The organism is Leeuwenhoekiella sp. MAR_2009_132 (assembly GCF_000687915.1).
In the GTDB taxonomy this organism is placed as follows: Bacteria; Bacteroidota; Bacteroidia; order Flavobacteriales; family Flavobacteriaceae; genus Leeuwenhoekiella.
In genome coordinates this window covers 918,357-1,033,699 of the sequence record NZ_JHZY01000004.1, presented here as the reverse complement: position 1 = coordinate 1,033,699, position 115,343 = coordinate 918,357, and the positions used below count along the sequence as shown (strand labels likewise).

Genomic DNA, 115,343 nt, shown 5'->3' with positions numbered 1-115,343 from the left:
CGCCTACTATTTTGGTTTCAGAATCAAGTTTTACTTTGGTGGTTTTTGCGGTTTTCTTTTTGCTTAAAATTTCGGCAACAGACTCCAACAACTTTTCATTTTTCCAGGGTTTTACCAGAAAATCTGAAGCACCTTCTTTTAGAGAACGTATGGCAAGGTCAATATCACCGTATGCGGTTATTAAAATTACATCTGTAGCAGGTTTCCAATGCTTTATTTTATTGAGCCAGAAAATACCTTCGTTACCGGTATTCACGAGCCCATTATAATTCATATCCAGAATAACTACATCAAAATCCTGTGTGTCGAGAATGCTTTGCAACGCATTGGGATTTTTCTCAACCACGACCTGTTTGACTTTAGGTTTTAACAACAGTCGCAGTGCAGTAAGCACATCTTCGTCATCGTCAAGGACCAGTATTTTAGCGTCTTTTAATTGCATGTTTACAATATTACAATTTTAGCGTGGGCGTAAAAGCAGTTTAAAAGACTATTTTCTAAGGTTTTAAAACTGTATCAACAGCGTACAGAAGGTGTATCAAAAACGAACACTATTAGATGAACTTAAAAACTTAAAGTATTAATAATCAGATTATTATGTTTTTGGCATAATATTGATAATGAAGTAGATGTAATAAAATTATTTATGGACATTCCTTTACAAAAGAAACGGTTTACTACTTCAAAAATGCTACTGATTGGCGGTGGTATACTACTCGCTGCAATCATCATTTTTGTAATTATATCCTCTACCGGTGGAGCAAAACTTAACGTAGAAAAAGAGCGCTTAAGTATTGCAGCAGCAACGCAAGGTGTTTTTCAGGAAAACATACCGGTTAACGGGGTGGTAATGCCTATTACCACTATATATCTCGACGCATTAGAAGGTGGGCGTGTAGAAGAAAAATTTGTAGAAGATGGTGCGATTATGAAAAAAGGAGATCCTATTCTACGCTTGTCTAATACAGACCTCGAGCTGAGCCTGGTAAATCAAGAAACGCAGGTATATAACCTGCTTACACAAATGCAGATTTCTCAAAATCAGGCGAGTCAAAACACCATTAATAAAGTAAATCAATACACAGATGTTGAGAACGGACTTATAGAAGCAAAGCGGGTTTATGACTTAAACAAGAAGCTTTATGCTAAAGATGTAATCGCAAGACAGGACCTTATTAAGGCTGAAAACGATTACAACTATCAAAAAGAGCGTATGCGGTTAAGCAAGAAGATACTCAAACAAGATTCTATGGCGGTAAAGCAAGAGAAAGGTCAGGTGGCGAGTAGCTATGCACGTACCGAAAATGCATTAGAATTGATGCGTAGAAAAGTAGCCGACCTGGTAGTGCGTGCTCCTGTTGATGGACAATTAACTTCGCTAGATGCTGAAATAGGGCAGTCAAAAAATAAAGGAGAGCGTCTGGGACAAATTGATGTCCTGAGCGGTTTTAAAGTACGTGTAGATATTGATGAGCATTACATCTCCAGAATTTATACGGGACAAACCGGAAGTTTCGATTTTAATGGAGCAAACTACACTCTGGTTATAAAAAAGGTGTACACACAGGTAACTAACGGAAGGTTTCAGGTTGATATGGAGTTTGAAGCAGAAGTGCCTGAAGGTATTCGTCGCGGTCAAACCTTGCAAATACGCGTTGCTTTAAGTCAGGAAAAACAAGCCTTATTGATTCCGAAGGGAGGATTCTTTCAGCAGACCGGCGGAAACTGGATTTTTAAAGTAAGCGAAGATGGTAATACAGCCTATAAAGTAAACATCGCACTGGGCAGCCAGAACACAGAATACTACGAAGTATTAAGCGGCTTAGAGCCGGGAGATAAAGTAATCACCAGCAGTTATGATAATTATGGTGAAGTACAGGAACTTATTTTAAAAAATTAAAAAGATGATCACATTAATTCTAGAACTACTAACTCAAATGCTATCCTAATGATAAAAATAACAGACTTAGAAAAATATTATGCTACCGAAGAGGTGCGTACAATTGCGCTTAATAAACTTTCATTTCATGTTCAGGAAGGTGAGTTTGTAGCCGTAATGGGGCCATCAGGTTGCGGTAAATCTACCTTATTAAATATTCTGGGTTTACTAGATGATCCTGATGGCGGTAGTTTTTTATTCAACGGTATTGAAGTTGCCGGTTTTAATGAGCGCAAACGTGCAGATTTGCGTAAGCACAACATTGGTTTTGTGTTTCAGAGCTTTAATCTTATCGATGAATTAACGGTTTTTGAAAACGTAGAACTTCCGTTGATTTACACGGGTGTAAAGGCAGCAGAACGCAAAGAGCGTGTAGATGCAGTGCTTGAGAAAATGCAAATTATGCACCGTCGTAAACACTTTCCGCAGCAATTATCAGGTGGGCAGCAGCAACGGGTAGCCGTCGCCAGAGCCGTGGTAAACAACCCAAAATTAATTCTGGCAGATGAGCCTACCGGAAATCTGGATAGCAGCAACGGTAATGAAGTGATGGATTTGCTTACCGAACTCAACGAAGCAGGAACCACAATTATAATGGTTACTCACAGCGAGCACGATGCCAAATACAGTCACCGCATTATTAGAATGCTAGACGGTCAAAAAGTGACCGAAAATGTACTGGCAGAATTTAAAAGTGCCAAGCTCGAAGTTTAAGTACTAAGGGGATTCATCATCAATCAACCGGGAAACCGGAATCAAAACAACAGTTAACCGAGATCTAATCAATCTCACTATTCTTCAATTATGCTTAAAAATTATATGAACATTGCCTGGAGAAGCTTACAGAAGAACAAGCTTCAAACCCTAATTAATCTTTTGGGTTTAACAGTGGGCACTGTTTGTTGCCTAAGCATATTTATTTACGTTATCGCCCAGTTTGGCTACGATACTCAATTTGCAGATTCTTCTAATATCTACCGTATAAATACATCCATTGCAGAACATGATGATGGAGCTCTTTCTGCGGGGGTTTCGCCTCCTATAGCTTTTACGATGAAGGAAGATTTTCCGGAAGTGACCGAAGCCTGTCGCGTGGTCTATTTTGGGCCGGAAGACTCGGGTCTTTTAAAAAATCTGGAAACCAATGAAGCCTTCTATGAAAATGGGGGGTATCTAGCCGATTCTACATTTTTTAAAGTCTTCAATTATCCTTTTATCGAAGGAAAAGCAGCGGGTTCTCTTACGCAACCTAATTCTATTGTGCTGTCAGAAACACTAGCTCAAAAACTCTTTGGAAACAAATATGCACTTAACAAAACCTTGATTTTAGGAAGTGGAGAAACAGAGCAGACGCTTACGATCACAGGAGTTTTTAAGGATGATTTCGGAAAATCGCACCTGAATCCTAATTACATCCTGACGATGGATTCCGGAGGCTTTGGAAAACGAACATTAGAGATTAAAAATTTTGCCACTCAAAACTTCACCTATAGCTACCTTAAGTTAAAGCCAGGTGCAAACACCAGTCAAATAGAAGCAAAAATCCCTGATTTTTTACAGAGACATGGTGCTAAAGATTTTGCTGAAGTAGGTTTTACCAAGAAACTATTCTTTCAAAAAATCGCCGATATCCATTTATATTCTAAAGGAATTACAAATCAGTTAGAGTCTGTTTCAGACATCAGCTATCTTATAGTATTGCTTGTTCTGGCACTTTTTATTCAACTCGTTGCCTGTATTAATTTTATTAACTTAAGTACAGCCCGCGCTAATAAACGGGCAAAAGAAATAGGCGTGCGCAAAACCATAGGGGCTGAAAAAGGAGACTTAATCCGTCAATTTTTAGGGGAGTCTGTTTTGCTCTCTATCTTTGCCTCTCTGTTGAGCTTACCGCTTACAGCAATCGCACTACCCTTTGTAAACACGCTAACACAAGGGAATGTTACCTATTTAAATCTCTTAGACTGGAAGGTTCTTGTAGCACTTCTCGTATTAGGGATTTTAACCGGTATTCTTGCCGGTATCTATCCCGCACTTATACTTTCTGCAGTAAACCCGGTAAAGGTTTTAAAGTCATCGGTAAATCTGAATTTGGGAAGCGGTTATCTGCGCAAAGCGCTGGTTGTGTTTCAGTTTGTAGTTTCTATCGGTTTAATTTCTGTAGTAATCATCATTACACAGCAAGTACAATTTTCGCAGAAAATGAATATGGGTTTTGATAAAGAAAACCTGATCTCCATACGTCTGGGGACACAAGATGCTTCAGAAAAATACGTAGCACTTGAGAACGCATTTAAAAATGTAAACGGGGTAAAACGTGTCGCAGGATCAAATTATTACCCTTCTCAGCGCATTATGGGAGATATGGGGATGACGCTTCCCGGAGGAAATCTAGCAGACAGAACCTTAGTAATGTACAATGGGATCACACCAGATTATTTACAGACTGTAAGTACATTAATAGTGGCAGGGCGTAATTTGAGAGCTACAGATGAGTATCAAGTTTTAGTAAATAAGGCAACAATAGATGCTTTTGAAATCCCTTTAGATAAAGCTATAGGCGCTAAGCTTATCAATTCGTATAACGGGGAGAATGAAGAATTTGAGATCGTAGGGGTAACTACAGATTATAATTTTGCTTCTCTAAAAGAAGAAGTCAAACCTATTTTACTTTACAACGAGATTGCTCCGGGATGGGTCTTAGTAAAAGCCGAAACTCAAGATTATCAAACCTTACTTACAAATCTGGAGCGCAGTTGGAAAAGCGTAAATGCAGATACCCCTTTTGTGTTCAGTTTTGTAGATAAGGAAGTTGAAAAGTTATATGCTGAAGAAAAACGATTGGGTAAAATAGCTAGCGTATTCACTGCTTTGGCAATTATTATAAGCTGTCTGGGTCTTTTTGGGCTGGTTTCTTATGTAGCCGAACAGAAGAAAAAGGAAATAGGTATTCGTAAGGTTTTAGGTGCCAGCGTGCAAAGTGTAATTCAACTGTTGACTAAAGATTTTCTGAAGCTTGTAGGTGTTGCATTTCTAATTGCTTCCCCGGTATCGTACTACCTCATGCAAAATTGGCTTCAAAGTTTTCCTTATAGAATTAGTATTGAGTGGTGGGTGTTTGCAATCGCAGGAGGTGCTTCGTTAGGAATTACACTTTTAACAGTGAGCTTTCAAGCTCTAAAAGCGGCGCTGGCAAATCCTATAAAATCATTAAGAACCGAATAGCTCTTGTTGTACTAAAGACATTTTTTCAAAAAGGAAAAAATTTAAAATCATCAATCAAAAAATCAATCAGCTATGCTTAAAAATTATATCAAAATTGCCTTTAGAAACCTCTGGAAAAAGAAAGGGTACAGCGCGCTCAATATTTTTGGGCTTGCAATAGGCATTACCTGCGCCAGTTTAATTCTGCTTTGGGTAGAAGATGAGCTAAGTTTTGATGCGGTTGTTGCAGATAAGCAAGAAGTATATAGTGTGCCTACAAATCAAAAGTACGACGGACAGTGGCGCACGTTTTTTCAGGCCACGCCGGGACCACTGGCTGCTGCTTTAAAAACAGATATTCCTGAAATTACAAAAGCAGCACGCCTACGAGGAGCAGACTTTCTTTTTAGTGTGGGGGCTTCTTCAGTAAATAGTGCTGGTGCATTTGCAGACGCAGACCTGTTTGATATTTTTAATTTAAAATTTATTGAAGGTAATGCTACCACTGCTTTTAAAGAAAAAGAAGGCATTGTTATTACTCAAAAAATAGCCGCAATCCTTTTTGAAAATCCCAACAATATTTTAGGCAAAACAGTCCGTATAGATCAGCAAGATAATTTTACAATTACCGGTGTTATTGAAAATCTTCCTCAAAATACGACCTATAGTTTTGACTGGTTAACGCCGTTTGAAAACTTTACTCAGGATAAACCGTGGACGCAGGAATACGGCAGCAATTTTACCGAAACCTTTGTAAGACTGGCTCCCGGTGCAGATTATACGGTAGTAAATGATAAAGTAAAAGGGGTGTTGCCAGCAAAAACAGGTGATGAAGATACGCAGGCAATTTTACAGAGCGCAGCAAACTGGCATTTACGTTCTGATTTTAAAAACGGAAAAGTAGTAGGTGGCCATATAGAATATGTGCAGTTATTCAGCTTTATAGCCTTGATAATTCTGCTAATTGCGTGCATCAATTTTATGAATCTATCAACCGCCCGCAGTGAAAAACGCGCCAATGAAGTAGGCGTAAGAAAAACCTTGGGTTCGGGAAAACAGCAGTTAATTTTTCAGTTTATTACCGAAGCTTTACTAACAGCAATTCTTGCGGCAGCCTTAAGTGTAGTTGTATTGGTATTGATACTCCCCGGCTTTAATGCGCTTATAGATAAGCAACTTACATTAGGAATTACCGTTCCGTCGCATATTATTTCGCTTCTTGCGATAACTGCTATCTGCGGAATCGTTGCCGGTTTATATCCTGCATTTTATCTTTCTTCCTTTAAACCCATAGACGTTCTTAAAGGAAATCGCATACAGGCTAAAGGAGCCGGTTTTATACGTAAAGGCCTTGTGATTACCCAGTTTGTGGTTTCTATACTCTTTATCATAAGTACCATAGTGGTGTATCAACAAGTACAACATGTTAAGAACCGCGACTTAGGATTGAATAAAGAAAATCTCATAGAAATCCCCGTAAATGGTACGTTGATACAAAATAGTGTTGCACTACAAGAAAGCTTAAAAGCATCAGGAATGATAAGCAGTACGGGCCTGTCTAATTCTAATATTTTATCTGCCGGCAATAATGGCTCCGGCCTTAAATGGCAGGGCGGTGCTGATACCGAAAATGTACTGGTTTCATATAGATACATCAACGATGGGTATTTAAGTACAGCAGGAATTGAACTGGTTGAAGGACGTGGTTTTAGCAGTGTTGTGGCGCACGACAGTACGCACACCATAATTACAGAGTCGTTTGCAAAACTAATGGGAACGGGCAGCGCAATAGGTAAAACGATAGATCGCTATGGCGAAATTTATACGGTAATAGGTGTTACCAAAGATTATTTATATGGCGATATGTATGGTAAAAGCGACCCGGTTATGTTTTACAACTATCCGCCAGAAGCACAGTATCTGTACTTAAAAACCAACCCAAAATATACAGCTTCAGAGATACTGAGTACTGTAGAAACTACTTTAAAAACTTACAATCCCGGGTATCCTTTTGAGTACCGTTTTGTAGATGATGATTTTAATGCGCGCTTTAAAAGTGAGCAACTGGTAGGAAACCTTTCTCAGATTTTTGCACTGCTGGCGATATTGATCTCATGTCTGGGTCTTTTTGGCCTATCGGCATACACCGCAGAGCAGCGTCGTAAAGAAATAGGCGTGCGCAAGGTACTGGGCTCTAGCATTAGCGGGATTGTAGGCCTGTTGTCTAAAGATTTTATTATTCTGGTTGCCATTGCCATTGCAATTGCAGTACCGCTAGCCTGGTTTATTATGCATAACTGGCTGCAGGGTTTTGCATATCGTATCTCTATTAATTTATGGGTATTTGTTGTTGCCGGATTAGCAGCGATAGGAATTGCATTATTAACGGTAAGCTTTCAGGCAATTAAAGCCGCATTGGCAAACCCTGTGAAATCGCTAAGAACAGAATAGGTCAAAAACTAAGAAAATCATCAATCAAAAAAAGCAATCACATGTTTAAAAATTATATCAAGATCGCCTGGCGAAATATAAAAGCAAACAGACTGTTTACGGTTTTAAATATTGCAGGATTGGCAATAGGGTTGTGCGTTTGCATTATTCTGTTTGCCTACATCAGCAGGGAACTCAGTTTTGATAAAATGTATACGCATTCAGAAACTATTTACAGAGTAAATATGGAAACCTCTGAAGAATATAATTTTGAAACCTGGGCACAATTGCCCAATGCGGTTGGGCCGGCTATCGTTAATGATATTCCGCAGGTTAAAAAAATGACCCGCTTAATAAAGGATGATTTTGGGGTTACCGCTTCTCTAAAAATAGGAGATAAAAACTTTAATGAGACGGGGTTATACCTTGCCGATTCTACGGTTTTTAGCATGTTTGATTTTCAATTTATAGCGGGTAATGCTCATGATGCATTTGCACAACCCAAATCAATTGTGCTTTCTAAGTCTGCAAAAGAGCGTTTCTTTGGAAGCAAAGCTGCATTAGGTGAGCTAATAACAGTTAATAACCGCGACACGTTGCAGGTATCTGGGGTGTATGCAGATTTGCCTAAAAATAGTGTTATAGACTGCGATATGGTCTATAATATTATGGACTCCTGGATGGGAACTAATGTGTACTGGAGTAATGCCAGTTATGAGACCTATGTACAACTTCAGCCAGATGCAAACGTTGCTCAAATTGAAACGCAAGCAAGTGGATTAATCACTAAATATGTAGAACAGGAAGGAAGGTATTTTACGAAGTTTCTTTTTCAGCCCCTAACAAAAATACACCTGTATTCTGCGGCGATACGCGACAGTTATTCTGCAAAAATGGGGAATATTAGCAGTATAAGAAGTCTTCTTTTTTTATCACTGCTTGTACTGTTTATTGCGTGTATTAACTATATGAATCTCGCAACAGCAAACTCCCGTAAACGTGCAAAAAGCATTGGAGTAAATAAAGTGTTAGGCGCAAGAAGAAGTCAGATGCTTTCTCTTTTTTATGTAGAAACCGGTATTTTGGTGCTTATTTCTAGTATACTGTGTTATGGTATTTCATTCTTGGCACTACCGTTATTTAGCAGTATTACAGGCAATGAACTCAGCTATTTAGATTTACTTACTACCCCTATTCTAGCAGGGCTGTTTTTTATATGGCTTTTAGTCACACTAATTGCCGGAGGCTATCCTGCGCTAGCTATGTCTGGGATCTCACCACTTTTATTAGTAAGCAAATCAAAAAAGAAAAATTCAGCTTCAGAATTTGTACGGAAAGGACTAGTTGTTTTTCAGTTTGCAGCGTCTATTATTTTAATAATTGCGGTGACGATAATCCTTCAGCAAATGGCATTTATACGCAATAAAAATCTAGGCTACGATCCTAAAGGCGTAGTGGCTATTTCGGTAAAATCTGCAGAGAATAGACAGCAAATTCAAAACTTAATGCAAGAGCTAAAACGCAAATCTTACACCGAAAGTTTATCTTCTGTACAGTCTATGCCCGGCGTTAATGAAAGTGGACGTTCTGTACGTAAATTGAGTACTGATGTAACAGGAATACCTGTTGCCAGTTGCCGTACCGAAGGTAATATTATAGAAACACTGAAATTAAATTTACTGGCCGGGAGTGAACTTCCCGAAACTATTGCCGCAGGAGATTCTACAATCTATACCTTGATTAATGAAAAAGTACTTAATTATTTAAACTACAAAACCGCTGATGAAGCTATAGGTAAAATCATAAATACAGAAATGGGTGACAGAGCGCTTATTACGGGAGTGGTTTCTAATTTCAATTTTAACTCTGTAAAAGAAGATATAGGCGGGTATGTTTATTATAAAGCTAACGAGGCTCCTGAAAGTGTACGAACTCTTTTAGTGCGTTATACTGCACAAGACCTTCCCGGTTTAATTGCAGATTTACAAAGTACGTTTAATGAGAATCTTCCCAATACTGCTTTTGATTATCAATTTGTAGATACGCATATCGCTCAACTCTATGCTTCTGAAGAAAAGACAGCAAGTACGGTTACTATTTTCTCGATACTGGCCATATTTATTGCGTGTTTGGGGCTTTTTGGCCTTGCTGCATTTACCGCAGAACAGCGTAATAAAGAGATTGGAGTACGCAAAGTGTTGGGTGCAAGTGTTACGGGAATCACGACTTTACTATCTAAAGACTTTTTAAAACTTGTAGGAATTGCATTTGTTCTGGCTTCCCCAGTGGCATATTTGATTATGCAGAATTGGCTTCAGGATTTTACATACCGCACGCCTATAAACTGGTGGGTTTTTGGTCTTGCAGGTCTGGCTGCTGTTTGTGTGGCTCTTATAACGGTAAGTTTTCAGGCGATAAAAGCGGCAGTTGCCAATCCTGTAAAAAGTCTAAGAACAGAGTAGGGCACAAACATTTACGATCATCAATCAAAAAATCAATCAATCATGTTTAAGAACTATATAAAAATTGCCTTTAGAAACCTTTTAAAACACAAAGGTTATTCTGCAATAAATATTTTTGGCCTTGCTCTGGGTATGGCGGTGACGCTTATGATAGGGTTGTGGGTTGCAGATGAACTCAATTACAACAATCATTTTGAAAACAAATCAAGATTGGCTCAGGTGTACCAGTCACAGACTTTTAATGGAACAACCCAAACCGGTCCTGCAATACCTCGTCCTTTAGAATTTGCACTTCGGGAAAACTTTAAATCTAAGTTTAAGCATCTAAGCATGGCATCGTGGTTAGATAGTAGAAATTTTAATTATGAAGAAACTGCAATCTCACTTGAGGGCTATTCGGTACAGCCCGAATTTACCCAGATGATCAACCTTAAAATTTTACAGGGAGATACCGCTGCCTTAAAATCGTCTAACGCAATAATGCTTTCACAAACTGCTGCTAAAACGATGTTTGGCTCCCAGAATGCAATGGGTAAAATCATTCAGGTAAATGATATTGACACCATGATTGTGAGTGCGGTTTATGAAGATATTCCTGAAGGAAATGAGTTTAGTGATATGGAATATCTGATGCCCTGGTCGCTTTATGTAAACAAAGATTGGATTAAATCTTCGGTAGATCAATGGGGAAACAACTCGTTTCAATTATTTGTAGAGCTTGCAGATGATGTAGATTTAGCAAGTGCAAGTGCTGCAATTGCTACGGTCAAAAAAGAGAGCGATGCAGGGGTAGCTCCGTTCAATCCGCAGTTGTTTTTATTTCCTATGAGGGAGTGGCACTTGTATTCTAATTTTGAAGATGGTGTACAAACTGGTGGTCGTATTGAAAATGTGTGGCTTTTTGGAATAATTGGTGCATTTGTGTTGCTTTTGGCGTGTATAAATTTTATGAATCTGGCGACTGCCCGAAGTGAAAAACGCGCCATCGAGGTAGGAATACGTAAAACAATAGGTTCTACAAAAAACCAACTTGTAAAGCAATTTTTAAGCGAATCATTTCTTGTGGTAATTCTGGCTTGTATTCTGGCGCTGGGCATTACTCTACTTTTTCTAAAGCCCTTTAACACACTTGCAGATAAAGCAATTGCATTTCCCTGGAGCAATCTAACATTCTGGGGTGTGGTTTTAGTTTTTATAGTCGTGACAGCATTAATTTCGGGAAGTTACCCTGCTTTGTATTTGTCATCCTTCAAGCCTATAAAAGTTTTAAAAGGAACCTTTAAAGTGGGTAAACTGGCTACGCTTCCGCGGAAAATACTTGTGGTGACCCAATTTAGTGTTTCGGCAGCTTTGATAATTGGGACACTCATTGTAATGGCGCAGATTGAATTCAGTAAAAACAGACCTATAGGCTACACCACCGAAAATCTGATCCAAATCCCGGTAATGAGCAATCAATATTTAGGTAAAAGTGATATGATGCGCAACCGGTTTAAAGAATCTGGCGCTGTGGTAGAAATGGCCACATCAAGTAGCCCTACAACTGAGGTATGGTCTAACCAAAGCGGCTATGGATGGGAAGGGAAGCCCGAAGGTTTTCAGGAAGACCTTGCGTTTACCCAGATATCCTATGAATTTGTAGAGACACTAAACATTAAAATGGCTTCTGGACGCGGATTTTCACGGGAGTTTCCTACAGACTCTACCGCGGTAATTCTGAATGAGTCTGCAGTAGCTTATATGGGCCTTCAGGATCCTGTAGGGAAATACCTTACACAAGGTAGTAATGAAGGCGGAATGCGTAACCTGCAAATTATAGGCGTAATGAAAGATATGGTCGTGCAATCGCCTTATGAACCCGTGAAACAGGCGATTTATATGTTTGATGGGTCTAATAATGCCAGTTACTGGAATCTGCGCCTGAATCCCAAAAACAGCATACGTGAAAATTTAGCGACGGTAGAAAAAGTCTTTAAAGAACACTTCCCCAATGCCCTGTTTCATTATGATTTTATTGATCAGGTATATGCAAAAAAGTTTTCTGAAGAAGATCGTATTGCGAGTCTGGCCAAAGTATTTACAGTACTTGCAATTATAATAAGTTGTCTCGGTTTATTTGGATTAGCCTCTTTTGTAGCAGAGCAACGTACTAAGGAAATAGGAGTGCGTAAGGTATTGGGCGCATCAGTTGCTAATCTCTGGCTGCTGCTGTCTAAAGACTTTTTGTTATTGGTAATGATAGCCCTTCTTATTGCAGCTCCCGTTTCCTATTATTTAATGCGACAATGGGTTCAGAAATTTACCTACCATACAGAGATTTCGATATGGATTTTTGTTGCAGCGGGTGCAGGAGCGCTGGCAATAACATTACTTACTGTAAGTTTTCAGGCTATAAAAGCGGCACTCGCAAACCCCGTAAAATCATTAAGAACAGAATAATTTGTGCATCAAGAACCTTTCTAAAACCTAATGAAAAGTTATTCAGTAAAACCAGTTAATTTAATTTAAAAACCAATAATCATGCTTTTACAACTCAATCATATTTACAAATGGGTAAAACAAGGAGGAAGGCGCGTATTTCTGCTTAACGATGTAAGCCTTGAAGTAGAAGAAGGCGCGTTTTTGAGCATTATGGGACCTTCGGGTTCCGGTAAATCTACGTTGCTAAATGTTATTGGGATGTTAGATGAATTTCAGGAAGGAGAATATAATTTTCTAAACGAATCTGTACATACTCTCAAAGAAAAACACCGGGCTAATCTGTACAAAGAATACATCGGTTTTGTGTTTCAGGCATATCATCTTATTGATGAATTAACGGTTTACGAGAATATTGAAACGCCACTTCTGTATAAAAACATTAAGAGCACAGAGCGTAAAGCACTGGTGGCAGATATGCTTGACCGATTTAATATTGTGGGTAAGAAAGATTTATTTCCCAGTCAGTTAAGCGGTGGTCAACAACAATTGGTAGGTATAGCGCGAGCACTGGTTGCAAAGCCAAAACTAATACTTGCAGATGAGCCTACAGGTAACCTCAACTCCAAGCAGGGGGACGAGATTATGCAGTTATTTAAAGAATTAAATGAGGAAGGAGTTACTATAATTCAGGCTACGCACTCTGAAGCAAATGCTGCTTACGGTAATCGTATAGTTAATCTGCTTGACGGTAGTAAAGTAAAAGCGTAATAAAAATCTAACAAGTCTACATACTCGTTGCTGTATTGATAAACCTATAAAAAACTGATTTCATTTATAATATAAGAGCCTTTTAAATGCGCACAACGTATTTAAAAGGCTCTTTCAGTAATTGATACTATGTAAATTCTATATTAAGTATTAGGTCTTTTTTGTTAAAAAAAGTGCTGCTCAAGCTATGGCTTTACACGATTGATTCTACACTGCATTATAAGAAATTCACATTTTTTGATACTTAAATTTTAGTATATGTCTAAAAATTAGTAGGATATGTAAATTATTTATAATTATATTTAGATTGCCTTTTAGAGTTTGCAACTTGAGGTATGCGCAAACTGTTAATGAATGCATAACAATTAAGTAAAACGTTTTACTCGAAAAAGCGATTATTTAGCGGTCTCAAAAGGGCTATATCAAAATATCTAATTATGTAACAAAACTCCATTAAAATGCAGTTGTTTTTAAGCTGCTCAACGTAAGCATTAGCATTGTCCAACCAATCTCTTAACTATGAATTTTAATATTAAAAATACGATAAACAATACCCTTGTGTTCGCTGCAATGGTATGTGTTTCTTATCTAACTCACGCGAAATCAACAAACGCCAATTTATTCTCAAAAGCAGTATTAAAATATACGGTTGCAGTACCTGTACAAAAAACAATTACTGGTACGGTAACAGATAATAGTGGAGTTTTACTTCCGGGAGCTTCCGTACAGATAAAAGGAACTTCAAAAGGTGTTACTACAGATTTTGATGGGGTTTTTAGTCTTGAAGCCAGTGCAGGGGATGTACTTGAGGTTTCTTATGTAGGATTTAAAACCAGTCAGATCACTGTAGGTGCAGCATCTCAATATAGCGTTCAGCTTGAAGCTAATACTTCTGAGCTTGATGAGGTTTTGGTAGTAGGTTATGGTACTCAGAAAAAATCTGACTTAACCGGGTCTGTAAGTTCGGTAGTGGCAGATGATTTTAACAAAGGAGTCGTTTCTAACCCCGGTAACTTATTACAGGGTAAGGTATCTGGTCTTAACGTCACCAATACCAGTGGTGAACCCGGTGCAGGTCAGGATATTATCATACGTGGTGTAGGTACCTTACGTTCGGGTACATCTCCGCTTTATGTAGTAGATGGTTTTGTACTCGATAACTCTGCAAATGGAGTGCCTACAAACCCATTAAACTTTATAAATACGCAGGATATTGAGTCTATAAACGTTTTAAAAGATGCATCTGCAGCAGCTATTTATGGTTCGCGTGCTGCAAACGGTGTTGTTGTAATTACTACTAAAAAAGGGAAGTCTGGTAGAACCCAAATGAATTTAACTGCATCTACCGCTATTGCCAGCATCGCAAATAAAATAGATGTTTTTTCTGCTGACGAGTTTAGGCAGATTGTTCCTCAAATAGGTGGAAGCTTAAGTGATAATGGTGGTAATACAGATTGGCAGGATGAGCTTACTCGTACTGCAATCACACATACTGTAAACTTCTCGATGAGTGGTGGTACACCTAATACCTCTTACTTTGCATCTGTAGGAGTTAATGATCAGGAAGGGGTTTTGAACAACAGTAATTTAAAGCGCTATTCTGCCCGTGCTAATGTTTCTCAGAAGGGTTTAGATGATCGTCTTAAGGTAGACTTTAATCTTACCGCTACTCGTACCGAAAATGAGCGCCCTAATACGTTTACGATGATAAACGGTATGCTTCAGTTAAATCCTACGACACCGGCTTATACAAACGGTGAGCCTACAGTTTTTGGTACCGGAGTAAACCCGTTAATTATTGAAAATATCTACGGTGATTTTTCAGAAAATAACAGAATGATCGCCAATATCGCGCCATCACTCGAGATTATAGAAGGCCTTACCTATAAATTAAATCTGGGTGTAGACTATTCTAAAACAGATCGTGATGTACAATTTATACCGTATTCTGCAGATCCTGATTATGCGTTAGGATCTATAAGTACCAGTTTTACATCAAATAAAAACACCCTAGTAGAAAACACCCTGAACTACACGAAAGATTTTGGAGAGCATAATATAAGCTTGTTAGCAGGACACTCCTATCAGAAATTTTTTATTCAGTCAAAAGGATTTTACTTTTCTAACTTCCCGGATAATGGTATCGAACCCAGATATCAGTTAGGAGAAGCACGCGGGGAAGATGCTACCCAGTATTCTAATGCGACCAGTAATGAATTGCAATCGTTTTTTGGGAGAGTAAATTATACCTACGCAGATAAATATCTGGTAACGGCAACGCTCAGATCTGATGGTTCTACTAAGTTTGGTGAGAATAACCGTTATGCAACTTTTCCCTCTTTAGCTTTTGGGTGGAATATATTTAAAGAAGAATTTATGGCTACCTCGGGCTTTAATAACCTAAAACTGCGTGCGAGTTGGGGTAAATCTGGTAATCAGGAAATTCCTTCAAAGCAAACGCGTTTAAGCTATGGAGAGAGTTTTGAAGACAATGACATTTACCCGCTAGACGACGCTGTTACCAGTCGTGAAGATTACCCATACGGATTAGTATTTGCACGTACTGCAAACCCAGATTTGCAGTGGGAAGAAACGACACAGACAAACATAGGTTTAGATTTTGGGTTTCTAGATTACAAACTAAGCGGTTCTGTAGATTACTTCATGAAAGAGACTAATGATGTGCTTTTATATTTCTCTACTCAAGATCCTATTGATGAGGTAGGTTATAAATGGCAAAATATACCGGGGATGAAAATTAAAAACAGCGGTCTGGAGTTTGCCTTAGATTATCAAAGTGACCGAACCCGCGACTTCTCGTATAACATAGGAGGAAACTTCTCCTATATTAAAAATGAAATTACAGATTCACCTTTTACTATCGTAACGACAGGAGCAGCAAGTGGAGGTGGCCAGACGGGAGCGACTATTAATGGGTATATGAATAATAAACCTATCGGTAATTTTTTCTTACGTGAATTTAACGGTATTGGCGAAGATGGTTTTAGCAGCTTTACAGATGTAAATGGAGATGGACAAATAGACGATAGTGACCGTATTTCTGCAGGAAGTGCTGTACCTGATGTGATCTATGCATTTTACTTAAAATTTAAATACAAAAACTTTGATTTAGGATTCAATTTTAATGGGGTAAGTGGTAACAAAATTTACAACCACACCCGTATGAATCTGTTTAATATCACGCAGATCGCAAACTCTCTGAATACAACAGATCAGGCAATTGAGTTTCCGGGAGAAGATATTAATAACTCTAATACGGTTTCAACACGATATCTTGAAGATGGTAGCTTTTTACGCCTAAACAACGCAACACTAGCTTACAATTTAGATCCTCAGGTTATAGGAATGGGTAAATGGATTAACGGAATTAATCTTTCGGTTACGGGTCAAAATTTATTTGTTATTACAGAGTATACCGGCTTTGATCCTGAGCTAAATACAGGAAGCTCTGGCGATTCTAAATCTTATGGTATTGATTATTTCACCTACCCAAAGCCACAAACTTTTGTTTTTGGTCTTAACGTATCCTTTTAATTTTAAAACAGCATAAAATGAGACATAGCATACTTACATTCCTAGTTGGGCTAAGTGCCTTAACGTTCTGTAATTGTACAGATCTGGAAGAAGAAATTTTAGATGAGTCCCTTAATGGTACAGACGGTTTAGTAGAACCTATATCAGGATCGCTGGCTGCTGCCTATGGTATTTTACCACAAACATTTAGACATACGCGTTATTTTGGGTTGCAGGAAATAGCATCAGACGAGGCTATTTTACCTCCGCGTACCGGGTTAGGTGGTACACAATGGGCAGATAATGATACCTATACCACAGCGCATAGGCATTTAATGTCATCGAGCAATAGCTTAGTAAGTGATTCCTGGGGTTACCTTACAACCGCTTTATTTAGAACGGTTGCCGCAATAGATGTATTAACGCCGCTGGCGGAAAGTGGAGACGCAGAAGCAGTACAGGCCCTAGCCGAAATGCGTGCATTACGTGCTTATGAAAACATGCTTTTCTTAGACAGTTGGGGAATTGCCTTTAAAAAAGAAGGTACTTCACAAACCTCAGAAATTATACGTGGGGCAGATGCCGTTGCCTATATCGAATCAGAATTTTTAGCGGTAGTAGATACAATCAATACAGACAAAGGTCCCGGGCGTATGACCCGTGATGCGGTTTATGGCTTTTTAGCAAAGTTATATTTAAATGCAGCCGTTTACAGAGATCCTTATGGTACACCTGCTTTTACTGAAGCAGATATGAATAAAGTAGTAACGTACACTGGTAATATTATTAATGGAGGCGGTTTTTCTCTTTCACCAGAGTATTTTGATCTTTTTAATGATGAAAACCATACCAATTCTGAGCTGATTTTTGCCCTTGATTTACGCGGTGTTTTAGACAGCGATCATAACCGCTGGGCATACTGGTCTATGTCTGGATCGTTGTTTCCGAGACCGGGAGATAAATATTTAAGCATGGATGGTACAGACGGTCCTGCGGCAACTCCAGATTTTTATCAAACCTGGTTAGATGCCTATGGCAGCGTAGATCCTGCAGAAGCAGATGCCCGTTTTTACCAGAAAAATGCAATGGTACCAGAAAATCTGGAAGATATATCTGGTCTTACACCATATAGTAAAGATACTTTAGGACTTAAGACAGATAAGGATCATTACTTCTTAGCTGGAGCTGATTTTGAGATTGACCGCGGCATCATACGGGGTACGATGTGGGCTCCGCGTAAAGAGAAATTTAGATCGGGTAACTTTCTGACTGGCACAGATGGCTCTGGGCAAACAAAATTCCGTATTTATCCTTTAGCCGAAGCACGTGAGAATGGTTCAGATCTGGAAGATATTACCTATTACGTAAATCATACACTAGACATTAGCATTCAAAATCAAAACAGCTATGCAGGCGGCTACCGTTTTTCTAAGTGGCAGTTTAGCAAGACTTCTCCTAACGGAAATGACTATAGCGATGTTGATCTGGTACTTTTACGTCTTGCTGAAGTATATCTAATGCGTGCTGAAGCATATCTAAGGTTAAACAATAATGCAGCAGCGCTGGCAGATGTAAATACCGTAAGAGCTTCAAGAACTGCACGTCCATCGCAAACTCCACCGGCTTTAAGTTCGATTAGTTTAGAGACTTTATTTAGAGAGCGAGGTTTTGAGTTTTATTGGGAAATGACACGTCGTACAGATCAAATACGTTTCGGAAAATATGAAGACAGCTGGACGTCAAAAACAGATACTGATGTAAATCACCGTTTGTTTCCTATACCGCAAACAGCAATAGATGGTGCTTCAAATACGCCTGGATATTTAGAACAAAACAGAGGATATTAAGTATAAAATAGAATTATAATTTAACGGTAAGAGGTCACTCTTACCGTTAGTTATTTAAATTAAAATATGAGAAATAGTTTTAGTATGGGCCTTTTAGGTCTGGGAATCGTGGCATTGCAAAGTTGTGCGTCAAAATCTGCAGTAGTAACCCCACAAGAAGACGCACCTTTAAGTGTTATTTTAATGATAGGTGATGGGATGGGAATTCCGCAGGTATCAAGTGCTTTTTATTTTGGAGAAGAAGCTTCAAATTTTGAGCGTTTTGAAGATATAGGATTACACCGCTCGTATTCGGTAAGTCATTTAATTACAGATTCTGCGGCAGGAGCCACTGCTTTTTCCACGGGTGAAAAGACCTATAAACGGGCAATAGGCGTTTCAAAAGATACTATTCCGCAAGAAACAATACTTGAGCATTTAAAAGATAAAGGGTATCAAACGGGTCTAATCTCGCTTACGTCTATTACACATGCGACACCGGCTTCCTTTTATGCCCACGTAAAAGATCGGGATCTGCACGAAGACATTGCTGAACAATTAGTGACTTCAGATATTGATTTTCTAGCAGGTGGTGGGCGTAAATTTTTCAGTCAGCGTAGTGATAAACAAGCCCTGTTTAATACGTTATTAGCACGCAATTACAACTTAGATACCTTGAGTTTAAGCAAACCGGTAGTTTCAAAACGCAATGCTTTTATTATCGAAGATGAGGGCCTTCCGTCTAAAATACAGGGAAGAGGAGATTTTTTGAAAGAAGCAAGTTTAACTGCGCTCGATTATTTTGATACTAACAACAAACCTTTTTTCTTGATGATAGAAGGCTCCTACATAGATTGGGGTGGTCATGATAAAAATGCGGAAATGATGATTCAGGAAGTGGCAGATTTTGATAAAACTATAGGTGCGGTTTTAGACTATGTGGCTACACACCCTAATACCTTATTAGTGGTTACTGCAGATCACGAGACCGGTGGTGCGAGCATAGGTAAATATTATGATGTTAATGAAGAAACGGGAGAAAAGACCGAAGTGCCTCAAAAAGTAGCGGTTTATTTTATTACAGACCAACACAGCGGGGAGCTAATTCCTGTATTTGCAAAAGGTAAAGGCTCTGAAAAATTTAGAGGTATTTATCAAAATAGTGCGATTTATCACAAGATTCTTGATGCGATAAACACCAAGTAATAGAACCTATGAAGCTCTTTATTGTTGTAATTTTTTGGTTGGTTCTAACGGGCTGCAATGCTCAGCGTCAGCCGGAATATTCTGTGCATGCTCACAATGATTATGTTCATGAATTTCCGTTTTGGGAATCTTATATCGCCGGGGCTGCATCTATTGAAGCTGATGTTTTTTTAGAAAATGGAACCCTTTTAGTAGCCCATACTAAAGACGAATTAAATCCTGAAAATACCCTGCAAAGCTTATATATAGAGCCTGTTTTTCAGCTGATTCAAACGTCTAAATTACGCAAGCTCACGCTTCTAATTGACATCAAGACTGAAGCAGAATCTACACTTCAGAATTTGATACATACATTGCGTATTTACCCTCAATTAACAGCTTCAGATAGGCTGACTATTGTTGTTTCCGGAAACCGGCCTCCTGCAGCTGACTATGCTAAATATCCTGATTTTATTAAGTTTGATCACCAGCGTTTAGATGATTTAGACACGATTAATCTAGACAAAGTAGCGATGCTGAGTGTAAATTTTAAAAATCACTCGGTATGGAATGGTCTGGGAAGACCTGTAGAACAGGAGTTGGCAGTACTTTTAGAATTAATAGATAAAGCCCACGCACTCAATAAACCCTTGCGATTTTGGGGAAGTCCAGATACTAAAACAGCCTGGTCTTCTTTAGCAAAAATGGGAGTAGATTTTATAAATACAGATCATCCTGTTGAAGCAGTTTCGTTTTTAAATACATTAGATAAAAACACTTACGTTAATGCACAGCAGGTTGAGGTATATATTCCTGCATTTGATTTTGATTACAAAGCCAAACCTACTAATATAATTCTGATGATAGGCGATGGTAATGGTCTGGCGCAAATTACTGCGGCACAAATTGCTGACCAGGGTGAATTGACTTGGACACAATTAAATGATATAGGCTTTTTAAAAACGGCATCTTCAGATGATTTAATTACAGATTCTGCAGCGGGAGCAACGGCTATAGCAACCGGTTTTAAGACACACAACCGGGCGATAGGGGTTGATGCTTCAGATAAAGCGGTAACAAATATCACAGAAATTTTAGGTAAAAGAGGATATAATACGGCATTAATATCTACAGATGCAATTGATGGCGCCACACCGGCTTCATTTTATGCACATCGCAAGGAGCGCGATGATTCTAAAGGGATTTTGAGTGATTTAGAAACGGCTGAGCTTCAGTTTTTTATTGCCGGAGGTAGGGCTAAAGCAGCCTCAATCCCTGCTTCTTACCGTATAAAAACAATTGACCAACTAACCAATTTAAGGGAAAAGTCGGCTGTTTTTATAGGAGAAAACAAAGTGCCTTCTATTGCTAACGGCAGAGGTGATTTATTAAAACAAAGTGTGCAAAAAGCACTTAATGTTTTAGAGAAAGACGAAAAGCCCTTCTTCCTGATGATTGAAGCTGCGCAGATAGACAGTAACGGGCATACCCATTCTGCCAGTGGTATTGTACAGGAGATGCTTGACTTTGATACTGCAATTGCCGAAGTTTTAAAATATGCTGATGCCTCAAAAAATACACTGGTTATAATCACTGCAGATCATGAGACATCAGGTCTGGGTATTGTAGGAGGTGAACTAAAACAAGGTGGGGTACAGGCAAATTTTTTAACAACAGATCATACGGGGATCATGGTTCCTGTTTTTTCTTATGGACCACAAGCTCAAAATTTTAGAGGAGTTTTTGAAAATAACCAACTGTTCTATAAAATGCTAAAAGCTGTAGAAAATTAAAACTATTAAAATACCATAAAACCAAAAACCCATCACGATGGGTTTTTTTGGTTTATAAGAAATCGCCATTAATCTATTTTAAATAATTATATGCTTACCGCGAAGTATGATAAAAGTCATTTTATAAAGCGTTTTACAAGGCTACATTTGATGAAGCTGGTTTGAGGTTTGCACGGTTTTAATACTTTGTAAATGAGTAAGCTAGGTTAAATTTCACAAATCACTTAAATAACTAGTATGAAAGCACTTGTATATCATGGACCCGGAAAAAAATCATGGGAAGAGAAATCAAAACCCGTATTAATTAAACCCACAGATGCTATCGTAAAGATTAGTAAAACCACGATTTGTGGTACAGATTTACATATCATGAAAGGTGATGTTGCTACTGTTACAGATGGTCGTATCATAGGACATGAGGGTGTGGGTATTATTGAAGAGGTAGGTAAATCTGTAAGTGCATTTAAAAAAGGAGATCACGTTTTGATTTCGTGTATTACTTCTTGCGGAAAATGTGCAAATTGTAGAAAAGCAATGTATTCTCATTGCGAAGATGGTGGCTGGATTCTGGGTAATTTAATAGACGGTACGCAGGCTGAATACGTGCGTATTCCTCATGCAGATAACAGTTTATATCCTATTCCTGAAGGAGCAGATGAAGAAGCTTTAGTAATGCTGAGTGATATTTTACCTACAGGTTTTGAATGTGGCGTTTTAAAAGGCGAGGTTAAACCGGGTGATAGCATAGCCATTGTAGGTGCCGGTCCCATAGGTATGGCCGCTTTATTAACCGCTCAGTTTTTTAGTCCGGCGATGCTTATTATGATTGATCTTGATGAGAACCGTCTGGAGGCCGCTAAAACTTTTGGCGCAACCCATACCGTTAACAGTGCAGGTGGTCACGCACTAAAAAAAGTGATGGAGCTCACTCAAAATAAAGGCGTAGATACCGCGATTGAAGCAGTAGGTATTCCCGTTACCTTCGAACTGTGTACCCAGATCGTTGCAGCCGGTGGTCACGTAGCAAATATAGGAGTTCACGGTACAAAAGTAGATTTGCATTTAGAGACCTTGTGGTCCCAAAACATAACAATTACAACACGTTTGGTAGATACCGTGAGTACACCTATGCTTTTTAAAAATGTACAATCTGGTAAGCTTAATCCCAGCCAACTCATTACACACAGGTTTAAGTTGGCAGATATACTAGAAGCTTATGAAACCTTTGGTAATGCTGCTGAGGAAAAAGCATTGAAGGTTATACTAAGTAACTAAGCAATTAATTTAATACAGTACGAGCACCAAATTTATTTGGTGCTTTTTGTTTTTTAAAATGGAAAATATAGCTCTTATCATCTTATGTGCGTTTCTGTCTGGGAGTACCCTATTTATTGGCGCAGGTTTAGCCTATTTTTTTGAAAAATGGTTTAAGAAAGGAGCTTTAAAAGTTCAGATTATACATACCTCAATCGCATTTGGTGGTGGGATTCTTATTGCTGCCGTGGCCTTAGTATTAATTCCTAAAGGAATGGAAGCCTTACCGGTAATACCTATGGCGGCACTCTTTCTGGGTGGCGCCGTGTTCTTTTTCTTTTTAGACAGATACCTTGAAAAAAAAGGAGGGGCATTCTCGCAGGTCATGGCAATGCTTCTTGATTATATACCCGAAGCGATGGCGCTGGGAGCCGTTTTTAGTGCAGATCGAAATATGGGGTTTCTACTGGCGTTGTATATAGGAATTCAAAATTTACCCGAATCATTTAATGCCTTTTTAGAAATGCGTACGGGAGGATATTCTTCAAAAAAGAGATTAATACTGTTTTTGATTTTGAGCTTTTTGGGAATTGCAGCATCGGTGAGTGGCTATTATTTGCTTAGCGATCATCCTAAAGGAACAGCTGCTTTAATGCTCTTCTCAAGTGGCGGAATTATCTATCTAATCTTTCAGGATATTGCACCTATGTCTAAAATAAATAAAAACTGGCTTCCTGCATTGGGAGCCAGTCTGGGTTTCTTATTTGGGATGATAGGTCTTAAAATAATGGGATAACAAACAGCGTTTTTCATTAAATTGAAAAGAATCTGTTGGGCTATTCATGCAGCACTAAAAACGGAATATCTGTATGATAACTCATTTGCTCAACTAAAGGAGTAAACAGTAAAAGCTGAAAGAAATTGAGGTTTTTTGCTACCATCGCAATCAGATTAATAGATTCACTGTTTATAAACTGTTGCAGTGCAACTTCAATTTTAGGCTGTGTGAGTGTGTGAAAGTGATGCGTATGATCTTCCAGATAAGCGTTTAAATATTCTTTGTGCTCGAGTTGTCGGTTTGTAAGCTGCGCGTTGTCTTTCTTAATATTTAAAATAGCTAAAGAGGCTTGTTGTGTTTCAAGAATTTCAAGAAGCGTATTAATCACCGTCGTCGTGAAATTCATATTAAAGTCTGTAGGGAATGCAATTTTAGAAATCATTTCAAATTTTGCATTTTCAGGAACAACAAGAATAGGGCATTTTACCTTAGTGATTACATCTCCTGTATTGCTTCCTACGGCGACTTCTTTAAAGCCAGAAGCACCTTTAGTTCCCATAACGATATAGTCTATTTTTTTTTGAATGACTTGTTCTCTTATGGCATCTAATAAGAATAATTGCTCGTAAACAGGGAAAAAGTGATGCTTTTTATTGCGTTTAAGCACTTTGATCTCATCAACACACAATTCTAAATCAAGCGGCATTCCCTGGCTTAGCATAGGTGCAAGTTCATTTGTAAAATCTACGCCCATCTCGTTAGTAAGAGCGGTCTGGGTAACGTGCAGTATATAAAAATTGCACTCTTGATTTCTAAAGAAATCTAAGGCATACAGCACTGCATTTCTGGAGTTTTTAGAAAAATCTGTTGGGATAAGAATATTTTTCATGACACGTACATTCAAAATTTTAATGTAAATGTAATGGGCTGGTTTAAAGGCGAAAATGACAAAAGTCATTTTACATAATAATCAAGAGTAAGAGGCACTAATTTTAAATGATTTTCTCGAGAGCCTCAAGGTTTAGAATGCTAATATTTCGACCCTTCATTTCTATTAAATCCTGTTTTTTAAATTCTGAAAGCGTACGTATAAGGCTTTCTTTTGCGATACCGGCGACATTTGCGAGATCATAGCGACTTATGGTAATGGTTCCGTCGGGATTTTTTTGAAGAATTTTAGCAAACTGTAAAATGGTGTGTGCCGTTTTACGCTTCATAGAGCTGTAGGCCATTTGCAACAATTGATCTTTAAGATCTGAAAGATTTGTAGTTAATAAGTTTACAAGTTCTAAGGCCACATTTTGATTACGCTCTAGAATACTTTTTAGATCACTTTTAGAAACGGCAGCAAGTTGCGTTTCTTCCATAGCAATTGCGCTGTCGTGATGGGAAAGGTTTTCGGTAAATGATGTAAAACCTACAAAATCGTCTGCTTTGTAAAGCGCAGTAGTGAGCTCTTTACCATTTTCTTCCATGCGGTATGTTTTTAGAACACCTTTAAGAATGAGGTATATTTTATTTGAAGGTTCACCTTCAGCAAAAATTAAATCCCCTTTGTTATACGATAATAATTCGCCTTCATCATCAAAGAAATTTTTGAGTTCGTTGAGGTTTTTAAACCGGTCTTCGAGTAGTTCTTCCTGGGGTGCAGGAGCTGTTTTTTCAGCAAGAAGTTGTGCTTTAGCTAGGCGGCTGCTAATGGCGTTTATGAGTTCTTCTTCTTCGTAAGGTTTAGTAAGATAATCGTCTGCACCCAGATTCATACCCTGGCGTATTTCTTTATGTTCAGTTTTTGCTGAAAGAAAAATAAAAGGAATGTGACTGGTGTTTTCATTTTCAGAAAGTGTTTTAAGCACCCCATAACCGTCTATTTCAGGCATCATAATGTCACATATTATTAAGTCAGGAAGAAGATCTAGGGCTATCTTAATTCCTAATCTTCCGTTTGCAGCGCTGGTTACTTTAAACTTGTGAAGCTCTAGAATTTCCTGTGTGTTTTCGCGCACAACCAGATCATCTTCAATAAGTAGTAGGTGTTTCATTTAGGTTGTTTCTAACGGAATTTCTATAGTAAAGCAACTTCCCTGAGGGTTACTGGTAAAGCTGATGCTGCCATTCAGATTTTCGAGGTGACTCTTTAAAATGTTAAGTCCTATGCCGGTTCCTTGGTTAGTAAGAGCATTTTCGGCTCTAAAGTAGCGCTGAAAAATAAATTTTTGTTCCTCAAGCGGAATCCCAATTCCCTGATCTTTCACCGAAATCTGCAAGCGGTCTTTATGTGCTTCAGTTTTAATTTTAATTTGTGTATGCTCTGGAGAATATTTTATAGCGTTGTTAATAAGATTAGAAATAGCCAGCTCCAATATTTTCTCATCAAAGGTAATTAGGTACTCATCTACATGCTCGGGGTATTTGATATTTTGCCCTTCTTTTAATAACATATTGGCGTCATAAACTACCTCGTTAATGACTTTACTAAGCGGGAAAACGCTCATTTTATAATTTACTTTCCCGGTTTCTAAGCGTTCAATAGAGAGAAAATCATTTAGGATATTATCAAGATATTTAATCTTGTTTTTGATGATTTTTAAGTGTTTATCCCGTTTATCTTGCTGCTCGGTTAACGTGTAACGTTCGGCAAGTATAGCTGAAGAAAGCATCCCGGTAAGCGGTGTTTTGAATTCGTGAGAAACCAGCGATAAAAATTTTGTTTTGAGTTCGCCAAGATCCCGTTCTTTTTGCAGTGACGTTTTCATACGCTCTTCTGCTTCCTGTCTTAAGATTGCTTCTTCCTGAAGTTTTAATACTGTGTCTTCAAGTTGTTTTGTACGGGAAGAGATTTTCTTTTCCAGTTGTGAATTAAGGTCTAAAATTTCTTGCTGTTGGGCCTTACGCACGGTAATATCAATTACCAGTGCCATAACATAAATCTCGCCGTCTATTGTAAACGGGTTAAGTCCTGCTTCGACAGGAAAAAGCGAACCGTCTTTGCGCTTACCGTGTAAATCGCGACCGTGTCCCATTTGCCGTTTATCGCTATACTGCATAAATGCATCAACATGTTTGTCGTGCATGTGAAGGTATTTTTGCGGCACTAAAATATCTAGATGTTGTCCTACAAGTTCACTTTCGGCAAAGCCAAACATCTCATTCGCCGCTTCATTAGTCGCAATGATATGGTGTTTTTGATTTATCACTACAACCCCTTCAGAAACTGCCTGTGAGAGCAATGAAAATATATTGCTGTTTTTTGTGAATTCCTGCATACTTCAAATGTACGCACTTAAATAAGGTAATATCCTTTAAAAAATACAATTAGATGATTTTTAAATAATTACCAAGCTTAAAACCTAGTTTTAGCTAAGTATCTAAGCGCTATCATTGTAGTGAGGTGGCGGGTTATTTTGAAATTCAGGTTTTATTAGAAAGGTGACATTAGTCATTTTCTAAGAGGTGTTGTGGTTGCACATTTGTCATCTAATTAAAAACAACCACAATGAGAATTCTAGATACACTTCGTTTAAGTGCTTATGTACTTATCGCCTTTATAAGTGTCAATACATCTTTACAGGCACAACGCTATGCATTACAAAAGTCTGCTTCCCAGATGGAAGTTTTGGGAACTTCAAATATTCACGACTGGGAACTTACCGTAGAAGATATTGCCGGAAGTATGCAAGTGACTGAAACCAATAATAAGCTTGAGGGTATTAGCAAGTTACACCTCGCGATTCTCGCAGAAAGTCTTAAAAGCGGAAAGAGTGGGATGGATAAAAACACCTTTAAAGCGCTCAATACATCGGCTTATAAAAATCTTGAATACGATTTAAAAAAGGTAGAAAGTATAAAGGCAAAAGAGGATGGTAACTATGTCATACAAACAACTGGAGATTTAATGATTGCCGGGGTTACCAAGCAGGTTTCAATAGTGTTTGATGCTAATGTAATGCCGGGGTATATCACACTTACCGGTAAGCACGTACTTAATATGACCCATTATAAAATTGACCCGCCAAAGGCATTATTTGGAACCATTACCACAGGTGAAATGGTTACTGTAAAATTTAAAACAACCTTCATCAATTAATTCAATAGTTAAAGAAAACAACCATGAAAAATTTTATAAACTACTTCAGTATTGTATGCTTAGCATGCATAGGAATAAACGCACAGGCGCAAAGTCAACGGGACTTTGACAACTATAGAAGTCCAGATAAACGAGGTGTAAATCAGTTTGAAGCGCCTAAAGATACGGTGAGTACGTTTGACGGGCTGCACGTGCGCATAGGTGGTGCATCTGCCTTGCAGTTTCAGGCAATAGACCACGAGAATTCAGGAAATGCATTAACTCCCGTTTTACAGGAAATAGGAAATAATTTTAACCTGGCTACAGCAAATCTTGATCTGGATGTCGCTTTATTTGATGGTGTGCGTATGCATCTACGTACGTATCTGTCTTCTCAGCATCATAATGAAACCTATGTAAAGGGAGGTTATTTTCAAATAGATAAACTCGACTTTATCAAAAAGGGATTTATGGAAAACCTTATGAATCACCTGCGTATTAAAGTAGGGCATATGGAAAATAATTATGGTGATATGCATTTTAGAAGAACCGATAATGCAATGTCGCTTTACAACCCATTTATAGGAAACTATCTGATGGATAGTTTTACAACCGAAGTAGGCGGTGAAGTATATCTCTTTAATAAAGGATGGATGGGAATGCTGAGCGTGACCAATGGGAAACTGAACCAGGCGGTAACAAACCCCGGAGTTACGAGTCCGTCATTTATTGCAAAAGTGGGTTATGATAATACCATTGCTCCAGATTTGCGCTTGCGTTTAACAGGATCAATTTACAAGACTAACCAGACAGCAAGTGCTTATTTATACAGTGGTGACCGTGCAGGTACACGATATTACAACGTAATGACTGCTTCAGATGGCAGTGGTGATGGCTTTAGAGCAGGACGTATTAACCCAGATCTTAAAAATGAAATCACCTCTGTGATGATTAATCCGTTTGTAAAATACAAAGGTCTGGAGTTCTTTGGTGTACTGGAAACTGCCAGTGGTAAAAAATCTGCAGAGACTAGTAACCGTACCTGGAATCAGTATGCAGGAGAGTTACTTTACCGTTTTGGTCCTACCGAAAATTTATATTTAGGCGGGCGTTACAATGTAGTAGATGGTGAATTAGAAGGCGGTGCAGACGTTAGTGTAAGCCGTTATCAACTGGCTGCAGGATGGTTTATGACAAAAAATATTCTTATGAAAGTAGAATATGTAAATCAGGAGTATAATGATTACCCGGTTGCAGATATTCATAATGAAGGCTTTTTTAAAGGTTTTCTGCTGGAAGCAGCTATAAGTTTTTAGAGAAAAGTTGGTGAATGAAGGTGGAGGCTCTTTTAAGAGTCTCCACTTTTTTATTAAAATCAGAAATTATGAGAAATATAGTTTACACTGTGGTTATTTTACTTTCAGCAATTCTAAACGCGCAAGAAGATTACTCAAGTATTACTATTACTAACCTTAACAACAGCAATCTTGTTATTAAGGGAAGAACCAATATTTGTGGTTTTAAATGTGAGTTTGATGCAGATTATTTGAAGGAAAACCAGGAGATTTTAGTTTCTAAAAATGAAACAGTACTGAATTTTAAAAATGCTGTTTTAGTTCTTGATACAAACGGTTTTGACTGCGGAAATAAACAAATGAACCGTGATTTTAATGCCCTTTTAAAAGCAGATAGCTATCCCGAAATTATTCTAGAGCTTAAGAATGTAGAAACCTCAAACTATACGGTTATTGCAGCAGCAATTATACATATTGCGGGTAAAACCCATCTGTATAAATTGCCCGTTATAAAAACACAAACTGCCGAAACGCACTTTACAGGAGTGTTGAAGCTTTTATTAAGTGATTTTGATTTAGAATTTCCTAAGAAATTATTCGGGATGATAGAAGTCAAAGATGCTATTGAAATTCATTTTGACATCGCAGCCCGGTATGAAAATCTGGAGTAAAATTAATGTGGGACTTAGTTTTTTAATTGGTTTTTTGGAAATAGCATTTTCACATAGATATTGCTCTCAAAAAGAAGTTCCGCCACCAGGAGGTGATGATGCGGGTTACTATTTTTAGTTATAATTAGTACAAGAGCCATACTAAAAATATGGCTCTTTTTAGTAGTTTAGCCGTAAACTTCAGCTATTGAACAAAGCATTACTCTTTTTTTTCTGCGGACTTTTACTCTCTTGCGGAAAAGATAATAAGCACAACTATAAACAGCAGACTATTCAGGATAGTGCATTATTCTATTTTGACGAGGCACAGGATAAAACACGATCTTTAGTAGATCGAAAAATTTCTGTAGAGAAAGCACTTCAACTATATAACACTAAAAAAAAGGATACTAATTATACAAAAATCCTTTATAAAAAAAACTGGCTTAATTACTCTTTAGGTGAATTTGACAGTTTACTTAAATATGACGACACCCTAATCAAATACGCACTTAAAATTGATGATAAATCAACTTTAGGGATGCAGGAATATTTAATGGGATATTACTTTGAGGTTGTAGCAAATCAACTTGATAGTGCTTTTGTGCGGTATAACAAATCTAAAACCAACTATCTGGCACTACAGGATAGTAGCTGGGTGGGTAAAAATTTGGTTAATATGGCCGGTATTCAACAAACACAGAGCGATTTTTTTGGAAGTAAAGAAACAATTACTGAAGCCTTGCAGTTTTTTGAAAACAACGACAATACAGGAGCTATAGCTTCAAGCTATAGTGTACTAGGTACAAATCACCGCAAGCTTTTTAATTATAAAGATGCTATTCTATATTTAAAGAAGGCGATTAAAATTACAGATTCAGATTCAGATCGAAACATTTATAAAAACAATCTGGCAGCTACTTACCTAGATAATAAGGAATATAAGAAAGCAATAGAAATATTAAAATCGGTTTCAAAAGATTCAACCGTAATTAATGATGAAAAGGAATATGCGAGAGTTTTAGACAACCTTGCATATGCACAATGGTTAGCCGGTACTCTCCATGTAGAAACGCCGTTAATTCAACCCCTTAATATTCGAAAATCTATAAATGATTTACGAGGTCAGCAATCTAGTTATACCCATTTAGGTGAGTTTTATAGTAGCATAAATGAGCAAAAAGCCAGAGCTTATTTTGATACGGTTATTCAGATTTCAAAAGTTATAAACACTCCTAAGGCAGAACAAGATGTCTTAAAAAAAATGCTACAGTTTTCAGATAAAAACCTTCAGCTAAGAGATCGTTATATTGTTCTCCAAGACAGTTTGTATCAACAGGAATTAAAAGTAAAAACGCAATTTGCCAAGTATAAGTACGATGATAAATCTAAACAAGAATCTATTGTACGTTTAGAAAAAGAGAATGCTTTAAAAGAATTACAAACCGAACAAGAACAGTTTGCTAATTTAGTAGGTAAGGCCATATTAATATGTTTACTTATAGTTTTGGTGGTCATATATATAATTTTTAAACAACGTACAAAGCGTTTAAAAACTCAAAACCGGGCAGATAGGTTAGAGGCTGCTTATACTACAGAAACAGAATTATCGAGCAGATTGCACGACGACTTTGGGGCAGGTCTTAACCACGTAATGCTGTTATTGCAGACTAATTCTGATAAAGAGATTGTGCTTGACGAACTCGATGGCTTGTATAAACAAAGCCGGGATTTTTCTAGAGAAATTAATGAAGTAGAGACGGGAGAGCAATACAAACAAAGTTTAGTAGCGCTATTGCAAATACAAAAGCCCGAAAATACAAACCTGTTTATTACCGGTGTTCAAAACATCTTATGGGAGCACGTAGACCAGTGGTCTAAAGTTGCCCTTTACAAAGTATTACGGGAATTAATGATAAACATGAGAAAGCATAGCGAGGCAAGATTAGTAACGGTAAAATTTTCTGAAGAATCAAATTCACTAAAGATTAATTATGAAGATAATGGTGTAGGAGCCTCAAAAGAAGCATTAATTTTAAAAAATGGGCTCCGTAATACAGAAAAGCGTATAAAAGCCATTGGAGGAACTATTAGTTTTGACACAGAAACAGGAAAAGGCTTTAAAGCCTTGATCTATATACCAAAATAAAAGTTCTGTATTATGTTCAAAAAAGTTCTGATTGCTGAAGATTTTCAAGGTGATAATAAAAGTATTGTTGATACCTTAAAAGAGAAACTGGGAATTCCGTATTTATATGAAGAGTTGTATTGTGATAAAGCCTACAACAGGATTAGCGTTGCCCTGAGTGAAGACGATCCCTTTGAGCTGCTTGTGACAGACTTATCTTTTAAAGAATCTCATCTTAAACAAAAACTCAATTCTGGAGAAGAACTCATAGCTGCTGTGCGCAAATTGCAACCCGGGATTAAGATTGTTGTTAATTCTATGGAAGATAATCCTTCTAAAGTGCAGGCGCTTTTTGATCAATTAAACATTGACGGCTACGTATGCAAGGGCAGACAAAGTTTAAACGAACTCGTAATGGCTGTGCAGGCTGTAAACGAACATAAAAAATACACTTCCCCACAAATAAATTTAAATGCAAATTCTAATGTATTTCAACTTGAAGAACTTGACCTAATTGTTTTAAAAAGCCTTGCCGAAGGTTTTAGTAAACGAGAAATTAGAGAACAGTTGATGCAACAGAATCTTAAACCCAATTCTGAAAGTTCTATAGATAAAAGGGTAAGTAAACTTTTTGTAGAGTTTGGCGTTAAAAACACTACCGAATTAGTGGCTAAACTTATTAGAAAAGGGATAATTTAAATTAAGTAAAAAGAGTTTTTTTTAAATACTGAAGCGCTATTTTTTGTTCAATTTAAATTGAACAAACACCGGTAAATGATCTGAAAGATTACGTGCATATTCTAAATTATCACAAGACCCGACAAAGTCTATAACGCCGGTTTTTATGCAGTGTATGTTTTTTGAATAGAAAATGTTATCAATAGCGTAGTTGAGATAACCTAAAGGGCTGCATTGATTTTTTAGAGTTGTTTTTTGATTTTTAAGTGCCGCTATAAATCCCTTTTTCTTTAAAGGATTGAAGACTTCTTCCTGCTCATTCATATTAAAGTCACCGGCTAAAAATACAGTTCCGGTGAGCGTATTGAGAATATAATTTGATATCGCTTTAATCTCGCGCTCGGGATTTTGATCAAAGGGTCTTGAGTGAAAGTTAATCACTGTAAAAGGTGTTTTCTCGAAATAAAAATCAATAAGAAAAGGCTCCCGATCTACCGCTTCATCTATTTGCTTAATTAAGTTACCTCTGTTTTTTATTTTGATTTGAGCGGTTTTCCAAAGGTACGCATAACGTTCTGTTACGTATTTAGGGCTATGGGTAGGGTCACTAATTAGGTAATCCCACTTTGCACCTTTTCGGTTTAAAATATCTGAAAGCTTAGCCACAGCCTGTGCTCCACCATAGCCTGCAACCACTTCCTGTAAAGCCACAACATCTGCATCTCTTACAATTTCGGCAATCGTATTGAGTTCTTCACTGTTTTTTGTTTTGCCAAAATCTCGAATGTTCCACGAGACTAATGTGATCTCTTTTTGCTGTGCAACCGAACTAATTGAGAGACACAGAAAGAAGAGGAGCGCTAATTTTTTAATCAAAATATACTTTTTAAGTAGAGGCTAAAAATAGATATTCTTTAAACGATGACTATACAGAAATTTGTAAGTTAATTTTTACTTCTACATTTAATTAAAAGTTTCAACGGAATAATATGGGATGTATTTGTGGTAGTTCTATAGTTTATTTATTGATGAATTGTTTGTGAATATTCGCTTATAATTTGACTATATTAGTTTCAAAAATATTCTATTAATATCTATTAATTATTTAAACATATGCTTTATACATACCTTCTACAATTACCGCCGGGTACTCAAAATCCTGATGATAATAATCCGGTAGATTTTACAAATCCCTTTGATTTGATTGTTTTTGCAATTCTGCCTATTGTGGTACTTCTGTTTTATATATGGTGGAAACGCAAGCGCAATAAAAGGAGCTAATTAGTCACAAGATTGACAGCAACTTTATTAAGAAAAATTTAAATAACTATATTAAATTTTTAATAATTATATTTTATTAGGTAAAAGATGCGATTTTAAGTTTTTAATTTTAAATAATTACTAACGAAAATAATTGCACTATGAACTTCTCCAATGATAATCATTTTCTAAAGACGTTAAACGATCTACAAAAACGTCATCCTTTCTCGAACAAGGAAAATCAAAAGTTAGATTTTATCAAAACCACTTCTATAGTAAGTCTATCGTATACAGATGAAGGTGGGTTTGATATTAAAAAAGGTGATTTTTCCACCGCTGGAACCGCTGGAACCTATAAAATCAAAGTAAACTATATACATCCAGATAATTCGTGTTCTAAAATTGCAGGCTTTCTTCCTAATAAGGATTTTAATTAGAGTAAAATTTTCTCCTTATGTGTGTGCAAAACTTATCTCAACAGCAATTAAATCAGCTCTGTGGAATAAAATATATTTCCTCTAAATACTTTGATACCTATCAAAATCTAGCCATAAATTCAAAGAATATCTTTCTAAAGAGGGTATTTAAAAATTTATATACCTGTAAGTCAGATTTTGTAAAATCTATTGAAGATGTATTGGTACACGCAAAATTAAACGGAGACCAGCTAGAAGAGCGGTTATCTATTCCTTCAATTTATAAAGAGATGATGCCTGAAATTGGATTTTCTACTGTTATTAAAAACTGTTATCAAATAGAAATAGCCATACATGAGACTTGCAGGTCAGAATGTTTTCAGATTAAAAATGAAATGGTCAAGAATATTCTTCTTGACTTTATAGAGAAACATAGCAAATTAATTAGTGAATTACACTCAATCGACTTTAATTCACTTGCACTAACGAATCAACCTAACTAATAAAACTATAAATATGAATAAGCCAAAAAATTTTCCGGAGCAAAGTCAAGAATTGCCGGGTAGCGAAAGCCAAATGAATCCACAACCCGAAATAATTAGAGAAGGATACAGGGGTTCTGATAAACTTAAAAATAAAGTGGCTTTAATTACCGGCGGCGATAGTGGCATAGGTAGAAGTGTTGCTGTTCACTTTGCCAAAGAAGGAGCTTCAGTCGCTATAATTTATAAATCTGAGAGTGATGATGCAGCCTACACAAAAGAACTTGTAGAGAAAGAAGGGCAAAAGTGTTTGTTATATGAAGGAGATATTAGAGATGAGGCTTTTTGCAACCAGTGTACTCAGGATATTTTAAAACATTTTAAACGGGTAAATATTTTAGTTAATAATGCAGCGGTACAGTTTACTAAAGATAGTGTGGCTAACCTCGCAATATCTGAAGTAAAAGAAACTTTTGAAACGAATATTTACCCCTATTTTTATTTTGTAAAAGCATTAGAAAGTCAATTTAAAAGTGGCGATTCTATTATTAATTCAACTTCTGTCACGGCATATAGAGGTTCTTCACACTTATTAGATTACAGTAGTACTAAGGGAGCGATAACCACGTTTACGCGTTCACTAAGTAAAATGTGGGCGTCTAAAAATATTCGTGTTAATGGTGTCGCTCCGGGTCCTATCTGGACACCCTTAATCCCGGCAACTTTTGATGACGTATCAGATTTTGGTCAGGATGTGCCATTAGGTCGAGCAGGCCAACCCAGTGAAGTAGCACCAGCTTACGTATTTCTGGCTTCAGAAGATAGCAGTTATATTACAGGACAAGTAATTCATGTAAATGGAGGAGAAGTTGTGGGGGCTTAATTTATTAGCACTGTAAAAAGGGCAATTACTCAGGTAGTTGCCCTTTTTTTAGTTGATATATCATTTGATTATAAATCTTCAAATTCCTTTAGTCTTACCATGTTAAAGTAATGGGAAACAAACGCTAATACACTGAGTTAATAAGTAATTTTAAAATAAAAATTATGAGATCTATTTGGAATGGTACGCTAAGTTTTGGTTTGGTTTCTATACCGGTAAAATTATTTTCTGGTTCAGAAGATAGAAAGCTTGATCTTGATATGCTTGATAAACACGATAATCAAAGGATTAGGTATAAGCGTGTAAATGAGAAAACCGGGGAAGAAGTAATTTGGGGTGATATCGTAAAAGGTTTTAAGAAAGATGATACGTATATCATATTAGAAAATGAAGATTTTGAAAAGGCCAATCTTAAAAAGAGTAAAACAATAGATATCGAAGAATTTGTTCTAGAAGATGATGTTGCCGATGTCTTATTCAAGAAACCCTATTTTTTAGAACCCCAAAAGGAAGGTAGCAAGTCCTACAATTTACTAAGAGATGCTTTAAAAAAGACAGGTAAGTTAGGTGTGGGTACATTCGTTATGCGACAAAAAGAACATCTTAGTCTTATAGGTCATTATAAAAATGCTTTGGTTTTACACGTGATTCGGTTTAATGATGAAATTAGGGATCCTTCAGAGCTAAAATTACCCAAAACAAAAGTTACCAAAAAGGAGGTAGATATGGCGGTTTCTTTAATTGAAAACTATTCTGAAAAATTTGATTTATCTAAATATAAGGATGTTTATAATGATCAACTTATGAAAATCATTAAGGATAAGGCAAAAGGTAAAACAACTAAAGTAGAAGAAGTTAATATTAAACCCACTGATGCCAAAGATCTAATGGCTCAATTGAAGGCAAGCCTGGAAGCTCGTAAGAAGAAAAAAGCATCCTAATTCTATGAGTCTCAAAAAGTATAACGATAAACGGAATTTTGAGAAGACTCCAGAACCTGAAGGCACACTTAATGAGGAACATTTAAACCGGTTTGTTATTCAGGTGCATAAAGCCTCGCGTTTGCATTTTGATTTAAGGTTAGAAATAGATGGTGTGCTTAAAAGCTGGGCCATACCTAAAGGGCCTTCCTTAAATATTAAAGATAAAAGACTTGCTATACAAACTGAAGATCATCCTGTGAGTTACCTAACTTTTGAAGGAGAAATACCTAAAGGTAATTATGGGGCCGGAAAAATGAAAATATGGGATTCGGGTTTTTTTGAGTTTAATAATACTGGCCCATCTACATCAGACCAGTTATTTAAAATGGGAGATTTAAAACTCACCTTTTTTGGCGCAAAAATAAAAGGTGATTTTGCCTTAGTTCGAATTAAAGATCCTAAAAAAAATAATCAATGGCTACTCATAAAAAAACAGGATGAGTATGCAACCGAATTACATTACACCATAGATCTACCTGATTTTGCTTTACCTCAAAAACAGGTAATTCCTGCAACACGTGAAATTAAAATCGACCAGCAGGTCAAGCCTATGTTGGCGACTCCGGCTAAAGAAATCTTTAATAGTCCCGATTGGATTTACGAAATTAAGTGGGACGGCTATCGCCTACTATCTTATGTAAATGAAGGTAATGTAATTCTTCAATCTAGAAATGGGCAATCTTATAATGAAAAATTCAGTCTTATTGCGGATGAGTTACACGCTCTTCCTCAAAATGTAATTCTTGACGGTGAGCTAGTGATACTGGAAGAAAATGGTCTTCCTAACTTTCAAAAATTACAGAATTACGAGCGAGGTAAAACAGAAGGAGTTCTAAGGTATTATGTTTTTGATATTGTATATCTCAATGGATATGATATGCAGCTACTTCCTTTAATAGACCGAAAGAGTTTTCTACCAGAGCTACTAGAAGGGTTAGATCATTGTGTGTATTGCGATCATATAGAGGGTATGGGCACTATGTTTTACAATAAGGCCATAGAAAGTGGTTTAGAAGGTGTGATAGCAAAGAAAAAAGACAGTAATTATTATCCCGGGCTTCGGTTTGAGCATTGGCTAAAAATAAAAAATATAGAAAGCGACGAATTTCTTATTTGTGGTTATACCAGCCCACTAAATAAAAATGATCATTTTGGCTCGTTAATTCTAGGAAATTATAAGGAAGAAAACTTAATCTATGCAGGTAACTGTGGGAGTGGTTTTTCTAATGCCGAAAAGAAAGAATTGCTCTCAAAATTTAAATTATATGAAATTTCATCGTCACCTTTTAATCAAAAAGTTTCTTTAAAGGGAAGAGAAGCACACTGGATGAAACCACATTTTGTTTGTGAAGTAAAGTATATGGAAAAAACACAAACTGGTTTATTAAGACATCCCGTATTTAAAGGTTTACGTTTTGATAAGATGGTTGATGAGGTATCCCAACCCAAAGTTTCAAAGAGTTTAAAAACTAATGATATTACAGATGTAGATTCTGTTTTAGAGATAGGTTCGGTCAAGGTTCCTATTTCTAATATTAACAAAGTCTATTGGCCGGAAATGGGATTTTTAAAATATGATTTGATCGATTATTACTTAAATGTTTCAGATTATATACTTCCCTATTTAGTTGACAGACCACAAAATCTTCATAGACATCCTAACGGAATTAATGAATCTGGCTTTTATCAAAAGGATAATGAATATTTACCGGAATGGGTGGAAAGTAAAGCTATCTATTCAAAATCTGTAGATAAAAAAATAAATTATTTACTCTGTCAAAATGAAGCTACACTCATCTACATGGCAAATTTAGGATGTATAGAAATTAATCCGTGGAATTCTAGAATATCAACACTAGACCATCCAGATTACGGAGTTATTGATCTTGACCCTTCAAAAAAGAATACTTTTGAACAGGTTATTGAGACTGCTCAGGCAGTTAACGAAGTTTTAAAAATTGCAGATATCCCAGGATATTGTAAAACTTCAGGATCAACAGGATTGCATGTATATATACCAATGGGTGGAAAATATACGTATGAAGAAGTACGTAATTTTATTAAGCTACTATGTCTTTACGTTAACGAGATGCTTCCGGAAATCACCAGTCTAGATAGGTCATTAAAAACCCGGGGAGATAAAATTTATCTTGATTATTTACAAAATAGCAAAGGGCAAACCCTTGCATCTCCTTATTGTGTACGGCCAAAGGTGGAAGCTACTGTATCTACTCCCCTAATGTGGGAAGAAGTAAAAGCGGGTTTGTCGATTAAAGAATTTAATATTAAGTCTGTTATTGATAGGTTTTCAGAAAAAGGAGATCTATTTAAGAATGTTCTAAAGACGAATATAGACATGCATTTAGCTCTGACTAATCTTGAACAGTAAATGAACATTAAAGTAATATCTAAATAAAAACGGGCATTCTATTTTTGAATGCCCGTTGTAAATTTTGTGATATATAGGAGTTACATCGAACCCCAAAAGTTAAGTAAAGCTTTTGCAGTAGGTCCTGCAGATAAGGGATTTTGCCCTGTAATTAATAATCCGTCACTTTCTACGTGTGATATAAATGGCACAGAAGCAGTCTTATAATTTGCCCCAAGCTCCTTTAGACGATCTTCTAATTTGTAGGGTATATTATTTGAGCGTAATGCTAATTTTTCTTCGGTATTAGAAAAACCAGTTATTTTCTTATTTTCTAACAACAAAGGATTAATTTCTGCAGCTTTTAAGAGTGCTGCAGGGCCGTGACATACTGCAGCTACTGGTTTACCACTGGCGATAAAATCTAAGATTAATTGACCGCTTAACTCATTTGAAGCTAGATCAAACATAGGGCCGTGACCACCAGGATAGAAAACAGCATCAAAATCGGTAGCTGTTACACTTTCTAATTTTAGTGTGGTATTTAGAGCAATTTGAGCAACAGAATCATTTTTAAAACGCTTATTTGATTGTGTGATATTTTCAGTTAGTTGGCTCATTTCATCAATAGGGGGGTGACCTCCTTTAGGACTTGCTAATGTGACCTCACACCCGGCATCAATAAATTCATAATAAGGATCTGTAAACTCTCCTATCCATAAACCTGTTTTGCTTTTTGTGTTTAACAACTCCCCGTGGGATGTAACAATCATTAATATTTTTTTTGACTTCATAATCTGGTTGTTTTTTAGGTTTATTCTGAAATCAGACATTTTAAGTCTACTGTATTTTCAAAATGAATTTCCGAATTTTTAAATGAGTCAAAAGCCAAAAATCTGCTAAAATTTATCTGCAAAGAGAATCATTGTTTTCTATTTTCTAGTCAATTTAAATAAGGAAAACAATTAAGGTGAGGTTTTGCTAGTAAATACCGCGTGGGTTAATTTTGAAAGTAACTAAAACTATAGATAATAAATTTCCCAGGGCTTATCTATTGCATTTACGAGATTTCTATAAACAAAAAAAGCCCTTCTTTCGAAGAGCTTTTAGCGGTCTGGACGGGACCCGAACTTATCTGGGAGTACCAGTGTTTTCAAGCCTTTAAAAAACCCTATTTTTAATGACTCACCGAATCGTACACCTGATTTTAAACTTTAACATTTTTAATATCTCGTAATTAAAAAAATATGAGTTTATAAAATATAGTTTGATAGAGAAGTATCTTTTCCGTATACAACTGTCTCAACCCTTGTTTTAATTAAAGGTTTTTGGAGTGATTAGTTCTTTAGACCTGGCTATATTTTTTAAGGTCGTAAACCTTTTTAAACTAGTAAATTGCACGCACAAGCTCAATTCTAAGCAAATTTTCATTAAAATTGTTGAATTCTTTTAAATATTGAATTTTCATTAAATTAAGATTAGTACGTTTTATTTTCTTAACTGCTTATTTAACTATTCTTAAAAATTAAATTTTGTATGTAAAAAGGGTGTTAATCCCCTTCTGTATACTTCTGAATAATGTAGATTTGCTTTTGTATTTTACCGTTAAAAGTGTGCGTTATATAGAATATTTTATCTAGTTCGTTTTTTTCTGAAAACGCTAATTTGATTTAGATATAATTAATATCAAACTTAAACCATTCAAAATAAGCTAATATCAAATTTCATACTCTTAAATATGCAGTAATTATCATCAAATATTGATTTTGTAAATTTAAGTAATACAATATTTTCAAATAAACTTTAAACAATAATTTCCTAACCAGAACCATATGATAAAACTATTACACCACTTATTACTTTCAGTTTTTACTAGTTAACCAAAATTTAAAGCCAGACTACTTTAGCTGAATGCATTGCTATAGCAGGTTCCAATCGATGGAAACAGAACACGTTGCCCATACTTTTTGGATGTTGCATTGTAAGAAGTGTCTGCAGGTAATTGTCGTTAGTTTTACTAGGATTGCTGAAAGGCATTGGGATAATTGATGTACGTGATATTGAGCTATTTTCATCGGTATTCTTCGAAGCATAATCTTTAAAAACAATATTCGTAAGCTCTTTTATTTTCATTTAGTTCCGTTTTGTTCTACTAATTTTTTTAAATCAATTTTTATGAAAAAAAAACTACTTGATAGTTTTCTATTATTTTTTTTGTGTATTGCAGGAGTGAATGCACAGGAAGGCTTTATAGGTGAAATACGCATGTTTGCAGGTGATTTCCCTCCAAGGTACTGGGCTTTTTGTGAAGGACAGCTTTTGCCGATTAATCAAAATCAAGCGTTATTTTCGATTCTCGGTACGCAGTATGGAGGAAATGGTACGACGAATTTTGCCTTACCAGATCTTAGAGGCAGGGTTGCTGTTCACGTGGGGCAGGGGAATGGGTTAATCCCAATTGTTGCAGGTCAACAGGTAGGAACGGAAGTTAATATCTTGACCTCTGTTCAATTGCCACCTCACACCCATTCATTTAATGCTGTAAGCGAGGATGGCACTACTGCTTCTCCGCAAGGTGCGTTTATGGCGGGTACTAAAGCTCTTGACCCCGAATATGCTTCCATTGGAACTATTATACCTATGAATTCTGCTTTGTTAGGGCCTAACAGTAGTGCTAACGTGCCAGTTGAAAACCGGGAGCCTTCGCTTGTTCTCAACTATATTATTTGTCTTCAGGGTATATTTCCTTCCCGTAATTAAACTACTCTCTAATGAAAAAAAACTATCAGGTATTAATCCTCTTTTTATTGATCTGTTCTTTTGTACAGGCTCAGAATTCCTATATAGGCGAAGTACGCATATTTGCTGGAAATTTTGCCCCTAGGGGGTGGGCTTTTTGCGATGGCCAAATTTTGAGTATCGCTCAAAATAGTATTCTATTTTCTATCTTGGGAACTACTTATGGCGGGGATGGTAGGACTACATTTGCCCTACCAGATTTGCGTGGGCGTGGTGCCGTTCATCCCGGCAGGGGACCTGGTCTGAATGAGGTCAGATTAGGTCAGATGCAGGGTACTGAATCGAATATACTTTTAGCTAATCAAATACCAAGTCATAACCATCAAGTATACGGGGTGGCTGAAACTGGCAATGTAGATTCGCCCGCAGGCAGTTTTCCGGCGAATACGATGCGATTGGATCCCGAGTATTCGCAGACGGGTATCCTGGTACAAATGAATTCCGCAATGGTAGGTGTTAATCAGCCAAATTCTCAGCCTGTTGAAAACAGGCAGCCTTCTCTGGCTTTACGCTACATTATAGCTCTACAAGGTATTTACCCCTCAAGAAATTAATTATGAAAAAATCTATTATTATTATCAGCATTAGTTTGATGTGTTTTTTATGGACTGCGCGCGTGTTTGCGCAGGATGATTTTATTGGTGAAATACGGATGTTTGCAGGTAATTTTGCCCCAAGGGGATGGGCCTTTTGTGAGGGTCAGTTGCTGAGTATATCTCAAAACACCGCTTTATTTTCTATTTTGGGAACTACTTATGGAGGGGATGGCAGAGTTACCTTTGCCCTACCTGATTTAAGGGGGCGATTACCTATTCACAAAGGGCAGGGAGCCGGACTGAGTAACTATATACTAGGGCAAAAAATTGGTCAGGAATCCGTGACCTTACTATATAATAATTTACCCCAACATACACATCCCGTATTTGCAATAAGCGAAACTGGCACCCAGGCGAATCCTGCCGGTAATTTTCCTGCCAATTCACAGGCGCAGGATCCAGAATACGCTACTTCAGGTACTCGTATACCTATGAATGCTGCTGTGACAGGTCAAAATAGTACATCTAACTTGTCTTTAAATAACAGACAGCCCTCATTAGGAATTAACTATATCATTTGTCTTAACGGGATTTACCCTTCCAGAAACTAAGTTTATGAAACACTTTTACATTTTAATTTTGGGATGCCTGTTTTTTGGCGTACATCTCGGTCATGCACAAATCAATCTCAATACCTGTGATGAATACACTGGTGATTTAGATTTTGTGCTCACCTTTGAATCGGTTGATGGGTCCGGAAGGAATATATACCAAACGAACCCTATAAATGGTGACCAGCCCTGTCCCGGTTTAGGAGTCTGTGAATTTAGAATCGCCTGGAATGTCACGTTAAATCGCTGGGAAGTCCTGGCAGAGGACGGGGATGGCGATTTTGCAACCTCATTTGTTTTGTATTCTAATACTTCAGCATCAAGTCCTAATCCTCCAGATCTAACGCTAGGTACCTGGCAAGAAAATACAGCCTTAACAGGTGGAGAGTGTATGGCCTTGCAAGAGCTAAGCGGAGATGTACAATCAACGCTAAACAGCAATACGGCACCTATAGCTACAGCACCATCTGCACCTTTTGTAATTGAAGATGGCATAAATGTAGCTCTGCCTGATGACATTCAGGTATTCGACCCTGATGGTGATAATCAGACCTTAACTTTTACGATCACGGGTGGTACCTTAGCTCTGGGTAGTACTGGAATAAATTTTGGTGGTTCTGGAAACGGTTCCTCAAATTTTACTGCTTTAGGTAATTTAACGAATATAAATAATGCTTTAGATGTAGCAACATTCACACCTACTCCTAATTTATCGGGTGTTAATACTGCAAGTATTTCCTTCGTGTCCAATGATGGTATTACAAATTCTAATACAGCAAGCGTAACATTTGATATAGAACCAATAAATGATGCACCGATCTTTAATGGTAACAGGGTTATTTCATATACGGAAAATGGTTCTCCTACCAAGTTTAATAGCGGGGGTAATATTATTCTCAGTGAACCGGAAGGTGATGACATTATCGAAGCAACCATCACTTTCAATGATCAGATAAGTGGAGATATTCTTTCAGTAGAAACACCTAGTCCATATTCTGTTTCTCAATCGGGTAATGAAATTAAACTACAGGGAACAGGTTCTGTTGCTCAGATGATTACCGCTTTAGAATCTATAGAATATAGCTTTAACGGAAATGATCCCACAAGTGGAGAAACGGATAATTCACGTAACATTTCAATAGTAGTAAAGGAAGCTTCTGGTCTATCCTCTAATTCAATGACTGTTCAGGTTAGTATAAATGCTCTAAACGATGACCCTACCTTTACCGGATTACCCTCAACAATTTCTGTGCTGGAAGATGTTGCAAGTGTTATCGACCTTTCTGCGGCAACTTTTGGGGATGTGGATTCGGATTCCGGTTCTGTCACTTTATCTTTATCGGTTTCAGCGGGAACACTAACTGCAATTAGTGGAAGCGGGGTTACGGTATCTTTCCCGATTACAGGAACGATGAATTTGAACGGGACTGCGGCAGCGATTGAAAATTATTTGAACACCCCGTCTAATATAAACTATACCAATGAATCGGGTTCTAATACGGCAACTTTAAGTATTTCTGCGAATGACAATGGGAATAGTGGCTCGGGGGCGGGACTTTAATTTCCTTTGGAACGATTAATATAAATGTGAATTCAATTCCTTCTGTAACTTCAGTAATTGTACCAGCAAATCGTACTTATTTAGCAAATCAAAACCTTGATTTCACGATAAACTTTAGTGAAGCGGTAGATGTAAATACAACTATTGGAACTCCTGAACTAAATATAGTTATAGGTGCAAATACAAAATCTGCAGTATATGTCAGCGGTAGCGGCAGTAGTGCCTTAGTATTTAGATATGTAGTAGCTTCAGGTGATTATGATACAGATGGAATCTCAATAACTGGACTTAATACTAGTGGGGGAACGATTAGGAATCCCTCAGGATCTGATGCTAATCTGATGCTGAATAATGTAGGGAATACCACTAATATTTTGGTTAATGGTTGTGATTTAACAGCCAGTGGCGTTGCTACTGCAGTAAGTTGTAATGGAGGCAGCGACGCATCAATTGATTTAGCTGTTGTTGGCGGAACTGCATCTTATACTTATCTATGGAGTAACGGTGCTACCACCGAAGATCTATCAGGTCTAACGGCCGGCACTTATGATGTTACGGTAACCGATGCTAATGGTTGTACAGCAACTGCTTCGATACAGGTAAATGAACCGACTATACTTTCAGCCAGTGGCGTTGCTACTGCAGTAAGTTGTAATGGAGGCAGCGACGCATCAATTGATTTAGCTGTTGTTGGCGGAACTGCATCTTATACTTATCTATGGAGTAACGGTGCTACCACCGAAGATCTATCAGGTCTAACGGCCGGCACTTATGATGTTACGGTAACCGATGCCAATGGTTGTACAGCAACTGCTTCGATACAGGTAAATGAACCGACTATACTTTCAGCCAGTGGCGTTGCTACTGCAGTAAGTTGTAATGGAGGCAGCGACGCATCAATTGATTTAGCTGTTGTTGGTGGAACTGCATCTTATACTTATCTATGGAGTAACGGTGCTACCACCGAAGATCTATCAGGTCTAACGGCCGGCACTTATGATGTTACGGTAACCGATGCCAATGGTTGTACAGCAACTGCTTCGATACAGGTAAATGAACCGACTATACTTTCAGCCAGTGGCGTTGCTACTGCAGTAAGTTGTAATGGAGGCAGCGACGCATCAATTGATTTAGCTGTTGTTGGTGGAACTGCATCTTATACTTATCTATGGAGTAACGGTGCTACCACCGAAGATCTATCAGGTCTAACGGCCGGCACTTATGATGTTACGGTAACCGATGCCAATGGTTGTACAGCAACTGCTTCGATACAGGTAAATGAACCGACTATACTTTCAGCCAGTGGCGTTGCTACCGCAGTAAGTTGTAATGGAGGCAGCGACGCATCAATTGATTTAGCTGTTGTTGGCGGAACTGCATCTTATACTTATCTATGGAGTAACGGTGCTACCACCGAAGATCTATCAGGTCTAACGGCCGGCACTTATGATGTTACGGTAACCGATGCCAATGGTTGTACAGCAACTGCTTCGATACAGGTAAATGAACCGACTATACTTTCAGCCAGTGGCGTTGCTACTGCAGTAAGTTGTAATGGAGGCAGCGACGCATCAATTGATTTAGCTGTTGTTGGTGGAACTGCATCTTATACTTATCTATGGAGTAACGGTGCTACCACCGAAGATCTATCAGGTCTAACGGCCGGCACTTATGATGTTACGGTAACCGATGCTAATGGTTGTACAGCAACTGCTTCGATACAGGTAAATGAACCGACTATACTTTCAGCCAGTGGCGTTGCTACTGCAGTAAGTTGTAATGGAGGCAGCGACGCATCAATTGATTTAGCTGTTGTTGGCGGAACTGCATCTTATACTTATCTATGGAGTAACGGTGCTACCACCGAAGATCTATCAGGTCTAACGGCCGGCACTTATGATGTTACGGTAACCGATGCCAATGGTTGTACAGCAACTGCTTCGATACAGGTAAATGAACCGACTATACTTTCAGCCAGTGGCGTTGCTACTGCAGTAAGTTGTAATGGAGGCAGCGACGCATCAATTGATTTAGCTGTTGTTGGCGGAACTGCATCTTATACTTATCTATGGAGTAACGGTGCTACCACCGAAGATCTATCAGGTTTAACGGCCGGCACTTATGATGTTACGGTAACCGATGCTAATGGTTGTACAGCAACTGCTTCGATACAGGTAAATGAACCGACTATACTTTCAGCCAGTGGCGTTGCTACTGCAGTAAGTTGTAATGGAGGCAGCGACGCATCAATTGATTTAGCTGTTGTTGGCGGAACTGCATCTTATACTTATCTATGGAGTAACGGTGCTACCACCGAAGATCTATCAGGTTTAACGGCCGGCACTTATGATGTTACGGTAACCGATGCCAATGGTTGTACAGCAACTGCTTCGATACAGGTAAATGAACCGACTATACTTTCAGCCAGTGGCGTTGCTACTGCAGTAAGTTGTAATGGAGGCAGCGACGCATCAATTGATTTAGCTGTTGTTGGTGGAACTGCATCTTATACTTATCTATGGAGTAACGGTGCTACCACCGAAGATCTATCAGGTCTAACGGCCGGCACTTATGATGTTACGGTAACCGATGCCAATGGTTGTACAGCAACTGCTTCGATACAGGTAAATGAACCGACTATACTTACAGCCAGTGGCGTTGCTACTGCAGTAAGTTGTAATGGAGGCAGCGACGCATCAATTGATTTAGCTGTTGTTGGCGGAACTGCATCTTATACTTATCTATGGAGTAACGGTGCTACCACCGAAGATCTATCAGGTTTAACGGCCGGCACTTATGATGTTACGGTAACCGATGCTAATGGTTGTACAGCAACTGCTTCGATACAGGTAAATGAACCGACTATACTTACAGCCAGTGGCGTTGCTACTGCAGTAAGTTGTAATGGAGGCAGCAACGCATCAATTGATTTAGCTGTTGTTGGCGGAACTGCATCTTATACTTATCTATGGAGTAACGGTGCTACCACCGAAGATCTATCAGGTTTAACGGCCGGCACTTATGATGTTACGGTAACCGATGCTAATGGTTGTACAGCAACTGCTTCGATACAGGTAAATGAACCGACTATACTTTCAGCCAGTGGCGTTGCTACTGCAGTAAGTTGTAATGGAGGCAGCGACGCATCAATTGATTTAGCTGTTGTTGGCGGAACTGCATCTTATACTTATCTATGGAGTAACGGTGCTACCACCGAAGATCTATCAGGTCTAACGGCCGGTACTTATGATGTTACGGTAACCGATGCCAATGGTTGTACAGCAACTGCTTCGTTTGTCATTGAGGTTATAGATAGCTCTTCTCCTTTGGCATTAACCAGGGACATCTCAGTAAATCTTGATGCAAATGGTTCGGCTTTAATCACAGCAGGTGATATTGACAATGGTTCGTATGATAACTGTAGTATAGCTTCACTTGAAATTGATCAAACAGAATTTTCTTGTTCTACTTTGGGAGAAAATACGGTAACACTAACAGTAACGGATACGAATGGTAATGTAAGCACAGCTACTGCAGTTGTAACCGTAACTGGTTGTGCACAGCAGGGGATTACTTTTGAGGATGAATCTTTTACTTACGATGGGACGGTTCATGCTCTTGCAGTAAATAACCTGCCTACAGATGCAACGGTACGTTATACCAATAATGAGAAAATAGACGCTGGTGTCTATACTGTGGAGGCTGTGGTAACCAGACCCTACTATCTTGACTTAATACTAACGGCTAGCCTTAGCATTGAACAAGCTTCACAAATCATCAGTTTTGATGAACTTCCTATGGTAAGCCTTGAAACGGATCCTGATTTTCAGCTTCAAGTTACGGCTTCATCCGGGTTACCGGTAAGTTATAGCTACACGTATAGTTCAACTGTACCGGCAGCAATGGTTAGTGAATCTGGTTTTGTAAGCCTGGTACAATCGGGTACCATTACCATAACTGCTACTCAGGCCGGCAATGAAAACTACCAGCCCGCAACTCCCGTATCTCAGGAGTTTATTGTAACCAGTGCAGATGCATCCATCACACGCCTGACTATTGGAGACTCTGAATACCTCAATCCCGATGCAATAATTACCTATGTCATTGATTGTGGTGAAGACGTGCAGACGCTCTACGTCACTTACGAGACGGAGGCCAATGCAACCGGCAATATGCCGAAGACCTTCAGTGTACCGGTACCTCAGCCGGGTATCTACCGCACCACGCTGGTAGTTTCCTCGCAAGATGGGATGGTGAGCAGAACTTATACCATCGAGATTCACAAACGTTTCTTATTTGGAGAGATCGTGGTGCAAAAGTTCAACAATACCCTGGTGGTCAATAACAATTCGCAGACTAATGGCGGCTATCGCTTTACCGGCTACCAATGGTATAAAAACGGAAGACTAATAGGCAACGAGCAGTATTTTTCAGAAGGAGATTTATCAACAGATATGCTTGATCCGTTTGCGAGCTACCGCGTGGAGCTAATCACTGCAGGAGGGGATGTGCTGAGCACCTGTGCTTTTAACATTGAATTGCAGGCTAGTGGCAAGATACACCTGGCCCCAAACCCGGTACGGGCCACTTCCTCGGCAACCTTGTTTGCTGAATTTGATAGGGAAGAGCTTAAAGATATGAAAATATCCATCCATAGCCTTCAGGGCACCCTTGTTGACACTTTTTACACCAGTGGCTCTAGCACAACTGTGCAGATGCCAGCGGGTATTCAAGCAGGAGTTTACGTATTGGTCTGTGAGACCAAGAAACAAACCCAAACCATTCAATTTATTGTTAACTAAATCAACCTCTACAGATGAAGTTTTTCATAACTAGAATTATACAAATGAATAGATTAAAAGGAGTACTCTTTGTTTTAGGACTGGGATCCCTTCCGCTGCAGGGGCAGCAAAACAATGAGGTGCTGGTAAACATAAACGGGCCTGTTTCCATATTGGAATATGAAGGGGTAGATAACAGCGCAGCGCTGGATGATGGGATTGGTTTTGGCTTGGAATACGGGTATTACCTTTCACCGAAATGGAGTTTAAGGACTGGCTTTGCATTGCAAACCTATCGAGGTAATGCAAAGCTTGATAGAATCAACGCGGCTTATGTAACTCAGGATTCAGAAGCGGAAGTTTTTGAGTTCCGCTACCAGTTTACTAATTATCGGGAAACCCAGAAGGCGAGATACATTCAAATCCCGATTTTGGGGCAATACGAGACTTCCGGTAACAATCGGTTTTTTGTTTTGGCAGGGGTAAAGTTAGGTATTGTTGTTGACAGCCAATACAAATCAAGAGCTACAGGTCTGACTACTTCGGGTTATTATGAGCAATACGATGTTTTGCTAGAGGCGCCACGTTTTGCTGGGTTTGGAGACTTTGGCAGCTACAGTTGGGAAGCAGACGAGCTTGATCTTAAAACCAATGTGATGCTGAGTTTAGAAACCGGGCTGAAATTACCGATCAGCACGGGGAGTCTGGTGTATTTAAGCGTGTATGTAGATTACGGACTCACCAATGTATTTGAAGATACCAAATCAAACCGCTTGCTGGAGTACAAAGCGGAGCCTGAAGTAAATTTTACAGGCAATAGTGTGCTGACCACTCAGGTCGGAAATGTAGACGAGATTAAAACTCTTTCCCTTGGGTTTAAACTCAAATACGGTTTTTCCTTCTAATTAAGCAATACTATTAATTAATCAAAAGCCTTCTTAAAAACGAGGAGGCTTTTAATTATGAAAATAATCTATTATTTATATTTTTATTTGAAAAGGAAATTGTCGATTATACTCTTAAATGGTGATAGGAATGTTCAATTCACTCACTCAATTTCTCTTCATTTAGCAAAAGACTCCTCCCGAAATTTCGAGATTGGAAATCCATTAAAAGAACGGCGTGGGATCCTCTTAAGATTACTCAATCACATATCGCTGATCTGGCATATGTAAGCGTGAACACGTTGTACAAAACTGAGCGAGATTAAGCGAATCCAAATTTAGATTCTTTAGAAAAAAACATTGATATACTTGGTTTAGAGCTTAATCTTAAACTCAAACAAATTAAGTTATGAGAATGTCAAGAGCTTTCTTTAAAATAGAAAAAGCTGAATTAATTGAACAAAGATCCAATCGAAGTTTTGAATTTATCTATTTAGAAAACTGGCTCAATACTAAAGATAAAATTGCAATCAGTTTAATGCTGCCAAAATCGAAGCAGGTCTATCAATCTCTCTATTTATTCCCCTTCTTTAACAATGTGTTGCCTAAAGGTATTAATAAACACGGGATCTGTAAAAAAATGTATAATGATAAGATGATTATTTTGGGTTGTTGCCCAACAATGCATTAGGGAACTCTTGCCGAAGGCTAAGACTCTTATAGCTGGAACTGTCTAAAACGCATGTTTACTATTTGGAAAGCGACACTCATCACTCCTTACGATTCCCCAAATGGTAAATATGACGAAAATCAAATCTTTAGAATTAATCAAAAGCGTATTTCCATATCGGGTGTTCATGAGAAGTTTTCAGTTCTTTTAAAAAGAATAAGTTGCGACTTATTAAAGAAGGGGAGCAGGGAAATTATATTTTAATGCCATTCCCAATGCTGCTAAACGCACCGATCAAATGCCGGCTAACGAACACCTCAAGATGTAAATAGCACAGCAGGTGTATCAAATTGAAACTGCAGAGAACGCTTTGATATTTTTTAAAAACGGGGGAGCAGGCCTATTATTGAAATTTCTTTTATCAATGAACTGCCCAAACGTACTACCTACAAGCCTATTAAATGCGATTTAAGCGTTTGAGCCCGGAACGTTAGATACAGTTAACTCCGTAACGTGAGAAAACCCTTAAAAAATTAACTCTTCGATTTAAACCCCAAACCTTTCCCATCATTTTTTCTTTCGAAAAGGCCTTCACTAAAGACAGGTTTTTTTGAAAGAAAAAATTAATTCTATTTTTGAATCAGTGCAGCAAGAGGTAAGCTATAGCAAATGCTAGTGAAAGAAAAAGAATTAGAATTAGAACTAGTACAATAAGCCAATTGGGAATCGTCCGGGAATGCTTAATAATTTTCAATATTTCTTCTCGGTTTTCCTGTTGAGCAGTTTGATCAACTTCCAGTTTTCTAAAATGATCCGCAATCAGCTTTTCTATCTGGGTGCTATCTGCTTTTATTGACGTATCCTTTAGGCTTTTTTCAATCTTTTCTAGACGGTTGACTTCTTCCTTAAAGCTGTGTAGCTCTTCCACGAGCAGTTCTGATAGGATTTCTAATTTAGTCATATTCCAATTCCTTTATTGATTACTAGTTTGATTACTCTTTTAGCAATTGCTTTAACCAGACTTGGTGCTATAGGAATACTTTTTCCACCAATTAGAACATTTTTTTGACGAACTATTGATTTCAATAAATTGCTTGCTGACATCGATCGGTGCACTTCGCTTCCTTTCAAACTTTGCCCGTTATATTCAAATCGAAAACCCTGAAGTTCTTTTGATTTATTAATGACCGGGATTACTGTAATCTGTTTTTCCTGCATTCGGTTGATGTATGTTTGTAAATCTTTAGCTCCTTCCTTGCCAATAGTTTGCTCGTGTGCCTTCTGTAGTTCACTTCGGATGCTCCCGAGCGCTAGATTCTTTTCATACTGAACATCTTTTACCGTTTGAATTCCCAGTTCCCTTGCAGTTCGCTCTGCTGCCAATTGACTTTGTTTGCCAATAAAACTATCCTTATACGCTTTTCCATTTAGATCAATACGATTAACATATAGATGCACGTGGGTATGCTCTTTATCGCGATGCACATACCCCACTGCCTGTCGGTCTTGTAATTTCATGTGTTGAATAAAGGTTTTAGTGAGTTTGCCTAAATCCTCATTATTCATATTTGCTCCGTCTTTAACTGTTGGGCTTAGAATAAAACTCAAGGTATTGCGCTCACAGTTTTGATTCAGGTGTTGTACCGCTTCAAACTCTCTGGTGATTTCTTCTGCAGTATCTCCAATGATTAGGTGACTGTATACCAGCTCCGCTTCTTTATCTGGATTATTACCGTATCTCAAGGCTCCGAGTGTACTAGATATGGAACTTCCTTTGCCTATCATGGGATGATGCTTTTAAGATGTTTCTTGATTTCTTCAGCCACCAGAACTACTTCCTCACTGAGCTTTGGATTCCCTTTTTTATACATATTTCCAATACGTTTAAAGTTGTTGTGATACTTCACCAGCATTTTATAGGTCTTGATATAATCTTCATTCATCCGCTCTATGATCTGTTGTTCCATTAGGCTATTTCGGCAAAAAGCACTAAGGCTTTTACCTGCAGCTTTTGCTTTTACCTGCAGCAGTTTTTTCTCATATACGCTGCATCTGAATTTGATAAGTGCTCGTTTCATCGTTTGTATTTTTTCTTTGCAACCATCGGGAGCAAAGCAAGATTGTGGCCACAGCCACACATCTTGCCCTGCTCTCCAGAAATCAGTTTTATTTCCTTTTCATCAGCCAGACATTCAGGTCTTTTTCAGCAGAATAGAACTCAGATTTATCAATGCATTTTGGCGTTGAATTCAAGAAGAAAGCTGTGGTTTTTCTTCCGGCCTCATCCCGATCCAAATAGAGCTCTATCGTTTTATAATTATCTAAAATGGGAAGTGCTTTGTCTGCAAAAGCAATGGAGTTTAAAATCAAAAAGTCAGCTTCTCGTTTTAAATTTGGATAGATTGTTATCAGTGATAATAGATCAAACATTCCTTCCAGAACCATCAAATTCTGGGATTCATTTTTGATCCAAGTCAGATCTTTTGGTGAGCTTGAAGATTTGAAATATTTGTTTCTAAGTTCCCATCCTTCAGAATTGTTTTTGAGTCCAATGGAAAAACAATATTTATTACCAATAGTATAATGAACCTCCCTGCAAAAGGTATTAGCTATAGTCAGGCTGATTTTTCGTTTAGTCAAATACTGTAATAAAGCTGGATGTTGAATGAATTTTACATCTTTGATTTCAATTCCAGATTCCTTTAAATTAGAACGTTGCTGTTTTGAAAGATCGTAATTCACTGTTTTAAGTTGAGCTAAAATTTCTAGAGCCTGACTCACCGATACTTTTGAAAGCTCACAAATGAGATCTATGATGTTCCCGCCAATCCCCAATCCGTGATCGTACCAGCAGTTTAGTTTTTTGGAAACTTTAAAGGATGCTTGGGTTTCTGACCGCAGGGGACTTAGAAACCAAGCTTCCTTTTCCGAATTGCGAGTGGGAAGGTGTCCTAAAAATTCCAGCGCCTTTTCGATGGGAATTTTTCGGGCATTTTCACACGATAGTTTTTCTTTTTTCATCTGTAAATAGTTTAAAAATTCCAAAACATCCTACCATCTTACCCATCCCAGTAAACACGGGGCTTAATGATCTGGGTAAGTCCTTTTTTCATCCTACCCATCCTACCACACATTTGGGGTAAGATGGGTAGGATTGTGGTAAGATGACTTCTTAAGATCCTACCACAAATGAGCCTACTGTTTATAGGGTCTTAGAGGATTTGTGGTAGAATGGTAAGAGGATTTATTCTTTTTTCTTTCATCAGCCTAGTTCGTAAGGCGATTCTATAAACTTCCGCTTTGCTAAGTACCCGTAAATCCTGCGTTTCGGGTGTTTGATCTTCTGAAAACCAAAGCCTGAAAGGGCACGTCCCAGATTGATCTGACTAATGCGTATATTCAGACAATTCAGGCTCACCATAATGTCTGTGGCCGTTACAAAATCTTTTTCGTGGGTAGACTTTTCATAGTACTTGGCAATAAGTTCCTGCTCGGTGGTCATTTTGGTATACCGCTGGTTGCGCTCCTCATTTTCATTAACATCTTTTACGGTGAGCTCCGAATTGAAATTGGGATCTTTATAGGCTAAGTGATAAGCCTGACTCCAGACGTCTCGAATAGCTACTTCTTTCTTATAATCAAAATCGATTGGTCCCATCAGTTCAAAACACAACCAACGCACAGAACCTGTTTCATCATTTAAAAAGGAAGACATATTGGTCGAACCCATAAAGGAGCAAATTCTGGGTAGTATGGTATTCTTGCGGTCATAGGGCAAACGCTCGTTGATAAAAGTCTTTGAGAAAAAAGCTTTAAGCGCATTCACATCATTCTTCGAAAGTACAGCCAGCTCATCGAGATTATAAAGAAAATTTCTGCACAATTGAATACGCGCATCTTTATCGCTATTGATGTCTTCGGCCATATATTCGGCTAATTCCGGTGGGCAGAGATATCGGCACCAGGTTGATTTACCTGAGCTTTGGCCGCTATGACTGATAATTAGAGCCTGCTTATTGAAATACGCAGGCTCCAAGGCACATTTGATAGCTCTAACCAGCCATTTCTTGAAATGATAAACGAATACTTCGTGTTCATAAAGCGGCACAAATGAAGCGAGCTTCTCGATGTGATCTTTGCCATCCCAAGCCTCCAGAGATTCAAAATATTCTTTTATCGGATTATAGGAATCAATCAGCTCCGATTTGATCAGAATTTCCAATTTAGAAGTACTGATATCTATCCCGGCTTTGGTTAGTTCAATGATTAGTGAATTTAGATTTAGATAGCTCCATTGCTTTTTCTGTTTCAAAGAGATTTGAAAATCGTGCGAGATTTCATTGTAAAGAATGTCGTACTTCTCAAAAAGGTACTCAATGGTGTAATCGTAAACCGTCTTTTTCTTAGGATCTGCTACTTGATAGAGTTTGTGATTTTTCATAGCTATGGTTTATAGGTCTATGAATTTCTTTCCTCTTTTGATTTATGCGCAGCAGACTCCTTAAAATCTGAATCTGAGAACTTCTTGTTCTGCATTAACCAGTGTTCAAGCTCTTCCCGTTCAAAGTAAATAAGCTTTCCACTCGGTTTACTGTGGGGAATCATTCCTGTTGAAGTTAATTTGTAAAGATAGCTACGGGATATACCTGTATAATCACAAGCTTCTTCAAGAGTAAGTACCTTCTTATTGGCTAATAAAAGCAATTCAATTCGCTCAAGCCTTTCGTCTAATTTAATTGTGTTCATCGTATTCGATTTGAAAGTGAATAGTGAACAAAGCGCTTTGTTTGTTTTATTAGAATTCCTGAAATAAAAGTAGAAATAGGAATAGAGGAATAGGAGATTTTTAATAAATAGTTATTCACAAATAACTGAAAATCAATAATTTGTAATGAAATACGTTTAAATGGTTTCAGAATTTATTGAATTGAATTTGTGGATCATTCAAGTAACTCTAATTAACATCAGATAAAATTGGCGAAATAGGTCAAAACTTGAGTTATTAACACGTTGAGTGATATCTGTTTTCATATTTAAGGCTAAAAAACACTTATTCTTTTAATATTGGAGCTTGCTTTTTAAGAAGATCCATATCTGCTCCAATTTTCGAATCCAGTACTTTAGCATAAAGTTGTGTGGTCTTGATAGAGGTGTGGCCGAGCATTTTGCTTACTGTTTCCATGGGTACACCACGAGATAAAGTAACCGTTGTAGCAAAGGTATGGCGAGCCAGATGTGTGGTCAGCGTTTTGCTAATTCCGCAGACATCTGCTATTTCTTTCAAATACGCATTCGACTTTTGATTTGTGAGTACGGGTAATAATTTATTATCCTTCAATCTGCACGGGTGATCACTATACTTATTTAAAATCTGCTCGGCTGTTGGTAGAATGGGAATGCTACTTAACGTATTCGTTTTTTGTCTCTTAGTTTTAATCCATCGTTCTCCATTTAATCCGAGTATAATATCATCGGAGGAGAGTTTGTTTACATCTGCATACGCAAGGCCGGTAAAGCAGCAAAAAAGAAAAATATCTCGCACTTGTTCCAGGCGCACTATTGAGAACTCTTTTTGAGCTAGCGTATTTAGTTCTGTTGAAGTTAAAAACTCACGCTCTTTAGTTTTCCAGTTTGATTTCCAATGAAAGAAAGGATCCTTATCTATAAACTGATTAGCCAAAGCTATGCGCATAATTTTTTTGAAATTGACAATATATTTTGTTGCCGTATTGTGAGCGCAGTTCTTTTGAGATTTTAGATAATGTTCAAAACCAGATATAAACTGATAGTCAATTTCTCGTAATGCGATATCATTTTTCTTTTTAAGAAAAAGCAAGTAATTCTCTAAATGCGTACGGGCTGCTTTGTAACGTTGTAGGGTGCCATTTGAATATCCTTTGCCGATAAGACTCTCAATACGGTCATTATGCTCTTTAAATAGCTCTAGAAGTATTCTTTGCTCATCATCTTTACCTTGATAGATATCCCGGATAATCTGAGCGGAAACAGGCTTATCTTCTCGAATTAACCGGTCATAAATCTCATAGATTTTAGTTCGAACATCGTCTAAGTGTCGGTTCACCATTCGAGCTTCTGCACTAGTACCCGTCATCTTTCCTAGTTTGGGATCCCATTTTTCAGTTGCCTTATGTTGGGTTGAAAACTCGCTACGCTTTGAATCTACAGTGATTCGCGCGTAAATAGTAGCTGCCTTTAATGATTTCTTAGCTGAAGTTTTTGGATAGAAAAGTATTGAAATAGAACTTGCCATCATTTTTGTCTTTTAAATGAGGGATTTAAAATACAAAAGTCCTAATTAAAAAGTGTTAAAGAAAACATGTAAGTCCTTTTATTTTAACACTTTATACGGTTTCGCGGTGAGTCTTTTTTGAGTTTAAAAAGACTCACCGAATCACTCACCTTTTTGATGGAATTATTTGATATCAAACGACATTAAATAAAATGAAAAAGCCTGTAAATCATATGATTTACAGGCTTTTATAGGAATTTGGAATAACTCCTAGCGGTCTGGACGGGACTCGAACCCGCGACCCCATGCGTGACAGGCATGTATTCTAACCAACTGAACTACCAGACCAAATATTTTAAGAACTTTTGAAGATTAGAAGCGGTGATCATTTCCTTTCTTGCGGGTGCAAATATACATCCATTTTTTAAGTGTGCAAACAAAAAATGAAACTTTTTTTAATTTTTATAAAAACTGTTTGCGTTCTACTAGAAATGTACTCAATATAGGAGCAAAGCCTCGCTGTATATCTGCCTTCACATATTTTATACGGTATTGTGCGCAGCGTAATTTAAGAGCCTCAAAATAAGCATTTACCAGTTTTTTATAGTCTTCTTTTAAGTTGTCTGAAAAGACATCAATATGCTTTCCGGTTTCCACATCTTTAAAACGTTTAGGCGTACTGTCAAAATTAAAATTTAATTCTGTAGCGCTATCATAGGTATGAAAAAGTACGACCTCGTGCTTATTATATTTTAAATGCTGCAACGCTTCAAAGGTTTTTTCCTGCTCAATTTCATTTTGAAACAAATCACTAAATAAAAACACAAGCGATCTGCGTTTCAGTTTTTCTGCTATGAAGTGAAGATTAGCGTAGGTATCTGTTTTTACCGCATTGTTAGGCTTTACCAGTGTTTGATTTAATTGATTAAGCAACATATGATGATGACGCTCACTTCCTTTCTCGGGGGCATAATACTCAAAATTTTCAGCATATATACTTAAGCCTACCGCATCCCGCTGTTTTTTCATCAATTGCATAATAGCCGCCGCCGCTAATACCGAAAAGGCAATTTTATTTGGGCTGTTTAAGCCTGAAGAGGGTAGTGCAGGGTAGTGCATACTGCTGCTGTTGTCTAAGATAAGATGACAGCGCAGGTTTGTTTCTTCCTCGTAGCGCTTTGTATAGAGTTTATCTGTACGCGCATAAAGCTTCCAATCTATGTGTTTTGTGCTTTCGCCGGCGTTATATACTTTATGTTCTGCAAACTCTGCAGAAAACCCGTGAAACGGACTCTTGTGCATCCCGCTAATAAACCCTTCAACAACCTGACCGGCCAGAAGCTCTAGGTTGTTAAAACCGGCAATAGCATTAAGGTGCGTTTGAAAATCCATAGGGTGATATAAAAATACAGTCTCAGTTAGCGGTATGCCTAGAAATAAAAATTCAAGAGCATCAACCGCTTACTGAGACTGTTTACAAGGAGGTTTTAGATTACACCGTCAACGATTCCGTAAGAAACAGATTCCTCTGCGCCCATCCAGTGGTCACGGTTAAAATCTTTCATTACTTTTTCAAAATCCTGACCGCAGTTATCTGCAAGAATTTTTGCGCTCAATTCTTTAGTTTTTAAAATTTCCTGAGCTGTAATTTCAATATCACTAGCCTGCCCACGCGCACCACCACTAGGCTGATGTATCATAACACGAGCATGAGGCTGTATAAAACGACGACCTTTCTCACCTACCGAAAGTAAGATACTTCCCATACTGGCAGCAAGACCGGTACATATTGTAGAAACCGGACTTTTTATAGATTTAATCGTATCGTAAATAGAGAAGCCGGCAGTCACATAACCACCTGGGCTGTTAATGTATAATTGAATTTCTTTATGGCTTATTGCATCTAAATACATAAGACGGTCAACAACGTGCTTGGCACTCTTGTCATCTACCTGTCCCCAAAGAAAAACTTTACGTTCTTCCAGTAACTTAGCATCAATAAGATCTTGTGGTTTTCCTTTTTTATTTTCCATTGTATAATTTTTATTTCAGATACTGTTCAGCTAAACAGTGTATAAATTTCGGAACAATTTTTTTAATCGCCTTAACAAGTATAAACAATAAGTTTAAGATTTGCTTATAAAATTAGAGAAGTGTCGCAGGCATTAATTTATAGTTTACAGACAAAATAAAAAGGTTTGACATGAAGCCAAACCTTTTTATTCTATTTTAAAAATGTTTTCTTATGCTTCGCTAAGTAAACCTTCTAAAGCCTCAGTATAAGTAGCTTTAGGGGCAACACCTACCTGGCGACCTACAACCTCACCGTTTTTAAACATCAAAACTGTAGGTATGTTACGTACACCATATTTTGCTGCAAATTCCTGGTTAGCATCAACGTCAACTTTACCTACTACGGCTTTGCCTTCATATTCTTTGCTTATTTCTTCAATAACGGGGCCTACCATTCTACAAGGGCCACACCATGCTGCCCAAAAGTCTACAAGTACCGGTTTATCAGATTGTAGTACAGCTTCGTCAAATGTTGCGTCAGTTATTTCTAGTGCCATTTTATTTTTTATTTAGGTTATTAATGTAAAATTAGTCAATTATTTATCTAAAGCTTACAATCAACGAATTAGATTTGACTATGATTTTATCAGTTATATTGATTAATAATACAGCCTTTTGCCTAAACAATATAAGCATTTCTTAAACTGTCTTTAAATTGAAGTACTATTTTTTGCTTCTAGAAGATTGAAATCTCTAATATTCCGGGATTGTAACGTGCGATTTTAATTTTTAGGGCGTAACCCTTCGGGTCGCGCTATACGTTACAAGTCCGCGCTCGTTCCTCGCTGCGGGCTTTTCACTGCTATCCCTTACGCGGATTTACGATAGTTTCGTCACCATAAGTTAATTTAAAGTTGCAGATCTTAGGAGTAGTGATGCTGAAATAAGTTCAGCATGAAGATATAAAATTTAAAATTTTTACAATGATCTGGGCGTAACCCTTCGGGGCGGGCTATGCGTTACAAGTCCGCGCTCGTGCCTCGCTGTGGGCTTTTCACTGCTATCCCTTACGCTATTATTTTCGATAATCAGTTTTTAATGTGATTTCTCAGAAGAGTTGAATTTATTAGATAATCATTTTTTGGTATTAGAAGTTTAAAGTGGAATTTTGTACTTATCAAATTAACACTCTAAAAATCTCATTGATTTCGTTTTTAAATAAATTTAAAAACTTATATTCTTGACTATTCTAAAAACAAAATGGGTAAAAAATATTCTGACATAAGAGAAAAATTACAAATCGTTGTAGATAAGAAAACTACTAACGAGATGGCTCATTTAACGCATTATTTCCAAAATCATAAAAATGGAGTTTCAGAATATTATAAGACGAACGCTCAGGAGTATTTATCAGAGTTGCACGAAAGTTTGGATCTAACTGAAGAACCTAATTTTCAATATTACTTGCCTATTAAATGGGATGTGCCTTTTCCTCCGCCAAAGACACCGAAATTCAAATTTATTGATCTGTTTGCAGGAATTGGTGGAATTCGTCTTGCTTATCAAAATAACGGCGGTAAATGTGTTTTCACCAGTGAATGGGACTCTTTTGCAAAAAAAACTTATGAAGCAAACTTTGGAGAAGTCCCATTTGGCGACATAACACAAATTTCAGAAAAAGAAATACCTGACCATGATATATTACTTGGAGGTTTTCCTTGTCAGCCATTTTCAATAGCTGGGGTTTCGAAAAAAAACTCATTGGGTAGGCAACACGGATTTTTAGACAAAACACAGGGGACATTATTTTTTGACATAGCTAGGATAATCGAGTACAAAAGGCCAAAAGTTTTCATGTTGGAAAATGTGAAAAATTTAGTTTCTCATGATAAAAAGAAAACTTTTAAAGTTATTACAGAGACATTAAAAGAGTTAGGTTATTCAATTCATTATAAGGTTTTAGATGCTAAATATTATGTGCCGCAGCATAGAGAACGTATCATTATTGTTGGATTCGATAGAAAAGTATTTAAAGGAAATGAAGAATTTGAATTTCCTAAGCCACCTGAAGCTGATCTTGCTGTAAAAGAGATTTTAGAGAATAAGGTTGATAATAAGTATACTTTGTCTGATAAATTGTGGAATTATCTTCAGGAATACAAGAAAAAACATCAAGCTAAAGGAAACGGTTTTGGCTTCGGGTTAACCGACTTAAATGGTGTTTCAAGAACTTTGAGTGCGAGATATTATAAAGATGGTGCTGAGATTTTAATTCCACAAAAAGGTGAAAATCCAAGAAGATTAACACCGAGAGAATGTGCCAGAATTCAAGGTTTTCCTGATGATTTTGTTATTCCTGTTTCTAATAATCAAGCATATAAACAATTCGGTAATTCTGTAGCCATGCCTCTAATTCAGGCTGTTAGTAAGAACATTGTAAAAGAACTTCTGAAAATCAATGAATCTAAAAAAACTAAAGTCTCTGTTCATCAATAATGGGTGCGATGAAATCTATATTAAAAAACTGTCACCTAACGACAATTCTAAAAACCAAGTATATTTCGGAGGGAATTTTGAGATCCTAAATATATTGCCAATTTCAGGCATCACAACTGTAGGAGCTGGAGATTGGAGTAGAGAACGTTTTAAAGCCTCGTTAAACTTTTCGTGGATTACAGATACAGGTGATTTATCACCTGCTAATCATTCTCAACTAATTCTTTACCCTAAATATCCAGAAGTACGATTTTCAGGATTTCTTTTAGGATCTAGAAATGCGCCTTCTGAATTAATGACTCAAAGACTTGCTGATAGATTATTATTTATAGGAGTAAGTAAAAGCGGAACAGTTCTTGGCCATGTAGTTCACCCCGAATCTGAGATAGCAAAAGAATTTATCCAAGAGGAAAATTTGGTTGAAAGCGGTGTGTTTTTTGTGATGGAATTACCTCAAACCGTAAATAATCGTTTACTCTTATTGAAAGAGTTGACGAGAATTTACAATAAAGGTTGGATAGACTCTAAACGCTTAGATTCAGATAGTAATATTTTGCCTTGTCGTGCTTCAAATTGTGGTGGGTATACACTTGAGGCTGAATTAGGGATTACACCAAATGGATATTCCGAACCTGATTACATGGGTTGGGAAATCAAACAATTCGGTGTTCAAAAATTTAAAAATATCAACTCTTCTGTTATAACACTGATGACCCCTGAACCTACAGATGGTCTTTACAAATCTGAGGGAACAGAATATTTTGTTAAAACTTATGGCTACCCTGATAAATTAGGTCGACCCGACAGAATGAATTTTGGAGGTGTTCACAAAGCAGGAATATTACATCCAACGACGAAATTGGAAATGAAATTAATTGGCTTTGATAAAGAAAGTGGAAAAATTAGAAATTCAAACGGGAGTATTTCATTAGTCGACCAGAAGGGAAATGAAGCTGCTTCTTGGAGTTTTTCATCAATGCTTTTACATTGGAACAGAAAACATGATAAAGCTTGCTATGTGCCCTCCCTTTCAGATATAAAAGGTGACAGAAAGTATAAATATGGGAATAATATAATTTTAGGAACAGGAACAGATTTCCAACTTTTTCTTATGCAAATGGCTAATGGAAATATTTATTACGATCCTGGAATAAAATTAGAAAATATGTCAACCAAGCCAAAGGTTAAAAAGAGAAGTCAATTCAGAATCAAATCAAGATTTCTGCCTAATCTTTATAAAAAAAATGAAACAATAGATTTATCAATAATCTAAGTGGCAATTATTTTTCTATGTAGTTTTTCTAAGCTTTTTGATTGATTTTTAGATTTTAGTTTACACTCCCAAACAACAATAACCTTCCATCCGGTTGCTTCTAGTTTTTCGACTATAAGCTGATTTCTTTCTTTAGTTTTGAATATTTTATCTTTCCACCAATCAGTTCTGGTTTTTAGTATCGTAAAATACTTGCAGTCCTCATGACCATGCCAAAAGCATCCATTTATGAAAACTACCGTTTTATATTTTTTAAATACAAGATCTGGCTTTCCAGGTAGAAATTTGTCGTGTAGTCGAAACCTCAAACCTTTTCCGTGTAAATATTTACGGACAATCATTTCAGATTTCGTGTCAGATCCTTTAATCTGACTCATGTTGTAACTACGTGTTTTTTTATCGTGAACGTCTGCCATTTATATTAAAGTCAGTTTAACTTAAAATTCATCTCCTCTTCGCGTTAGGGATAGCAGCGTAAATCCTCCTTGTTGCCCGTTGCAACAAGGAGATTGCAGTGTATAGCCCGACCGTTAGGGAACGCCCAAACAGCAAAGCTAATGATGTAAAAGCCTATTAATTGAGTTTAAAACTAAACCGCTGTGCCTTCAATTCATTTAACAAAGCACTACTTATTTTTACTTTTTTCTTACGACTGGGCATCTGCAATGCGATTTTTTCATCAGATTCAAAGACGTAAAAATGCAGATTGTGATCCCCGCGGTGATTAAATAAGGTTTCACGCAGCTCGTCAATGCGCCCGCTTTGCACTTCTTTTAAATCGAGGTTTATGGTGAGTTTTTTACTAAACGTTTCCATCACATCCTGCAATTGCATAAAGTTGTTAAACTGCATCCGCGGATCGCCTTTTTTGCCGGTATCGCGGTTTACCCAGCCCTCGCGAATAAACACACGCATATGCACAAAGGAATTTGGGATTAAAAAGTGCCTGAATTTTAAATATTCTTCGCCAAACATTCTAAACTCAAAAGACTCTTCAAAATCTTCAACAGTAAATGCAGCCCAGCCTTTTCCGTTCTTAGAAACCCGATGCTGCACATCGCTAATTACCCCACCAATGGTAAGTTCACGGTTAAGGTGATTATCAAGGTTGTTAAAATCACTAATCTTACCGTTGCAGAAATTTTCCATTTCTAATTTAAAATCATCTAGCGGGTGCCCACTAATGTAAATACCCACCACTTCTTTCTCGCGACGTAGTTTTTCCATCGTTCCCCATTCTTCACAGGGAGGCACCACCGGCTCCGGGATTTGCACTTCACTGGCATCGCCAAATAAACTTACCTGAGACGAATTCTCATTTTCCTGAAATTTAGCTCCATATTTCACTGCTTTTTCAAGGAAGGTAATACCATCGCCCTCGTCTTTAAAATACTGCGCGCGGTGGGTAGTGGTAAAACTATCCATCCCGCCGGCGAGTGCCAGACTTTCAAAAGCTTTTTTATTTGCAGCCCGTAAATCGATGCGTTTTGCAAGGTCAAACACAGAACGATACGGCCCGTCTTTACGATTGTCAACGATGGTTTGTACTGCATTTGCTCCCACACCTTTTACAGCTCCCATACCAAAACGTACCGCGCCGCGGTCGTTTACGGTAAATTTTCTAAACGATTCATTCACGTCTGGCCCTAATACTTCGAGTCCCATACGTTTACATTCTTCCATAAAGAAAGTAACCTGTTTGATGTCGTTCATATTGTTAGACAGTACCGCAGCCATATATTCGGCAGGGTAGTGGGCCTTACAATAAGCGGTCTGGTAGGCAATCCACGCATAACAGGTAGAGTGCGATTTGTTAAAAGCATAGGCAGCAAAAGCTTCCCAGTCTTTCCATATTTTATTTAAAACCTCTCGAGGATGGCCATTTTTCTCACCACCTTCCAGAAATTGGGGTTTCATCTTATCAAGTACCGATAAAATCTTTTTACCCATCGCTTTACGCAAGACATCGGCATCACCTTTACTAAAGCCTGCAAGACTCTGTGACAAAAGCATCACTTGCTCTTGATATACGGTTATCCCGTAAGTTTCTTCAAGATATTCCTGCATGGCAGGTAAATCGTATTGTATTTCTTCGTCCCCGTGTTTACGCGCAATAAAGCTCGGGATGTATTCCATAGGGCCCGGGCGATACAAAGCGTTCATAGCAATGAGATCTTCAAAAACGGTAGGCTTTAACGCCTGCATGTGTTTTTGCATCCCGGGTGATTCATACTGAAATATCCCTACCGTATCCCCCCGCTGAAAGAGTTCGTAGGTTTTTGCATCATCTAGCGGAAAATTATCGGGATCTAGATCAATACCGTGTTTGTGTTTTACAAGTTTTACAGTATCCTTGATCAGGGTAAGGGTCTTCAGACCCAGGAAGTCCATTTTTAGCAGACCGGCTTCTTCTACTACCGAGTTGTCAAATTGCGTAACGTATAAATCGGAGTCTTTTGCTGTGGACACCGGGACGAAATTGGTAATGTCATCGGGCGTGATAATTACCCCACAGGCGTGAATACCCGTGTTACGCACCGAACCTTCAAGCTGGCGTGCTCTTCGCAAGGTTTGGCCCTCAAGATCATCACCTTCGGCAAGGTTGAGGAGTTCGTTTACCTTTATAAGATCATCAGAACGAAATTTCTTTTTTAATTCGGCTTCACTTTGTCCAAAAATCTTGGCAAGCTTCGACATGTTGGGGATCAGCTTGGCAATGCGGTCTGCATCTCCTAACGGAAGATCAAGCACCCGGGCGGTATCTCGAATTGATGATTTTGCTGCCATGGTACCGTAGGTGATAATTTGCGCCACCTGATTAGCACCATATTTATTGATTACATAATCCATAACCCGGCTTCGGCCCTCATCATCAAAATCGATATCAATATCGGGCATACTCACACGATCTGGATTTAAGAAACGCTCAAAAAGCAGATCGTATTTAATAGGGTCAATATTTGTAATTCCCAGACAATAAGCTACCGCAGAACCAGCAGCAGAACCCCGGCCGGGACCTACCGAAACATCCATATTACGTGCTTCGCGAATGAAATCTTCTACAATCAGGAAATAACCCGGATATCCCGTATTCTCAATAACGCTCAACTCAAAATTGAGTCGCTCTTCAATTTCGGGAGTTAAGTCTGGATAGCGCTTTTTAGCTCCTTCAAATGTGATGTGCTTGAGGTATTTATTCTCCCCGCGTTTTCCGCCATCAAGTTTATCTTCTTCAAACCTAAATTCTTCAGGAATCGTAAATGCAGGTAATAAGACATCACGCGCTAATACAAAAGCTTCAATCTTATCTACAACTTCACTCACATTGCTTATCGCTTCCGGCAGATCTGTAAACAGGGCCTTCATTTCTTCGGCAGACTTGAAATAATATTCTTCATTATCCAGACCAAAACGATACCCACGCCCACGACCTTTTGGTGTCGCAACCTTTTCCCCATCTTTTACACACAATAAAATATCGTGAGCAGAAGCATCTTCTTTCTCAATGTAGAAGGTGTTGTTTGTGGCGACTAGTTTTACATCATGAGTTTTAGAAAATTCCACCAAAGTCTGGTTGACCCGGTCTTCATCTTCCTGCCCGTGACGCATAATCTCGATATAGAGATCTTCACCAAAGGTACCTTTCCACCAGAGTAAGGCCTCTTCAGCTTGCTTTTCACCTACATTGAGCACTTTACTGGGTACTTCACCATATAAGTTACCAGTAAGTACGATAAGGTCTTCTTTGTAGCGCTCTACAATCTCCCGGTCTATACGCGGTACGTAGTAAAACCCGTCTGTATAAGCAAGCGAAGCCATTTTTGCGAGATTGTGATAGCCCTTTTTGTTTTTGGCGATAAACACAATCTGATAGCCGTTGTCTTTTTGGCTTTTATTTTTATGATCCTGACATACGTTGAGTTCGATCCCAACAATAGGTTTTATAATGGTTTCTGTAGGTTCTTCGCCTGCCGCGATTAACTCTTCATTTTTAGCAAGTGCACCTTTATTATGTGCAGTCAAAGCTTTCACAAAGTGGAAGGCACCCATCATATTTCCCATATCGCTAATGGCGACTGCGGGCATCTGATGTCTTTTTGCAGCAGCAACCAGATCGTGTACACTAGAAGTAGACTGAAGGATCGAAAACTGCGAGTGGTTGTGCAAATGCACAAAATCTACCTTGGCAAGTTGGGCTTTGTTTTCCTTAATTTCTTCTTTAGAAATATCTGCCTGATCTACTTTTTGTAGCGTTTTGCGTATTTCTTCGGAAGCTTTCTTAAGATTTATATGCTTAAGCCCGATAAATTGAATCGGCTGCGGATTAGCTTCTGAAAAGTTTTCAAAATAACCTGCCGTTACATCTAATTCTTCCTGAGTAAATATGCGACGGCGTACCAGTTCAAAAAAGCAACGTGTGGTCGCTTCCACATCGGCAGTAGCATTATGCGCTTCAGAAAAAGGCTTGTTGAATAAATACTGGTGTAATTCGGTAAGTGTAGGAAGTTTAAATTTTCCTCCACGACCTCCGGGAATTTGACACAGTTGCGCGGTTCTTTCGGTACAGGTGTCTAAAACAGGTAGTTCTTGTAATTGGTTTGTAACATCAAGCCGGTGAAATTCTGCACCCATAATGTTTAAATCAAAACCTACGTTTTGACCCACTACAAATTTTGTCTTGTCTAAAGCAGCTTTAAATTTCCCCAGAACTTCGCCGAGAGGTAATCCATCTCGTTGAGCCAATTCCGTAGAAATACCATGTATGCGTTCTGCATCAAAAGGAATGTCAAAACCATCAGGACGTATTAAATAATCCTCGTGCTCAATGCAGTTACCCATGTCATCGTGAAGCTGCCACGCGATTTGTATGGCTCTTGGCCAGTTGTCAGAATCGGTAAGGGGAGCGTTCCAGTTTTTAGGTAAGCCGGTAGTTTCTGTATCAAAAATTAGGTACATCTGGTTCTCTTTGAATTACTCGATAGTCGAGGATTGAATCGTTTGACAGCTAAAGCTGTCAAAATAATTTTAGAAAAATATTAGATCAACTTCTTAAAACGCTGTGCTCTAAGACCGAAATAAAAATGGGCTAAAAGTTTAAAATTAAAGAAAAACAGAGGCTTTAAAAAGTTAACTTTTGAGGAGTTATTAACGTATGTATCATAAAAAAAATCCCCTTCAATAGTTGACTATTGAAGGGGATTTTAGAGTTTATTTTTATTTTGGCTAATTCAAATAAACAGATTTTATGCCATTATTTCAAAGGCTTTTACTTCTTCTAGTGTGCTTTCTATAACTCCTAATTGAGATTTTAAAATGGCTTCAGTTGTAGGAGGTAGATGTGGTTCGCTCAGAATATTTTTATACTCCTCTATAGCGTTATTTTCCCCACGTATCGTTTCTTTTAAAAGCGCTTCGTCGCTGTTACTAGACACTGTAGATTTTATATTCATCCACGCTCTATGTGCATCGCCTGCCAGACTTGTTCCTTTTTCAGGAGTCTCACCATAAGCTTTGATTTCATTTTTTATATGGTGGCCAAAATCATAACGCTCTTTTGCTTTACGATTAAAGTATTCTGTCAAAGTTCCATTCTTGGTATGGTCTGAAGCTAACTTGTAACCTGCTTCCGCGTCGTAATTCTTGGTTAATAATTCATTTAACTTATTCGAAATTTTTTCTGTGAACTTCATCTTCTAACTTCTTTTAAATTATCGAAACGTTTTTATTAAGGTAATGTGTTTCGTCTACGTTTACTTTAAGATACTAAGTTAAGCCGCCAGAAGCAAATAAATTAAGAGTGTTTAACTTCTATATCAGGTGTTTAACACTTTTAGAATTTCTTGCTAATGAGACTTAACTTAAATATATTTTATGCTAAAGTTTCAAGGGCTTTAGCTTCCGTCAATGCATTTTGTACACTGTCGCGTTGTTTTGCTATTATGTTTGTTGTAGATAATGGTAATTCACCATTTTTTATAATCTCATTGTATTCTTCCAGGGCAGTTTTTTCACCACGTATCGCTTCTTCTAAAACTGCTTCATCCTTGTCTGAGGTCAATGCAGTTTTTAAATCCATCCACAGGCGGTGAGCATCTCCAGCAAGACTAGTGCCTTTATCTGGCTCCTGACCAAGATTACTCAGTTCAGTTTTTAATTCATGACCAAAATCATAGCGGTCTTGTGCGCGACTTAATAAATAATTTTTTAATGCTGAATTCTGAACTTTTTCAGCAGCATTTTTATACCCTGCTTCAGCATCGTAATTTTTCTCTAGTAATTCGTTGAGCTTTTTGCCCATATCATCTGTATAACTCATAGTATTTTTTTTATTGAATTGCTTTAGGTTATTCTAAAACACACCTCAATTTATATCGAAAAAAAATTCAATTTTCAGAATTAACAGGTTTTAACCGCTTTTAAGTCAAATTAACACGGGGTTTAAGAAGTTTTTTGTTAAAAAAATAACGCTTCCCCTAAATAGGAGAAGCGTTATCTATAGAATGGAAGTAGCTGTTTAATCTACCTTAAAGCCGGCATCTATACGTGCGATTAAATCTGCGTAATGGTACCTGGTCAACGTGTCTCTAGAGTTGTTTTTACGTGAATTTAAATCTGAACGTAGCTGCGTAAGTTCACCGCGCATAAGAGGCAATACGTCTGATATTAAAATCTCTTGATTGTCTTTTTCAAGTTCGCCTAGATAAGAGGTAGCGATTTCTACATATTTACGTTGCAGATTTCTGCGGTATGCATCAGTTTTTTGACCTTGATACAATTCGTTAAAAATACCTTTTCTTAAATCATTCATTAATGTAACCGCCGAATATGCAGATGCACCATTTTTCTGCTCATTTTCAATCATACGGGTAAGACGCTTGTCTGATAGTAAATTGCTAAGCGCATAAATTTGTACACTTTTAACCTGCTCAATAGCGCCGTCTGCTTCAATACGATCTAATATATCTCTATTTAATAGCCACTGCGGGGTTGTAAATGCGTTATCGTTTAAAAATTCTACAGCTTCCTGTTGAACTTCTTTAGGCACCGGTTGATATACCACACCGTTCTGATCTGAAGTTTTTATAGTTTCGTAAACGCCGCCTACATTAGTAACTACGTGGTTGATATAACCGCGCCATAAACGGGCTAATTCTCCATATACTTCGCTTAAGTCATCATAGCCGTAGCCGTCTTTGGTAGTCCAGTTTATAAAATTAGGCACTACTTTCTTCATGTTAGCTAAACCATAGCTGCTGGCTTTGATGTTATCATCTCCCAGGCTTTCGGTTTGAGAATGCGGGTCTATACCGTTAGCGCTTCCAAATTCATACCACGGGTTTCCTGCTTTTTCAAGAATCCACTTATCTAAAGTAGGTTTTTCTTCTATAGAGCTTGATGCTTCAGGAATATACCTATATCCCCAGTTGATAGCATATAAATCGTACGGTCCCATCATGCGTATGTAGCGTACGCCATCATCTCCGGGTTGCGCTACATAGTTTACACGTGCATAATCCATAATAGATGGTGTGAGTCCGTATTTCTGGGTAAAAGAAGCAATACGTAGCGAATCTGTAGGATATGCTGAACTTGCTTTCATATTATGAGGTAAGCCTAATGCGTGACCTACTTCGTGAGCAATAACCATACGCATCATCTCACCTATTTCTGCTTCAGGAGTTTCTAAAGTACGTGCAGCCGGGTTTTGAGCTCCGGCTTCAATCATAAAGCGGTTACGGTAGGAGCGTAGGTGGTTGTGATACCAGATCACATCACTTTCTATAATCTCACCCGTTCTTGGGTCAGATACAGAAGGTCCTACAGCATTACGCGTTGTGCTTGCCACGTATCGAATCACTGAATAGCGCACATCTTCAGGGCTAAACTCAGGGTCTTCTTCGGCAGAAGGTGGGTCTTTAGCGATAATTGCATTTTTAAAGCCGGCAACTTCAAAGGCTTTGTTCCAGTCTTCAATACCTTGCTTGAAGTAGGGGCGCCACTTTAACGGAGTTGCAGGATCTAAATAATAAATGATGGGTTTTACGGGTTCTACCAGTTCACCTCTTTTGTAGGCTTCGATATCTTTAGGTATTAATTTCCAGCGGCGAATAATTTTATAATCATCTGCTTTTAACTGTTCAGAATCGTAATTGTATTTTTTAGAAGTAAACCAGCCTACACGATCATCTGCAAGTCGCGGTTGCATTTTATCGTCTGGAAGAAGAACCATAGATTGATTCATTAGCAAAGTTAGGGTACCGGCTTGATCGCGCTCTGGCGGCTCCTCTGCATCATAAGTCATTACGTGTTTAACTTCTACATTCTTAGGAAAAGCGGCAGCAGACTCGATATATGATCTGGTTCCATCTAGTTTTTTAATCTTATATTCTTTGCGTAGTCTTGAAGATACACCGTTTATAGCATCAATATCTTTTGTAAATAGGTCTGTTACTTCAATAACGAGATTTGTAGAATCTTTACTTTTTGCGGCTATAGCTGTACTGTAGAGTATAGGGAAGAAATTATTTGCTTCTACAGATTTTGAGATCGGGCTGTTCTCGTCGCTTTCATTTTCAAAACTAATTACTTTTAGGTCAACATAGTTTCCGCGTTTTATCCAGCGTACCACCTGCTCATTTACTTTAGAACCTGCATTAACATAACCACCGCCAAAACCAGAGGGAACTTTTGCAATACGACTTACTAAAAGCATGTCTTTGCCTAATAAGCTATCTGGGATTTCAAAATAGAGTTTTTCATCAACGGTATGTGTTGTGAAAAGACCTTGGTCGCTTAAGGCTTCTTTAGTTACAACCTTGTCGTAAGGTTTGAGTTTAGAATCCTTTTTGTCTTTAGTTTCAATCGCTGTGGAAGCTTTAATCGGGAGCTTTTGAGATTTGCAACTGTAGAGTAAAATACATAGGAGAGGTAGTAATACGAGTTTTCTTAGCATCTTGTTGTTTTTGATGCATAATTTACAGAATCGTAACTAAATCTACACTGCAAAATTTACAGAAATTTCAGCGCATGCTAATAGTGCTTCTGAAGCACAAATAAGAAGGATTGCGCTGCTTCTCTAAATTTTCTTCTCGAGTCTGCGTTGAATGATTTGTTTACTGGTTCTTTTGAATTCTGAAGTTCGAAAGAGTATGATTCTACAAGTTTAGTGGTGAAAAGATGTAGCACCTCATCTGAAATTTCAGTTCGAAGGTTGCAAGCATATCCTTTTTTTTCTTTTGCTATACTTGAACAGGATTCTAAAGTTAGCGTTATAGCGTTGCCATCTTTAAATTTGAGCGTGAGTTTATCACCAACTTTAGATTGAGCTAAATTTTTACGTGTACCCAGAATAAGATAATTAGTATCTAAAAGACTTTGAAATCCCAGATGTAAAGAGTCATCATCTGTAAGGCTTAATTTATTTGCATTCTGAGTTCGGGTAACATCAAAATACAAACCTATATTTTTACCATCCTCGTGCTCAATATTAAGTATTGAGTGGCCGCCCATTACGTACTCGGTTCTATCTTTATGAGCCTTGGTTTTTACGAGGTAATTTGGCGCAAATAAAATATTATGTTGAAGACCGTTATCGTTAGATTTTGATCTTTTAAAAAATTTAAAGAGCATAATGGTGTCAATTTTCTTATATACGAAAAAATAGAGCTATTATGTAGGGGAGTTTTTTTAATTCTAGGCTGCAAAAATAACCAAAATAGCATTGCTATTTAGTTAATAAATTACCAATAAAAAAAGCCTCCTGTTGAGGAGGCTTTTGTACTCGGGACGGGACTTGAACCCGTACGAACTAATGTTCATTGGATTTTAAGTTTTAAAAATCCAACCCTAATATCTCTCAAGCCGCAATTTTACGAGTTATATTTTTAATGACTTACATTATTTTTTAAAAAAAAGTTTCGATTACAGTTGCTTTAATTTTAATTCTGCTAAAGTAAATTGAATCTTTAAGCTAGTCAATAGCACTTTTGTTTGGTTTTAATATTACAGTGTTTCAAAAATTTTAAACCACTAATTCTGAAATCTCTTTAGGGAAATTGGTAAGTAATATTTTTTTGATTTTCTTCCCATCATAATCATTTAAGATGAGTAAATCATAAACTTCTGCTACTAAATCTGTAATACGTAGAGATGTGTTAGCAAGTTCAAGTAAACTCTTGTCATTGTAAATTTTTATCGCTGATGGATAGTCTTCCTCAAGGATTATTTTATTTATCAAATCTAATCTTTCAAGATGCCATTTTTCAATTTCAAATTTTTCTGTGTGTTTAATGAATTCCTGTTTTAGCTGTTGTAAAGTTAAATTCTTTCCAAAATGATTTTCATTAAATAGGTTCATCTTAGATGAAACATATTTTATTGCATGATCATTTTTATTCTCATCGAGTCTTTTTAATACTTCATTCTTAAATACACCTATTTTTTCATCAATTTCCGTTAAACCTTTTGATGACATTATCAGATTCAAGATTTTATCGTTTAAAAACAAATTTTCAATTTCTGAAACTTTTAAAATATAGATTTTGTTTTCTTTAAGTTTTTCATGGGCTTCTTCTGGTCTATGATCAGCATCTATTAACCCAACAGCGTTTTTACTTAATTCAAGCTTATTATTGACAATTTTAGTATAGCTCGTGACTTGGGAGCATCCACCAACAGGTCTTATTTTGTATTTCGGAAATAGTAATTTTAATAGTTTATAATCATAACTATTGGTTTTATCACCTTCACAAAATAAAATGGGTTGCTCAGTACCAATTATTTCCATTACTAACTCCTCTGGAAAGTCATCCTCTGTGGGTATTTGCTCAAGCTCCCATTGATTTGGATATTTAAATTTTTTTATCCATATTTTTTTTGAATTTATTCTTGAAGATGCAAAATTTAAATCGTGAGTTAGATAGACAAATTTACAGTCTGGTCGCTCTATTTCAAGTCTATCCCAAATTTCTTCAACCATTAATTTGTGAAGATGCATTTCAGGTTCGTCAATTAATATAAAAGATGATCGCGGTGCTTGTAAGACCTGAGAAGTCAAATATATAGTTGTTTTTTCACCATCACTTAATGACATTATCGAAAGATATTCAGTCTTTTCTGGTTTTCTTTTAAAAGTAATTGAAATACCATCTTCAATTGACATTTCTATTTTAGGAAATAAGGAATTGAAAATTTCAATGAGTTTGTAAAGTTTTGGTAAGGGCTCACGATTAGTGGGCAGATTTTTTTTAAGTCTGTTTATAGTGACTTGATTATATTGTGCATTTTCGGATATTAAGCTTTTTAGTAAAACATTCATTTCACTTAGAATGATCTCAGAATGCCTAGTCTCTTTAAAAGTTTTAGCTCCTTGTTGAGTTTTACGCAAATTGGAGCTAGTATCTGCGAGAGGGTTTATTTGTTGAATATTTTCCATCACTAACCAACGTTGAGCGGAAATTGTTACTCCTAAATTTTTCAGATTATCCTTAAAATAATTGATATAGCTAGTTTTTCCACTGCCATTTGCGCCAATAATTACCAAATTGCTTTGCAAGTGCCCAATTTGTTCTAGAAATTCAAATTCTAAAATCACTTTATTTATATGATTTTTGTGGGCATTAGTGAGTTTTTCGATTAAATGGGATATGTTATTTCCTAAACCAATATTGGACTTTAAGGTTTCCGGATCAAGTTCCCCTGGAAGGAAGGAGATAAAGAAATTATTTAAATTCCAACTAGTGAAATTTTCATAATAGGTTTCATTAAAAGTTTCTTTTCTTAAGTATACTAGAAAGTCTTTGAATTGATTTTCCAAATCATTGTCTAATTGAATTTGTTTTAAATGTTCTATAAGAATTTCTAAGAATTTCTTGAAAGAATTTAAGTCTATATATGTACTCATGGTTTTATTAAGTTCTTTTAAAGAATGAAAAGGTATTTTCAAGATTAAATACGAGTAGAGTACAAAATCCAATAAATTTTATATATAACGAATTATAATACAGGTTAATAAGAGGTTGAGTCCAATAAAAAAAGTTTCGTTTACAGTTGCAATTTCATTTTTTTTAAATGAAATTTCATAGTCTGAAAAAAGGCTTAAAACAAGGAAAGCCCTAGTGTTTACTAGGGCTTTCGCTATGTACTCGGGACGGGACTTGAACCCGTACGAACTAATGTTCATTGGATTTTAAGTCCAACGTGTCTACCAATTCCACCACCCGAGCGTGGGCTTTCAATTAAACACCATTTTATATATGGTGAAACTATTAGAGCGAAAGACGGGATTTGAACCCGCGACCCTCACCTTGGCAAGGTGATGCTCTACCCCTGAGCTACTTTCGCAATTCATTAAACTATGTCGCTTAATGCGGATGCAAATTTACAAGATTTCTTCAATCTGCAAAGCAAATTCTGAAAAAAAATTAAATCTTTATGAAACCTTATTTTTTTTACTTCGAATAAGCATTCTTTTTATCTCATTTAATTTCATTAAAGCTTCAACAGGCGTTAGTGTATCTATATCAATATGAAGTATTTCCTCTTTTATTTCTTCTAAAAGTGGGTCGTCAAGATTGAAAAAGCTAAGCTGCATTTCATCACTGACATTTTCTTTTAAAACTTTCTGTTGATCTTCTTTTCGGCTTGAATTCTCTAATTTTTCAAGCATTTTGTTTGCCCTATGCAAAACTTGTTGCGGCATTCCGGCCATTTTAGCTACATGTATTCCAAAACTGTGCGCACTACCTCCCGGAATTAACTTCCGAAGAAATAAAACCGTGTCTTTGAGCTCTTTAACAGATACATTGAAGTTTTTTATACGTAAAAAGGTATCGCACATATCATTGAGTTCGTGATAGTGGGTTGCGAATAATGTTTTAGGTCGTGCTGGGTGTTCGTGCAAATATTCACTAATTGCCCAGGCAATAGATATGCCATCATAAGTACTGGTACCCCTGCCTATCTCATCCAGTAAAACTAAACTTCGGTTAGATATATTATTTAGAATACTTGCTGTCTCATTCATCTCAACCATAAAGGTAGATTCTCCCATAGAGATGTTATCGCTTGCCCCCACGCGAGTAAAAATGCGATCTACAAGGCCTATACGGGCAGCTTTTGCAGGTACAAAACTTCCTATTTGTGCTAATAAAACAATTAAGGCGGTTTGTCTTAGAATAGCAGATTTACCAGACATGTTAGGGCCGGTAATCATAATCATTTGCTGGGTATCTCTATCTAAGTAGGTGTCATTTGCTATATAAACTTCACCCAGCGGGAGTTGTTTTTCAATTACGGGATGACGGCCTTCTGTGATCTCGAGTTCAAAAGACTCGTCAATGACAGGTCTTGAGTATTCGTTTTCTTTAGCCAGACATGTAAATGAACGCAAACAATCTAGCTGCGCAATGGTATTAGCATTGGTCTGTACAGGGTCAATAAATTGAGTAATCCAGGTTACAAGCTGATTAAAAAGTTGTTGCTCAATCCCCAATATGCGTTCTTCGGCTCCCAGAATTTTAGCTTCGTATTCTTTTAGTTCTTCGGTGATGTAGCGTTCTGCATTTACCAGCGTTTGTTTACGTATCCAATCTGCTGGCACCTTGTCTTTATGCGTATTACGAACTTCTATATAATACCCAAAAACATTATTTGAAGCTATTTTTAGAGAAGTAATGCCTGTTCGTTCAGTCTCTCGGGCAAGCATTTTGTCAAGATATTCTTTGCCTGAAGTAGCTAAACCTCTCAGTTCGTCAAGTTCTTCGTGAAATCCCGGAGCGATGGTATTACCTTTTATCACATTTACCGGAGCATCCTCAGTAAGCGTCTCTTTAATCTTTGATCTTAAATGCTCCAGATTATTAATTTTTTCTGCTAAAATCTGAAGTGCTTCGTTTTCTGTATTTTGAGCCAGTGCTTTTATAGGCACCATTGCTTCTAAAGAATTTTTAAGCTGAATAATCTCACGGGGTGTAACCTTCCCCGTTGCTACCTTAGAGATAAGTCGCTCAACATCTCCTATTTTTTTTACGTGCTGTGATAACTTGTCGTAAAACTCATTATTGTTTAAAATATATTCTACAACCTCGTGTCGCTCTTGAATAGGCGCGATTGATTTTAGCGGTAAAGCAAGCCATCGTTTTAGAAGCCTTCCGCCCATAGGCGATATGGTTTTATCAATAACATCTAAAAGTGTAATAGACTTAGTAGAAGTGCCCTGGTATAGCTCTAAGTTACGTATGGTAAATCGATCCATCCACACATAGGCGTCTTCAGCAATACGGCCTATGCGTGCAATATGCTGAAGTTTGTGATGCTGCGTCTCACTTAAATAATGAAGTGCTGCACCGGCCGCAATTATACCTTCATCTATATCATCAATGCCAAAACCTTTTAGAGTTTTTGTATTGAAGTGTTTATTTAAGCTTTCTCGGGCAAAATCTATTTGAAACACCCAATCTTCCTGATAGAAGACGTGAAAATCTGTGCCAAAACTATCTTTAAATTCTTTCTTGTTGCTTTTACTAATAAGCAGTTCGCTAGGGTTAAAATTTTGAAGTAGCTTATCTACATAGGCGCGATCTCCCTGCGTTGTAAGAAATTCACCAGTAGAAACGTCAAGAAAAGAAAGTCCTAGCAAGCGTTTACCAAAATGTAATGCGCCTAGAAAGTTATTGCTTTTAGACTGTAGTACTTCGTCGTTTAAAGCAACACCCGGAGTTACAAGTTCGGTCACTCCGCGTTTAACAATAGTTTTTGTGGTTTTGGGGTCTTCTAATTGATCGCAGATTGCAACTCGGCAACCCGCTTTAACCAGCTTAGGTAAATAGGTGTTTAGTGAATGATGAGGAAAGCCTGCAAGTTCGGTACGCTCACCGCCATTATTTCTATTGGTTAAAATTATACCTAAAATACCGGCAGCCTTTACAGCATCTTCTCCAAAAGTCTCATAAAAATCACCCACTCTAAAAAGTAACAACGCATCAGGATATTTGGTTTTGATCCCGTTGTATTGTTTCATTAAAGGAGTGACTGTTTTCTCTTTTTTCTTAGACATAACTAGTGTTGCCGTATTTATATTTAGTGGGTATAAATTTAAAGAATATCACAGGGAAGTTCTTCTAACTCCCCTAAGAGTTATTTGTTTTTGTCAACAATTTAATGGGAGTTTCTTCTGAATTATAATCCAAAAAATTTAATCCTTATTTTATTGAATACTTATTTTTACAGTATGAATAGAAAGTTAAAGAACAGCGAACTCGATCGTAAGTCTGTAGATGAGTTTTTGAGTGCTAAAAAGACACCCATTATCGTGGTGCTAGATAATATAAGAAGTCTTAATAACATAGGTTCTGTGTTTAGAACAGCAGATGCTTTTCTCGTTGAGGCTGTCTATTTATGCGGTATTTGCGCACAGCCACCTAATAAAGAAATCACTAAAACCGCATTAGGAGCTACAGAAAGTGTAACCTGGGAATATTTTGAAGATACTTTAATTGCTGTTGAGCAATTAAAAAGTTTAGGGTATACGATAGCTTCTATTGAACAGGCAGAACGAGCGGTCATGTTAGATGATTTTGCTCCTGAGCCAAATGCCAAACTCGCTGTAATTTTTGGGAATGAGGTAAAAGGAGTACAGCAAAAGGTCGTAAATGCTTCAGATATAGTGCTTGAGATTCCTCAAATAGGAACCAAACATTCATTTAATATAGCTGTGAGCGCTGGTATTGTGCTCTGGGATGTGTATGCTAAGATGAAAGCACTGCGATAATATAATTTTAAATAATATATTGAATTGTTAAAAATTATATAATTCTACTAAATCTTTCCTAAATACACTAGTATTGGCAATTTTATGTAAGAGTTTTGCGTTACCCACATAACAAAGAACCCAACATAATGAACGTTAATAATTTTGATTACGCATCGTATTCTAGAGGAGCTAAAGATGGTAAGAAGCTTGGAATCCTAGTAGGAATAATAATAGGCTTTGCATTTATGTTGGCGCTACTTTGCTTTTTCTACTACTAACTTTCAATCAATTTTTATTTAATCTGATTGAGGATTGACAAGTAATCGGCGCGGTTTTTTACAAAATCCAGTTCCGAAATATCTATTATTTTAACTTTTCCCGGGCTACTGTTTTTTATCATATTCAGATAGCCCTTATTTATTTTCAGTAAATAATTTTCAGATATATCCTGCTCGTAAGATCTACCACGCTTTTTTATATTTTCCAGTAAACGCTCCGGATTTTGGTAGAGATAAATATATAAATCTGGTCGTGCAATTTCACGATACATTATACCGTGTAACTTCTTATATAAATTGTACTCTTCTTCAGTAAGGGTGATTTTTGCAAAAATGAGTGATTTAAAACAATCATAATCGCCTATCATAAAATCTTTAAACAAATCATATTGACCTATGTCATCAAGCAGTTGTTGATAGCGGTCTGCTAAAAATGACATTTCAAGAGGAAAGGCATAGCGCGCCTGATCTTCATAAAACTTAGGGAGAAACGGATTGTCTTTAAAGCGTTCTAGAATAAGTTTTGCATTAAAATCTTCAGAAATCATACTAGCCAGTGTGGTTTTACCGGCTCCAATATTACCCTCAATCGCAATATAATTTTGAGCGCTTAGGTTATAAGCGCTATTGGGATTTTTTAGGGATTCTGTTATTTTTTCAGGAATTAGCTGATCTGTAGTTTCCTTTAATAACTCTCGTATTTCTTTTTTTAATACAGGATGTTCAAAAGTTGTCGCAATGTCATTAAGCGGGTATAAAACAAAATTACGCTGGTGTAACCTGGGGTGAGGGACTTCTAATTTTTCAGTATATAAAATTTTATCGCCATAAAATAAAATGTCAATATCTATAAGGCGATCTGTATACCCTTGTGTAGAACGTACGCGGCCCAATTCTTTTTCAATAGTTAAAATTAAATCTATTACCGCTGCGCTTTCTAAACGGGTTTGAATTAGAATTACACAATTAAGAAAGTCTGCGCCTTCAAAACCCCACGATTTAGTTTTGTAAACAGGTGAAATCTGTTTTACGCTTCCTAGTTCTAAGAATAGTTGATCTACCGCATTTTGAAGATTTTCTAATGAGTTTCCCTGGTTGCTTCCTAAAGATAAGAGTATGTTTTGTAGTGCTTTAATGGGTGTAGAATGTTAAATAATTTAAGAGCAATTTAAGTAAAAGCAGTGTACATTCTGCTAATTTTGACGACTAGAACCTAATAAATTCAAGAGTTTGACGCAAGCCTCAATAAGCCAAAGAGATGCACTGGCTGCCTACCGCATTTATTTCATTCTGGGAGCTTTGTTTATTTGTTCTCTTGTAGTCTCTAATCTTATTTTTCAAAAGTTTTTTTACTGGGATTTTTTTGGTCTTTATCGGTTTGAAATTTCCGTAGGAATTTTGCCATACCCCATCACATTTTTAATTACAGATTTGCTGAGTGAGATGTATGGTAAGAAAAAAGCAAATCAAGTAGTTACCGCAGGAATTTTTGCTTCGTTATTTTCTTTACTAATAGTATATACCTCTGCGGCAGTCCCAGCAACTTCTTGGTCTCCCGTTAATGATGCATTATTTAATACCGTTTTTGGAGCTACAGCAGTAGCGGTTTTAGCGTCTATGCTGGCTTACCTGTTTGCACAGTATATAGATATACAACTTTATCATTTTTGGAAAAATCTCACAAAAGGAAAACATTTGTGGCTTAGAAATAACTTTTCCACTTTTTTTAGTCAGTTTTTAGACACCATCACGGTGCTATTATTGTTGTGTAGTTTTGGTAAAATAGAGTGGGAGCGTTTTACAGCACTATTGATTAGTGGTTTTTTATTTAAAGTACTTATTGCTATTTGTGATACCCCTTTTATGTATTTAGGCGTTTATATATTTAGAAAACGGTTTAACCTCGCTCCTAATCAAGAGTTAGGTTCTGAAATTGAAGTATTTCAAAAAGAAGAAAAAATTTAAAGAGTATGAAAAAGATATTTAAAATATTAGGAATTATACTGGTTGTTCTAATTGTAGGACTTATTGCTGCGCCTTTCTTATTTAAAAGTCAGCTTGAAGATTTATTAAAACGTTCAATAAATGAAAATTTAAATGCAACGGTTGCGTGGGAGGAATTTGATCTTACTTTATTCTCAAGTTTCCCAGATGCAGCGGTTCAGGTTAAAAATTTTAGCATCGTTAACAAAGCTCCTTTTGAAGGTGATACTTTGGCGAGCGGTGAGTTATTACAGCTTGATATGGGCGTGATGCAACTTTTTAAAACTTCGTCTGGCAACCCTATCGCAGTTGATGCAATTAAATTGAATCAAGCTTTTGTAAATATAAAAGTAGATAGTTTAGGCAATGCAAATTATGATATCGCAAAAGAGAGTGCAACTCCAGAAACAGATACGATTGCAGATAATACCGGTAGTTTTAAGTTTGATATACAGCATTATGAACTCAATAATTCAAGGATAAATTATTTAGACGAAAGCACAAAAACGTATTTGAAGCTTACCGAAGTTAACCACGAGGGTACCGGTGATTTTTCTGCAGCAGTTTCTAATTTAGACACAAAAACTGAAGCATTAGCTTCATTTGACTTTGATGGAGTAAATTATTTGAACTCAAATAAGATTAAGTTAGATGCACTTATTGAGATGAATCTACCAGAACAGCGCTATACCTTTAAGGAAAATCAGCTTCTCGTTAATCAGCTTCCATTAGTGTTCTCAGGATTTGTGAAAATTAACGAGACTAATAATGAACTAGATCTTGCATTTGAAACACCATCTAGCGATTTTAAAAACTTTCTCGCTGTGATACCTGAGATTTATGCAAAGAATCTTGATGGGGTGAAAACTACAGGCGATTTTATAGTTAATGGTAAAATAAATGGGATTGTTGATGAGACGCATATTCCGAAGCTTGATATAGAGATCAAATCAAATAATGCTTCTTTTAAATATCCTGACTTGCCTAAAACGGTAGAAGATATTGTAATAGATATGCAAATAGTAAATGAAACGGGCCTGGTAGAAGATACCTATTTGCGTCTGGGCAATTTAAATTTAAGAATAGATCAGGATGTTTTTAATGCCAAAGGAAGAATAGACAGGCTTACCACAAACCCACTTATAGATCTGGCATTAAAGGGGAAATTAAATTTAGCCAATATAGAAAAGGCATATCCTTTAGAATTAGATCAGGATTTAAATGGAATGTTGACAGTAGATATGACTGCTAATTTTGATATGGAAAGTGTAGATAAAGAACAATATCAGAACATCAAGAGTAGTGGTACAGCTAACTTAAAAGATTTCAAATACATTTCGCCAGAATTACCTAATCCATTAACTATTGCAGTTGCTAATGTAAAATTTAATCCGGGAACGATAACCCTTGAGAATTTAACGGCACAAACCGGTAAAACAGATTTGGCTGCAAAAGGAAGCATAGAAAATCTTATTCCTTTCTTGCTATCTAAACAAAATTTAAAAGGTCGTTTTAATGTAAACTCAAACACTATAAACCTTAGTGATTTTAGTGTTGTTGAGACAACGCCTGTAACTCCTGCTGAGTCAAAGACAAAGACTGTTACTGCTACAAAAGAAGCCGCAATTAAGATTCCGTCATTCTTAGATGCAGCGATAGATTTTTCTGCTGGTAAGGTTATTTATGATAATATCACGCTTTCTAATGTAAGGGGTAATGTTGCGATTAATGATGAGACCGCAAGTCTAAATAATATACAATCTGATATTTTTGGAGGTGCAATAGCACTTCAGGGAAATGTGAGTACTAAGGGGCTAACCCCAACTTTTGGGATGAATTTAGATCTTAAAAGTGTAGATATTAGTAAATCTTTTGAAGGATTAGAAATGCTTCAGCAGTTTGCGCCTATTGCAAAAGCCTTGCAGGGTGCATTAAATACAACAATAAGCCTTAAAGGTAATCTTTCAGACGATCTAACACCGGTGTTATCATCACTGGCAGGAAATGCTTTAGCGCAATTGCTTACCGTAAAAGTTGATCCTGAAAAAATGAAACTTCTTAATGCCTTAGACGGAAAACTAGATTTTATAAACCTTCAGAATATCGACTTAAGTAATTTAAAAACACAGTTGAGTTTTAATGATGGCTTAGTTACTGTAAAGCCCTTTGATTTTAATGTTAAGGGTATTAATGTAGGTGTAAGCGGAACACATAGTTTAGAAAATACAATTAATTATGTATTGAATCTTAAAGTGCCGGGTACATTCTTAGGAGCAAAATTAGGGAGTACATTGTCAAGTTTGAGCAACACAGATCTAGATAAATATACTGTAGATCTACCTGTTAATTTGTCGGGGAGTTTTACGAGCCCGCAGGTGAATGTTAATATGCAGCAAGCAGTAACTAACCTAACTCAACAGATTGTTGCTACTCAAAAAGGAAAATTACAGCAGCAAGGTGAAGATAAAATAAAAGATGTTTTAGGTGGCTTGTTAGGCGGTAGTAAAACAACCAAGGACACTACAACTATATCTAAACCTAAAGATTCTTTAGCGACTAAACCTAATACAACAACTGTAGTAAAAGATGTACTTGGAGGCTTATTTGGTAAGAAGAAGAAAGCAGCAGATACTACAAAAACGGATAATAACTAAGATAATCTGTAAATTTTAAGCATAAAAAAAGCACCAGATGGTGCTTTTTTTATGCTTAAATATAAGTTTAAAACTTAATTAGAAACTTATAACTATAAATTCTGAGCGTCTGTTAAGTTGATGTTCTTCTTCAGTACAGTCAGACCCATTACCGCAGTCGTTCATAAGTTCTGTTTCACCAAAACCTTTTCCTGTAATCCTACTAGCATCTATACCGCGACTAATTATATATTCTGCGGTTGATCGTGCCCGTTTATCAGATAAACTTAAGTTGTATGCGTCTTTACCACGACTGTCTGTGTGTGAACGTACTTCTACTATAAGATTTGGGTTTGTTTCCATAACAGCAAGTACTTTTACTAATTCTATTGCAGCATCAGGGCGAATGTTAAAGCGGTCAAAGTCAAAATAAATAGGATTTAACTTCAGTAATTTTGCTAAATCATCACCTTGATTAATTTTAGTAATACGAGGTTCTAATAATAAATCAACCACCATAGATTCTCCATTAGCTTTAGGAGTTACAATTAGTTGTTCTGCAGAGTAGTAATCTGGTTCTTCAGCACGTATAAGTATTTCCTGATTACATAGCGGATTTAATGTGTAATTGCCCTGTGCATCAACTTTAGTAGTTTCAAGAACCTTTCCATTAAGATCAACGACACTTACTGTAGCAGTAGGTATAGGTAAGAGTGTTTGTTTGTCTTTTACAGTGCCAGTAACTAAAATCTCACAAACCGGCGGAGGAACAGGAGTTCTTGTAAATTTAAAAATATCATCACTTCCCATCCCAAAATAGCGGTTAGTAGAGAAGTAGCCGGTATTGTTAAACTCATCAACTACAAAACCAAAATCATCTTGAGGACTATTTACAGGTTTGCCTAAATTTATTACATAGGCAACGTCTCCATTTTTCTTTGTAGCCACTACGTAAATATCAAGACCACCTAATCCCGGGCGACCATCTGATGAAAAGTAAAGGTTTCCTTTTTTACTAATGTATGGAAAGTTCTCGCGGCCTTCTGTATTAATGATGGGCCCCATGTTTTTAGGTTCGCTATATTCATCGTTTCCTAAAATATCAACCACCCAAATGTCTGATAAACCTTCACTTCCCGGCATATCTGATGCGAAGTAAAGTTTTTTATTGTCAGGGCTTAATGAAGGGTGTGAAACCGAGTAATTGTCGTCGTTAAAAGGTAATTCTTTAGGAGTTCCCCAGGAACCACCCCGTTTTACAGATTTGAAAATCTTAAGACGTATGGTGCCATTTTTATCGGTACGTTTTACTCCCTGACTAAAATTGTTTCGGGTAAAGTACATGGTGTTACCATCTGATGTAAATGATGGAGAAGACTCGTGAAATCGTGTATTAATGTTTTCAGCAAACTTTTCAACTTTGCCAAGATCACCTGTTTCAATGTCTATAGGAGCCTGGTAGAAATCTAAGAATGGCTCGTTATTCCAGGTATGTATGTATTTTTTTCCGGTTCCTGTATCTCTTGATGATGAGAAAATAAGTTTGTTTTCATAAATCATAGGCCCAAAGTCAGAATATCTGGAGTTGGTTTTTCTCAGATTTTCTACTTCATATTCGCTATCACTGTAGCTTATTTCTTCTAGGTAATCGGGCTCTTTATTAAACAGTTCAGCACGGGAATCTCCTCCTTTTAGACGACGGAATTCTTCCATCATCTTATCAGACTTATCGTATTGTTGAAGGGCCTTTAATGACTGTGCATATCTAAACAAATACTCGGGAGTTATTGTTTCAGGATATTTATTGAAAAGTTTTTCAAACCATTTAGAACTTTCTTCATATTTAGCGTTGAAATAATAAGAATCTCCCAGTTTTTGAAAAAGTTCTGCAGATTCATAACCTTCTCCGGCTAACCTTAAGTATATTTTCTGAGCATCAATAAAAGCATAGCTCTCAAATTTCTTATCAGCTTTATTTAATTCCTTATTTTGTCCATAAAAATAAAAAGGTGCTACGAAAACTAGCATCAGTGTAACCCACTGTTTCATATTAACTCGCATATTTATTGAGTTTATTAAAGATTAAAGGGGGACATTAGGAGAAGGCAAATATATATAAATTAATATCAGACAAATATACTACTTCAAAACTTTAGAAGTATGGGGGTTTTTACTGTTTTACAAGTTGTTACTAAGGTGTGCGAGAATTTTAAGAATTTGAAATTTGCAGCGGTTTAGAATGTATTTTCATCAATCCATTAAGAGCTTAAAAGCACATTTGGTAATTAGCCTTTATATTTGCTTAAAATACCTATATGATACTAGATACAATAAAAAATCGCAGATCAATATTTCCTAATCAGTTTGAGGCCGAAACTATAAGTGACGATAAAATAAGGACTTTGCTTGAAGCGGCAAATTGGGCTCCTACCCACGCCAAAACAGAGCCATGGAGATTTAAAATATTTAAAGATGATGCTCTAGAGCTTCTTGCTGACATTCTTAAAGCAGGATATACTAAAACTACTCCAGCAGATAAATTTTCAGAATTTAAACTGAATAAAAGTATTGAAAAAGTAATGCAAAGTGGTGCGGTAATAGCCATATGTATGCAAAGAGATCCTAAAGCGCGCATTCCAGAATGGGAAGAAATTGCTGCTGTAGGGATGGCTGTTCAAAATATGTGGCTTGCAGCAGGTGAACAGGGATTGGGTGGTTACTGGAGCTCTCCGGGTTATATTACCGAATTGGGTACCGAACTGAAACTTAATGAAGGTGAAAAATGTTTAGGTTTTTTCTATCTGGGAGTATTTAATGGTCCTAACCCAGAAGGTGTACGTACGAGTATTGAAGATAAAATCACCTGGTTTTAATAGCTTTTTAGTTCAAATAATTAAGAATAAAAAATCCCTGATACGTATAATATCAGGGATTTTTTATTGTCTTCTTTGAATTACTTATCCAGAAAGTCTAATATTGTTTTAGTTATAAAATCGATTTGATCATCTTCTAATTCGGTATGCATAGGTAATGAGATCACTTCTTTTACAAGTTTGTTAGTTACTGTAAAATCTGCTTCATTATAACGCTCATCAACATAAGCTTTTTGTTTATGCAAGGGTATGGGGTAATATACCCCACAAGGAATTTCATTTGCATTTAAGTGTTTAACCAGAGCATCACGATCTGTATCTTTTAAGCGCAACGTATACTGGTGAAAAACGTGACAATCACACGTATCACAAATCAAAGGCACGGTAATTTTATCGTGATTTGCCAGCTTTTCTGAATATTTTCTGGCAGATGCTCTTCGCTTATCGTTGTAAGAATCAAGCAACGGCAATTTTGCACGTAAAACTGCTGCCTGTATTGAATCTAAGCGAGAATTTACGCCTACAACATCGTGGTGATAACGCTCATACATACCGTGATTAACTATACCGCGTATCGTATGTGCCAGAGCATCGTCATTAGTGAAAATAGCGCCACCATCACCATAACCTCCTAAATTTTTAGAAGGAAAAAAGGATGTACTTCCTACGTGACCTATAGTGCCGGTTTTAACACGAGTACCATCTCTACGAGTGTAATTAGCTCCTATTGCCTGTGCGTTATCTTCTATAACAAATAAATTATGCTCTTCTGCTATTTGCATAATGGCATCCATATCTGCAACCTGACCAAAGAGATGAACAGGAACAATAGCCTTAGTTTTTGGAGTAATTGCTCGTTTTATAGCCTCAACATCTATATTAAAACCGTGTGGGGTCACGTCTACCAGTACAGGAGTTAGCTGCAATAAAGCTATTACTTCTACCGTGGCAGCAAAAGTAAAATCTGCAGTTATAACTTCGTCTCCGGGTTTTAAACCCAGACCCATCATTGCAATTTGCAGGGCATCTGTACCATTTGCGCACGGGATGACGTGTTTAACGTCAAGATATTCTTCCAACTCTTTTTGAAATGAATGAACCTCGGGACCATTAATAAATGCAGTGGTATCTATAACTTCCTGAATAGAGTGGTTAACCTGCTCTTTTATAGATTCGTATTGACCTTTAAGGTCAACCATTTGAATTTTTTTCATAGGTAATTATTCAGCTGAACTATTTTTTCTATTGAATTCTTATTGTTGATCTCCGTATATTAATAGGATGATGTTCAAGCTTGTTATGTAAGTAATAATTCAGTTTTAATAACAAGAATTAAAAAGCTAATTCAGTAATTTTTTTGTTCTACGAAAATACAAAATCTCGATCCGCTAACCAATCTCTTTTTTTAGCCTAAAACGCTATTTTTACACCCTTATGCAACACCTGTATTCTTTTATAATCTCGCTTTTTAATGGTATTCTGCCGGTCTTTGGTTTATTTGTTCCTAAACTAAAAGAATTTAGACATGTTCGGGAAAATGTTTTTTCTACATTAGAAGCTGCTATTTCTAAAGAAGATAATTATATCTGGGTTCACGCAGCCTCATTAGGAGAGTATGAGCAGGCAGTTCCCGTTCTTGAAGAGATTAAAACGAAGTACACAAACTTTAAAATTCTACTTACCTTTTTTTCCCCTTCAGGTTATGATGTAAAATATAATACACCTTTAGCAGAGGTTGTAACGTATTTGCCATTAGATACAAAAGTCAATGCAAGGCGCTTTCTGAAAATTGTAAAACCAAAACTGGCGATTTTTGTAAAATATGAGTTTTGGCCTAATTTTCTAAATGAACTTCGCATTACAGATACCCATACGATTTTGATTTCGGGTATATTTAGATCAAAACAACCCTTCTTTAAATTCTACGGAAAATGGATGGTCAACTCTTTAAACGCATTCAATTATTTCTTTTTACAAAATACAGCCTCTCTAGAACTACTGAAGCAACTAGGTTTTAAAAATGCTATTGTAAGTGGCGATACTCGTTTTGATAGAGTAAGCAGACAATTGTCGTATGATAATTTGCTTTCATTTATTGAAGAGTTTAAGCAAAATGAATTACTGCTTGTTTGTGGAAGCACCTGGCAAGAGGATGAAGCACTACTTTTAAATTTTGTGAATAGTAATCCAGATCTTAAGATTCTGATAGCTCCACACAAAATCAATTCAGAAAAAATAGATAAGCTTATCGCAGCGATTGAGATTCCAGTTGTGAGGTATTCTCAAAAAGATACTCAAAGTCTTAAAGATGCACGTGTTCTTATTTTAGATACGATAGGCCTATTGAGCAAAGCTTATGCATATGCATCTATAGCTTATGTGGGCGGTGCAGCGGGTCAAACGGGAATGCACAATATTCTAGAGCCAGCAACCTTTGGGATTCCTATTTTAACCGGAACTCGTATTGATAAATTTCCTGAAGCCTTAGAATTAAGACGACTAGCGGGCTTATATACGGTAAATAATGAGAGTGAGACCGCAAGTTTATTAAATAGATTTCTAAATGATGATCAATTTAGGTTACATACAGGAATGATTAATGGTCACTATGTTTCAAGCAACACCGGAGCTACAACTGCTATAATGGCTTATTTAAATCAGACACTTACGGCCTCGTTTAAATAAGATCTAAAGGGAAGCATTTCTTTATAAACTGTGATTACACGTTCTTCAAATTCATCACCGGTTACTAACTTTTGAGTGAGATCGTGTTGTACAGCAAAGGTTTTTCGGCGTAGTAAATCAATGTGTTTGTCATCCTGACTAAATCCTTTAGGTGCTGTTTTAAGGCTGTCACCATCATCTATTAGGGCTCCAAAAACTTTTTTGAAACTAGGTTTATTAAGTATATCGAGTAATTCGTCTCCATTATAATCTATAGCCTGTCGTATACTTTTGAGTATTGAAGATTTAGGTTTATAAAAGCCACCGGCAATAAAACTCTCAGATGTTCCCAGATGTATGTAAAAATCACCTTGTTTCGTTTCTTGGTCTAGCCCTGCTCCAAAATGATCTTTATAAGTAGGTTTGTTGGGATGATATAGTAAATTATTATTAATGCGATTTATAGCTTGTTTGCCTGTTGTAGGTGTGTAGTTAGGATCTATCGCAGCCAGTTTAATATCCATTTTATTAAGCCAGTCTATATAAAAGTCGCGAACTTCAAAATAATAATTGCGATTCTCATCCATCCATTCTTTAGAATTATTTTGCTGTAATTCTCTAAGAAATGTGTAAAGTTTGTAGAAACTCATTTTTTAGCTCAAAGATAGCAGTGGCAAGTTTGTTGACTATTAAATAATTAACATTTAACTGAATATTTAGAGATATTGGGAATCATTTATAAATAGTCTATCTATAAAGTAGTTAGATTTGCTCGTTCAACCAAATGAATATATTATGAAAAAAGTAATTGGAATTTTTGCATTAGGCCTTATAGCTTTCAATACAATTTCTTGTAGAGAGACTGAAGATAAAGAGACTGTTGTTGTAAAAGAAGTTCAGGTACAAACTGAAACTCCAGACAACGAAGGTATTTTAGAGCGTACTGCAAAAAAAGTAGATAACGAAGTCAATAAAGAAATTGACAAAAAAATAGAAACAATTGGTGACGATAACTAATTAATATTAGCATTATGAAAAATATAAGCTTACTAGCAATCCTTTTAGTAGCAATACTTTCTTTTACTTCTTGTCGCGAGAAAACCGAAAAAGAAAAACTTGTTGAAGAAATGAAGGAAGAAGGTGCTGTTATCGATGAGAAGACAGACGATGACGGTAATTACAAAATTAAAATGGAGTCTGATTCTAAAGAAGTAAAAATTAAAGAAGATGCAGACGGTGATACTAAAATCAAAGTTGATAATTAGTAGGAGTAACCCATAATTTATTTAAACCCATAAGCATTGCTTGTGGGTTTTTTACTTTAATGTGCGCATTTGATTTTTTAAATCAAGCATTCCCTGTTGCAATTCTCTCAATAAGTTACTTTCTGACGGGGCATCAAGGTGAAAGGTTAGCTTACTATTTACCTGCCATAGCTCTTGAATATCACTTACCTGTACTTCAAAGGGAAGGTATTCTTGATTTAATGAAATCAACAAAACTTTAGAAGGGTCTGGTAGCTTTTGTAGTTTTTTAACCACTACTGCATCAGGTAGAACTACCACATAAACCTTATTGTTTGTCGCCTCACCCATATTTACAGTAGCTTTTCCTAATACCCAATCTTCAGGCATAAAATTAGGCATCATACTATCTCCCTCAATTTGAAAACCACGGTAGGTCGCATTACGATATTGCGGTAATGGAAGATCAAATGCAGGCAATTGCTGATACCAGTCTACATCCTGCACATTATGCGGGTAACCGGCGGCAGCTTTTTGATTAACCATAACGAGATTTTCATTATCACTCGCATCTACGGTAACTACTTTAGGACTTACATCACCTTTACCGGCGTGCAATAATTTTTGATTGCTATACCCAAAAAGCCACAGCGGATTAATATTATAGAGCCTTAGAAGTTCAGTAACAATCTGTCCTGAAAGTTTTGTACGCCCACGCTCAATATCTGCAGTAGAATTTTTAACACCTAAAGCTTCAGCAAACTCAGTCTGTGTAAGGTTTTGCTCTTCTCGTATTTGTTTAAATCGGCGAACATCGCCTGTTACATCATTGATTCCCATATCGTAAATGTACTATAATTCGGAAAAAATCCTAATTAAAAATAGGAAAAAATCCTTTAAATAGGAAATATTCTTTAAATTCGTAGAAATTCCACGCTATGAATTTTGAGAGAATAAAAGAAAAATTAAACATACTTGCTGACGCGGCTAAGTATGATGTATCCTGCTCCAGTAGTGGGAGTAAGCGTTTAAATACAAATAAGGGTTTAGGGGATAGTTCTGGTATGGGTATATGCCACAGTTATACAGAAGATGGTAGCTGTGTTTCTTTACTGAAGATTTTATTAACTAATCATTGCATTTACGATTGTGCATATTGTGTAAGTCGTAAGAGTAATGATATAAAGCGAGCAGCTTTTAAAATTCAGGAGGTAGTAGATCTTACGATTAATTTTTACAGGCGTAATTATATTGAAGGTCTGTTTTTAAGCAGTGGTATCTTTCATAATCCAGATTATACGATGGAGCGTTTGATTTCGGTAGCCAAGAAGTTGCGTTTAGAAGAAAATTTTAATGGATATATTCACTTAAAATCTATTCCCGGATGTAGTGACGAGCTTATGCGCGAGGCGGGTTTATACGCAGATAGGTTATCTATAAATATAGAAATACCCACGGTTTCTGGTCTAAAATTATTAGCTCCTGAAAAAGATCACAAAGATTTTATCAAACCTATGGAAAAGGTGAAAAATGAAATCATTCAATATAAAGCTGAAAGGAAAATAATTAAAAGCACTCCGGTTTATGCACCTGCCGGGCAAAGTACTCAGATGATTGTAGGAGCAACGGGGGAGAGTGACAAAGATATTATGTACTCTGCGGTGCATTATTACAGCACTTATAATATGAAGCGTGTCTACTATTCAGGATATGTACCGGTGCTTGAAGATACTCGATTGCCAGCTCTAGGAACTGAAGTGCCTATGTTACGCGAAAACCGATTGTATCAAACTGACTGGCTATTGCGTTTTTATGGTTTTGATGTACGTGAATTACTCAATCAAAATCACCCCAATTTAGATATAGATATAGATCCTAAATTGAGTTGGGCTTTACGAAATATGCATATGTTTCCGGTAGATGTAAATACTGCAGATAAACAAATGCTAGCCAGAGTTCCTGGTCTTGGGATGAAGTCTGTACATAAAATTATAAATGCCCGAAAATTTAGAAGGCTTAACTGGGAAAACTTAAAAGCAATAGGCATTGCGATGAGCAGAGCTAAGTATTTTATGGTATGTAATTCTATAAATTTTGAAAGTAAAGATCTGGAGCCCGAGCGTATTAAGAGTATGATTTTGCAAACCTCAAAAAGTAAGTATCAAAAATTCTACAATCAACAATTAGCGTTATTTAATTAGATGCAAAAGCATAAACTTGTATATGATGGTAGTTTTGAGGGGATGCTTACAGCAATATTTCAGGTGTACGAAGAGCGATTAAGTGAGGTTATAATCGTAGATACGACACATTTTGAGCCTGATTTTTTTTCTGAAACGGTAGAAATTTATACAGATGAAACTAAAGCTTCTCGTGTTTGGGAAGGACTCCGGCAGTTTAAAAGCTTTCAGCAATTAGTATACTGGTCATTTTTAAGTGAGCAGGAGGGTAGAGAACGGTATATTCTTGCTGCAATTCAGTATGTTTTAAAGACTAAGAATGAGAATGATTTTGGGCATCCCGCAGTTTTGATGTTGGTACAACTTACTAAAAAGGTAGGTAGAGAAAAACATAGAATGGAAGCGTTTGTGCGTTTTAAAAGAACAGCAGATGATTTGTATGCATCAATAATAAGTCCAGATTTTAATGTACTTCCTTTAATTGCCAAGCATTTTAAAAACAGATATGCAGACCAGCAATTTTTGATTTTTGATTCTAAACGTGATTTTGGTTTGTTTTACGACTTGAAAAAAATTGAATTTGTTTCTTTTGATTTTAAATCTAAAGAAGCGTTTAAAGAAGCGATGCACGAGGAGGAAAATCAATATGATTTATTATGGCAAAACTATTTTACAAGTACAACCATCAAAAGCCGTATTAATTTGAGATTACATACGCAGCACGTTCCTAAACGTTATTGGAAATACTTGAATGAGAAAAATCCGTTATAAGAACTTTTGACTATTTTTAAAATCTAACTAAAAACATATAAAGTATGAAACGTATTTTTCTAAAAGTAATGATGGTAGTATTTGTTTTTTCAATTTACTCATGTAGAGAAACCACTCAAGAAAAAACAGAAGATGCTCTTGAGTCTATAGGTGAGGATATAGAAAACGGTGCAGAAAATGCTGGTGAAGCTATCAAAGAAGGTGCAGATGAATTAAATGATGAGATACAAGGTAATGATGATGTAATGGATGATGATGCGTAGTGTATAAAAATGCCCTTTTAAAGTTGCACTGAATATAAAATTTACACTAAAAGCACTTGTATTATAGAAAAATCGGAATAATGGTAGGCTTTAAAAAGTTGAGATTTTCCTGTGCCTCTGTTAATCAAATTGTTGTAAACGTTACGATATTTTTATCAAAATTATAATTCGATAAAAAATTTAATAAATTTTATGAAATTGTGATGTTAATTTATATACTTTTGCGAGCAATTAACGCTAATTAAAATATTACCAATTATGAAAAAATTAATTTTTAGTGCTTTCGCACTTTTACTAATGGTTTCTGTTTCTGCTTGTCGCGAAACTACTGAAGAAAAAACTGAAGATGCAATGGAAAACGCTGCTGATGACATGGGTGATGCTATGGATGACGCTGGTGACGCTATAGAAGAGGCTGCTGAAGATACAGGTGATGCTATCGAAGACGGTGCTCAAGAAGTAGAAGACGAAGTTGAAGGAAACGACGACATGTAATATCTTCTTAAGATAAGAAAAAGCCCCTTTTAGGGGCTTTTTTTATTTGTAGTAATTAAGAATTTATAGCACAGCACTACTGGTAACCGCTTGACGATCTACTTTCTTAACCAGGCCCTGTAAAACTTTTCCTGGGCCTACTTCTATAAATTCAGAAGCCCCGTCGGCAAGCATATTTTGTACACTTTGCGTCCATTTTACGGGAGCAGTAAGTTGAAACAGTAAATTCTTCTTTATCTCAACAGGATCTGTTACCGCTGTTGTACTCACATTTTGATAAATGGGGCAAGATGGCGTATTAAACGTTGTATTTTCAATTGCTTTTGCAAGTTCTTCACGTGCAGGTTCCATTAAAGGAGAGTGAAATGCGCCTCCTACCGGTAATAGTAATGCACGTTTGGCGCCGCGTTCTTTAAGACGTTCACAAGCCTCTTCAACCGCACTAAGCTCACCAGAAATGATTAATTGACCCGGACAGTTATAATTTGCAGCAACTACTATTCCGTCAACATCTGCACAAACAGATTCAACAAGTTCATCTTCAAGACCTAATATAGCAGCCATTGTTGATGGTGTGTTGTCACAAGCTTTTTGCATTGCCTGTGCTCTTTGCGAAACCAGACTTAATCCGTCTTCAAAACTTAAAACGCCATTAGCTACTAAAGCAGATATTTCTCCTAAAGAGTGACCTGCAACCATTTGAGGTACAGCTGAATCACCTAAAGCTTTAAATAAAGCCACAGAATGTATAAAAATAGCAGGCTGCGTAACTTTAGTTTCTTTTAGTTCTTCGGCAGAGCCTTCAAACATAATTTTAGTGATATCGAAACCCAGAATTTCATTGGCTTTTGAAAACAGAGAACGAGCAAGTTCAGAGTTGTCATAAACATCTTTTCCCATTCCTGTAAATTGAGCTCCCTGACCGGGGAATATATAAGCTTTCATAATAGTGTTTTTCTAAAAATTTGTAGTGCAAAAATAACGAATGCCAGATAATGACAGCAATTTAAAACAGTTCATTCTGTACTAGATGTAATATGCTTTATGATAAATGTTTACATTAGTACAAAATATAAGTATGAGGAGATTAATATTACTTTCTGTTTTTGTAATGCTTGGTATCAATGCAATAGTGGCTCAAAATTTTAAGAATGCGACACTAGAGCCGGGAGGAAGTTATCCTGATACATATAATGACAAGGATAATTTTAGAGAATTGAAAGAAGCTAAGCTTCAATTAGAATACTTCTTAAAGCAACCAGATATCGAAAATTATATACTTATTGTAGATGGAAAGGTTTTAAAGCGCAGTTTTTTTGAAGAATATAAAGAGAGCATCTTTTCTTTTAGTAACAGTATTTATTTTATTAAAAATATAGATGAAATAATAGGAGTGCCAGAACGGCATCAGAAGATGTTGATAATAATCAACACAAAAAATACAGAAAATTAAAAAGGAGCCTTAGTTATGAGACTCCTTTAGATTTTTAAAACATCATTAAAGATTAAGAGAGCCTGTTGCACCAACATCTACTTTGTCTCCTGTAACAGCCGCATACCCCATTTTTAGTAGCGATATAAATTTGTTGCTTTTTGTGTCCCAATACTGAGCTTGAGCAGGTGTAAATTTAATAGCAGTAAGATTAGGATCATCTATACCCTCAAACCAGGAGTCATCTGTTGTAGAATAAAGTTCCTTTAAAATAGTTTTATCTTTTGTGATTATGGCTTTTCCGAAAACACTAAGAAATTTCATGTCGCTGGGCTTGGCATATAATAATTGTACATCTGCATCTTTAGCAATATTTGCATTGTGATCGCTGTCTGCCCCACTTAAAAACCAGATATTTCCTGCTTCATCAACTTTTTTAGTTGACATGGGTATGGCATCTACTGGTTTGTTAGATAAGTCTGTTGCCATCATTGCAAAATCTATTGATGTAGCTAAATCTTTTAGTTTTTTAATGGCTTCTGTATTTGATAAATTCTTTGTACTCATAACGTTAGTTTTCAATAAAGTTACTTCATTAAAATCTTGAGAATTGGTAAGAATTTGCCAATAATAAAGCATTAAGATATAAAGTTTGTTAATGCTATATATAAGCCTTGAGTATCGCTTTTGCGGAATTATAATAAGATCCTCCAAAGAGATTGACGTGAACTAAAATATAGTACAATTGCCATAGACGTAAGCGTTCTTCCCACCCGTTCTCTAAAGGAAAATGTGTAGTGTAGATTTCAAAAATTTGTACGTCAAATCCCCCAAAAAGATGCATCAAAGCAATATCCATCTCTCGTGGGGCAAAACTAACTGCGGGATCTATAAGTGATGGACCTCCTTTAGAATTTATGAGGTAATTACCAGACCATAGGTCACCATGAATTAAAGCTGGTTTTTCTGAAGGGATTAGTTGACTTATTTCTTTATAAAATAATTCAATAGAATTAAAGTAGTAACCATTTTCTGCTGCTAACTTGAATTGAGGTTCTAAACGTTGATTAATATAAAAATCAATGGCAGTAGATTCTGAAGTATTGTATTGCTTTAAACTACCCATATAATTGTCATTCTCAAAACCAAATTTTGACGAGCTGGTTTGATGCATTGCTGCAAGTTGAGAGCCAAAAATATTATTGAAATCGGGATTCTTAGGTCCCGTCTCGAGATATTCTAAAATAAGGTAGGACAAATTTTCAAAATTACCGTATTCAAGCACATCAGGTACCGGGAAACTACCGGAAGCTTTAATAAACGCCAGACCCTGCGCTTCGAGCTTAAACATATTAGGAAATGCTGAAGCGTCATTAACTTTTATTACATAGTTGCAATCTGAACTTGAAAGCTTATAGACGTCATTGATGTCGCCACCCGTTAGCGAGGTGATTTGTTTTGCCTCTACAGAAAGAACTTCTTGAAGATGTTTTTTAAAGTTATCGTTTAGCATAGGTTAGATAAGTAAATGAGTAGTTGTGACGCTCATCTGTATCGTGAAAGATACTTTCTAGAAGTTCCCACTTTTCAGGATCTAGTTCGGGGAAAAATGCCTCAGCTTCAAAAGTTCCGTGTACCCGCGTAAGTTCTATATGGGTTGCATAATCTAATCCTAATTTATAAATCTCGCCACCTCCTATAATAAATGCATTTTGATCTGTATCAATATAGGTTAGAGCTTCTTCAATACTTTGAACTACAATAATATGGTCACCGGGATTGTAATTTTTTTGACGCGTGATCACAATATGCTTACGATTCGGTAAAGGTCCGTCAAGCGACTCAAAGGTTTTTCTTCCCATAATAATAGTATGGTGAGAAGTAAGTTTTTTAAATCGCTTAAAATCATCTGGCAAATGCCAGATCATTGCATTGTCTTTACCCAAAGCATTATTTTCTGCGGCAGCCGCAATCATTGTAATCATATCTATTAGGGATTTAATGGGGTATTAGGGCGTATTATTTTAGCATCGTTCTCAATCACAGGATACTCTTTTTCTACCTGAGTTTGAAGCTTTTCAATTTTATCTTTTTGTTTAGCAACTAGTTTATCAAGTTGTTCATTCTCCCATTTTTTATTCATAAACGTTCTAAAAAGAAAAACATTTAGAAAATGAATTAAAAAAAGAAAGAACCATATCAACGTAGCCCATACAAACCAATCTACGTCAAATGGTCTAAAATCTGCACCAAAATCTAAAATTAAATTCAAAATAATAAGCAATACGGCACCTGCAAGAAATATCACAAAATGTCTAAAAAGATTTTTCTTTTCTTTGATGCGTAATTGTGCATACTCTATGAGTTCACGTTGGTCACGATCTATTTTTGTGGTTTCCTGCTTTTTTGAGAACATAAGATGAGGTAAATTGTTTGTTGTTCAAATTTACAAGATTTAATCGCAGTTCTCACTTATGAAAAACTTAAAAAAAGAATTCCCGGTCACGGCAAATTATACGCATTTAAATACTGCCGGCTCTGGTTTACTCTCTGAAACCTTGCTTGATTTTAGACAAAATCACGATCTTGATTATCTGGTAATGGGGAGTTTGCTTAAAAATGACCAGGATAGTTTTTTAGATAAAGTGCGCAAAGATGTAGGTGCTTTTTTCAACTGTAACGCTTCTTATGTAGCTTTAGTTCCTAATTTTTCAATAGGATTTAATGCTGTACTTGAAGGTATACCTGCCACTCATAAAATTCTACTTCTAGAAGAAGACTACCCATCTATAAACTGGCCTGTTTTATCGCGCAATTTTAATGTGTGTTATGCTTCAATTAACGAACATCTAGAAGACAATATACAACAGGCTATCGAGAAAGAGCATCCTGATGTTTTGTGTTTAAGTTTAGTACAATATATCAGTGGTATCCGTATAGATTTAGAGTTTTTGAAAGCCTTAAAATCTAAATTTCCTAAGCTTCTTATAATCGCAGATGGTACGCAATATTGTGGGATTGAGAGTTTTGATTTTGAGAATAGTGGCATAGATATATTAGGAGCAAGCGCCTATAAATGGTTAAATGCCGGTTACGGCAATGGCTTCTTTCTAATTAAGCAAGAAACTGCTTTGCAAATTAAATTAAAAACAACTGGCTTTAATAGTATTAGAGGTAAATATAAAGAGGCGCAAAATACATTTATAGGAAAATTAGAACCGGGTCATTTAGACACCTTGGCACAAGGGAGTTTACAGGCTGCTATAGGTCTTATTAAGCGGGTAGGACAGCATCAGATAACGACTCAAATAGATATATTAAAAACAAAAGCCTTTGAGCAATTTGCTGAAAAAGGTTTGCTAGATTCTGTTGTATTAAAGCGGAAGCAGCATTCATCAATTTTTAATATAAGGGGAGATCAAAAATTATTTGAAAAATTAAATAATAATCAGATTATATGTTCTCAACGTGGAGAAGGTATACGCGTAAGTTTCCATTATTTTAATTCGGAAGAGGATTTATTGAAGCTTTTAAAGTTAATTTAGCATTTAATGGAGTTAATTTTCTTGGCGAAACACTTAAAATAGTAGTGAATTAATTTGATATAACGTTTTCGTATTAAATATTTAATTCTCAATACTTTGATAAAATTTATTATTCGGAAAAATAACGCTAAAAATCTGATTTCTTGCTTACTATCGATTTTCGTTTATAAATTTGGAAAAACTTAAAACTAATAGTTATGCCAATTACAAAACAATTCTTAAAGTCAAAACCAGAGTGTAAAGTAACATTTGTGGTTGAGAATGTTGATGCTGATGCGGTTGCTGTAGCGGGAGATTTTAATAACTGGGAAAAAGCCGAATTAAAAAAATTAAAGAACGGATCTTTTAAAGGTTCTTTAAATATACCTGTTGATGCTTCTTATGAGTTTAAATATGCAGTTGATCAAAACTGGATGACAGAACCTGAAGCAGATGGTACAAAATGGAATGATTTTGCGGGTGCAGACAACAGTATTTTAGCATTATAAATATAGAAAAGGGTGCTAGTGTTAGTTATGAATTAACACTAACACCTTTCCAAAAAGCTACATAATTAGCAATGTTTTTTGCTTTATCTTTTGGCTCTGGGTAATACCAGCCCGCGTCTTTTAGTGTCTCGCCAGCTACGGTAATAGAGTAGTAGTGTGCTTCGCCTTTCCACGGGCAGGTAGTGTGAGTATCTGTTTTAGACAAAAACAATTTATTTACATCCTTTAGCGGGAAATAGTGATTGCCCTCTACTACAATAGTCTCATTACTTTCTGCAATCACTGCATCTTTCCATATTGCTTTCATTTATTTATGTGTTTACTATTTAAAAAATGCTCTAATTTTTTATTCTAAATATATAATCTGTAAAGTAATTTTGATGATCTGTATATTGTTTTTCAACACTTAAACCAGCTTCTTGAGCTAACCAGTTTACGATATCATCGTCATATTTTTGAGAAATTTCGGTGTGAATACTTTCCCAGGCAGAAAAATGAATGTCTAGATTTAATTTTTGAATTGTAACTGTTTGGTCTTTTGTGCTTACTAAGAAACTTTTTGTAGTGCCGCTTTCCGGATCGTAAACAGGCCAATGTTTAAAATTATCTATTTCAAAATTTGCATCCATTTCCTTATTAATGCGAGTTAGTAAATTTTTATTGAAGCTTTCTGTTACCCCTTGAGAATCATTATAGGCTTTAAGAATAACTTCGGGATTCTTTTTTTGATCAAATCCCATAAATAAAAGATCATCGGGTTGCATTGATTTACGTATAGTTGTCAAAAACTCCACGGCATATTGATGAGAAAGATTACCGATATTTGAGCCTAAAACAACAATTACCATTTTGCGGTCTTTTTGCTGCTTGCTCAGTTTATTTAGAATATTAAAATAAGTTCCTTGTTCTGTTTTAATATCTAGCTTAGGCCATCTTTTAAGAACGTCTTCTTCTAATTCATCAAGTACATTCTGACTTATGTCTATAGGTCTGTAGGTAAAATTTAGTTTAGAATTCACCAATTCTTGCAGTAGTATTTTAGTTTTCTTGCCATCACCTGCACCTAACTCAACAAGATCAAAGCCTGTGTTGTCTGAAAAAAGTTGTGCTATATCTGCTTTATTTTCCTCTATTATAGATCGTTCGCATTCGGTTAGATAATACTCAGGAAGTGCCATTATTTTCTGAAATAGCTTATCTCCTTTCATATCATAAAACCACTTAGAAGATAAGTATTTAGGAAATGCTGTTAAACCCTCATATACCTCTTCTTCAAAAGTATTTTTAAATGTTGTATTTTGATTTGTCTTCATTGATAATAAAATTAGCGGGCAAGGCGTAAGCCGGTAAACTGCCACCTAAGTTGAGGGTGAAAAAAATTGCGATAAGTAGATCTGGTATGATTATTTGAAGTTGCAACAGAGCCGCCACGAAGGGTTTTTTGACTAACCATAAACTTACCATTATATTCCCCAAGTGCTCCTGGAGCTTTTGTATAATTAGGATAAGGTAAATATGCGCTTTCTGTCCATTCCCAGCGTTCTCCCCAGTCAAACTGTGATTGTGCAACTTCCCATTCAAATTCGGTAGGAAGTCGTAGGCCCCTCCATTGTGCGTATGCGTATGCTTCAAAATATGAAATATGAGTTACAGGAGCCTCAAGATTTAATTTTTGTAGACCGTTTAATCCATAATATTCCCAGCCGTCAACCTGTTTATGCCAGTATAATGGCGCGGTAATATTATTTTCTGTAACCCAAGACCAACCTTCACTATGCCACAATAAGGTTTGTTTATAGCCTGAATCTTCAATAAACTCTAGATATTCGGCATTAGTTACTAAACGACTGCTTATCTGAAAAGAATTGAGATAGACTTTATGTAATCCTAGTTCATTATCATAACAAAAGCCAGAACCTTTATAACCAATGCTATGAATACCTTCTTCTACAGATAACCATTCTGCAGGCTTAGGATTCAGTTTAAATTCATTAAAATCAACAGAATATGTTGGTAGTAAGGGGTTATTGCCTAATATGTATTTAATATCTGTGAGTAATAATTCTTGATGCTGCTTTTCGTGATGAATACCTATCTCAATGAGACTTTCGACTTCTTCTGAAGGGTTTTCTTCGAGTAGTTCTTTAAGGGCATTAGTTACGTGCTTTCGGTAAGAATAAACTTGATCTACAGTAGGTCTTGAGAGATTACCACGATCTGTGCGAACAACTCTAGCCCCCATGCTTTCGTAATAACTATTAAAAACATACGCAAAATGATTATCGTAAACCTGATAATTTAGTTTGTATTTTTTTAGAATAAAGTCTTCAAAAAACCATGTAGTATGTCCTAAATGCCATTTAGGAGGAGAAACATCTTCAATAGGCTGAACTACATAATCTTCTATTTGCAAATGCTTGCAAATAGTTTCTGTATGCTCCCGTGTTTCAAGTAAAAAATCTAATAGCGAGATAGAACTGGTAATCATAGCAATAGTATATAACTTTAGGTTATTCCCAAAGTTACACAATTATTGCCTTGACCTTTTTTACACGTGCGTTAACAGGGCGTTAAAACGTAAAAGGCATGGTATATTTAATGGCTCTTGGACTTCCACCTGCTTTTCCTGGTGTCATTTGTGGTATTGCCAGGATATTGCGCTTAGCTTCTTCCTGTAACACTTTAGTTCCTCCTTTTACACCTAGAATTTGAGGTTTACCCTCTTCATTAATTACAAAATCAACGACCACTTTTTCTTTTACAGTGCCCTTTTTATAACCTTTCGGAAATCTAAAATTACTTACTACGTGTTTAACTAATTCTTTTTTAAAGCAGGCTTTTGTTTCTGCTGCATTACCTGTACAGCCGGGCCAAATAGGAGGAATTTCGGTTATAGATATTGCGTTGCCAGATACAGTCACGCCTTCCTGAGCAAAGCTTAAACTGCTAACTGTTAGAAATGCAATTAAAAATAGAGTTCTCATAAATTAAAGTTGGGGTTAAATAGCTACCGCTCCTTTAATATGAGGATGCGGATTATAATTCTCTAATGTAAAATCTTCAAATTTGAAGTCAAATATATTTTTGACTTCAGGATTGATTTTCATTGTCGGTAAGATGCGTATTTCTCGGCTCAATTGCAAGTTTAATTGCTCGATATGATTATTATAAATATGTGCATCGCCAAAAGTGTGTACAAAATCTCCGGGAGCATAATCACAAACTTGTGCAATCATCATTGTGAACAGGGCGTAAGAAGCTATATTAAACGGAACCCCTAAAAAAACATCTGCGCTACGCTGATAAAGTTGGCAGGAAAGTCTAGGTCTTTTGTCTTCGCTATTAAGATCTGCAGGAGCAACATAAAACTGAAAGAAAGCATGACAAGGCGGAAGCGCTGCTTTACCATTTGCTACATTTTCGGCAAATGACTTTGAGGTGTCTGGTAATACACTGGGATTCCAGGCGCTTACAAGCATACGTCTGCTATTTGGGTTTGTTTTGAGGGTTTCAATAACCTCTTTGATTTGGTCTATTTCTTCGCTTGCCCAGTTGCGCCATTGGTGACCATAAACAGGGCCTAAATCTCCGTTTTCATCTGCCCATTCATTCCATATACGAACACCGTTTTCTTGAAGGTAAGCAATATTAGTTTCCCCTTTTAAAAACCAAAGCAATTCATAAATGATTGATTTAAGATGTAATTTTTTTGTGGTAACCATTGGGAAACCTTCACTTAAATCAAAACGCATTTGATATCCAAAAACGCTTAACGTACCGGTACCAGTGCGATCGCCTTTTTGAATTCCATTTTCTAATATATGTTTTGCTAATTCGTGATACTGTTTCATTGGAATGTTTTTTTCGGTTCAAAAATAAAAGAACCCGATGCGAGAAAAATGTTAATAAGTTAAAATTTTCTAAATACTTATTAACTTTAAATAAGTATTTTTGTGACGAATTAATTATTCACATATATGATTATTGATAATATAAGGCAATACTCTTTTGCTAAAGCAACATACTTTGATACGTATGTTCGGATTGAATTCAATAGTGATTTGAAAGAAGTGCTTGTAGAACAGGCACAACTTTTGTTAAAAGATATGGCAGCATATTATGGTGGTCAAAAATTTGTAATTATCTCTCAACGCGGTTTAGAAACAAATCTTGATCCTGAAATTCTTAAAATACTAAACCTTTCAAAAGTTGAAGGTCTTGCGATAGTATCTCCAGATGCAGAAGAACGTAGAAAGATTCTGATAAAAGAACAGAGTTTGTTTGAGGGTTCTTTCGCCTACTTTGAAACCTACGAAGCTGCAAGAGAGTGGGCTCTTACTTTCTAATTATCCTATAAGCATACCTGCTAGTGTAGCAGATAATAATGATGCTATAGTACCGCCTATAACAGCTTTAAGTCCAAATTCTGAAAGTGTTTTACGTTGTCCCGGTGCCAGTGACCCTATACCTCCTATCTGTATTCCTATAGAAGCAAAGTTTGCAAAACCGCAAAGCATATACGTTGCCATAATTACAGATTTTTGATAGGTAAAACTAATATCGTTTATTGGGTTTTTTAAATCTGCGAGTTGTATGTAGCCTACAAACTCACTTGCAGCAAGCTTAATGCCCAGCAGCTGTCCCATAAGCATTACATCTTCTTTTGCCACACCTATAAGCCACATTAAAGGAGCAAAAACAGTTCCTAGAATTGCTTCAATAGAAAAGCTCTCATAGGGTGTGTTAGCGGCTAAAATGCTGTTAAGTGTGGTAAATTCTCCTATTTTATTAAAGCCGTAGTTTATCATTGCTATAAACGCAACAAATACGAGCAGCATAGCGCCTACATTGGCTGCAAGCTTTAAACCTTCAGTTGTTCCTGTGGCGATAGCATCTAAGATATTAGAACCTATTTTATCTGAAGAAACTTCTACTCTGGCGTCAATCTCCTGCTGTTGGGGATATAATAGTTTTGAAACTACAATTGCGCCAGGTGCAGCCATAACGGAGGCAGCTAGTAAATGACGTGCAAACTCGAGACGAGCAGCAGGGTCATCGCCACCTAAAAATCCTATGTAAGCAGCTAATACTCCTCCGGCAACAGTGGCCATACCGCCTATCATAACCAATAATATTTCAGAACGCGTCATGCGCTCTAAGTACGCTTTGATCATTAAAGGAGCTTCAGTTTGTCCTAAAAATATGTTTCCGGCAACAGATAAGCTTTCAGCACCCGAAATATTCATGAGTTTGGTAAGAACCCACGCCATTCCTTTTACAACAATTTGAATGATCCCTAAATAAAATAAAACAGAGGTAAGCGCCGAGAAGAAAATGATTGTGGGTAGTACCTGAAAAATGAAAATGAAGCCATAGCTTGCGGTGTCCATCATACCTCCTAACAGGAATTCACTACCAGCAGCGGTAAACTCCAGAATTTTGACAAAAATTTTCCCTACAAATTCAAATAGATTTTGAACAAAAGTAACCTTAAGTACTCCGTAGGCCAATAGAAGTTGGGCTGCTAATCCCACTCCTATAGTTTTCCAGTTTATAGCTTTTCGGTTTGCACTTAGAAGATAGGAAATAAGTAAGAGGCAAAACATACCCAAAACTCCGCGCCAAAGACTATCAAATGAAAATCCTGCATTAGGAATTAATTTTTTTGCTTCTGCTACAGGTAATATTTCTTCTACGGTTTGGGCAATTGTGCCTGAAATAGTTATAAAAGATAGGATAAGGTAAGAAAGTAATTTTCGCATCTATAGTTAATTGCGTTTAGAAATCTCGTCACGTATTTTAGCTGCAGCTTCATAATCTTCTGAAGCTACTGCTTCATCAAGAGCTGTATTAAGATCACTAAGTGACATTTTTTTGTAATCATTACTTTCTATAGATTCATCTTCTACAACAAGTTGATCTACCAGAATATCATTTTCATATCCTTCCTGATCTGATTCTGAACCTTTGAGGAATATACCTGCTTTATCAAGTATATTTTTATAGGTAAATATGGGTGCGTTAAAGCGTAATGCTAAAGATATTGCATCGCTTGTTCTGGCATCAATAATTTCTTCTATTGTATCGCGCTCACAGATAATACTGCTATAGAAGACACCATCTACTAATTTGTGTATAATTACCTGCTTTACATTTATTTCAAAACGATCTGCGAAGTTCTTAAATAAATCGTGGGTAAGTGGCCTTGGCGGCATAATTTCTTTCTCAAGTGCGATTGCAATTGATTGTGCTTCAAAAGCACCTATAACTATGGGTAGTTTACGGTCACCGTCAACTTCACTTAGAATTAAAGCGTATGCGCCATTCTGTGTCTGGCTATACGATATTCCCTTAATATTCAAACGCACTAAACTCATAAGTTGCAAAAATATAAAAAGGCTGTTTAAAAGAGGACAAGTATCCAAATTTAAACAGCCCTTTGAGTAGCCGAAAATACTAAATTAAGAGTTATTAGCTTTAAACTCTTTTAATTTTTCATTAAGACGTGGTACAATGTCAAACGCATCACCTACAATCCCATAGTCTGCGGCCTTAAAAAATGGAGCTTCCGGGTCAGAATTGATAACAACTTTTACCTTAGAAGAATTAATTCCTGCAAGGTGTTGTATCGCTCCAGAAATACCAATGGCAATATATAAATTAGAGGCTACAGGTTTACCGGTTTGCCCTACGTGCTCACCGTGTGGCCTCCAACCCATATCAGATACTGGTTTAGAGCATGCAGTTGCAGCACCTAAAATATCTGCCATTTCTTCAATCATTCCCCAGTTTTCTGGTCCTTTCAATCCGCGACCACCACTTACAACAACTTCTGCGTCTGCAATAGTTACTTTGTCTTTTGCCTTATCTACAGACTTTACTTCAACATTAAATTGAGAATCGTCAAGTTGTGGATCAAAAGATTCTTCTGCAGCTTCTTTTTGAGACTCTTTTAAACCGTAGCTATTTTTTGAAAGACCTACGATTTTAATTTCGGTAGTGATTTCGGTATGGTTAAAAGCTTTATTTGTAAAAGCGGTGCGCTTTACTGTAAAAGGTGATTGGCTCTCTGGTAATGCAACCACATTAGAGGCATACCCGGCATTAAGATCTATCGCAAGAATTGGCGCAAGATATTTAGCATTTGCACTGCTGCTAACAACAATAACTTTTGCACCTTCTTGAGATACTGCCTGAGTTATTGCACTTGCATATGCATTGGCAGTAAATGAATTTAATTTATCATTCTTTATATGTAAGACTTTATCAGCACCATAAAGTCCTAGCTCAGAGGTATTCTCTGCATTGATAGCCAGCGCAGTCACCGTTGTATTCATCATATCTGCTATGCCTCTTGCATAACTTACAACCTCGTAAGAGGTTTTCTTAAATTTTCCTTCTTCTGATTCTGTATATACTAAAACTGACATATTTCTTTAAAATTTTAAGTTTCCGCAAGCGGAAAAATGGTTTTTAATTCTTTGAATACTATTAAATGGCTTTAGCTTCATTGTGAAGTAAATCTATAAGCTCATCTAAATTGTCTGGAGAAATTAATTTTACAGCACCTTTAGGAGCTGGTTTTTCAAACGAAACCGCTTTAGTTTCAGTTGAAGCGCCCTGTGGTTCTTTAACATCTAATGGTTTTTTACGAGCCATCATAATACCGCGCATATTAGGAATGCGTAGATCACTTTCTTCAACAAGTCCTTTTTGACCACCTATTACTAAGGGTAACTTTGCAGTAACTGTTTCTTTACCACCATCTATTTCACGTATTGCTGTCGCAGAATCTCCATCAACCTCAAGACTTATACATGTATTAATAAAACTTGCCCCAATTAAGCTCGCAAGCATTCCCGGAACCATACCACCATTATAATCTATAGATTCACGACCGGCGATTATTAAATCGTAATTACCTTCTTTAGCAATTACACTCAATTCTTTTGCTACCTGAAAACCATCAAGAGCTTCGGTGTTAATACGTATAGCAGAATCTGCACCTATTGCAAGCGCCTTACGTAATGTAGGCTCAGTTTCTGCACCTCCTACATTTACAATATCTACAGTTGCATTTTGCTTTTCTTTAAACCACATCGCTCGTGTTAAACCAAACTCATCGTTAGGATTTATTACAAACTGAACACCGTTAGTGTCAAATTTTGTGTCGTTTTCAGTAAAGTTGATTTTTGAAGTCGTATCAGGTACGTGGCTGATGCACACTAATATTTTCATATATAATTTTCTTTTAAGAGTAACTATTTCGTTTGCGCTACGAAATTAAGCATTAATATTTGAAATTTACTATGCGCGCATAACAAATTTTAGTTAAATCCAATTCTTTTAGGTTGATTTAATTGCTATTTTTGCTACCCCTACAAATTTGGGGATTTTTACTTGATTTAACTGTATTACTACATCCACTTTAATATATGAAAACAATACAATTTAGGGAAGCCATTTGTGAGGCTATGAGTGAAGAAATGCGTCGGGACGACACGATTTACCTTATGGGTGAAGAAGTAGCAGAATACAATGGGGCTTATAAAGCTTCAAAAGGTATGCTAGACGAGTTTGGTCCAGAGCGTGTTATTGACACTCCAATTTCTGAGCTTGGTTTTGCCGGGATTGCCATAGGTAGTGCGATGAACGGGAATCGTCCTATAGTAGAATATATGACGTTTAACTTCTCATTAGTAGGTATTGACCAGATTATTAATAACGCAGCAAAAATACGCCAGATGTCTGGTGGTCAATTTAACTGCCCTATCGTTTTTAGAGGTCCTACGGCTTCAGCGGGTCAATTAGGAGCAACACACTCACAAGCATTTGAAAGTTGGTTTGCAAATACTCCCGGTTTAAAAGTAATTGTACCCTCTAACCCTGCAGATGCAAAAGGTCTCCTAAAAGCTGCTATACGTGATGACGATCCGGTTATTTTTATGGAAAGTGAGCAGATGTATGGTGATAAGGGTGAAGTGCCAGAAGGAGATTACTTAATCCCAATTGGGGTAGCCGATATTAAGAGAGCAGGTACAGATGTTACCATTGTTTCTTTTGGTAAAATTATTAAAGAAGCTTATACCGCTGCAGACGAATTAGAAAAAGAAGGTATTTCTTGTGAGATTATAGATTTACGTACGGTAAGACCATTAGACATAAACACAGTTCTTGAATCTGTGAAAAAAACAAACAGATTAGTGATTCTTGAAGAAGCCTGGCCTTTTGGAAACGTTTCTACAGAAATTACTTATCAAGTACAAGAGCAGGCATTTGATTATTTAGATGCTCCTATTGTAAAAATAAATACTGCAGATACTCCTGCACCTTACTCTCCCGGACTTTTAAAGGAATGGATTCCTAACAGCAATGATGTTGTTAAAGCTGTTAAAAAAGTACTGTACAGGTAATTGGTTACGACTATCTTTGAAGCTTCATTAATCTACGATTAATGAAGCTTTTTTTGTTAATAAAAGTTGTGTTTTACGACCAACAGAACTTATGCGGAAGAATCACCGTATATGTATAACTAATTAACGCTGTATCAACAACGTTAGACGCTCCCCAAAGAGACCTACTTATAGTATTTATGAAGAGAATTATAGTCTTATTAATCTTAGCCCTTATTCCTGTATTGACATACAGTCAAACAAAAGCCGGAGGGATGGTTTATGACGATGCGGGTAACCCTATACCTTTTGCAAATGTGGTTTTTGCAGGTTCTACAGAAGGTACCATTACAAATGAAGACGGTAGATTTTACTTACAATCTGACGCAACATACACCGGTTTAAAAGTTTCTTTTGTAGGTTTTCAATCTAAAGCGGTTGAACTACCTCAAAAAGTTAACTATGATCTTAAAATAACGCTAGAAGAAGAGACAGAGAGTCTGAGCGAGGTGGTTATATATACCGGCAAACAACCTAAAAAAAACAATCCAGCTATAGATATTTTACGTAAAATTTGGGAAAACAAACGCTCTAATGGTTTAAGTCAATTTAAGCAATACCAGTTTGATAAATATGAGAAGGTAGAATTTGACTTAAATACCATTGATAGTGCTTTAATAAACAGTAAAATCTTTAATAAGATGGAGTTTATTTTTGACCAGATGGACACTTCAAGAATAACCGGAAAAACATATTTACCTATTTTCATTAATGAGCGCAGTAGTAAAGTTTTTGGTGATAACGAGTTGGGTAAAGAAAAAGAGGAGTTAGAAGGTAATCGTAACAGTGGTTTTAGTACAAATCAAACCTTAATTGCATTTATTCAGGAGCTTTATAATGACTTTAATATATATGATAATTATTTAAAATTCTTCGATAAGAGTTTTGTAAGCCCCTTATCAACTACCGGTATTGACACCTATAATTATGTACTTGCAGACAGTACATTTATTAAAGATAAATGGTGTTATAACATTATTTATTATCCAAGACGTTCTAACGAGCTTACTTTTAAGGGTGATTTTTGGGTGAATGATACCACCTGGGCTATTAAAGAAATCAACCTTCAGGTTAATAAAAGTGCCAATATTAATTGGGTTAAGGAGATTTATATAGAGCAGGAGTATGATGTACTTAATGACTCGGTATTCTTAATTACACGTGATTATTTTCTTTCAGATTTTTCACTTCGGAAAAAAGAAGGGAGCCGTGGCATCTATGGAAAACGCACAACACTTTATGATGATTATGTTTTTGATAAGAAATTAGATGAGAAAATTTATGAAGAGCGCGTTACTAAATACGATGAAAATGTATATACAAAAACTGATGAATTTTGGGAAGAAAAGCGTCTAGAGCCTTTAAGTAAAGATGAGAAAGGAGTGTATGTAATGTTAGACTCCCTAAAAAAAGTGCCTAAATTTCAGCGATTGTATGATGCCGGTGCTGTTTTAGTAAGTGGTTATTATGAGTGGGATCAAGCAAATCTAGATATTGGTCCGGTGTTTTCGGCATTTGGTTTTAATGATGTAGAAGGATTACGACTGCGTTTAGGAGCACGTACTTATTTTGACCAGAATGATCCCTGGCGTTTAGAAGGTTTTGGGGCCTATGGCTTTAAAGATGATAAGTTTAAATTCGGGATATCGGGTAAGGTTTTATTAGACAGTAAAGCACGATTAATTGTTTCTGGAGGGTATAGACAGGATGTAGAGCAAATTGCAGCAAGTCTTACAACTTCTACAGATGTGTTAGGTAGAAATTTGGCCTCATCTTCATTAGTAACTGTAGGTAACAATGATCAATTAACCAGCATTAAACTGGCGAATTTTGCAATTGAAGCAGAGTTTTTAAAGAATTTAATTATTAGGTCTGACATCTCTTATAGAACTTTAAAATCTGCATCGCCCACTTTTAATCTGGATTATTATACAGATTTCTCGCAAACGGCTGTAGAGTCTGAAGTTAAACAAACCGAATTTGTGGTTAGTGCCATATTTGAACCCGGAAAACGTACTTCGGGGTATGGAGTAGAGCGCACAACAAGTAATGAATGGTTTCCTACCCTATTTTTAGGATACACTAAAGGTGTAGAAGGTCTTTTTGATAGTGATTTTGATTATGAAAAGCTTCAGTTTTCTTACAGACAACCCTGGCGTATGGGTGGTTTAGGTACTTTTAGCTCTACCATTGAAGCAGGGACTACTTTTGGCGAGGTGCCATTAAGCTTACTTAGTATTATTCCCGGTAACCAGAATTTGTTTTCGATATACGGTACTTTTCCGCAGTTAAATTATTATGAGTTTGTTACAGATACGTATGCAACATTGCACCTTGAGCATAATTTTGGAGGACGTATTTTTGGTAAAATACCCTTCCTTAAAAAATTAAATCTTCGGGAAATTATAGGTTTTAGAGGTGCTTGGGGGCAAATTTCAGATGAAAATCAACGTATAAATGCATCCAATATTCAATATATAGCGCCAGACAGCAAGCCGTATTACGAATACAGCGTTGGAGTAGGTAATATTTTAAAAATTCTGCGTATAGATTTTAACTTTAGAGGAAATTATCTTGATGTTCCTGATGCCCGAAAATTTGGCGTTACCGGGGCATTAGAGTTCTCATTCTAGGGTTTACATAAACGATATGATTTAGAGCATATTAGTTTTAAGTAAAAATCTGTTTGTTACGAATTAAGGTGCTACTTTTATAAGAATTGTTTGTCCTAACTTCTTATTTGGTCTATTTTTGCAGCCTATTTCAGGTAATAAAACAATAGAAAAAATATATAATAGCATGACAACAGAGCAAATTTCAACATTTGACGTTCTTATCGAAATTCCAAAGGGTAGTCGTAATAAGTATGAATATGATTTTAAGCTGAAAAAAATACGTTACGACCGTATGATTTTTTCATCTATGATGTACCCTGCAGATTATGGTTTCATTCCTGAAACTTTAGCTTTAGATGGAGATCCTTTAGATGTTTTAGTGTTAGTTACAGAGCCTACTTTTCCGGGTTGCGTTATGGAAGTTAAGCCAATTGGTGTTTTCCATATGACCGATGAAAAAGGTCCTGATGAAAAAATTATTTGTGTTCCTGTGAGTGATCCTATCGCTAGCAGCACTACAGATTTGAGTGAATTAAACCCTCACCTTATAAAAGAAATCGAACATTTCTTTCAGGTTTACAAAGACTTAGAAAAGAAAAAAGTTGATGTTGGCGGTTTTGGAGATGTAAATGAAGCTAAAGAAATAATTGTACAATGTATTCAGCGCTTCGCAGACAGTGATGTTCCTAAAGAAGAAGTAAGCATAGATTAATATCGCAACGATATCCTAAGTAAATTGAAAGACCGCTAATAAGCGGTCTTTTTTTATTGTATATTCTCGGTAAATATTGAAATTATTTATATTAATCTCAATTTTGCTACATTAGCATTACATTATTTATAAATCAAAAGCTTATTTATGGAATCAAACATTATCTACGTGCCAATTGTATTGGCAATTTTAGGACTGCTTTTTATGTTTATTAAAATGGCCTGGGTTAAAAAACAACCTGCAGGTAGTGAGAAAATGCAAAATATCTCTAAAAGTATTAAAGAGGGAGCTCTTGCCTTTCTAGCAGCAGAATATAGACTTTTGCTCCTATTTGTCGTTATTGCCTCAGCATTATTATTCGGTATTTCGTACATCGTAGATACCACTAGTTGGATGATTGTACCTGCATTTATAATGGGAGCATTTTTTTCGGCACTTGCCGGAAACATAGGAATGCGTATCGCTACTGATGCCAATGCGCGTACTGCAGAAGCTGCAAAAACAAGTTTACCACAGGCGTTGAAAGTAAGTTTTGGCGGCGGTACGGTTATGGGGCTTGGTGTTGCAGGATTAGCTGTTTTAGGTTTGAGTTTAATTTTCTTATTCTTAATGGGAAGTTTTCTCACTGAAGGCGGTAATTTTTATAAGGAGATGACAGTGGTTCTTGAAACCTTAGCCGGATTTTCATTAGGAGCAGAATCTATTGCATTATTTGCGCGTGTAGGTGGTGGTATTTATACAAAGGCTGCAGATGTAGGAGCAGATCTTGTGGGTAAGGTTGAAGCCGGTATTCCGGAAGATGATCCGCGTAACCCTGCGACAATTGCAGATAATGTAGGTGATAATGTAGGAGATGTTGCCGGTATGGGAGCAGATCTTTTTGGTAGCTATGTGGCAACTGTGTTGGCGGCTATGGTATTAGGAAATTATCTCGTGCAGGATATGTCTCAGGGATCTCAATTTGTTGACGCTTTTAATAATATGGGACCTATCTTGCTTCCTATTGTAATTGCGGGAGTTGGTATTTTAGCGTCAATATTAGGTACATTCTTGGTAAGTATTAAAAATAATGAAGCTAAAGAATCGCAGGTTCAACGAGCATTAGATACGGGTAATTGGGTTGCAATTCTTTTAACTCTTGTCGCGAGTTATTTTCTCATAGATTGGATGCTACCCCAATCTATGTCTATGCACTTTTTTGGCGAAGGCTATAAAGATATTCCGTCATTAAATGTCTTTTGGTCTGCTTGTATAGGTCTGGCTGTTGGAGCATTAATATCTGTAGTAACAGCACATTATACGAGTTTAGGCAAAGGACCTGTTATGAATATTGTTAAAAATTCTTCAACCGGTGCGGCGACTAATATCATCGCTGGTCTGGCGGTGGGTATGAAATCTACATTTCTTTCGGTATTGCTTTTTGCAGCAGCTATTTATGGCTCTTATGAGTTGGCCGGTTTTTATGGGGTTGCTTTGGCAGCTTCTGCAATGATGGCGACTACTGCAATGCAACTGGCGATAGATGCATTTGGTCCTATAGCAGACAATGCAGGTGGTGTGGCAGAGATGAGTGATCTTGAAGATCACGTGCGCGAGCGTACCGATATTTTAGACTCTGTAGGTAACACTACTGCGGCAGTAGGTAAAGGTTTTGCCATTGCTTCTGCAGCACTTACAGCTCTTGCATTGTTTGCAGCATATGTAACTTTTACAGGTATTGATGGAATAAATATATTTAAAGCAGATGTTCTTGCAGCACTGTTTGTAGGTGGTATGATTCCGGTAGTGTTTTCAGCCTTAGCGATGCAATCTGTAGGTAAAGCAGCGATGGAAATGGTACAGGAAGTACGACGTCAGTTTAGAGAAATACCAGGTATTCTAGAGGGTACAGGAAAGCCAGAATATGGCAAATGCGTCGAGATTTCTACCAAAGCAGCGCTACGCGAAATGATTCTTCCCGGTTTAATTACTATAATTACTCCTGTTTTAATGGGATTAATTTTTGGAGCTGAACCCTTAGGAGGTTATATGGCAGGTGTGTGTGTATCTGGTGTAATGTGGGCTATTTTTCAAAACAATGCGGGTGGTGCCTGGGATAACGCCAAGAAGTCGTTTGAAGCAGGTGTAGAGATAGACGGTAAAATGACTTATAAAGGTAGTGATGCTCATAAAGCAGCAGTTACTGGTGATACTGTAGGAGATCCTTTTAAGGATACATCTGGCCCTTCGATGAATATCTTAATTAAATTAACCTGTCTGGTGGGTCTGGTAATTGCTCCTATTTTAGGTAATCATTCTGAAGATGCAGTAGCAAATGCAAATAACATACAGATAGAAGTTAAGGTTGAAAATGTAGGTAACCAATTAGTAAGCGCTGTTATCACAGAAACCTCAACAGAAAATGGAGAAGTGAAATTAACCGAAAAGCGTATTCAAGGTAGTGAAGCAGAGGTAGAAGAACAACTAGCTGTCTACAAAAAGAAATCCGAATCTAAAGTTTCAAAAACGCAATAGGCTGCACAAAATTTATACTTAATTATAACGAATCCTTAAGACAATTTTACCATTAAAATCCCGGCTAGACAGTCGGGATTTTATAATTTCAAAGTATGTTGAAAGATGCTTTACAAAAATTAAACTTACACAAAAAAGATCCGCTCCAGATTCATGGATATCAAAGCTATGGCACTAATGAGCATATCTATTTATTAGGCAGAGCGCTAGAGGATGAAGGCGTTAACCTCGATAAAACTGGTTTTGTTAATGCTTTTAAAAATGCGTACAAGCAATTTAAAAGTGACGAGTTGCCTAAAGCAAGATTAAAAATAAGACTGCCAGATGATCGTATTCTTTATGCTGTAACAGACAATGAAGGCTATTTTAAAATAGATGAAAAAATAGCTAATTTAAAAAGTTTAACAAATGATGAAGGCTGGTTACAACTAGAGTTAAGTTACGATGATGAAAATCAAAAGCGCCTGGTTAACAATGATAACAGATTTGCGGCCCAGATGCTTATACCATCAGATAAGGTAGAGTATGGTGTTATTAGTGATATAGACGATACCATGCTTAAAACAGGTGTCACTTCGTTATTAAAATGGAGGGTTATTTTGAATACTATTTTTAGAGGAGTGGGCAAGCGGTCGCCTTTCAACGGTGCGGCAGACTTTTATAAAAAATTACATTTAGGCAAATCTGGCGAGGCATCTAATCCTATGTTTTATGTGAGTAACAGTCCGTGGAATTTATATCATTATCTTGAGGCTTTTATTAAGCATAACAAT

General features: G+C 36.7%; 97 protein-coding genes and 3 tRNA genes (2 of these 100 cut by a window edge). 53 read left to right on the top strand and 47 right to left on the bottom strand.

Translation table 11 applies throughout. The annotated features are described in order from the left end of the window. Positions 1 to 442 carry the beginning of a sigma-54-dependent transcriptional regulator gene (locus P164_RS12875; protein WP_028376745.1) on the bottom strand. 905 nt of this gene lie to the left of the window's left edge, so the window shows 442 of its 1,347 coding nt (coding positions 1-442); its start codon is at positions 440 to 442; its stop codon lies beyond the left edge, outside the window. A 204-nt stretch (positions 443 to 646) separates the two neighbouring features. On the opposite strand from P164_RS12875, the gene P164_RS12870 reads away from it, so the two are divergent. The 13 genes from P164_RS12870 to P164_RS12810 all read left to right on the top strand — a co-directional run bounded on the left by P164_RS12870 (position 647) and on the right by P164_RS12810 (position 23,612). Beyond that, the gene (locus tag P164_RS12870) at positions 647 to 1,900 is read left to right on the top strand and encodes an efflux RND transporter periplasmic adaptor subunit (RefSeq protein WP_028376744.1); all 1,254 of its coding nucleotides are present in this window, start codon (positions 647 to 649) and stop codon (positions 1,898 to 1,900) included. 48 nt (positions 1,901 to 1,948) lie between these two features. Next, positions 1,949 to 2,653, top strand: coding sequence for an ABC transporter ATP-binding protein (locus P164_RS12865; protein ID WP_028376743.1), 705 nt, complete (start codon positions 1,949 to 1,951; stop codon positions 2,651 to 2,653). Positions 2,654 to 2,758: 105 nt separating this feature from the next. Then, on the top strand, positions 2,759 to 5,164 hold the full coding sequence (locus tag P164_RS12860) for an ABC transporter permease (protein WP_234405864.1): 2,406 nt from the start codon (positions 2,759 to 2,761) through the stop codon (positions 5,162 to 5,164). Between the two features lie 72 nt (positions 5,165 to 5,236). Beyond that, complete coding sequence (locus P164_RS12855; RefSeq protein ID WP_028376741.1) at positions 5,237 to 7,594, top strand: ABC transporter permease; 2,358 nt, start codon at positions 5,237 to 5,239, stop codon at positions 7,592 to 7,594. A gap of 41 nt (positions 7,595 to 7,635) precedes the next feature. Continuing rightward, entirely contained in the window at positions 7,636 to 10,035 is a 2,400-nt protein-coding gene (locus tag P164_RS12850) for an ABC transporter permease (RefSeq protein ID WP_028376740.1), read from the top strand. A gap of 42 nt (positions 10,036 to 10,077) precedes the next feature. Next, positions 10,078 to 12,474, top strand: a complete 2,397-nt coding sequence (locus tag P164_RS12845) for an ABC transporter permease (protein WP_028376739.1) — start codon at positions 10,078 to 10,080, stop codon at positions 12,472 to 12,474. Between the two features lie 81 nt (positions 12,475 to 12,555). Further along, a complete protein-coding gene (locus P164_RS12840) occupies positions 12,556 to 13,224 on the top strand; it encodes an ABC transporter ATP-binding protein (protein WP_028376738.1) in 669 nt (222 codons plus the stop codon). A gap of 519 nt (positions 13,225 to 13,743) precedes the next feature. Then, positions 13,744 to 16,779, top strand: coding sequence for a SusC/RagA family TonB-linked outer membrane protein (locus P164_RS12835; protein ID WP_028376737.1), 3,036 nt, complete (start codon positions 13,744 to 13,746; stop codon positions 16,777 to 16,779). Positions 16,780 to 16,796: 17 nt separating this feature from the next. Continuing rightward, a complete protein-coding gene (locus P164_RS12830; protein ID WP_028376736.1) occupies positions 16,797 to 18,605 on the top strand; it encodes a RagB/SusD family nutrient uptake outer membrane protein in 1,809 nt (602 codons plus the stop codon). A gap of 66 nt (positions 18,606 to 18,671) precedes the next feature. Continuing rightward, positions 18,672 to 19,790, top strand: coding sequence for an alkaline phosphatase (locus tag P164_RS12825; RefSeq protein ID WP_028376735.1), 1,119 nt, complete (start codon positions 18,672 to 18,674; stop codon positions 19,788 to 19,790). Between the two features lie 8 nt (positions 19,791 to 19,798). Then, positions 19,799 to 21,562, top strand: coding sequence for an alkaline phosphatase (locus P164_RS12820; protein ID WP_051621352.1), 1,764 nt, complete (start codon positions 19,799 to 19,801; stop codon positions 21,560 to 21,562). A 237-nt stretch (positions 21,563 to 21,799) separates the two neighbouring features. Then, positions 21,800 to 22,837, top strand: coding sequence for a zinc-dependent alcohol dehydrogenase family protein (locus tag P164_RS12815; protein ID WP_028376733.1), 1,038 nt, complete (start codon positions 21,800 to 21,802; stop codon positions 22,835 to 22,837). Positions 22,838 to 22,895: 58 nt separating this feature from the next. Next, positions 22,896 to 23,612, top strand: a complete 717-nt coding sequence (locus P164_RS12810) for a ZIP family metal transporter (RefSeq protein WP_028376732.1) — start codon at positions 22,896 to 22,898, stop codon at positions 23,610 to 23,612. A gap of 40 nt (positions 23,613 to 23,652) precedes the next feature. Here P164_RS12810 and P164_RS12805 read toward each other — a convergent pair whose 3' ends face one another. The 3 genes from P164_RS12805 to P164_RS12795 form a co-directional block, all read right to left on the bottom strand. Continuing rightward, positions 23,653 to 24,483 (bottom strand): universal stress protein, encoded by an 831-nt coding sequence (locus P164_RS12805; RefSeq protein ID WP_028376731.1) that lies wholly within the window; start codon positions 24,481 to 24,483, stop codon positions 23,653 to 23,655. Between the two features lie 103 nt (positions 24,484 to 24,586). Beyond that, complete coding sequence (locus tag P164_RS12800) at positions 24,587 to 25,636, bottom strand: response regulator (protein WP_028376730.1); 1,050 nt, start codon at positions 25,634 to 25,636, stop codon at positions 24,587 to 24,589. Next, positions 25,637 to 26,860 carry a PAS domain-containing sensor histidine kinase gene (locus P164_RS12795; protein ID WP_028376729.1) on the bottom strand — a complete coding sequence of 408 codons (1,224 nt, stop codon included), beginning with the start codon at positions 26,858 to 26,860 and terminating at the stop codon, positions 25,637 to 25,639. A gap of 230 nt (positions 26,861 to 27,090) precedes the next feature. Between P164_RS12795 and P164_RS12790 the strand changes: the two genes are divergently transcribed. The 5 genes from P164_RS12790 to P164_RS12770 all read left to right on the top strand — a co-directional run bounded on the left by P164_RS12790 (position 27,091) and on the right by P164_RS12770 (position 32,432). Next, entirely contained in the window at positions 27,091 to 27,681 is a 591-nt protein-coding gene (locus P164_RS12790; protein WP_028376728.1) for a YceI family protein, read from the top strand. Between the two features lie 23 nt (positions 27,682 to 27,704). Beyond that, positions 27,705 to 28,976: a hypothetical protein gene (locus P164_RS12785; protein ID WP_028376727.1), complete on the top strand. Its 1,272-nt coding sequence runs from the start codon at positions 27,705 to 27,707 to the stop codon at positions 28,974 to 28,976. 68 nt (positions 28,977 to 29,044) lie between these two features. Next, positions 29,045 to 29,626, top strand: a complete 582-nt coding sequence (locus P164_RS12780; protein WP_028376726.1) for a YceI family protein — start codon at positions 29,045 to 29,047, stop codon at positions 29,624 to 29,626. A gap of 187 nt (positions 29,627 to 29,813) precedes the next feature. Next, positions 29,814 to 31,754: a tetratricopeptide repeat-containing sensor histidine kinase gene (locus P164_RS12775; RefSeq protein WP_028376725.1), complete on the top strand. Its 1,941-nt coding sequence runs from the start codon at positions 29,814 to 29,816 to the stop codon at positions 31,752 to 31,754. 12 nt (positions 31,755 to 31,766) lie between these two features. Then, the gene (locus tag P164_RS12770; RefSeq protein WP_028376724.1) at positions 31,767 to 32,432 is read left to right on the top strand and encodes a response regulator transcription factor; all 666 of its coding nucleotides are present in this window, start codon (positions 31,767 to 31,769) and stop codon (positions 32,430 to 32,432) included. A 36-nt stretch (positions 32,433 to 32,468) separates the two neighbouring features. Here the strand turns inward: P164_RS12770 and P164_RS12765 are convergent, their stop codons facing one another. After that, on the bottom strand, positions 32,469 to 33,287 hold the full coding sequence (locus P164_RS12765; RefSeq protein WP_051621351.1) for an endonuclease/exonuclease/phosphatase family protein: 819 nt from the start codon (positions 33,285 to 33,287) through the stop codon (positions 32,469 to 32,471). Between the two features lie 237 nt (positions 33,288 to 33,524). On the opposite strand from P164_RS12765, the gene P164_RS12760 reads away from it, so the two are divergent. The 6 genes from P164_RS12760 (at position 33,525) to ligD (ending at position 38,824) form a co-directional block, all read left to right on the top strand. Then, positions 33,525 to 33,692, top strand: a complete 168-nt coding sequence (locus tag P164_RS12760; RefSeq protein ID WP_028376722.1) for a hypothetical protein — start codon at positions 33,525 to 33,527, stop codon at positions 33,690 to 33,692. 140 nt (positions 33,693 to 33,832) lie between these two features. Beyond that, positions 33,833 to 34,108 carry a hypothetical protein gene (locus P164_RS12755; protein ID WP_028376721.1) on the top strand — a complete coding sequence of 92 codons (276 nt, stop codon included), beginning with the start codon at positions 33,833 to 33,835 and terminating at the stop codon, positions 34,106 to 34,108. Positions 34,109 to 34,125: 17 nt separating this feature from the next. Further along, positions 34,126 to 34,590 (top strand): hypothetical protein, encoded by a 465-nt coding sequence (locus tag P164_RS12750; RefSeq protein ID WP_028376720.1) that lies wholly within the window; start codon positions 34,126 to 34,128, stop codon positions 34,588 to 34,590. Between the two features lie 13 nt (positions 34,591 to 34,603). After that, positions 34,604 to 35,452 carry an SDR family oxidoreductase gene (locus P164_RS12745; RefSeq protein WP_028376719.1) on the top strand — a complete coding sequence of 283 codons (849 nt, stop codon included), beginning with the start codon at positions 34,604 to 34,606 and terminating at the stop codon, positions 35,450 to 35,452. 164 nt (positions 35,453 to 35,616) lie between these two features. Continuing rightward, complete coding sequence (locus P164_RS12740; RefSeq protein ID WP_028376718.1) at positions 35,617 to 36,393, top strand: Ku protein; 777 nt, start codon at positions 35,617 to 35,619, stop codon at positions 36,391 to 36,393. Between the two features lie 4 nt (positions 36,394 to 36,397). Next, positions 36,398 to 38,824 (top strand): DNA ligase D, encoded by a 2,427-nt coding sequence (gene ligD / locus P164_RS12735; protein ID WP_028376717.1) that lies wholly within the window; start codon positions 36,398 to 36,400, stop codon positions 38,822 to 38,824. A gap of 80 nt (positions 38,825 to 38,904) precedes the next feature. On the opposite strand, the gene P164_RS12730 is transcribed toward ligD, so the two are convergent. After that, complete coding sequence (locus P164_RS12730) at positions 38,905 to 39,597, bottom strand: type 1 glutamine amidotransferase domain-containing protein (RefSeq protein ID WP_028376716.1); 693 nt, start codon at positions 39,595 to 39,597, stop codon at positions 38,905 to 38,907. A 1,093-nt stretch (positions 39,598 to 40,690) separates the two neighbouring features. After that, on the bottom strand, positions 40,691 to 40,936 hold the full coding sequence (locus P164_RS12725; RefSeq protein WP_028376715.1) for a hypothetical protein: 246 nt from the start codon (positions 40,934 to 40,936) through the stop codon (positions 40,691 to 40,693). 42 nt (positions 40,937 to 40,978) lie between these two features. Here P164_RS12725 and P164_RS12720 point away from each other — a divergent pair, with 42 nt between their 5' ends. The 7 genes from P164_RS12720 (at position 40,979) to P164_RS19195 (ending at position 50,666) form a co-directional block, all read left to right on the top strand. Further along, positions 40,979 to 41,563: a phage tail protein gene (locus P164_RS12720; RefSeq protein ID WP_234405863.1), complete on the top strand. Its 585-nt coding sequence runs from the start codon at positions 40,979 to 40,981 to the stop codon at positions 41,561 to 41,563. Between the two features lie 11 nt (positions 41,564 to 41,574). Then, a complete protein-coding gene (locus tag P164_RS12715) occupies positions 41,575 to 42,156 on the top strand; it encodes a phage tail protein (RefSeq protein ID WP_081817373.1) in 582 nt (193 codons plus the stop codon). A gap of 2 nt (positions 42,157 to 42,158) precedes the next feature. Further along, positions 42,159 to 42,749 (top strand): phage tail protein, encoded by a 591-nt coding sequence (locus P164_RS12710; RefSeq protein ID WP_234405862.1) that lies wholly within the window; start codon positions 42,159 to 42,161, stop codon positions 42,747 to 42,749. 4 nt (positions 42,750 to 42,753) lie between these two features. Continuing rightward, positions 42,754 to 44,310, top strand: coding sequence for a hypothetical protein (locus tag P164_RS12705; protein ID WP_051621350.1), 1,557 nt, complete (start codon positions 42,754 to 42,756; stop codon positions 44,308 to 44,310). A 26-nt stretch (positions 44,311 to 44,336) separates the two neighbouring features. Then, the gene (locus P164_RS12700) at positions 44,337 to 49,112 is read left to right on the top strand and encodes a T9SS type A sorting domain-containing protein (RefSeq protein WP_028376711.1); all 4,776 of its coding nucleotides are present in this window, start codon (positions 44,337 to 44,339) and stop codon (positions 49,110 to 49,112) included. Between the two features lie 44 nt (positions 49,113 to 49,156). Further along, positions 49,157 to 49,996 carry an outer membrane beta-barrel protein gene (locus tag P164_RS12695; protein ID WP_028376710.1) on the top strand — a complete coding sequence of 280 codons (840 nt, stop codon included), beginning with the start codon at positions 49,157 to 49,159 and terminating at the stop codon, positions 49,994 to 49,996. Positions 49,997 to 50,384: 388 nt separating this feature from the next. Then, on the top strand, positions 50,385 to 50,666 hold the full coding sequence (locus P164_RS19195) for a HipA N-terminal domain-containing protein (protein ID WP_051621349.1): 282 nt from the start codon (positions 50,385 to 50,387) through the stop codon (positions 50,664 to 50,666). Positions 50,667 to 51,285: 619 nt separating this feature from the next. Here P164_RS19195 and P164_RS12680 read toward each other — a convergent pair. The 11 genes from P164_RS12680 to trxA all read right to left on the bottom strand — a co-directional run bounded on the left by P164_RS12680 (position 51,286) and on the right by trxA (position 59,465). Next, the gene (locus tag P164_RS12680; protein ID WP_028376708.1) at positions 51,286 to 51,606 is read right to left on the bottom strand and encodes a DUF6730 family protein; all 321 of its coding nucleotides are present in this window, start codon (positions 51,604 to 51,606) and stop codon (positions 51,286 to 51,288) included. Further along, positions 51,603 to 52,430, bottom strand: a complete 828-nt coding sequence (locus P164_RS12675) for a relaxase/mobilization nuclease domain-containing protein (protein ID WP_028376707.1) — start codon at positions 52,428 to 52,430, stop codon at positions 51,603 to 51,605. Before P164_RS12675 ends, P164_RS12680 begins: the two co-directional genes overlap by 4 nt. Then, entirely contained in the window at positions 52,427 to 52,723 is a 297-nt protein-coding gene (gene mbpA / locus P164_RS12670) for a mobilization protein MbpA (RefSeq protein WP_028376706.1), read from the bottom strand. Before mbpA ends, P164_RS12675 begins: the two co-directional genes overlap by 4 nt. Before the next feature lie 88 nt (positions 52,724 to 52,811). Further along, positions 52,812 to 53,666 carry a toprim domain-containing protein gene (locus P164_RS12665; RefSeq protein WP_028376705.1) on the bottom strand — a complete coding sequence of 285 codons (855 nt, stop codon included), beginning with the start codon at positions 53,664 to 53,666 and terminating at the stop codon, positions 52,812 to 52,814. A 241-nt stretch (positions 53,667 to 53,907) separates the two neighbouring features. Then, positions 53,908 to 55,086 (bottom strand): VapE domain-containing protein, encoded by a 1,179-nt coding sequence (locus tag P164_RS12660; RefSeq protein WP_028376704.1) that lies wholly within the window; start codon positions 55,084 to 55,086, stop codon positions 53,908 to 53,910. 17 nt (positions 55,087 to 55,103) lie between these two features. Then, positions 55,104 to 55,391, bottom strand: a complete 288-nt coding sequence (locus P164_RS12655; RefSeq protein WP_028376703.1) for a helix-turn-helix transcriptional regulator — start codon at positions 55,389 to 55,391, stop codon at positions 55,104 to 55,106. A gap of 304 nt (positions 55,392 to 55,695) precedes the next feature. Beyond that, on the bottom strand, positions 55,696 to 56,919 hold the full coding sequence (locus tag P164_RS12650) for a site-specific integrase (protein ID WP_316930208.1): 1,224 nt from the start codon (positions 56,917 to 56,919) through the stop codon (positions 55,696 to 55,698). A gap of 250 nt (positions 56,920 to 57,169) precedes the next feature. After that, positions 57,170 to 57,243, bottom strand: a tRNA-Asp gene (locus tag P164_RS12645). A 114-nt stretch (positions 57,244 to 57,357) separates the two neighbouring features. Next, positions 57,358 to 58,287: a DUF58 domain-containing protein gene (locus P164_RS12640; RefSeq protein WP_028376701.1), complete on the bottom strand. Its 930-nt coding sequence runs from the start codon at positions 58,285 to 58,287 to the stop codon at positions 57,358 to 57,360. Between the two features lie 95 nt (positions 58,288 to 58,382). After that, positions 58,383 to 58,928 (bottom strand): ClpP family protease, encoded by a 546-nt coding sequence (locus P164_RS12635; RefSeq protein WP_028376700.1) that lies wholly within the window; start codon positions 58,926 to 58,928, stop codon positions 58,383 to 58,385. 210 nt (positions 58,929 to 59,138) lie between these two features. Next, positions 59,139 to 59,465, bottom strand: a complete 327-nt coding sequence (gene trxA, locus P164_RS12630) for a thioredoxin (RefSeq protein ID WP_028376699.1) — start codon at positions 59,463 to 59,465, stop codon at positions 59,139 to 59,141. Between the two features lie 703 nt (positions 59,466 to 60,168). Here trxA and dcm point away from each other — a divergent pair. Continuing rightward, the gene (gene dcm, locus P164_RS12625; RefSeq protein ID WP_028376698.1) at positions 60,169 to 61,404 is read left to right on the top strand and encodes a DNA (cytosine-5-)-methyltransferase; all 1,236 of its coding nucleotides are present in this window, start codon (positions 60,169 to 60,171) and stop codon (positions 61,402 to 61,404) included. Continuing rightward, on the top strand, positions 61,367 to 62,677 hold the full coding sequence (locus P164_RS12620) for an MvaI/BcnI family restriction endonuclease (protein ID WP_028376697.1): 1,311 nt from the start codon (positions 61,367 to 61,369) through the stop codon (positions 62,675 to 62,677). Before dcm ends, P164_RS12620 begins: the two co-directional genes overlap by 38 nt. On the opposite strand, the gene P164_RS12615 is transcribed toward P164_RS12620, so the two are convergent. The 10 genes from P164_RS12615 to mutS form a co-directional block, all read right to left on the bottom strand. Then, positions 62,674 to 63,093: a very short patch repair endonuclease gene (locus tag P164_RS12615; RefSeq protein ID WP_028376696.1), complete on the bottom strand. Its 420-nt coding sequence runs from the start codon at positions 63,091 to 63,093 to the stop codon at positions 62,674 to 62,676. The genes P164_RS12620 and P164_RS12615 overlap by 4 nt on opposite strands. 157 nt (positions 63,094 to 63,250) lie before the next feature. Continuing rightward, a complete protein-coding gene (dnaE, locus tag P164_RS12610) occupies positions 63,251 to 67,633 on the bottom strand; it encodes a DNA polymerase III subunit alpha (protein WP_028376695.1) in 4,383 nt (1,460 codons plus the stop codon). A 287-nt stretch (positions 67,634 to 67,920) separates the two neighbouring features. Continuing rightward, the gene (locus tag P164_RS12605) at positions 67,921 to 68,367 is read right to left on the bottom strand and encodes a ferritin-like domain-containing protein (protein WP_028376694.1); all 447 of its coding nucleotides are present in this window, start codon (positions 68,365 to 68,367) and stop codon (positions 67,921 to 67,923) included. 179 nt (positions 68,368 to 68,546) lie between these two features. Continuing rightward, complete coding sequence (locus tag P164_RS12600; protein WP_028376693.1) at positions 68,547 to 68,993, bottom strand: ferritin-like domain-containing protein; 447 nt, start codon at positions 68,991 to 68,993, stop codon at positions 68,547 to 68,549. A 198-nt stretch (positions 68,994 to 69,191) separates the two neighbouring features. Continuing rightward, the gene (locus P164_RS12595) at positions 69,192 to 71,630 is read right to left on the bottom strand and encodes a zinc-dependent metalloprotease (protein ID WP_035899819.1); all 2,439 of its coding nucleotides are present in this window, start codon (positions 71,628 to 71,630) and stop codon (positions 69,192 to 69,194) included. Between the two features lie 77 nt (positions 71,631 to 71,707). Beyond that, complete coding sequence (locus tag P164_RS12590) at positions 71,708 to 72,307, bottom strand: hypothetical protein (protein WP_028376692.1); 600 nt, start codon at positions 72,305 to 72,307, stop codon at positions 71,708 to 71,710. Positions 72,308 to 72,698: 391 nt separating this feature from the next. Then, the gene (locus P164_RS12585) at positions 72,699 to 74,579 is read right to left on the bottom strand and encodes an AAA family ATPase (RefSeq protein WP_028376691.1); all 1,881 of its coding nucleotides are present in this window, start codon (positions 74,577 to 74,579) and stop codon (positions 72,699 to 72,701) included. A gap of 238 nt (positions 74,580 to 74,817) precedes the next feature. Further along, positions 74,818 to 74,901: transfer RNA gene (locus tag P164_RS12575), tRNA-Leu, on the bottom strand. A gap of 46 nt (positions 74,902 to 74,947) precedes the next feature. After that, positions 74,948 to 75,019: transfer RNA gene (locus P164_RS12570), tRNA-Gly, on the bottom strand. 88 nt (positions 75,020 to 75,107) lie between these two features. After that, complete coding sequence (gene mutS / locus P164_RS12565; protein ID WP_028376690.1) at positions 75,108 to 77,732, bottom strand: DNA mismatch repair protein MutS; 2,625 nt, start codon at positions 77,730 to 77,732, stop codon at positions 75,108 to 75,110. A gap of 174 nt (positions 77,733 to 77,906) precedes the next feature. On the opposite strand from mutS, the gene P164_RS12560 reads away from it, so the two are divergent. Continuing rightward, positions 77,907 to 78,446 (top strand): TrmH family RNA methyltransferase, encoded by a 540-nt coding sequence (locus P164_RS12560; RefSeq protein WP_028376689.1) that lies wholly within the window; start codon positions 77,907 to 77,909, stop codon positions 78,444 to 78,446. Between the two features lie 274 nt (positions 78,447 to 78,720). On the opposite strand, the gene folK is transcribed toward P164_RS12560, so the two are convergent. Next, entirely contained in the window at positions 78,721 to 79,824 is a 1,104-nt protein-coding gene (gene folK / locus P164_RS12555; protein WP_316930218.1) for a 2-amino-4-hydroxy-6-hydroxymethyldihydropteridine diphosphokinase, read from the bottom strand. Between the two features lie 112 nt (positions 79,825 to 79,936). Between folK and P164_RS12550 the strand changes: the two genes are divergently transcribed. Beyond that, positions 79,937 to 80,671, top strand: coding sequence for a queuosine precursor transporter (locus P164_RS12550; protein ID WP_234405861.1), 735 nt, complete (start codon positions 79,937 to 79,939; stop codon positions 80,669 to 80,671). Between the two features lie 5 nt (positions 80,672 to 80,676). Then, on the top strand, positions 80,677 to 83,343 hold the full coding sequence (locus P164_RS12545; RefSeq protein WP_028376686.1) for an AsmA-like C-terminal region-containing protein: 2,667 nt from the start codon (positions 80,677 to 80,679) through the stop codon (positions 83,341 to 83,343). 78 nt (positions 83,344 to 83,421) lie between these two features. Here the strand turns inward: P164_RS12545 and P164_RS12540 are convergent, their stop codons facing one another. Continuing rightward, complete coding sequence (locus P164_RS12540; RefSeq protein ID WP_035899817.1) at positions 83,422 to 85,371, bottom strand: OmpA family protein; 1,950 nt, start codon at positions 85,369 to 85,371, stop codon at positions 83,422 to 83,424. Positions 85,372 to 85,637: 266 nt separating this feature from the next. Between P164_RS12540 and P164_RS12535 the strand changes: the two genes are divergently transcribed. Then, complete coding sequence (locus P164_RS12535) at positions 85,638 to 86,195, top strand: nitroreductase (RefSeq protein ID WP_028376684.1); 558 nt, start codon at positions 85,638 to 85,640, stop codon at positions 86,193 to 86,195. An 80-nt stretch (positions 86,196 to 86,275) separates the two neighbouring features. On the opposite strand, the gene P164_RS12530 is transcribed toward P164_RS12535, so the two are convergent. Beyond that, positions 86,276 to 87,409, bottom strand: a complete 1,134-nt coding sequence (locus tag P164_RS12530) for a DegT/DnrJ/EryC1/StrS family aminotransferase (RefSeq protein ID WP_028376683.1) — start codon at positions 87,407 to 87,409, stop codon at positions 86,276 to 86,278. A gap of 220 nt (positions 87,410 to 87,629) precedes the next feature. On the opposite strand from P164_RS12530, the gene P164_RS12525 reads away from it, so the two are divergent. Next, positions 87,630 to 88,880 carry a 3-deoxy-D-manno-octulosonic acid transferase gene (locus tag P164_RS12525; protein WP_028376682.1) on the top strand — a complete coding sequence of 417 codons (1,251 nt, stop codon included), beginning with the start codon at positions 87,630 to 87,632 and terminating at the stop codon, positions 88,878 to 88,880. On the opposite strand, the gene P164_RS12520 is transcribed toward P164_RS12525, so the two are convergent. Further along, a complete protein-coding gene (locus P164_RS12520) occupies positions 88,853 to 89,509 on the bottom strand; it encodes a DUF2461 domain-containing protein (RefSeq protein WP_028376681.1) in 657 nt (218 codons plus the stop codon). The genes P164_RS12525 and P164_RS12520 overlap by 28 nt on opposite strands. A 145-nt stretch (positions 89,510 to 89,654) precedes the next feature. Between P164_RS12520 and P164_RS12515 the strand changes: the two genes are divergently transcribed. After that, the gene (locus tag P164_RS12515; RefSeq protein ID WP_028376680.1) at positions 89,655 to 89,876 is read left to right on the top strand and encodes a hypothetical protein; all 222 of its coding nucleotides are present in this window, start codon (positions 89,655 to 89,657) and stop codon (positions 89,874 to 89,876) included. 14 nt (positions 89,877 to 89,890) lie between these two features. Then, on the top strand, positions 89,891 to 90,124 hold the full coding sequence (locus tag P164_RS12510) for a hypothetical protein (protein WP_028376679.1): 234 nt from the start codon (positions 89,891 to 89,893) through the stop codon (positions 90,122 to 90,124). Between the two features lie 51 nt (positions 90,125 to 90,175). Here the strand turns inward: P164_RS12510 and P164_RS12505 are convergent, their stop codons facing one another. Next, positions 90,176 to 90,943, bottom strand: coding sequence for a S24 family peptidase (locus P164_RS12505; RefSeq protein ID WP_028376678.1), 768 nt, complete (start codon positions 90,941 to 90,943; stop codon positions 90,176 to 90,178). Positions 90,944 to 91,041: 98 nt separating this feature from the next. On the opposite strand from P164_RS12505, the gene P164_RS12500 reads away from it, so the two are divergent. The 4 genes from P164_RS12500 (at position 91,042) to P164_RS12485 (ending at position 93,812) form a co-directional block, all read left to right on the top strand. Beyond that, positions 91,042 to 92,304 carry a putative DNA modification/repair radical SAM protein gene (locus P164_RS12500; RefSeq protein ID WP_028376677.1) on the top strand — a complete coding sequence of 421 codons (1,263 nt, stop codon included), beginning with the start codon at positions 91,042 to 91,044 and terminating at the stop codon, positions 92,302 to 92,304. Beyond that, positions 92,305 to 93,054: a TIGR03915 family putative DNA repair protein gene (locus tag P164_RS12495; protein ID WP_028376676.1), complete on the top strand. Its 750-nt coding sequence runs from the start codon at positions 92,305 to 92,307 to the stop codon at positions 93,052 to 93,054. Between the two features lie 44 nt (positions 93,055 to 93,098). After that, positions 93,099 to 93,317: a hypothetical protein gene (locus P164_RS12490; RefSeq protein WP_028376675.1), complete on the top strand. Its 219-nt coding sequence runs from the start codon at positions 93,099 to 93,101 to the stop codon at positions 93,315 to 93,317. Between the two features lie 297 nt (positions 93,318 to 93,614). Beyond that, positions 93,615 to 93,812: a hypothetical protein gene (locus P164_RS12485; RefSeq protein ID WP_316930207.1), complete on the top strand. Its 198-nt coding sequence runs from the start codon at positions 93,615 to 93,617 to the stop codon at positions 93,810 to 93,812. A 63-nt stretch (positions 93,813 to 93,875) separates the two neighbouring features. On the opposite strand, the gene fabD is transcribed toward P164_RS12485, so the two are convergent. Beyond that, entirely contained in the window at positions 93,876 to 94,757 is an 882-nt protein-coding gene (fabD, locus tag P164_RS12480) for an ACP S-malonyltransferase (RefSeq protein WP_028376673.1), read from the bottom strand. 133 nt (positions 94,758 to 94,890) lie between these two features. Here fabD and P164_RS12475 point away from each other — a divergent pair, with 133 nt between their 5' ends. Continuing rightward, complete coding sequence (locus P164_RS12475) at positions 94,891 to 95,265, top strand: hypothetical protein (RefSeq protein ID WP_125411776.1); 375 nt, start codon at positions 94,891 to 94,893, stop codon at positions 95,263 to 95,265. Between the two features lie 45 nt (positions 95,266 to 95,310). Here the strand turns inward: P164_RS12475 and P164_RS12470 are convergent, their stop codons facing one another. The 4 genes from P164_RS12470 to P164_RS12455 all read right to left on the bottom strand — a co-directional run bounded on the left by P164_RS12470 (position 95,311) and on the right by P164_RS12455 (position 97,660). Further along, entirely contained in the window at positions 95,311 to 95,811 is a 501-nt protein-coding gene (locus P164_RS12470) for a pyridoxamine 5'-phosphate oxidase family protein (RefSeq protein ID WP_028376671.1), read from the bottom strand. Between the two features lie 94 nt (positions 95,812 to 95,905). Next, the gene (locus P164_RS12465; protein WP_028376670.1) at positions 95,906 to 96,757 is read right to left on the bottom strand and encodes a fructosamine kinase family protein; all 852 of its coding nucleotides are present in this window, start codon (positions 96,755 to 96,757) and stop codon (positions 95,906 to 95,908) included. Next, the gene (locus tag P164_RS12460) at positions 96,744 to 97,229 is read right to left on the bottom strand and encodes a dihydrofolate reductase (RefSeq protein ID WP_028376669.1); all 486 of its coding nucleotides are present in this window, start codon (positions 97,227 to 97,229) and stop codon (positions 96,744 to 96,746) included. Before P164_RS12460 ends, P164_RS12465 begins: the two co-directional genes overlap by 14 nt. A 5-nt stretch (positions 97,230 to 97,234) precedes the next feature. Further along, entirely contained in the window at positions 97,235 to 97,660 is a 426-nt protein-coding gene (locus P164_RS12455; RefSeq protein WP_028376668.1) for a 2TM domain-containing protein, read from the bottom strand. 58 nt (positions 97,661 to 97,718) lie between these two features. Here P164_RS12455 and P164_RS12450 point away from each other — a divergent pair, with 58 nt between their 5' ends. Together P164_RS12450 and P164_RS12445 are read left to right on the top strand one after the other, a co-directional pair. Then, the gene (locus P164_RS12450; protein WP_028376667.1) at positions 97,719 to 98,789 is read left to right on the top strand and encodes an aminotransferase class V-fold PLP-dependent enzyme; all 1,071 of its coding nucleotides are present in this window, start codon (positions 97,719 to 97,721) and stop codon (positions 98,787 to 98,789) included. A 197-nt stretch (positions 98,790 to 98,986) separates the two neighbouring features. Beyond that, a complete protein-coding gene (locus P164_RS12445; protein ID WP_028376666.1) occupies positions 98,987 to 99,277 on the top strand; it encodes an isoamylase early set domain-containing protein in 291 nt (96 codons plus the stop codon). Between the two features lie 25 nt (positions 99,278 to 99,302). Here P164_RS12445 and P164_RS12440 read toward each other — a convergent pair whose 3' ends face one another. From P164_RS12440 to P164_RS12420, 5 genes are all read right to left on the bottom strand, one after another. Further along, complete coding sequence (locus P164_RS12440) at positions 99,303 to 99,584, bottom strand: DUF427 domain-containing protein (RefSeq protein WP_028376665.1); 282 nt, start codon at positions 99,582 to 99,584, stop codon at positions 99,303 to 99,305. 31 nt (positions 99,585 to 99,615) lie between these two features. Further along, positions 99,616 to 100,590, bottom strand: coding sequence for an L-histidine N(alpha)-methyltransferase (egtD, locus tag P164_RS12435; protein WP_028376664.1), 975 nt, complete (start codon positions 100,588 to 100,590; stop codon positions 99,616 to 99,618). Positions 100,591 to 100,601: 11 nt separating this feature from the next. Next, complete coding sequence (gene egtB / locus P164_RS12430) at positions 100,602 to 101,765, bottom strand: ergothioneine biosynthesis protein EgtB (protein ID WP_028376663.1); 1,164 nt, start codon at positions 101,763 to 101,765, stop codon at positions 100,602 to 100,604. Positions 101,766 to 101,847: 82 nt separating this feature from the next. Continuing rightward, positions 101,848 to 102,261, bottom strand: coding sequence for an energy transducer TonB (locus P164_RS12425; RefSeq protein ID WP_028376662.1), 414 nt, complete (start codon positions 102,259 to 102,261; stop codon positions 101,848 to 101,850). Between the two features lie 15 nt (positions 102,262 to 102,276). After that, complete coding sequence (locus P164_RS12420) at positions 102,277 to 103,128, bottom strand: thymidylate synthase (protein WP_028376661.1); 852 nt, start codon at positions 103,126 to 103,128, stop codon at positions 102,277 to 102,279. A gap of 126 nt (positions 103,129 to 103,254) precedes the next feature. Between P164_RS12420 and P164_RS12415 the strand changes: the two genes are divergently transcribed. Beyond that, positions 103,255 to 103,623, top strand: a complete 369-nt coding sequence (locus P164_RS12415; protein WP_028376660.1) for a hypothetical protein — start codon at positions 103,255 to 103,257, stop codon at positions 103,621 to 103,623. Here P164_RS12415 and P164_RS12410 read toward each other — a convergent pair whose 3' ends face one another. The 4 genes from P164_RS12410 to P164_RS12395 all read right to left on the bottom strand — a co-directional run bounded on the left by P164_RS12410 (position 103,624) and on the right by P164_RS12395 (position 107,515). Then, complete coding sequence (locus tag P164_RS12410; RefSeq protein ID WP_028376659.1) at positions 103,624 to 105,039, bottom strand: NupC/NupG family nucleoside CNT transporter; 1,416 nt, start codon at positions 105,037 to 105,039, stop codon at positions 103,624 to 103,626. A gap of 6 nt (positions 105,040 to 105,045) precedes the next feature. Beyond that, a complete protein-coding gene (locus P164_RS12405) occupies positions 105,046 to 105,654 on the bottom strand; it encodes a bifunctional nuclease family protein (RefSeq protein ID WP_028376658.1) in 609 nt (202 codons plus the stop codon). Positions 105,655 to 105,738: 84 nt separating this feature from the next. Continuing rightward, a complete protein-coding gene (locus P164_RS12400) occupies positions 105,739 to 106,707 on the bottom strand; it encodes an electron transfer flavoprotein subunit alpha/FixB family protein (RefSeq protein WP_028376657.1) in 969 nt (322 codons plus the stop codon). 61 nt (positions 106,708 to 106,768) lie between these two features. Then, entirely contained in the window at positions 106,769 to 107,515 is a 747-nt protein-coding gene (locus tag P164_RS12395) for an electron transfer flavoprotein subunit beta/FixA family protein (protein ID WP_028376656.1), read from the bottom strand. 197 nt (positions 107,516 to 107,712) lie between these two features. On the opposite strand from P164_RS12395, the gene P164_RS12390 reads away from it, so the two are divergent. From P164_RS12390 to P164_RS12370, 5 genes are all read left to right on the top strand, one after another. Further along, positions 107,713 to 108,690: a pyruvate dehydrogenase complex E1 component subunit beta gene (locus tag P164_RS12390; RefSeq protein ID WP_028376655.1), complete on the top strand. Its 978-nt coding sequence runs from the start codon at positions 107,713 to 107,715 to the stop codon at positions 108,688 to 108,690. Positions 108,691 to 108,869: 179 nt separating this feature from the next. Beyond that, complete coding sequence (locus P164_RS12385; protein WP_028376654.1) at positions 108,870 to 111,362, top strand: DUF5686 family protein; 2,493 nt, start codon at positions 108,870 to 108,872, stop codon at positions 111,360 to 111,362. Between the two features lie 166 nt (positions 111,363 to 111,528). Continuing rightward, complete coding sequence (locus tag P164_RS12380; RefSeq protein WP_028376653.1) at positions 111,529 to 112,056, top strand: inorganic diphosphatase; 528 nt, start codon at positions 111,529 to 111,531, stop codon at positions 112,054 to 112,056. Positions 112,057 to 112,203: 147 nt separating this feature from the next. Continuing rightward, complete coding sequence (locus P164_RS12375) at positions 112,204 to 114,570, top strand: sodium-translocating pyrophosphatase (RefSeq protein WP_028376652.1); 2,367 nt, start codon at positions 112,204 to 112,206, stop codon at positions 114,568 to 114,570. A 95-nt stretch (positions 114,571 to 114,665) separates the two neighbouring features. After that, positions 114,666 to 115,343, top strand: the 5' portion of a protein-coding gene (locus tag P164_RS12370; RefSeq protein WP_028376651.1) for an App1 family protein. Its footprint extends 351 nt past the window's final position; only the first 678 of its 1,029 coding nucleotides appear in the window; its start codon is at positions 114,666 to 114,668; the stop codon falls past the right edge of the window.

Coding starts and splice junctions, on each gene's coding strand:
- P164_RS12650 (WP_316930208.1), bottom strand. CDS start 56,919: ATGATGGCAAGTTCTATTTCAATACTTTTCTATCCAAAAACTTCAGCT.
- P164_RS12560 (WP_028376689.1), top strand. CDS start 77,907: ATGAATAGAAAGTTAAAGAACAGCGAACTCGATCGTAAGTCTGTAGAT.
- P164_RS12425 (WP_028376662.1), bottom strand. CDS start 102,261: ATGAGAACTCTATTTTTAATTGCATTTCTAACAGTTAGCAGTTTAAGC.
- P164_RS12615 (WP_028376696.1), bottom strand. CDS start 63,093: ATGGCAGACGTTCACGATAAAAAAACACGTAGTTACAACATGAGTCAG.
- P164_RS12810 (WP_028376732.1), top strand. CDS start 22,896: ATGGAAAATATAGCTCTTATCATCTTATGTGCGTTTCTGTCTGGGAGT.
- P164_RS12745 (WP_028376719.1), top strand. CDS start 34,604: ATGAATAAGCCAAAAAATTTTCCGGAGCAAAGTCAAGAATTGCCGGGT.
- P164_RS12835 (WP_028376737.1), top strand. CDS start 13,744: ATGAATTTTAATATTAAAAATACGATAAACAATACCCTTGTGTTCGCT.
- P164_RS12375 (WP_028376652.1), top strand. CDS start 112,204: ATGGAATCAAACATTATCTACGTGCCAATTGTATTGGCAATTTTAGGA.
- P164_RS12725 (WP_028376715.1), bottom strand. CDS start 40,936: ATGAAAATAAAAGAGCTTACGAATATTGTTTTTAAAGATTATGCTTCG.
- P164_RS12445 (WP_028376666.1), top strand. CDS start 98,987: ATGCCAATTACAAAACAATTCTTAAAGTCAAAACCAGAGTGTAAAGTA.
- P164_RS12820 (WP_051621352.1), top strand. CDS start 19,799: ATGAAGCTCTTTATTGTTGTAATTTTTTGGTTGGTTCTAACGGGCTGC.
- dnaE (WP_028376695.1), bottom strand. CDS start 67,633: ATGTACCTAATTTTTGATACAGAAACTACCGGCTTACCTAAAAACTGG.
- P164_RS12530 (WP_028376683.1), bottom strand. CDS start 87,409: ATGAAAAAAATTCAAATGGTTGACCTTAAAGGTCAATACGAATCTATA.
- P164_RS12790 (WP_028376728.1), top strand. CDS start 27,091: ATGAGAATTCTAGATACACTTCGTTTAAGTGCTTATGTACTTATCGCC.
- P164_RS12505 (WP_028376678.1), bottom strand. CDS start 90,943: ATGGGAATCAATGATGTAACAGGCGATGTTCGCCGATTTAAACAAATA.
- P164_RS12740 (WP_028376718.1), top strand. CDS start 35,617: ATGAGATCTATTTGGAATGGTACGCTAAGTTTTGGTTTGGTTTCTATA.
- P164_RS12860 (WP_234405864.1), top strand. CDS start 2,759: ATGAACATTGCCTGGAGAAGCTTACAGAAGAACAAGCTTCAAACCCTA.
- P164_RS12800 (WP_028376730.1), bottom strand. CDS start 25,636: ATGAAACACCTACTACTTATTGAAGATGATCTGGTTGTGCGCGAAAAC.
- P164_RS12385 (WP_028376654.1), top strand. CDS start 108,870: ATGAAGAGAATTATAGTCTTATTAATCTTAGCCCTTATTCCTGTATTG.
- P164_RS12595 (WP_035899819.1), bottom strand. CDS start 71,630: ATGCTAAGAAAACTCGTATTACTACCTCTCCTATGTATTTTACTCTAC.
- P164_RS12535 (WP_028376684.1), top strand. CDS start 85,638: ATGATACTAGATACAATAAAAAATCGCAGATCAATATTTCCTAATCAG.
- fabD (WP_028376673.1), bottom strand. CDS start 94,757: ATGAAAGCTTATATATTCCCCGGTCAGGGAGCTCAATTTACAGGAATG.
- P164_RS12590 (WP_028376692.1), bottom strand. CDS start 72,307: ATGCTCTTTAAATTTTTTAAAAGATCAAAATCTAACGATAACGGTCTT.
- P164_RS12720 (WP_234405863.1), top strand. CDS start 40,979: ATGAAAAAAAAACTACTTGATAGTTTTCTATTATTTTTTTTGTGTATT.
- P164_RS12750 (WP_028376720.1), top strand. CDS start 34,126: ATGTGTGTGCAAAACTTATCTCAACAGCAATTAAATCAGCTCTGTGGA.
- P164_RS12855 (WP_028376741.1), top strand. CDS start 5,237: ATGCTTAAAAATTATATCAAAATTGCCTTTAGAAACCTCTGGAAAAAG.
- P164_RS12490 (WP_028376675.1), top strand. CDS start 93,099: ATGAAACGTATTTTTCTAAAAGTAATGATGGTAGTATTTGTTTTTTCA.
- P164_RS12520 (WP_028376681.1), bottom strand. CDS start 89,509: ATGAGTTTCTACAAACTTTACACATTTCTTAGAGAATTACAGCAAAAT.
- P164_RS12760 (WP_028376722.1), top strand. CDS start 33,525: ATGCTTTATACATACCTTCTACAATTACCGCCGGGTACTCAAAATCCT.
- P164_RS12665 (WP_028376705.1), bottom strand. CDS start 53,666: ATGAAAAAAGAAAAACTATCGTGTGAAAATGCCCGAAAAATTCCCATC.
- P164_RS12715 (WP_081817373.1), top strand. CDS start 41,575: ATGAAAAAAAACTATCAGGTATTAATCCTCTTTTTATTGATCTGTTCT.
- P164_RS12680 (WP_028376708.1), bottom strand. CDS start 51,606: ATGACTAAATTAGAAATCCTATCAGAACTGCTCGTGGAAGAGCTACAC.
- P164_RS12795 (WP_028376729.1), bottom strand. CDS start 26,860: ATGCAGGAATTCACAAAAAACAGCAATATATTTTCATTGCTCTCACAG.
- P164_RS12635 (WP_028376700.1), bottom strand. CDS start 58,928: ATGGAAAATAAAAAAGGAAAACCACAAGATCTTATTGATGCTAAGTTA.
- P164_RS12770 (WP_028376724.1), top strand. CDS start 31,767: ATGTTCAAAAAAGTTCTGATTGCTGAAGATTTTCAAGGTGATAATAAA.
- P164_RS12640 (WP_028376701.1), bottom strand. CDS start 58,287: ATGGATTTTCAAACGCACCTTAATGCTATTGCCGGTTTTAACAACCTA.
- P164_RS12705 (WP_051621350.1), top strand. CDS start 42,754: ATGAAACACTTTTACATTTTAATTTTGGGATGCCTGTTTTTTGGCGTA.
- P164_RS12865 (WP_028376743.1), top strand. CDS start 1,949: ATGATAAAAATAACAGACTTAGAAAAATATTATGCTACCGAAGAGGTG.
- P164_RS12730 (WP_028376716.1), bottom strand. CDS start 39,597: ATGAAGTCAAAAAAAATATTAATGATTGTTACATCCCACGGGGAGTTG.
- P164_RS12525 (WP_028376682.1), top strand. CDS start 87,630: ATGCAACACCTGTATTCTTTTATAATCTCGCTTTTTAATGGTATTCTG.
- P164_RS12755 (WP_028376721.1), top strand. CDS start 33,833: ATGAACTTCTCCAATGATAATCATTTTCTAAAGACGTTAAACGATCTA.
- P164_RS12400 (WP_028376657.1), bottom strand. CDS start 106,707: ATGTCAGTTTTAGTATATACAGAATCAGAAGAAGGAAAATTTAAGAAA.
- P164_RS12605 (WP_028376694.1), bottom strand. CDS start 68,367: ATGAAGTTCACAGAAAAAATTTCGAATAAGTTAAATGAATTATTAACC.
- P164_RS19195 (WP_051621349.1), top strand. CDS start 50,385: ATGAGAATGTCAAGAGCTTTCTTTAAAATAGAAAAAGCTGAATTAATT.
- P164_RS12815 (WP_028376733.1), top strand. CDS start 21,800: ATGAAAGCACTTGTATATCATGGACCCGGAAAAAAATCATGGGAAGAG.
- P164_RS12470 (WP_028376671.1), bottom strand. CDS start 95,811: ATGAGTACAAAGAATTTATCAAATACAGAAGCCATTAAAAAACTAAAA.
- P164_RS12675 (WP_028376707.1), bottom strand. CDS start 52,430: ATGATAGGCAAAGGAAGTTCCATATCTAGTACACTCGGAGCCTTGAGA.
- P164_RS12785 (WP_028376727.1), top strand. CDS start 27,705: ATGAAAAATTTTATAAACTACTTCAGTATTGTATGCTTAGCATGCATA.
- P164_RS12440 (WP_028376665.1), bottom strand. CDS start 99,584: ATGAAAGCAATATGGAAAGATGCAGTGATTGCAGAAAGTAATGAGACT.
- P164_RS12475 (WP_125411776.1), top strand. CDS start 94,891: ATGAGGAGATTAATATTACTTTCTGTTTTTGTAATGCTTGGTATCAAT.
- P164_RS12660 (WP_028376704.1), bottom strand. CDS start 55,086: ATGAAAAATCACAAACTCTATCAAGTAGCAGATCCTAAGAAAAAGACG.
- P164_RS12415 (WP_028376660.1), top strand. CDS start 103,255: ATGATTATTGATAATATAAGGCAATACTCTTTTGCTAAAGCAACATAC.
- P164_RS12870 (WP_028376744.1), top strand. CDS start 647: ATGGACATTCCTTTACAAAAGAAACGGTTTACTACTTCAAAAATGCTA.
- P164_RS12825 (WP_028376735.1), top strand. CDS start 18,672: ATGAGAAATAGTTTTAGTATGGGCCTTTTAGGTCTGGGAATCGTGGCA.
- P164_RS12455 (WP_028376668.1), bottom strand. CDS start 97,660: ATGTTCTCAAAAAAGCAGGAAACCACAAAAATAGATCGTGACCAACGT.
- egtD (WP_028376664.1), bottom strand. CDS start 100,590: ATGAAGACAAATCAAAATACAACATTTAAAAATACTTTTGAAGAAGAG.
- trxA (WP_028376699.1), bottom strand. CDS start 59,465: ATGGCACTAGAAATAACTGACGCAACATTTGACGAAGCTGTACTACAA.
- egtB (WP_028376663.1), bottom strand. CDS start 101,765: ATGATTACCAGTTCTATCTCGCTATTAGATTTTTTACTTGAAACACGG.
- P164_RS12600 (WP_028376693.1), bottom strand. CDS start 68,993: ATGAGTTATACAGATGATATGGGCAAAAAGCTCAACGAATTACTAGAG.
- P164_RS12805 (WP_028376731.1), bottom strand. CDS start 24,483: ATGAAAAATATTCTTATCCCAACAGATTTTTCTAAAAACTCCAGAAAT.
- P164_RS12545 (WP_028376686.1), top strand. CDS start 80,677: ATGAAAAAGATATTTAAAATATTAGGAATTATACTGGTTGTTCTAATT.
- P164_RS12495 (WP_028376676.1), top strand. CDS start 92,305: ATGCAAAAGCATAAACTTGTATATGATGGTAGTTTTGAGGGGATGCTT.
- P164_RS12840 (WP_028376738.1), top strand. CDS start 12,556: ATGCTTTTACAACTCAATCATATTTACAAATGGGTAAAACAAGGAGGA.
- P164_RS12780 (WP_028376726.1), top strand. CDS start 29,045: ATGAGAAATATAGTTTACACTGTGGTTATTTTACTTTCAGCAATTCTA.
- P164_RS12830 (WP_028376736.1), top strand. CDS start 16,797: ATGAGACATAGCATACTTACATTCCTAGTTGGGCTAAGTGCCTTAACG.
- P164_RS12845 (WP_028376739.1), top strand. CDS start 10,078: ATGTTTAAGAACTATATAAAAATTGCCTTTAGAAACCTTTTAAAACAC.
- P164_RS12465 (WP_028376670.1), bottom strand. CDS start 96,757: ATGCTAAACGATAACTTTAAAAAACATCTTCAAGAAGTTCTTTCTGTA.
- ligD (WP_028376717.1), top strand. CDS start 36,398: ATGAGTCTCAAAAAGTATAACGATAAACGGAATTTTGAGAAGACTCCA.
- P164_RS12405 (WP_028376658.1), bottom strand. CDS start 105,654: ATGAGTTTAGTGCGTTTGAATATTAAGGGAATATCGTATAGCCAGACA.
- P164_RS12695 (WP_028376710.1), top strand. CDS start 49,157: ATGAATAGATTAAAAGGAGTACTCTTTGTTTTAGGACTGGGATCCCTT.
- P164_RS12410 (WP_028376659.1), bottom strand. CDS start 105,039: ATGCGAAAATTACTTTCTTACCTTATCCTATCTTTTATAACTATTTCA.
- P164_RS12380 (WP_028376653.1), top strand. CDS start 111,529: ATGACAACAGAGCAAATTTCAACATTTGACGTTCTTATCGAAATTCCA.
- P164_RS12420 (WP_028376661.1), bottom strand. CDS start 103,128: ATGAAACAGTATCACGAATTAGCAAAACATATATTAGAAAATGGAATT.
- P164_RS12510 (WP_028376679.1), top strand. CDS start 89,891: ATGAAAAATATAAGCTTACTAGCAATCCTTTTAGTAGCAATACTTTCT.
- mutS (WP_028376690.1), bottom strand. CDS start 77,732: ATGTCTAAGAAAAAAGAGAAAACAGTCACTCCTTTAATGAAACAATAC.
- P164_RS12390 (WP_028376655.1), top strand. CDS start 107,713: ATGAAAACAATACAATTTAGGGAAGCCATTTGTGAGGCTATGAGTGAA.
- P164_RS12620 (WP_028376697.1), top strand. CDS start 61,367: ATGAATCTAAAAAAACTAAAGTCTCTGTTCATCAATAATGGGTGCGAT.
- P164_RS12500 (WP_028376677.1), top strand. CDS start 91,042: ATGAATTTTGAGAGAATAAAAGAAAAATTAAACATACTTGCTGACGCG.
- P164_RS12585 (WP_028376691.1), bottom strand. CDS start 74,579: ATGAGTACATATATAGACTTAAATTCTTTCAAGAAATTCTTAGAAATT.
- P164_RS12710 (WP_234405862.1), top strand. CDS start 42,159: ATGAAAAAATCTATTATTATTATCAGCATTAGTTTGATGTGTTTTTTA.
- P164_RS12540 (WP_035899817.1), bottom strand. CDS start 85,371: ATGAAACAGTGGGTTACACTGATGCTAGTTTTCGTAGCACCTTTTTAT.
- P164_RS12515 (WP_028376680.1), top strand. CDS start 89,655: ATGAAAAAAGTAATTGGAATTTTTGCATTAGGCCTTATAGCTTTCAAT.
- P164_RS12485 (WP_316930207.1), top strand. CDS start 93,615: ATGGTTTCTGTTTCTGCTTGTCGCGAAACTACTGAAGAAAAAACTGAA.
- P164_RS12395 (WP_028376656.1), bottom strand. CDS start 107,515: ATGAAAATATTAGTGTGCATCAGCCACGTACCTGATACGACTTCAAAA.
- P164_RS12850 (WP_028376740.1), top strand. CDS start 7,636: ATGTTTAAAAATTATATCAAGATCGCCTGGCGAAATATAAAAGCAAAC.
- P164_RS12460 (WP_028376669.1), bottom strand. CDS start 97,229: ATGATTACAATGATTGCGGCTGCCGCAGAAAATAATGCTTTGGGTAAA.
- P164_RS12450 (WP_028376667.1), top strand. CDS start 97,719: ATGAAAAACTTAAAAAAAGAATTCCCGGTCACGGCAAATTATACGCAT.
- dcm (WP_028376698.1), top strand. CDS start 60,169: ATGGGTAAAAAATATTCTGACATAAGAGAAAAATTACAAATCGTTGTA.
- P164_RS12655 (WP_028376703.1), bottom strand. CDS start 55,391: ATGAACACAATTAAATTAGACGAAAGGCTTGAGCGAATTGAATTGCTT.
- mbpA (WP_028376706.1), bottom strand. CDS start 52,723: ATGAAACGAGCACTTATCAAATTCAGATGCAGCGTATATGAGAAAAAA.